Raw genomic sequence first — 114,236 nt, 5'->3', positions numbered from 1 at the left:
GAGGCGGCCCGCGATGGCCGCAGTGCAGCGGACTTTCACCAGAAGACCTATGAGTACGGCCAGGCTCATCAGCCGGTTCGCGAGCAGAAGAAGGTTGTGGGCCACGCCGTTCGCGCAATGTATCTCTATTCCGGCATGGCCGACATCGCGACGGAGTACAACGACGACAGCCTCACCGGCGCCCTAGAAGTCTTGTGGGACGATCTGACGACCAGGCAGATGTATGTCACCGGCGGCATCGGGCCGGCAGCCGCCAATGAAGGTTTCACCGACTACTATGATTTGCCGAACGAAAGCGCCTATGCCGAGACCTGTGCTTCCGTCGGTCTGGTATTCTGGGCAAACCGCATGCTCGGACGCGGCCCGAACCGCCGCTATGCCGATATCATGGAACAGGCGCTTTACAACGGCGCCATGACCGGCCTCTCGCTCGACGGCAAGACCTTCTTTTATGACAACCCGCTGGAAAGCGCCGGCAAGCATCACCGCTGGACCTGGCACCATTGCCCCTGCTGCCCGCCGAACATTGCCCGCCTGCTCGCCTCGATCGGCTCCTACATGTATGGCGTCGCCGAAGACGAGATTGCCGTCCACCTCTACGGTGAGGGCAAGGCGCGGTTCAAGGTCGCAGGCTCGAACGTCGAACTGACCCAGAAGACCCGTTACCCCTGGCACGGTGCCGTTCACTTCGACATCAAGGCAAGCACGGCGGCCCGCTTTGCGGTTTCGCTGCGTATCCCGGAATGGGCGAATGGCGCAACGCTTGCGGTCAACGGGGAGGCGATCAACATTGCTTCGGTCGACGTCGATGGCTACGCCCGCATTGAACGCGAGTGGCGCGACGGCGACAAGATCGACCTGAACATCCCGCTGGAAGCGCGCGCGCTTTGGGCAAATCCGCTGGTGCGCCAGGACGCCGGGCGGGCTGCCGTGATGCGTGGCCCGCTCGTCTATTGTGTCGAGGCGACGGATAACGGGGCAGGCCTAAACGGCATCCGGCTTGGCGAGGATCTGTCGGCAAAGACGGCGGAGATTGCCGAGCTCGGTGGCGCGGTTGCCCTCGATATCCCGGTGACCAGGGATGAGTCGGATTGGGGAACGACGCTCTATCGGACCAAGCCGCCGGCAACCGGGAAGGGGACGGCGCGCTTTGTGCCCTACCATCTGTGGGACAACCGCGCGCCCGGCGAAATGCTCGTCTGGATCCGTTCTGCCACGTAGCCAGCTACGACATGCAAAATCAGCGTCGCCGGCTTAGCGGCTGGCGACGGCTCCCTTGAGTTCCAACCGCGCTTCCGCTCGGATCATGCGCACCCAGTTGCGCCCGATTGCGAGGCCGCTCGCATCCCAGGCCGCGGCATGGGCGGCGGCAAGCGCCTCGTAGCGTTCATGCCAGCCGGGCTCCATCTGCTCGATGGAAGCGGCAAACTCGCCCTTCCAGCTATCGATGACAGATGCGCTGGCCTCGAAATGAAACTGCGTGCCATAGGCTGCGCGGCCAATGCGAAACGCCTGGTTCTGCGCGAGATTGCTGGCGGCGAGACGCGTGGCGCCAATTGGCAGTGTAAACGTATCGCTGTGCCACTGGAATGTGGTGAAGTCGTCCGCAAGCCCGGAAAGCAGCGGGTCGGTCTGACCTTCGACGGACTTGCTGACTGAGTGCCAGCCGAACTCCAGTCTGGCATTCAGCTGGTTCTCCGCACCGTAGGCGCGCGCCAGGATCTGCGCACCGAGGCAGATGCCGAGCACGGCCTTGTCAGCCTCGGCGAAGTCCCGCATCAACTGCGCAAGGGCTGGGAGATAGGGATAGTTGGCGTCATCGATCGCATTCTGCTCACCGCCGAGCACCACGAGCGCGTCGTGATCGGCACTGCCTGTGGGCAGCTTGCCGTCGATCCAAGGGCGGAAGCGCTCAACCTCGGCATTAACCTCCGAGAGCGCCGTTCCCAGCGAGCCGAGCGGCGTGCTTTTCATGTTCTCGATAACGGCGACCCGCATCGGCATCTCCTCTGCGATCTTCGACCCGGAGAGGAACACCAAGCGCTTCCTGATTGCAATATGGATTGCGCCACGCTTCGGCAGTTCTTAAATCGGATGATGAAAGGAAGCCCTGACATGAGCGACAAGAAAGCCCGCGTGACGATCCTCTACTGCACCCAATGCAACTGGCTGCTGCGCGCCGGCTGGATGGCGCAGGAACTTCTGCAGACCTTCACCGACAGCCTCGGCGAAGTAGCGCTCATTCCCGGCACCGGCGGCAACTTCGAAATCCGGGTGGATGGCGATCTCATCTGGGAGCGCAAGCGCGATGGCGGCTTTCCCGGCCCGAAGGAATTGAAGCAGCGCGTGCGCGACATCATCGAGCCCGGCCGCGATCTCGGTCATGTCGATCGAGCGTCACTGGAAAGCTGAGCCACTAGTCATACGGCGAATTGCAGGTCCTGTAGATGCCCTCGAAAGTCACAAACCGGTCGGTCTTCGGATTGTAGCTGCGGTATTGGTTACGGCACCATTCCACATGGAACTTTCGTCCCTGTGCTTGCGGCTGCACCGTGCGCACGGGCGGCGGGTCATAATAAAGTGGTGCGGGCCCCCGCGCTCCCGGCCGATAGTAGGTCGGGCCAGTGTTGATCGGCGGCCGGTAATTCGGCTGCACATAGGACGGACGAAACGACTGTACCGGCCCAAAGGTGAAGCAGCCGCGTGCATCGCACATCGTCGACCCCACGCGGACGATGTCCGATTCGCGGGCAACGGGTGAAAGGGCGCCAAGCGGCATCGCAAACGCGGCGCAGGGCAGCACGGAGAAGAACGCGATCAGACAAAGATTGTGAAGCCCGGGCATCGAACGATCCTTTCTTGCCGATACATATAGGGCGGATCGCGCCGACCGCTACCGCCGTCTCAGATTGCACCGCCATCAACATACGCACTCATCAAGAACTTTTTTGCGGGCTGTCAGGAAAACTTCAAAAACCCTGTTGACAGCAAGAGGCCACCCCCGTACATGGCTCTCCGTCGCCCAGATGGCGGAATTGGTAGACGCGCCAGCTTCAGGTGCTGGTACCCGAAAGGGTGTGGAGGTTCGAGTCCTCTTCTGGGCACCATTCCCAAGCAAAATCAGAGTGAAAGCCGGTACCAACGGCTTCCTGTTTAAAAGTATCATCAACGCCGGTAACGGCTTTGATCGGGCCGCTGATTGCGGTCATGACAGCGCCCCTTTGAGGTGCATCAGCCTCCGCCCTTACCTTGATGTCTCACTCACGTTCAGCGAACCGGCTGGTAGTGCCCGCGCAACGGCACCTGCGTCCCGACGCTTTCCACGCCGTCACGATCGCAGACATAGACGAGGGTCGGCAGGCCGCCGGTCCGGAAGATCTTGTCATAGGAACGCCGCAGCGGCCGTGTTTCCGTCCGGCAACTGTATTGTTCCTCGTCCTTCGGGTCCGGTTGTGCCTTGACGCCCGGCAGGTTGGCGTAGGGATAGGCCGATTGTGCCGGCACCTGGCCGGCGCGCTGCCAGTCCGCGGCATGGCTCGCGGCCGGCGCCAGGCCTGCGCCGGCTGCCAAGGCTATCGACAACGCTCTTGCGAACCGCATTTTGCCGGATCCGAATTGATCTCTCTTCTGTCGATGTAGGCGCGCCCATCGTTTGCATCAAGCGAGCTGCTCATTCCGCAGGCTCCGATCTCGAAAACGTGACCTCGTCCGCGGCGAGCCGTACTGCCGCCACGGCGGGGATACGCGTCTTGACGACGCAAGCGGAACGGAATTCTACGTGCTCTGTCGTAAGTTGATGCGACGAAGAGACGCTAAGAACCTGCAAGCTTCTGATGGCTGCTCTCAAGATGGTTGCATGAATGAAGGCGCGGTGATCTATCCGTGACTTTCGCTTTGATCTAAGCAGCCGACCGACAGGCGGCGCGAGAAGGACGGAACAGATGACGAGCTATGTATTGACGGTGACGTGCAAGTCGACGCGCGGGATCGTGGCGGCGATTGCGAATTACCTGGCGGATCAGGGCTGCAACATCATCGATTCCTCGCAGTTCGATGACCTCGATACCGGCAAGTTCTTCACCCGCGTCAGCTTCATTTCGGAAGAGGGCGTCGGCCTTGCTGCACTCAAGGAAGGCTTCAAGCCGGTCGCCGAGAAGTTCGACATGAATGCCGAAGTCCATGCTGGCGACAGCCGCATGAAGGTGCTGCTGATGGTGTCGCGCTTCGGTCACTGTTTGAATGACCTGCTTTACCGCTGGAAGATCGGCGCGCTGCCGATCGACATCGTCGGCGTGGTGTCCAATCACTTCGATTATCAGAAGGTGGTGGTGAACCACGATATTCCCTTCCACCACATCAAGGTGACCAAGGAAAACAAACCTCAGGCCGAGGCCCAGCTGCTCGACCTCGTGGATCAGACCGGCACCGAGCTGATCGTCCTCGCCCGCTACATGCAGGTTCTTTCCGACGCAATGTGCCGCAAGATGTCCGGCCGGATCATCAATATCCATCACTCGTTCCTGCCGAGCTTCAAGGGCGCCAACCCCTACAAGCAGGCCTACGAGCGCGGCGTGAAGCTGATTGGCGCGACCGCGCACTACGTCACCGCGGATCTCGATGAAGGTCCAATCATCGAGCAGGACACGGCGCGCATCACCCACGCCCAGAGCGCCGAAGACTATGTTTCCATCGGCCGCGACGTCGAAAGCCAGGTGCTGGCTCGCGCCATCCATGCTCACATCCATCGCCGTGTCTTCCTGAACGGCAACCGCACCATCGTCTTCCCGGCAAGCCCTGGCAGCTACGCCTCGGAGCGCATGGGCTGATCGCAGTGGCGGAGTTGCGGTTGCGGGAGCGACCTACTCGCTTGCCGATGGTAACGATTCGATTATCTGCTTAGTCTGCACAATCGAATCATGCCGCGGGGGATGCCATGACTGACGAGACGCCTGCCGATCGCGCGACCTTGCCACGCCCTGACGTGACGGCCGCGGAAGCCGGCGACATTCTTCAGTCGCGTTATGGCCTGTCGGGAACGATCGCCGAACTCGGCAGCCAGCAGGATCGCACCTACCGCCTGGACACGGGCGAGCATCGCTATGTGCTGAAGATATGCCACGTGGCCTACGAGACGCTGGAGCTCGAGGCACAGAACGCCGCGATCCATCACATCAGCATGAAGGAGGGTGCGCCACGCGTCCCGCGGGTCATCCCGTCGAGCGACGGGCAGGACATCGTCGCTGTGACTGTCCGCGACCAGACCTACCAGGTTCGTTTGCTGGAATACCTGGAAGGCGAGGGGCTGACGCATCGCAAGCACTTGCCGACGGAGTCGGTCGCTGCACTTGGAGCCCTCTGCGCCCGTCTGGCGCAGTCACTTGCCGATTTCACGCATCCCGGTCTTGATCGCAGCCTGCAATGGGATTTGCGCCGTGCCGGGCCGGTTGCCGTGCAACTGCTATCGGCGATCACCGATAGCGCAGCACGCGATCGCATCGCCAAGACGATGGTATCAGCCGTGCGGCGAATCCAGCCGCTCGCGCCGTCCTTGCGTCTGCAGGCCGTGCATCACGACGTGACCGGTGACAACGTCGTCAGTCGTCGCGACGAGCGTGGCCATTTGGTTCCCGCCGGCGTCATCGATTTCGGTGATATCATCCGCGGCTGGCTGATCGGGGACTTGGCGGTCACCTGTGCCTCGCTGCTGCATCAGGCTGACGGCAACCCGCTCTACATTCTGCCTGCCGTGAAGGCCTATCATGAGGTCTATCCGCTCACGGAAGAGGAGCTGCGCGCCCTTTGGCCTCTGGTCGTTGCTCGCGCGGTCATCCTTGTCGCCAGCAGCGAGCAGCAGATCTCGATCGACCCGGAGAACGACTATGTTCGCGGCAATCTCGAGTTGGAGCGCCGAATATTCGATGCCGCCGTCTCTGTTCCCTATGAATTCATGGAGATCGCCGTCCTCAAGGCGGTCGGCGCGGGAGTTCCCCCGCTGTCGACGGAGGGCTGGCAACCGCTTTTGCCCGATGTCGACACAGCGACCATTTCTTTCGTTGACCTCGGTGTCCAGAGCCCACATTTCGCTGCGGGCAACTGGTCGCAGGCCGACATGGATTGGCGGCTGCTTGCCCGCGCGGCCGCCGAGACCGGCACGGCGGCAACGCGCTACGGCGAATACCGATTGTCGCGGGCGAGACTAAATAGCGCCACGGCGTCTTCGACCTTCACATTGCATTCCGACATTTGCCTGGCAGGCGGCAGCATGATTGCGGCTCCATTTGCCGGGAGGGTGAGTCGGAAGAATCACCATTTCATCCTGGCGGGCGAGGGTATCAGCCTGCATCTCGACGGAATCGAGCCTTCGCTTGAGGATGAAGCGGAGGTAGAGGCAGGGCAGCCGATCGGGACTGTGTCCGGTGAAGACGGATCTCTTGGAGGGTTGCGCGTGCAGCTCTCCACCCTGCCGGCGAACGAGCCTCCGCTGTTTTGCGCGCCCGAGGAAGCGGACGCCTGGTCGGAGCTATGCCCGTCACCTACCGCCTTTCTTGGCCCCGACGTGAATGCCCCGAAGCCGCGCTCGGCGGAGCTGTTCACGCTCCGGCAGGCCCATCTCGCAAAGCCGCAGAAGAATTACTACCGGGCGGCGCCGCAGATGGAGCGCGGCTGGAAGGAGCATATGTTTGATGTCGAGGGCCGTGCCTACCTCGATATGCTCAACAACGTCACCATGCTTGGTCATGGCCACCCGCGCCTGGCCGAAGCGATCAGCGAGCAATGGTTGCGATTGAACACCAATTCGCGCTTCCACTATGCCGCCATCGCCGAATTCTCGGAGCGCCTCGCATCCCTTGCCCCTGAGGGGCTGGATACCGTCTTCCTTGTCAACAGCGGGTCGGAGGCGAACGATCTCGCGCTGCGGCTCGCCTGGGCTCATACCGGCGCCAGGCAGACGCTTTGCTTGCTTGAGGCCTATCACGGCTGGTCGGTCGCGAGCGATGCTGTTTCAACCTCAATCGCCGACAATCCGCAGGCCCTGACGACACGGCCAGACTGGGTGCATGCCGTTCTCTCGCCAAACACCTACAGCGGTGCGTTCCGCGGTTCGGAATCAGCAACGGGTTATCTGGACGCCGTCTTTGCAGCCCTTGAGGCCATCGATGCAAAGGGTGAGGGTCTGGCGGGCTTCATAGCGGAACCGGTTTACGGGAATGCTGGCGGCATATCGCTGCCGGACGGTTACCTGGCCGGTGTCTATGGGCAGGTCCGCGCTCGTGGTGGCGTTTGCATCGCCGACGAGGTGCAGGTGGGCTACGGACGGCTTGGGCATCATTTCTGGGGCTTTGAGCAGCAGGGTGTCGTCCCCGATATCATCACGATCGCCAAGGGCATGGGAAATGGGCATCCGCTGGGCGCTGTGATTACGACTAAAGCCATCGCCGAATCGCTGGAGAAAGAGGGTTATTTCTTCTCGTCCACCGGCGGCAGTCCCGTCAGTTGCGTGGTCGGCATGACCGTGCTCGATATCATGGCTGACGAAAAGCTTCAGGAGAACGCACGCAGCGTCGGTGACTATCTCAAGGGTCGTCTCGTTGCACTGATCGAGCGCTACCCGATCGTCGGCGCCGTGCATGGCATGGGGCTTTATCTCGGCCTCGAGTTGGTCCGCGACAGAACGACGCTCGAGCCGGCCACAGAAGAGACTGCGGCAATCTGCGGCCGGCTTCTCGATCTCGGCGTCCTGATGCAGCCGACCGGCGATCACCTGAATGTGTTGAAGATCAAGCCGCCTCTCTGCCTCTCTCCGGAGAGTGCAGATTTCTTCGTCGAGACGCTGGAAAAGGTGCTCTCTGAGGGGTGGTAGGCCGTATTCCGCGGCATTAACCATTTCGGTCATTTCGCGGCTTTGCACTTTTTAATCAAATGCACCATTGCCGGAATCAGCAGCACTTCCTATGTCTGCTCCGTGATCGAAAGAGAGCTTCGGACTGTCACGCGAATTGCATAAAGACTTGGTATAGTTGTTGTAGGCAATTCGAGTGTGATGGAATGAAATTTTCCGAATGGTCGATATTTTGACACGTTTCGGAATATGTTTCTGGTAGATTGCGCATTATAGTCTACCAATAAAGTAGATTAATAGCGCAGTCATCGCCGGTCCTGCATCGCCAGGGCCTCAAGCAAGCGCAACGCCAAAGAAAGGAACGAGACATGACTGATATCGATACTCTCGCCAATTTCCTTGGGCGATCGGTGCTTAGCAATGACCGTCCGGGCGCCCTCTCCCGCCCGAACTGTCGAATGTGACCTTCGTCCACCCCTTACCGGAATCAGACAAGTCAATTCGCCATCGCCAGCGCATACCGCGCGGCAGGAGTTCTACGCATGAAAAAAGAAGTAATCGAGTATGCAGGCGTTCCCGTCGGGATCGTCATCCCGGATGAGAACCGGTTGAAGTTCATTGCAGTGAAGTTTCACGTTCACGACCTGGACGAGCAGCATTTCAGCTCACCGGCGGAAGTGAAGCTTGCCATCCATGACCTGATGACCCGCCGTCACCCGAAGCCCCTCCATGCCTGACTGCATGAGGCGTGGCTTAACCAGCCCTGACAGATTTCAGACCGGTCTTACCCAGAGGTGAGGCCGGTCTTGTCTTTTGACCGCCATTGCGGTCCTATCGCGCGCTCTTGGCTGAACGAGGATGGTGCGCGTGTTCAATCTGATCACCGATATTGAAGGCGTCTCCATTGGAAACGCGACGGATCTGACGCTGGGCTCCGGCGTGACCGCCATCATCTTCGATGAGCCCGCAACGGCCTCGGGCGTCGTGCTGGGCGGCGCACCCGGCGGTCGCGACACGGCGCTCCTCGATCCTTCGATGACGGTCGGTGCCGTCGATGCCTTCGTTCTTTCCGGCGGCTCTGCCTTCGGTCTCGACGCGGCAGGCGGCGTTCAGGCGGGTCTCCGCGAAGCCGGCCGTGGCTTCCCCGTCGGGGATGTCAGGGTGCCGATCGTTCCCCAGGCAATCCTGATGGACCTTCTCAACGGCGGTGACAAAGACTGGGGCGTGCAGTCGCCCTATCGCGACATGGGCTACGAGGCTTTCAAGGCGGCGGCGAAGGGGCGCTTTGCGCTTGGAACTGTCGGTGCGGGCGCGGGCGCGACGACGGCGACGTTCAAAGGCGGGCTCGGTTCGGCAAGCGCTGAGACGAGTGCCGGCCTGAGAATTGCGGCGATCGTTGCCGTCAATGCTCTCGGGTCGGCGACTGTGGGAGAGGGGCCGCATTTCTGGTCGGCACCGTTCGAGCAGAACCAAGAGTTCGGCGGCCTCGGCTTGCCAGCGCCGATTACCGAGGACCATACCCGCATGCGGCTGAAGGGCATGAACACCACAGCGACGACGATCGCCGCAATTGTTACCGATGCCGACCTGACCAAGCAGGAGGCACACCGGCTGGCGATCATGGCGCATGACGGCCTCGCACGCGCCCTGCTGCCAGCTCATCTGCCACTGGACGGCGATACCGTATTTGCCGCCTCCACCGGCAGGAAGCAGCGACCCGATCTACCCGTCTTTCTCGAACTTTGCCACTTTGCCACGACAGTACTGGCGCGCGCCGTCGCGCGTGGCGTCTACGAGGCAACCGCGCTCCCAGTTCCTGGCGCGCAGCAAGCCTGGCGAGACCGCTACCCGGATCGCGCAATATCGCCTAAACAGGGCGATATTGCCTGAAGCGGCGGAGACCATAACATGCAGATCCGTGCCCTGATGTATTTCGACGAGCTGGTGCGTACCAACTCCATGCGCCAGGCTGCGGAGAATCTGAACGTTGCCCCGACGGCGATCAGCCGGCAGATCGAGAATCTCGAGTATCACTTCGGCGCGCCGCTTGTGGAGCGCAGCGCCCGCGGTGTGAAATTGACGGCGGCAGGCGAGTTGCTTGCGGCGCGTGCGGGGCGCACGCTTCGCGAACTCGATCATGTCGGTCAGCTCATCGAGGACTTGAAAGGGCTGCAGCGCGGCAAGGTCAACATTTATGCCAACGGTGCCACCGTTGCCAATCTGCTTGCCCCGGCGCTGGCCGAGTTCAGCCTGAAATATCCGAAGCTGCGTTTCGAGGTCGCGATAACGAGCGCACGGCAGGCAATCGAAGCAGTCAATGGCGCCGAGGCCGATATCGCCGTAACGCTGTTCGCACCACCACTCTCCGGCACGAAAGTACGGCTGCGTTCGGAAATCGCCTATGATCTGATCGTTGCCCCGGCACACGCCGCCGCGGATCGGTCGGAGATTCAGCTGAAGGATATTGCCGACTACTCCCTGGCGCTCCCCGATCAGTCCTTCAGCTTTCGCCAGGCCTTCGATGCCCGCGTCGAGAAAGAGGGCTTGGATGTCGAGCCGGTGTTCGTTACCAGCTCACTCGAAATGCTGAAGGAGCTGGTTTTGAGCGGTGCGGCGGTTACGCTGCTGCCCGCTTTGGCTGTCCGCCGCGAGATCGAGGCAGGGCAACTCCGCGCCATTCCCTTGGCCGGCAAGAGCGCGATACGCACCTATGTCGATCTTTGTGTCGCCCCTGACCGCCAGCTTTCCTTCGCGGCAACGAAACTCGTCGATTTTATCGAGCGGTTCATGCGCGAGCGCGCTGCTGCAGGTTCGCGGCCAAAAGATTAGTGCCACGGAGACTTGCTCGGGACCGCTCTTCGAGTGTAGCACTTTCGGCTACACTGAGAACACATAATTGTCATTGTGTGTGCACTCGGGCAATGACACCTTAGCGCTTAAAAGGTCGTTGCTGCGGCGGCGGCCAGACAGGGGAACAGAATGATCATGGTTTCGCGCGCGCCGTCGGCGCGGCTTGTTCGGCGACTTTATCTCGGCGCGGCCGCTTCCGTCGGCCTTGTCTTGCTTGGACTTAGCCCAGCGGAAGCAGCCAAAACCACGCTGACCCTCGGCATGACTGTGGAACCGACGGGCCTCGATCCGACGATCGCCGCTCCCGTCGCAATCGGTCAGGTGACCTGGCAGAACGTCTTCGAAGGGCTTGTTGCGATTGACGAGGCCGGCAAGGTGCAACCGCAGCTCGCCAGGAGCTGGGACGTCTCTCCTGACGGCCTCACCTATACGTTCAAGCTGCAAGCCGGTATCAAATTTCACGATGGCGAGTCCTTCGATTCGACTGCTGCGAAATTCGCGCTCGACCGCGCCCGCGGAGCCGACTCGGTGAACCCGCAAAAGCGCTTCTTCGCCTCTATTGCTTCCATCGAGACGCCAGACCCGGAAACGCTCGTCCTCAAGCTTTCCGCGCCGACTGGAAGCCTTCTCTATTGGCTCGGTTGGCCAGCATCCGTCATGGTCGGCCCGAAGTCTGCAGCGGCAGACAAGACGACTCCTGTCGGCACCGGTCCGTTCAAATTCGTCAACTGGGCGAAGGGCGACAAGGTCGAGCTGGAAAAGAACCCCGACTATTGGAACAAGGACGTCGCGGTAAAGCTCGATAAAGTGACCTTCCGCTTCATCGCCGATCCGCAGGCCCAGGCGGCGGCACTGAAGTCGGGTGACGTCGACGCCATTCCGGAATTCGCGGCACCGGAACTGATGAGCTCCTTTGATGGTGACGCAAAGCTTGCGACCAAGATCGGCAACACCGAGCTTAAGGTCGTGGCCGGCATGAACAACGCCAAGAAGCCCTTCGACGACAAGCGTGTGCGCCAGGCGCTGATGATGGCAATCGACCGCAAGACGGTCATCGATGGCGCCTGGTCAGGGCTCGGCACGCCGATCGGCAGCCACTACACGCCGAACGATCCCGGCTATGTCGATCTCACCGATGTCTTGCCCTACGATCCCGAAAAGGCCAAGGCACTGCTTGCCGAAGCCGGCTATCCGAACGGCTTCACCTTCACGATCAAGTCGCCGCAAATGGCCTATGCGCCACGAAGCGCACAGGTCATGCAGGCAATGCTCGCCGAAATCGGCGTGACGATGAACATCGAGCCGACCGAGTTTCCAGCCAAGTGGGTGCAGGACGTCATGAAGGACCGCGCCTACGAGATGACAATCGTCGCCCACGCCGAACCGCTCGACATCGACATCTACGCACGCGACCCCTACTACTTCAACTACAAGAATCCGGCTTTCAACGCGCTGATGAAGAAGCTGCAGGAAACCTCGGATCCGGCGGCCCAGGCCAGCATCTACGGCGATGCCCAGAAGATTCTGGCCGAGGATGTTCCGGCGCTCTATCTCTTCGTTATGCCCAAGCTGGGCGTCTGGGACAAGAAACTGAAGGGTCTGTGGGAGAACGAGCCCATTCCGTCGAACGTCCTGACGAACGTCTCCTGGGAAGACTGATTGCGGGTGAATGAGATGGTGAGGCGGCGAGTAGAACCGGACGTGAAATGATAGCGCTTCTGTCCCGTCGCCTCGCTGGTCTCATCGTTACGCTCGCTGTCGTTTCGCTGTTGATTTTTGCCGTGATGGATCTGCTGCCGGGTGATCCCGCTTCCATCATGCTCGGCACGTCGGCTTCGCCGGAAACGCTCGCCGCCTTGCGCCATGAACTCGGGCTCGATCAGCCGCTGCTGTGGCGCTATTGCGAATGGCTGGCCGGGGTGCTGCGCGGCAATCTCGGCCAATCCTACACCTATGGCGTCCCGGTGGCCGGGCTGATCCTTGAGAGGCTGGCGGTGACGCTGCCCCTGGCACTTGTGGCAATCGTCCTCTCCGTTGTCATCGCTATACCCCTCGGTGTTCTTGCAGCATCGCATCGCGGCGGCGTGCCCGACGTGATTGCTTCGATCTTCTCTCAGATCGGCATCGCCGTTCCCGGTTTCTGGGTGGCGCTGCTGCTGATCATGCTGTTTTCGTCGGCACTTGGTTGGATGCCGGCCGGCGGATTCCCAGGGTGGAGTTCTGGCATTTGGCCCGCGCTGAAGGCACTTCTCATGCCCGCCGTCGCGCTTGCCTTGCCGCAGGCGGCCGTCCTCACGCGCGTTACACGTTCCGCCGTGCTGGAGACCCTGCACGAGGATTTCACTCGAACCGCTGTGGCCAAGGGGCTCTCGGCACAACGCGTGCTCTGGCGTCACTCGGTTCCGAATGCCCTTGTTCCCGTTCTGACGATCCTCGGTCTTCAGTTCACCTTCTTGGTCGCGGGTGCTGTATTGGTCGAGAACGTCTTCAATCTTCCGGGTCTCGGTCGGCTTGCCTATCAAGCGTTGTCGCAGCGTGACATCATCGTCATGCAGGATGTGGTGCTGTTCTTTGCCGGGCTCGTGATTGTCATGAACTTCCTTGTCGATCTGTCCCATCTGGCAATCGATCCACGGCTGCGGAAGGGCGTTTGACATGACGCCCATCACATCCCAACAAGTCAGTCTCAGGCGCCGGCGTTTCGAAATTAGCCGGAGAACGAATCTCGTGGTCGGCGGCGGCATCATCCTGCTTCTCGTCGCCATTGCGCTGTTGTCGCTGGTCTGGACGCCGCTGCCGCCGGCGAAGATGCAGATCATTCACAAGCTGCAGCCGCCTTTCGCGTTCGGCATTCTCGGCACTGACCAGTTTGGCCGGGATGTCCTCTCGATGATGATGGTCGGGTGTTGGAACTCGCTTTCGATCGCCATTGCCGCGGTTGCAATCGGCGGAACGCTGGGTTCGATCGCCGGTATCTCGGCCGCCGCCGTACGGGGAACATTTGAAGCTCTGCTGATGCGGGCCTGCGACGTCGTCTTTGCGCTGCCGCCGATCCTTTCGGCGATGATGCTAGGAGCCTTTCTCGGGCCGGGCAGGCTCACCGCTATCATTGCCATCGCGACGTTCATGATCCCGGTCTTCGCGCGGGTCACGCTGGCGACCGCCTCACAGGCGTGGAGCCGGGATTATGTGCTCGCCGCTCGCGCCATCGGAAACAGCCGCTTCACGATTTCCGTGCGCCATGTGCTGCCGAATATCATGAGCCAGATCATCGTTCAGGCGACGATCCAGCTAGGGCTGGCGGTGCTGACGGAGGCCGGCCTCAGTTTCCTTGGCCTCGGGATTGCGCCACCCGCTCCAACCTGGGGCCGAATGCTCGCCGATGCACAAACCTACCTGGCGCTGGCGCCGTGGCTGGCGATCTTGCCGGGGCTTGCCATCGCGCTCTGCGTCTTCGGCTTCAACATGCTTGGCGACGGGCTGCGCGACATGCTCGATCCGCGCGAGGCGAGCCGCCGCTAGTTTAGAAACCTCATGCCCGGACGAGAGTGCCATGTCGGAAACAGACCTGACCATCCGTGAACTGAAGCGGCGCTTTGCCGATCGGAGCCTGTCTCCGCTAGAATACTGGCTGGCGTTGGAGCAGCACATCGAAGCGTGGGAGCCTGCGATCTGCGCCCTCTACGCCTACGACCCGGAGGCGGCGCGAAAGCAGGCGCACGCTTCGACCGACAGATGGATGAAAGGCACCACGCTTGGCCCGCTCGATGGTATTCCGACGACACTGAAGGAGTTGATCGCCACCAAGGGGCAGCCGGTACCACTCGGGACGCGGGCGACCGAATTGCAGCCTGCAACAGAGGATGCGCCGGCGGCGGCAAGGCTTCGCGAGGACGGCGCGGTGATCTTTGCAAAGACCACCTGCCCGGACTATGGCATGCTCTCCTCGGGCCTCTCGAGTTTCCATCACCTGAGCCGCAATCCTTGGGATGTGACACAAAATCCCGGAGGCTCGAGTGCCGGCGCCTCGGCTGCGGCTGCAGCGGGGTATGGTCCCCTGCATGTCGGTACCGACATCGGCGGTTCGGTGCGCCTGCCTGCAGGTTGGACCGGCACTTTCGGTTTCAAGCCGAGCCATGGCCGCATTCCCGTCGATCCGTTCTATGTCGGCCGCTGCGCTGGACCGATGACGCGGACCGTCGAGGATTCCGCCTATGCGATGGAGACCTTGTCGCGCCCCGATTGGCGGGATGGCACAAGCCTGCCGCCGAACGATCTAGATTGGCTGGATCTCGATATCGACGTACGTGGCTTGAAAATCGGGTTGATGCTCGATGCCGGCTGCGGCCTTGCGCTCGACGATGAGGTGCGGATCGCGGTCGAGGCTGCGGCCCGGCGATTTGAAGAGGCGGGCGCGATTGTCATCCCGGTTCAGCCCGTTCTGACGCGCGAGATGCTGGATGGGCTGGACAAGTTCTGGCGCGCTCGCTTCTGGGGCGATATCGAAAATCTGAGCTTGGAGCGCCGAAACAGCATCCTGCCCTATATTTACACCTGGGCCGTAGGCGGCGCTTCCATCAATGGCGCCGATGCTATCAGGGGCTTCAATCAGACGATCGAAATGCGCAAGAGCTGCGGCAGGTTGTTTACCCAGCTGGATGCCGTGATTTCGCCGACCAACCCCATCGTCTCCTACCCCGCGGAATGGGCTTCGCCGACGAACGATCCGGCGCTGCCCTTCGAGCACATTTGCTTCACGGTACCGTGGAATATGTCGGAACAGCCCGCCGCGTCGATCAATTGCGGCTTCTCGCGATCTGGAATGCCGATAGGATTGCAGATCGTCGGGCCGCGCTTTGATGACATGCGTGTACTGCGGCTTTCGAAGGCTTTCGAAAGCTGGACAGGCGGGATCAGCGCGTGGCCGAAGCCGCCGGTTAGATGATCGGACGGCGATAGCCTGTCGGCTGTTCGTAGAGCCAGCCGATGCGCTTGATCGCGTCTTCGAAGTTCTCTCGAGCCACCGTCATCGTATGCCCGTTGGCGTGAACGATGGTTTCCGGATCTTCGAGAACGGCAACGTGCCCCTTCCAGAAAACCAGGTCGCCGCGCCGTAGCTCCGAGCGGTCGACCGGTGCGCCGAGGCTTGCCGACTGCATGTCGGTGTCCCGTGGCGCACTTCGCCCCGTCATCAGCATCGAAAGCTGGATAAGGCCTGAACAATCGATTCCAAGACCGGAGCGACCACCCCAGAGATAGGGCGTTTCGAGAAACCGGGTTGCGATGTCAACATAGTCGCCGCCTTCACCCGCACCGATCGGTTGCACGTGCTTGGCGAAAATCGCCGTGCCGTCTTCCAGCATCGCATAACGATTGCCGCGTGTTTCAGCCTCGCCAACGATCCGCACCCTGCTGCCAATGGAAAGAACGGTCTTATAGGGTTTGCGCAGCTCCGCCTCCGGATAGAGGAACGTCCGCTGGACCGTGACGATATGTGTCGGTACAGCTTGCGTGTCCGACAGGGCGGTGTCCGGCAGATAGCCGACGTAGCCGTCGGAAGCGGCCTTGACCCAGCACCAGCCGTTTGCACGGTCGAACACGGTCACATCTTCGCCGAGAAGCAGCTCGGTATCAATTCCCCTGGCAAGATCAGGCTCCGGGCGCAGCCCGATGACCGGTACGGCCACGCGCGCCGGCGTCCCGGCAACGAAACGAAGAGCCTCGACCCGGCCTTCCAGCCCTGTTTCGGCAAGGTCCGCTCGGTAGGCATGCAGGCGGCGATCGAGCATTGTCATCTCATTCCTTTCACGGCGTCAGGCGGCGACCCTGGTCGCGAACGAGATCGCCAAGCTTTTCCAGATAAAGCGCGCCTCCAACGGTGCGCTTTATCACGACGTTGCGCCGGTCGCGTTCGTCGCGCACGCGGTCGACCAGACCCATGTCGCCCATCGTATCCAGCGCCCTGGTGATGACAGGCTTGGTCACGTTGAGCGTCGCCGCCAGTCCGCGCACGGTGTGTGGCGGCGGCACCAGATAGATATGCAGCAGGATCGCCATCTGGCGCAACGTCAAATCGCGATCATCGAGCCTGACCTGATCGAGCGTCACACCATGCCACAGGCCCAGTGCCTGCGAAGCCGTCAGTTCGATCGGCATGGATCCTCCGGAAACTCGTTACGCCCGCGTTCCATTTTCCGGCAGTGCACAGTACGACGCAATGGGGCGGCAAATTTTGCCGCCCGTCACGGTGAATAAAATTTTAACGATCGGCGCTCAACGCACGCTTTGCCGGATGTGGTGGTAAAGCGCGCGAATAGCCTGTGCCTCGCCGCCGCCAGGGGAGTGCGGTCGTTCCGATGGCGCCCAGCCATAGATATCGAAATGCGCCCAGCTCGTGGTGTTGGAGACGAAGCGCTTGAGGAACAGGGCTGCGGTGATCGCACCGGCCATGCCGCCTGCCGGGGCGTTGGTGATATCGGCGAACTTGGCGCGAATATCCTTCTCGTAACCGGCGTAAAGCGGCAGCTGCCAGAGCGGATCGTCTGTCTCGAGACTTGCTTCGGTCAACTCCTGGGCAAGTTCGGCGTCGTCCGTGAAGAACGGCGGAAGATCGGGGCCGAGCGCGACGCGGGCTGCACCGGTCAGTGTCGCCATGTCGATCAAAAGGTCAGGCGCATCCTCATCGGCATAGGCAAGCGCATCTGCCAGGATCAACCGGCCTTCTGCATCTGTATTGTCGATCTGCACGGTCAGCCCCTTGCGGCTGCGGTAGATGTCACCTGGGCGGAAGGCATTCGCCGAAATCGAATTTTCGACGACAGGAACGATCACCCTGAGATCGACCTTTAGCTTGGCGTCCATGATCATCAGCGCCAGGCCCATGACATTCGCCGCGCCGCCCATGTCCTTCTTCATCAGCAGCATCGAGGACGCCGGCTTGATGTCGAGGCCGCCCGTGTCGAAGCAGACGCCCTTGCCTACGAGCGTGATCTTGCGGTGACCCTTCTTGCCCCAGCGCATTTCGAGCAGACGCGGTGCATCGGCGCTCGCGCGGCCTACGGTATGGACGAGCGGGAAGTTCTGCCTGAGGTCGTCACCGCTGACGACATTGATCTCGGCCTTGTAATGGGCCGCCAGGCCGCGGAAGGCGGCTTCCAGCTCGTTCGGCCCCATGTCGTTGGTTGGCGTGTTGATGAGGTCGCGCGCCAGGAAGACGCCGGCCAGCTGCCGCTTGATGTCAGCACCGTCGGCATCGCGAGGGATCATCAGCGTCGGCGCGGTCGCCTTCTCCGATTTGTACCGGTCGAAGCGATAGCTGCCGAGCCCGAAGCCGAGCGAAAGGCGGTTTGCCGTCAGCGGCGCCGTTTCGATGTGCCAGTCGCCAGCCGGCAGCGTGCGTGCAAGCTTGCCGGTGATGTAGGGTTGCTCGGACGGATTGGTGCCGAGTCCGAACAGCGCACCGCCAAGATGGCCTTCCTCCGTCGGGATCAATAGCAGCGAGCCGCTCTCGGCCTTGTAGCCCGCCTTCTTTGCCCAATCGAGCGCGATTGGATCGATCGTGCCCGTTTCAATATGGGCCGGAGTGACGGCAAAGATCGGCAGGGTCGAGCCGCCCTTGTTGTTGAACGGGGTCGGTCTCTCGATGAACTGATAGGGTGCCATGTTTATCCTTCGCGGCGTCCGGGAATCGCATCTTAACGGTCTGTTAGGGTTAACAGACTATTGCTGGAGTGAAGATTGCGTCAAAACCTTTCCCTGTTCCGCTTTGAGGTCAGGCGCCGTTTCGGATTTCAGGGACGCACAATGCCTGCTTCGGCCAATACTCTGTTCAAAACCCGTGTTTTTCAGGGCGCTGCGACGGCGTTCGTCGTGCTGGTACTCGCCGGCTGCACGACGACCAAGGATCGGATGACGACGGGATCGATACCGACCCTCACGAAGCCGGTCGAAACGATGAACGAAGCCGAGCTGCGCAGCTCGACCGACCGTGTCGGACAGGCCTACGAAAAGAACCCGCGCGATGCCGTCAATGGCGTGAACTACGCCAACCTCCTGCGCATGCAGGGCCGGGATGCGCAGGCGCTTGCCGTTATGCAACAGGTTGCGATCGCCAACCCGAACGATCGAAACGTTCTGGCAGCCTACGGAAAAGCCCAGGCCGCAGCCGGCCAATTGCAGCAGGCGCTCGACACGATCGGCCGCGCACAGACGCCTGATCGTCCTGATTGGAAATTGGCATCGGCCGAAGGCGCCATCCTTGATCAGCTTGGACGCTCCGCCGAAGCCCGCCAGCGCTACCGCGAGGCGCTCGACATTCAACCGGGCGAGGCATCGATCCTTTCAAACCTTGGCATGTCCTACGTGCTGACCGGAGATCTCCGCACGGCCGAGACCTATATGCGCCAGGCGGCCGGCCAGCCGACGGCCGATAGCCGGGTCCGTCAGAATCTGGCACTCGTCGTCGGCCTCCAGGGCCGGTTCCCGGAGGCAGAAAAGATTGCGCGCGAAGAGCTCTCGCAACAGCAGGCCGACGCCAACGTTGCCTACCTGCGCTCGATGCTGTCGCAGCAGAACTCATGGCAAAAGCTCGCCGCGAAAGACAGCAGCGCACCCACAAGCACGAACTGACCTAGCGGCCGGCAATTCCTGATGTGACGAGCTGAACACCGAGGCCGGCCATGACCGTGCCGGCCAGGCGATCGATCCATGCCTTCGCAGCCAGATACAGCCGTCTTGGATGCCGTGCCGAGAACGCGAGCGCCACAACAGCGTACCAGCCGGCTTCAACCAAAAACACGCCGACCGGAACCGCCAAAAAGAGACCGAGCGGAACCGTCTTCGGCAGCAGCGCCGCAAAGATGCTCGCATAGACGACAATCGTCTTTGGATTGCTGATCTGCGTGAAGAGGGCGGTGGCAAAGCTTCGCAGGAGTGCTCGATTGTCGGTCCCCGCGTCGCCAACCTGGATGGGCTTGCTTGCGCCGCGCCAGATCATCAAGGCGATGTAGACCAGATAGATCCCACCGGCCACCTTCAGCGCCACATAGAGCCATTCGAACTGCGAGAGCAGTGCCGTCAATCCCGCCAGCGCCAGCATGCTGAAGGCGACGCCGCCAATCCCCATGCCGAGCGCAGCCGCAAGCCCATCGAGACGCGACCGCGACATCGAAATGCGGGAGACGAGGACGAAGCTTGGACCGGGGCTCATTGCCCCGATCGATAGGGCGGCGACAATACTCAGGAAGATGCTTGCGCACGACACCGTCGGGCTCCGGTAGACTAATGAAGATGGGCCGGGACTCTATGTACGTTCCGCGGAAATGGCCAGCCCCTGCAGCGCTTAGAAGCGGTCCGCCACCTGAATGCCGGCCGGCCCAAGAATGACGGCGACGAGGACAGGTAGGAAGAACAGGATCATCGGAACGGTGAGCTTCGGCGGCAGTGCCGCAGCCTTCTTCTCGGCCTCGTTCATGCGGTCGTCGCGGCCTTCCTGAGCGAGGACGCGCAGCGCTTGTGAAATCGGCGTGCCGTAGCGGTCCGCCTGGATCAGTGCCTGGGTGACCGATTGCACCAGGGGAATCTGTGTGCGCGTGCCGAGATTTTCGAGTGCTACGCGACGATCGGGCAGGAAAGACAGCTCGGCTGTCGTCAGAACCATTTCCTCGGCCAGTGGTGGCGAGGCCTCGCCAAGCTCCTCCGATACGCGACGCATGGCCGCCTCGATCGAAATGCCCGATTCGACGCAGATCAGCATCAGGTCGAGTGCATCCGGCCAGGCGCGCTTGATCGAGTGCTGGCGCTTCGACATGCGATTGGAGATGAAGATGTTCGGCGCATAGAAGCCCACATAGGCGATCCCCAGTGTCACCAGGAAGCGGATGGGTGTCGGCTTGTCGGCCAGGTTGTCGAGCCCGAAAACCCAGAAAATCGCAAGGCCAAAGAACAGGAACGGCAACAGAAAGCGGGCGACGAGGAACGTGTTCAGCGCGTTTTCCGAACGAAAACCGGCGGCACGCAGCTTGTTCATTGTGTTTTCGTCAACCAGCGCCTCACGAAGGTTGAACCTTTCAACGATCTGGCGGACGGACCGGTTGTTCTGGGTACGAAGCGAGGCCTTCCCGCCAGCGTCGGCGCTCATCCGTGCTCGTTCGCGGGCACGGATCAGTTCGCGCTCGGTTGACACCGCCTTCATCCGCTTGTTGAGGTCACCGCGTTCGAAGAAGGGAACTGCGATCGTATAGAGGCTGGCAAATACCGCGATCGCCACAAGCACGGCGATCAGCATGGAGGGATCTGTCAGTTTGGTCGCGAGATCAGATGACATCGCCAGTCTCCATCAGATGTCGAAATTGACCATGTTGCGCATGACGAAGATGCCGATCGACATCCAGACGGCCGAAATGCCCATGATGAGGTGCCCACGCGGGTCGGTAAACAGGATCAGCATGTATTCGGGCGACGTCAGATAGACGAGCGTCGCGACGATGAACGGCAACGCGCCGATGATGACGGCGGACGCCTTTGCTTCCATCGACAGCGCCTTGACCTTCGCCTTCATTTTCTTTCTGTCGCGCAGGACCTTCGACAGGTTGCCGATCGCTTCCGAAAGATTGCCGCCCGCCTGCGACTGGATCGCGATGACGATGGCAAAGAAGCTCACTTCCTGCAGTGGCATATGATTTGTCATGCGTGCACAGGCATCAGGCACGCTGAGACCCACTTGCTGCGATTCGACCACCCGCCGGAATTCGCTCTTCACGGGATCCTTGCCTTCATTGGCGATGAGCCGGATGGCATCGTTCAACGGCAGGCCGGATTTGATCGAGCGCACGATGACGTCAAGGGCATTGGGAAATTCGTCGAGAAACTTGTTCTGGCGGCGCTTGATCAGGAAGCCCAGCACCCAGCGCGGCAGGCCAAGCCCGCCGACAATGGGCAGGCCGAGCACGACCATGAGAGGTGCGCCAGCCAGGAAAGCGACGAACATCAGCACGAAGCCGAAGATGGCGCTGAACGTGTAGAAGCGTCCCGGCGTGATCGCGAGACCAGCCTGGGTCAGCCGCGATTTCAAGGACAGCTTTTTCTTGGTGTTTTCCTGCTGGCGCTTTTCGAGATCCTTGAGGTTGTCCTGCACCGATTTGCGGCGCTTCGACATCTCCTGGACTCGGTCGCGGGCAGCCTTGACGCTCGCCTTGTCAGCCTCTGCCGATGCAACCCGGTTGACTCGGCTGGCCGACTTCTTGTCGGTCTCGATCCGCGTGAAAAGCAGGCCATAGCACACCGCACCAGCCGCGACAGCGGCAAGGACGATAATAGCCAACACGACAGGATCGAACCCGAACATCTCATTTAATCCTTGGACTTCGCTTCCATTTCGTCGAGTGCCGCAGCGAGGCGCTTCTCCTCGTTGAAGTAGCGGGCGCGGTCCCAGAAGTGCGGCTTGCCGATGCCCGTCGACTTGTGCCGGCCGATCAGCTTGCCGGACGCGTCTTCACCTTCGATTTCGTAGCGCATCAGATCCTGGGTGATGATGACGTCACCTTCCATTCCGATCACTTCGGTGATCTGCGTGATGCGACGCGAACCATCGCGCAAACGCGCCGCCTGGACGATGATGTCGATCGATCCGGAGATGATTTCGCGCACTGTCTTTGCCGGCAGCGTGAAGCCGCCCATGGCGATCATCGACTCGATACGGCTGAGGCATTCGCGTGGCGAGTTCGAGTGGATCGTGCCCATGGAGCCGTCATGGCCGGTGTTCATCGCCTGGAGAAGGTCGAAAACCTCCGGTCCGCGCACTTCGCCGACGATGATCCGTTCCGGTCGCATACGCAGGCAGTTCTTGACGAGATCGCGCATGGTGATCTCGCCTTCGCCTTCGATGTTCGGCGGGCGGGTTTCCAAACGCACCACATGCGGCTGCTGCAGCTGCAGTTCGGCCGTGTCCTCGCAAGTGATGACGCGCTCGTCCACATCGATGTAGCGGGTGAGGCAGTTGAGCAGCGTCGTCTTGCCGGAGCCGGTACCGCCCGAAATGACGACGTTGCAGCGAACGCGGCCGATAATCTGCAGTAGCGTCGCCCCTTCGGGCGTAATGGCGCCGAAACGAACGAGTTGCTCGAGGGTGAGCTTGTCCTTCTTGAACTTGCGGATCGTGAGAGCCGGTCCATCGATAGCCAGCGGCGGTGCAATGACGTTGACGCGGGAACCGTCGGGGAGGCGTGCGTCGCAGATCGGGCTCGATTCGTCGACGCGGCGACCCACCTGGCTGACGATACGCTGGCAGATGGAAAGGAGCTGCGAATTATCGCGGAAGCGGATCTCGGACTCGATCGTCTTGCCGCCGACTTCGATGAAGGTTTGGCCTGCGCCGTTGACCATGATGTCGGCGATGTCGTCGCGTGCAAGCAGCGGCTCGAGCGGGCCATAGCCGAGAACGTCGTTGCAGATGTCCTCGAGCAGTTCCTCCTGCTCGGAGATCGACATCGCGAAGTTCTTGATCGTGATGATATCGTTGACGATATCGCGAATTTCTTCGCGCGCGCTTTCTCCGTCGAGCTTGGCGAGCTGCGAAAGGTCGATTGTATCGATCAGCGCCGAGAAGACCTGAGCCTTGGTTTCGTAGTATTCCTCGGTGCGGGCAGGGCGCTTGCGCTGCGGGGTCTGCATCGGCGGTGGCGAAACCTGCTGGCGTGAAGGTTCACGCTGCGGTTCGACCAGGACAGCGGGCGCTGACGGCGAGGATTGGACAGGGGGAGGCGGCGGCGCGATCGTGCCGCCCGTCTTGCCAAAGCCCTCGTTTCCGCGTTTTCCGAACATGCCTTAATCCAATCCACTCTTGGCGGGCGTCATTTGCGCTTCAGCAAGCCGAGCAACCCGCCCTTCCTTGCCTTCTTGACGGCGATCCGTCCGGTCACGATGTGCGATATCTGCGAGAACGTCTCGGCAGTCGGCGACTTCGCATCCATCTCCGAAATCATTCGGCCGCTGTTGGCGGCGTTTCCGAAGAGATTGGCGTCGAACGGAATGATCGCAATCGGATCCGTCTCCAGCGGCTCGCAGAAGTCGGACGGACTGATCTCCGGTCGCTTCGGCATGCCCACCTGATTGAGGATCAGGTGGGGCATCTTGTCATTGGGTCGCATCTTGCGCAGCGCGTCCATCATGTTCTTGGCGTTGCGCAGGTTGGCAAGATCAGGGGATGCGCAGATGACAACCTCGTCGACACTCGCAAGCACTGAGCGCGTCCATTCGGACCAGACATGCGGCACATCGAGCACGGTGACGGGAGCGTTTCGCTGCAATACCTCGAGAACCGGCTGGAAGGCCTGCCCCTCGAAATCATAAGCTCGGTCGAGAAGCGAGGGAGCGGCAAGCAGAGACAGGTGCTCGGAGCATTTGGTCAGCAGGCGATCGAGAAATACCTCGTCGAGACGGTCAGGCGCATAGACCGCCTCGGCAATGCCCTGGGTCGGATCCTGGTCGAAGTCGATGTTGGCTGTACCATAGGGCAGGTCGAGGTCGGCCAGGATCGTTTCGGTCGAAAACAGATTGGAAATGCCGAATGCGCAATTGTGGGCGATCGTCGAGGAACCGACGCCGCCCTTGGCACCGATGAAGGCGATGCTGCGGCCAAGCGGCTCCGCATCGGGGTCGACGAAGATGGTGGCCATTGCCGTCATGATGTCGGGCATCGCGACCGGCTGAACCATGTACTCGGAAATGCCGTTGCGCACGAGTTCGCGGTAGAGCGCGATGTCGTTGTAATAGCCGACGATAATGACCTTGGTGGAAGGGTCGCAGACGGCGGCAAGCGGCGCGAGCTCGCTCAGCAGGCTGGAAGCTCCCGCTTTCGTTTCGAGAATGATCAGGTTGGGCGTTGGCGCGGTCGCGAACATGTTGGCAGCGGCTGCGATGCCGCCGCTTGTGATCCGTAGGCCGACCTTCGACATGCGGCGGTCGTTGCCGCAACGCTCCATGACGCGCTGCAACTCTTCGCTCTCGCAGAAGGCGTGCACGGAGATGCGAGGCAGCGGACGCATGTTCTCGAGTTCGGCCATGCGGACCGCTTCCTCGGCGTTGCGCAGCTCCATCGTATTCTTGATCTCGTATTCGACTGTACTCATCGTTCGGTCCTAAACTGATCAGAAGGTGCTGGAGCCAACGTCTTCGATGGTGGTTGTCCTCTCGCGATACTCCTTGATCGCCGCATTGCGACGCGTTGCATCGATCGGCGTCATGCCGCGAGGTGCGATCAGATCTTCGGGGTTTGCGATCTGTGCGGCGAGGTTGTTCTGCGTTGCGCAACCGAAGTTGTAGTAGTTTTGGTTGTTGAAATCGTTGATCATGTCTCTCGGCCATTGACCGCACTGTGAGGTCATCGCCGTCGTGCCGACGAAGGTCAGGCGGATCGGAGCCGCATCTCCGATGCCATTCGCCGGATAGGTGCTGTTGACGATCTTTGTACTGGCGACGCCACGTGCCGAGAGTTCGGCGCGCACCTGGCCGCGCAGCTGGCGTGCCGCGGCTGCATTCGGCGATCCCTCGGGCGTCAGCAGATAGACCGGCCCGGTTGCCCGCGCCGTATAGTTCTGTGCAAAGCCTCGAATGACGTCGCGCTGGGCCACGTTGAGGCGGCGATCGGTCGAAGCCACCGGAATATCCACAGACTGTTCGGCTTCGGCAACCACGATCGGGTGGCGTTGGCGATAGTCGTCGGGAATGCCGCCGGTCGTCAGCTGGTCGTGGGAGGCGCAGCCGGAAAGCAAGGCGGCCGCTATGGCAACCGCGGTCAGAAGCGACTTCGAAAGGCGGGAATGATGCGCGGTGCTGTGCTTGCGGGCCATCGGCTGATCTCTGTGTTGTGCTATCGCTGATCCTGCTTGGGTCATTTGTAGATGAACCCGATGGAACCATGGAATTGAGCGTCGGCCACCGGCATCTCGCGGCCGCCGTAGACCTTGTTGACGCGGTTCATCAGGAAAGCCGAAGCGTCGTTCTCGGGGCTGAAGTTGTCGTCGGGGCGGTTGAGCTGGTTGCGGGCAACCGGGCGGACGAGATAGGGCGTTGCTATGATCACCAGCTCGGTCTCATCGCGCTCGACCGTGCGTTGACGGAAGAGCGTGCCGAGCAGCGGGATCTTGTTGACGCCAGGCGTACCGTTCGAGGTCTGCAAGACGTTGTCGCGGATCAGACCGGCAAGCGCGATCGAGCCGCCGGAGGGAAGCTCCACGGATGTCTCTGCCGCACGACGCTGATAGGTCGGTGTTGAACCTGAGACTGACGGCGCAGGCTCTGATACGTTCGTCCTGATCTCCAGGCTGATGCGGCCCGAAGAAAGCACCACCGGCTTGAAGGCGAGATTGATGCCGTAGTTATAAGGAACGATCGTCGTATTGCCATCGTTATCGGTCGTGGAATAGAGGACCTGACCGCCGGAATTGAACGTCGCGGCCTGCCCGGAAATCGCCGTCAGCGTCGGTTCGGCCAGCGTCTTGACCACCTTCGCCTGCTCAAGCGCGCTCAGATAGGTCGAGATATCGTATTTCCCGATCGAGCTCTTGAAGAGTGCAGCCAGACCGCCGCCGATTGTCGCCGCTGCCCCGCTGGCGCTAGGTGAGCCGAGTTGCGCGACAGTCAGTCCGCCCGAATTCGAGACCAGATTGTCGAAGCCGAGCTGCTTCAGCACTTCCCTGCGTACTTCGGCGATAGTCACCTTTAGGGTAACCTGATCTTCGCCCTGGATCTGCAGGAGGTTGACCACCTGGGACGTCTGGCGATTTTCGGCAAACAGCGCCACCGAGCTGTCGCCGCCCGAACCGGTCGCGGTTTCGGTGCGTGTCGTTGCTTCCCCGCCCTTCAGGAAGACCTGGGCTAGGTCGGCCGCCTGGGCCGCATCCTGCGGTGTGCGGACCGAGCCGGTCAGCACGATGTTGTCGGAGACGATCTCCACATTGATATTGGAGTCGGGAATGAAGCGTCGGAGGTTCTTTTCGAGGCCGCTGACGTCACGTTCGATTGCGATGTCGAGGCTGACGATCTGCTGACCATCGGCGCCGAAAATGAAGATGTTCGTCTGACCGACCGTCTTGCCGAAGAGGTAGATACGGCGTGAACTGCGGGTAACGGCATCGGCCATCGAGGGATCGGAGACGAGAATATCGTGGGCGTCGGCTGGCAGATCGACGACGATCGCCTTCTTCAAGCCGAGCTTGAGGCTGCGGTGCGCGCCCGGTCCCGTCTGAGTGATCGTGACCATGCCGTCGGAGTTGGCCCATGCGGCGCTCGAGCCGAGGACCGGAGCGAGAAAGCCCGGCGCGGTGCCTGTAAGACCGATTGCGAAGGACAAGCACCCTGCCAGCAAGGGCTTCATATGGCGCTTCGAATTGCCCATTCCCATTTCCTTTACTCGGCCTTCGGCGCGCTGTTGGCGGTGACGATTGAGCCTGATTTGATGACCTGAACGATGGCGCTGCCGTTGTCGCCGCTAAGCAGATAGTCCGCGGCGCTGGTGTCCTGCTCCTGCGCATCGGCGACGGAGCGCAATGCCAGTGACAACCGGTCGGCCATCTGCTGCGCAACAGCCAGCACCTTGGTCTGGTCAGGAGTAAGTTCCAGGGTCGCGGTCGTTCCGACCACGGTTTTGGAACCGTCCTCCTTCTCCTGGATCTGCTGATCGATCGCGAGAACGCGCACGTTGCTGAGCACCGTCTCGGTCAGATACTTGTCGGCGTCCTTGGACTTGCGGACCATGATCACGTCGACGCGGTCGTTCGGCAGGATAAAGCCGCCAGCGCCTGTCGAAACCGAGATTTCCGTTGCGACAGCGCGTTTTCCGGAAGGGAGGAGCGAGGACATGATGCGGCTGCTCGAATCGGCGACCTTCTCCGCGCGGATGGGCTCACCCTCGAAGATCGGCAGGCGCACGACGGCGCCCTGCATGTTTTTCAGCGCGTCGGGCTTCTCAGTCTCGGTGATGAAACCCTGAACGACTGCGCTCTGGGGCCAGGCCATCCATTGCACGGCCTTGTCATCCAAGCGTGCGCCGACCGGCAGATTGGCGCTGGAGACGAGCACGTTGACGGTCGGCTCCTTCTCGACCACCGACTTGACTTTCGTGACGACGGAGCCGCGGCCCGCAAGGCTCATCGCCAGGACACCGGCAAGACCGGCGGCAACGACAGCCACTCCAAGTATTATTAGGCGGGCGGGTTTCATCCAACGTTCCTCGGGGATTCGCGATATTCGCCCCGGAGAATGACCCGCAATTGGTATAATTATGGTTAATGAAAGCCTTCGATCTTAGGTTAACGGCGACTTAACTTGCCGTTACTTGAGCCCTTCAAGTGCCGCAAGAAAAAGCGGCGAGGAAGGAAACGCCATGAACCCGCCGATCGCGATGGCAATCCCGTAGGGGATCTTCTTGGCGAGCAGTATCGAGCTTGGAATCGGCAGCCCCACAGCAAGGATGACGTTGGCCTGTGCCCGGATCATCAGGATCAATAGCGTCGCGGCACCACCGATGATGCTGACATAGACGAGAAATTCAAAGAGCGAGGGGTTGAGTCCGAACCAGAGCGATGTCGCTGCGAGCAATTTGGCATCGCCGCCGCCCATGATGTTCATGGCAAAGAGTACGAAGCAAACAACCAGAACGCAAAGCGCACCCGCAAGATGCATACCAATCACGGGCAGGGGAACGCCTGCAAAAGGCGCAAGAACAAGGAACGCCGCGATGAGGATGGCCGACGTCCTGTTCGGTATCGTCATCGTAAAAAGATCGGAGAAGGCCGCTATGGCAAGACAGAGCGGGAGGATCACGAGGATTGCAGCTACGATCATTGTCGCCACCGTGCTAAAGACAAAGGGCTCACCCGTCGGCGGGTGAGCCCATGCTCGATCGAGTTTCGGCACTCGCCCGCGTATTATTCCTGGGTTTGCTCGGCTGCCTTCGTCGCGGCATCGTCCATCTTGCCGGAGATACCGACGAAGACGTTGTTCAATTTGCTGCCCAGGGTCGTCGCGCCGGTGATCAGGGCTACGGAAATGAGGGCGGCGATCAGGCCGTATTCAATTGCGGTCGCGCCGGATTCGTCCTTGAGAAAACGGCTAACAAGTTTGGTCATGGTAAACTCCTAACTCCAGTTGATGTTCAGCACGTCCGCCAACTGTTGCCGTTGATCGGATTGCCACAATTTAGCGCGGGCCTGTTTCCATCAACTTAAAGAGTTGGGTTACCGCTTGGTAAACGCCAACCGACGCTTGCGAATGGTAAGTATTTTCTTGAAGTGTTGTTTAAAATGCGAGACAGGCACTGTGAATCGCTGTAGTAATAGGATCCTCGGACGTCCACCAATACCGGCCCTTTTGTGTTTTGCGCTGAAAAGAGTGGCCCAGAAGCACACATGATGTCTCTATACTGGACGCAGCGTCTTATTTCCGGGCGGATCTAAGCGGCATTAAAGCTTCGTTCACCATTTTTTCTCATGGTACTTGGCAAAAATCGCCGCAACCCTTGAAAGAGAGCCAACATGTCGCCGAGTGGCAAGACGATCGTCCTAGCCGCCTTTCTCGCCGCCCTCGGCCTTTGTGAAACCGCGTACGCCCAGCAGAACATACTGCGGGTCTACATGGATCAGGCGCGCGTTCTGAAGCTTGATCGCCCCGTCAGCAAAGTCATCGTCGGCAACGCCAAGGTTGCCGATGCGACCGTTGCCGACGCCAAGACGATCGTTCTGACCGGGCGCAGCTTTGGGACGACCAACCTCGTGCTGCTCGATGCGGATGGCAATGCCATCCTTGACGAGAGCATCCTGGTGTCGATTGACGAGGCGAATACCGTTCGCGTCTTCCGCCAGACGGAACGTTCGGTCCTGTCATGCACCCCGAATTGCGAGCAGCACAACCAGCAGGATGCTGCGGCCGCCAGCGAGTGATCGCCGCAAGATCCGGTTTGCGCCTCCCGAACCGGTTTGAAACGGAAAATCAACGATCGCGCTCTACAAGAATGTAGTCGAAGTTGTCCCGGATGCAGGCCATGAAGAAAATGGAACAAGCGGCGGACGTGGCCTGCCGCCCTCATCGGCGCACGAGGCTACGACTAATCGCATTTTCGCGCTCGCGTGACGGCGCGGCCGCCATTGAATTTGCGCTCCTTGCGATCCCCTATTTCCTTGTCGTTTTTGCGATCATCGAGACGTTCATTGCCTTCGCGGGCGAGCAACTCGTATCAAATGCGGTGGATACGATGAGCCGCAAGATGCGGACGGGGCAGATCACGCCGACGAACACGAATGTCACTGCCTTTAGAACCGAGTTCTGCAACGAGATCTCGATCCTGATAAAGTGCTCGAAAATGGAAGTGGCGACGCCAAGCAAGCTGTTTGTCGACGTGCGGAACTTTGCCACCTTTGCAGCCATTCCAACGACGATACCGAGGACGTCGACCGCCGCTTACGCCGATATCAAGACGTCCGACTTCAAGTATCTTCCCGGCGGCTCGGGGACGATCAACATGGTACGGGCCTACTACCGCTGGCAGGTCATCACAGACCTGATACGGCCGTACATCACGAGCGTCCGTCCCACCGACGGGTCCTCATCCTACTTCCTGATCGTCGCAACCTCAGCTTTCCAGAACGAGCAATACTGATGGCAGGTCGTGGTGTACTGATACGCCTTCACCGGCTTTCAAAGCGCTTCATCGGCGATCGCCAGGGCGTCGGTGCGATCGAGTTTGCGATCCTCTTCCCTATCCTGGTGATGCTCTACATCGGCGCGTTCGAAATCACGATCGGCCTCAGCATCAGCAAGCGTGCGAGTCGGGCGGCCGGTACGATCACCGATATCGTGACGCAGCAGAAAAGCGTAACCAAGTCCTGGCTCGCCGATATGCCGTCCGTCGCCAACGCGGTGTTCGTACCCTATGGTTCGACCGACCTTACGGTTAAGGTCACGGGTATCGCTCTGGATGGGACCGCGACCCCGAAGGTTGCATGGTCCTGGGCGCAGGATGGAAGTCGTCCCTATGCCGTGAATTCCGCGGCAACGGTGCCGACCGAAATGAGGAAGGCCAACACCTTCCTGGTGCGTACCGAACTCAGCATACCCTACAAGCTGTTCCTCTTCGCACCGAACCTCGTGCCGAACAACAGCACGATCACCATCAGCCGCAGCTACTTCTATCTTCCCCGCGCGAGCGATACGGTCACCTGCGGCGATTGCTGACGCCACCTCATGCTGGTTTTTTTGCCAAGCGTGCTCAGCCGATATAAGGCTTGAGCAACCGCGGTCCGATGTTTGGGCCGTCAGTCCTTTGTTGCTGGGTGGAGCATGGCGCGAGCCTTTCTTTTTGTTCTGGATTCTTTTGGCGTCGGCGGTGCGCCGGATGCGGCCGCCTATGGCGACGAGGGAGCTGATACGCTCGGCCACATCGCGGAATACTGTGCGGCGGGCGCCGGCGATCGCGAGGGATTGCGTTCGGGCCCCCTGCAGCTACCCAACATGTCTGCCCTTGGTCTGGTTCATCTCGCCAAGGCAGCATCTGGACATTTCCCGGCCGGGATGCCTGTGCCCGAAAAGACCTACGCGATGTACGGTTCGGCCAGCGAAATTTCACGCGGCAAGGACACTCCGTCCGGTCACTGGGAGATCGCCGGAACGCCGGTCACCTTCGACTGGGGCTACTTTCCGACCGAAGGCGACGCCTTTCCGCCGCAGCTCGTCGAGGCGCTCTGCAGTGCGGCTGACGTCCCCGGCATCCTCGGGAATTGCCACGCCTCCGGCACCGACATCATTGCGCGCCACGGTGAGGAGCATATCCGCACCGGCAAGCCGATCTGCTACACCTCGTCCGACTCCGTCTTCCAGGTCGCCGCGCATGAGACGCATTTCGGCCTCGACAGGCTGATGACTTTCTGCGCGATCGCCCGCGCGCTTCTGGACCACTACAACATCGGCCGCGTCATCGCGCGACCGTTCATTGGAGAAACCGCCTCCAGGTTTGAGCGCACCGGAAATCGCCGCGACTTCTCGGTGCCGCCGCCGGAGCCGACGCTTCTCGACCGGCTGGTCAAGGAGGGTCGAAAGGTCCATGCCATTGGCAAGATCGGCGACATCTTTGCGCATAAGGGGGTATCCCGGGTCATTAAGGCCAATGGCAACGAGGCCCTGATGGATGCTAGCCTTGCGGCTATGGATACCGCCGAGGATGGCGAGCTGGTTTTCACCAATTTTGTCGATTTCGACATGGTGTACGGCCATCGTCGGGATGTGGCTGGCTACGCTGCCGCTCTCGAGGCCTTTGATGCCCGGTTGCCCGAGGTCGGCGGCAAGCTGAAACCCGGTGATCTCGTCATCCTGACCGCCGACCACGGCTGCGATCCGACATGGCGCGGAACGGATCACACGCGCGAACGTGTGCCGATCATTGCCTACGGGCCAGGGCTTCGTTCTCGCGATATAGGCATTCGCGCCACCTATGCGGATATCGGCGAGACGATTGCTCGCCATCTTCGCATCCCGGCGGGCGCGCACGGGAGAAGTTTTCTATGACATCGCATTTGAAGAAGGTCGAGCTGCACTGCCATCTGGAAGGTGCGGCACCACCGGCGCTCACTTTGGCTCAGGCGCGCAAGTACAATATCGACATCAGCCCCTACCTCGCTGACGGCACCTATGTCTGGCATGACTTTGCCAGTTTCCTGGAGTGCTACGACAAGGTCTCCGAGGTCTACAAGACCGAAGAAGACTATGCGCTGTTGACCGAAACCTATCTCGATGAGCTTGCGGGAATCGGCACGATCTACAGCGAGCTGATCGTTTCTCCCGATCACGGCAAGCGAATCGGGCTTGGTGCGGACGCTTACATCGAGGGCGTTTGCGAAGGTATTCGTCGCGCAAGGGCAACGAGCGGCATCGAGGCGCGCCTGATCGTCACCGGCGAGCGCCACTTCGGTCCGGAGAGTGTCATAGGTGCCGCCGAATATGCAGCTAAGGCTAAGAACCCGCTGATCACAGGATTTAACCTTGCGGGCGAGGAGCGGATGGGTCGCGTAGCTGACTACGCCCGCGCCTTCGACATCGCGCGCGATGCGGGTCTTGGTCTCACCATCCACGCTGGCGAGGTGTGCGGCGCCTTCAGCGTTGCCGATGCGCTTGATGTCGTCAGGCCTTCTCGCATCGGCCATGGTGTGCGTGCGATCGAGGACCAGGATCTCGTCAAGCGGCTCGCCGATCTCGGAACGGTGCTTGAAGTATGTCCTGGCTCCAATATTGCGTTGAAGGTCTTTGACGATTTCGCCTCGCACCCGCTGCGAAAGCTCAAAGAGGCTGGTGTCCGCGTGACCATCAGTTCCGACGACCCGCCATTCTTCCACACATCGCTGAAGCGTGAGTACGAGCTGGCCGAAGACGCCTTCGGCTTCAGTGACGCCGCGATCGATGAGATGACCCGAACCGGGATTGAGGCGGCCTTCGTCGACGAGCCGACGCGCCAGGCGCTTTTTGCCCGGATGTAATGCATCCGACCCTGGGGATCGATGCTGCAAAATAGCCTCCGCTCTTGCGGTGGAGGCAATTTCCATGGAAGAAACATCCGATAAGAACAACGATAGGAAGGGCTCTGGCCATGGACGGCGTAACGGTCATCGATCACCCGCTTGTGCAGCACAAACTCACGATCATGCGGCGTAAGGAGACATCGACCGGAAGTTTCCGTCGGCTTCTGCGCGAAATCTCCACGCTGCTCTGCTACGAAGTGACCCGCGATCTGGAGCTCACGATGGAAACCATCGAGACGCCGCTGCAGACGATCCAGTCGCCGATCCTCGAAGGCAAGAAGCTCGTCTTCGCCTCGATCCTCCGCGCTGGCAACGGTCTGCTTGAGGGCATGCTCGATCTCGTACCGTCGGCACGCGTTTCTCATATCGGCGTCTACCGCGATCATGAGACGCTGCAGCCGGTCGAATATTACTTTAAGGCGCCGGAGGATATCTCGGAGCGCCTGATCATCGTGGTCGACCCGATGCTTGCCACCGGCAACTCGTCGATCGCGGCGATCGACAAGCTCAAGGAACGCGGCGCCCACAACATTCGCTTCCTCTGCCTCCTCGCAGCACCCGAAGGCATCAAGAATTTCCGCGAAGCGCATCCTGATGTGCCCGTCTTCACCGCCTCCATCGACAGCCACCTGAACGAGAAGGGCTACATCATGCCCGGCCTCGGCGATGCCGGCGACCGTATGTACGGTACCAAGTAATTTATAATCCGTTTACCAAATCGATTCAGCAAATGGCCCGGACATGCTTGCCGGGCCATTTGCTTTGCCGGCATTAGCAACTTGTCAGCAATTAAGGCGTAGGACCTGTAAGCATGGCCACGCATGACGCGGGGTTTATACAGGAAGGATTTCTGTCCCGATGCTCGTGCGTACCGTCATTTTTGCAAGCGTCGCTGCGGTGCTTGCAACGCAGATCCCAGCCCTCATGGGAAAACGCAGCAACGAAGCGGTCGCCTCGGCCAACTTCGTCACCGGCTCTGCCGGGGAACAGACTGCCCCGACACCGAACGGCGGCACCATGCGACTGCGAGCTGATGCCCAGGGGCACTATTCCGGAGATTTCAGGATCAACGGCCGGCAGGTGCAGGGCCTCATTGATACCGGCGCGACCTATGTCGCCCTGAACGAGAGTTTCGCCCGGCGCCTTGGCTACACCGGCAACCAGCTCGACTTTCGCTACTCGGTCAACACCGCCAACGGTGAGACGAAGGCTGCTCACGTGACGTTGGACCGTGTGGAAATCGGCGGCATTCGCGTGCGTGACGTGGAGGCCTTCGTGCTGAGAGACGATGCACTTTCATCGACGCTCGTCGGTATGAGCTTCCTCAAGAAGCTTGCCTCCTATTCGGTTGCGGATGGATCCCTTAGTTTGAAGCAATAGATTAGGCGCAGCGTCAGCGTCTTGATGCCTGATCGATCTGTCTTGCCTCGTCGGCCGTAAGCGCGTTCTCCCGGGTGCCGGAGACGATGATCCCGAGCACTTCGTGCTCGTCCGTGTTCTTGATGTGGCGGTCGCCGACGTACTCGCCGCGCTTGAGAACCATCACGCGGTCGCCGACAGCAAAAATGTCGACAAGGCGATGAGAAATGATGATCTGAGCGACGCCTTGTTTCTTGAGTTCCAGCATGGTCTCAAGCAGCCGTTCGGTTGCCATGACCGAAAGATTGGCAGTTGGCTCGTCGAGAATCACGACGCGCGGGTCGAAAGAGATCGCTCGGGCAATCGCAACGGACTGCTGCCGGCCACCCGACAGGCTCTCGACCTTCTGATAGACGGAATTCACGTCGACCTTGAGACGCTTCAGCACGCCGTCCGCCTCCGCATACATCTTCCGTCGATCGACGAAGGGACCCTTGAGCGGCCAGCGGCCAAGGAAGATGTTCTGACCGACGTCCATGTTCCCGCAAAGGGCGAAATCCTGATAAATCATCTCGATTCCGGCGTCGCGGCTCTCGTGTGGGCCCTTGAAGTACACCGGTCGACCGGCAACCAGGATTTCGCCGGAATCACGCTGGTAGGCACCGGTCAGGATCTTCATCAGTGTCGACTTGCCCGCCGAATTGTCCCCGACCAGCCCGAGAATTTCGCCGGGGTAGAGGGTGAGATCGACCTTGCGCAGCGCTTGCACTGCTCCGAAAGCCTTTTCGATCCCCCGCATTTCGACAATCGGCTGTAGAGGTCCCGCGTCAGCCATGGATGCGTTCTCTCGTTGGTGCGGTTGAGGTTAAACGAGCCCGCAGGCGCGCGACGAGGTTGGCTTGACGCAGCCAAATGTCGATCAGTACGGCCGCAATGAGGATGGCCCCGATGAAGACGTTGATCCAGTGCTGCGGCATGCTGAAGCCCTGCACGTTGAGCTGCAGGAGTGCTCGGATGAGCGTGATGACGGCGGCGCCGGCAAGCGAGCCGATCATCGTGCCGTAGCCACCGAAGATCGACCCACCGCCGATGATGACCGAGGCGATGGCGTCAAGCTCGCGAAACTGACCGGCTACGGGATTGAAGCTGCGGAAATAAGCGACGTTGATGATCCCGGCCATCGTCGCGCAGAGGGCGGCAAGCATCAGTGAAATGAAGCGCACACGGTTTGTATTGATGCCGGCATAGGCCGCAGCGCGCACGTTGCCGCCTGTGGCGCAAACCTTCAGTCCAAATGGAGTATAGGCAAGCACGATACCGGCGACGAGGGCGACGAAGAACATGAAGATCGTCTGTATGCTGACCACTTCGGCCAGTGTGCGAATGATCCCTGCCGGCAGTGACAGGCCGAAATGCAGGAGAACGTCATTCACCTTGCGGCCAAGCAGATTGTAGCCTTCGGACCAACCGGTCAGTTGCTGGCCGGCGACAAACCAGGCGGCGAGCCCGCGGGCAATGTAGAACATGCCGAGTGTGGCAATGAAGGCGGGCAGCTTGAAGCCGACGGTGACGACGGCGTTGACAAGGCCGGCCGCCGTCCCCGCAAGCAGGCCCATCGCGACCGCCGTGAAGGGGTCGGCACCCAACACCTTCAGAAAGTAGGCCGCGGTGCTGCCCGCAAGCGCAAGCACGGCGCCAACAGAGAGGTCGATGTCGCCAGCCACAATGACATAGGTCAGACCGACGGCAATGAGGGCCAGTTCCGTGTAGTTAAGCAGGATCGCGAAGGTGTTTGGCAGGTTCCACCAATAGTCCGGCCGTAGCGCCAGGCCCGTCAGCCACAACACCGCTGTCAGGATGATTGCCAGCGCGTCGCGACGCGCGAGGAACTTGCCGAGCCTGGTCGTCGAGAGGGCCATGTCGGTTGCCACGGCACCCTTCGTCTGCACTCCTTCCAGGGCGACGCCGCCGATCTCATAGGTCGGGGGTGGCGGTTGCCCGCGCAGCCAAGCCCAGAGCCGGTTCGCGATCTGGCGGCGGATGAGGACGGGCTCGATGAGCACCGCCGTGACAAGAAGGAGTCCCAGGAAAACCAGCACGGCGCCGGCGGGCAGAGTGAATCTCGCGCCGACTGCTACGCTCTCCCCGTCGATAACGACGGTGCGTGTGATCGGCCAGCCTTCGCGCAGCACCTTGTCGATCAGCACGACGGCTGCAGCACCAAGACAGGACCCGATAACGCGACCGCGCCCGCCGAGGATCGATGCACCGCCGATGACGACGGATGCGATGACGGTGAGTTCCCAGCTGACCCCGTAGAGAGGAGTGACACCCTTGTCCTGTGCAGCCGACAGCAGAGCGGAAAGGGTCGCGCAAAGCGATGAGAGAAGGTATGCACGAATCCGCACCCAGCGCGTGCGGATGCCGGCATAGGCTGCGGCCTGCTCGTTTCCACCGGTAGCGAGGGTTTCATAACCCCAGCGGGTCTTCGCAAGCGTAAGGGCGCCGATGATCGCGACCAGAAAGAAGATCGCGATCTGGTTGTTGAAGCCGAGTGAGTTGATCTCGCCGAGATGAAAGAAGAGGGGGTACTCCGCTGCTTTCCCGGAGTAGTAGATCGCCTGACCGTGGGTAAGGGCAAGGACAAAGCCTCGGCCGACGAATAGCATCGTCAGCGTTGCGATGAAGGCCGGCACCTTCAGGGTTGTCACGAGGACACCGTTGACGAGACCAATCAGCGCCCCCAGCAACAGGCAGAGAATCGCGACCTCAATCACGCCAAGGTCAAGGACGTCCGACGCGAAGAGCCTCGCAAAAACCACGGCGATCAGGCCGTAGGTGGAGCCGACCGAAAGATCGAGATCCCTGTTGGCGATGACAAAGGTCATTCCGACGGCGATGATTCCAACGCGCGACGTATCACGAAGCAGCGCGTGGAGAGCCTCGGTAGAACCGAAGAAGGCCGGATTGACGAATGCACCACCGAGATAGAGCAGCACGAGGAAAATCAGCAGGCCAACCTCCCAGCCGCCGACGAGCTGAGGCGGCGCTCGGCCTAGCGATGTTGTCGTGAACGCCATGGTCTCTGCCGATCAAGCTTGCCGTGACGAGGCGGGAGGTTTGTCCTCCCGCGTCGATTTCAGCGTTTCGTGCGGTTAGTTCTCGAAGCGCTTGCCAACGTTTGCGACGGTGTCTTTCGTCACCAGTTGGGCGCGCGTATCGAGGTTGGCGGCAGCAATGCCGCGATCGATCTGCAGGTAAAGCTGCATGACAGGCCAGAAACCTTGCAGGAACGGTTGCTGTCCCAGCGAGCCGGTCAGATTACCAGCGGCGATGCCTTCTTGCTGTGCCGGACCGAGATCGAAACCAAATGCACAGAACTTGCCGGTCCGCCCCATTTGCGCAACAGCCTTTACGAGCGGTGGCGTGAAGACGTTGTTGGCCGTGAAGGCGCCAACCACGTCGCCGCGGGACTCAAACAGCGAAACGAGCGCGTTCACCGGATCGTTCGGGTTCGTGTCGATCCCGACATTTTCCGGCCCGGCATCGACCTTGAAGGCATCGAGCTTGCCGGCATCCTTCAACGTCTTGACGATGGCGTTAAAGGCGGACGTTACGCGATTGTTGACTTCGATGTTGCCCATTGCAGTCGACGACGGCAAGAGGATCGAGCCGCTGGTCGCGCCGCTGTCCAGCACGCACTTGGCAAGCGCCTCGCCACCGATTGCGGCAGCCGATGCATCCTGGCCGGTGTGACTTATGCCGCTGCGGTTCAGGATCGTTCCATCGAAGGAATTGGTTGTGGCGACCGGTATGCCTGCCGTTTCGGCCGCCTTGACGATGTCATTGTAGGCGCCGACTTGGGGCGTCGTCATGATGATGCCATCGATCGTCGGATCCTGGACGATCTGGTTCAGGATCTCGATCTCACGTGCTGGATCGTCCACTGGTGATTCCGAACCAAGCAGCAGAATCTTGGCGCCGATCATGTTGCCGGCTACGGTTGCGCCGACATAGACCGGATCGAAGAAGCCGTTGCCTGCGGTATGGGTCACGATCGCGAAGGTCAGATGACCGTCTGCCGAATGGAAGTTCTTGGTGCCAGCGGCTTCCTTGGCGGCCTCGGTAAAATCGTAGCCGCCAACCGCCTTCTCAACGCTGCCCGACTGCGCAAATACATGCGATACGCCGAGCGATAGTACCGCAGCCGATGCTGCGTACAGCAAAGTCCGCCTCATGATTAATCCTCCCTTGAGTCAAGGAAGGAAAGCCGTTCGGGCGCGCAATTTATGGAGAGTGGGGCCGAAGGCTTCCTCCCATGCGCTAATATTCTGCGCAATTCCGATGCAAGTAAACGATGAACTCATCGTAAGGGGGAATTTGTTTGTCCAATACGCATCTTTTACTTGTTAAGACCGGCAAATAGCCGTCGAAGTCGTGCCTGATCCCTTCCGAAACCTCACAGAGCCGCGACGCGGTCACACACGACTGCGGGAATCTCCCGTTGGCGTTCATCGATGCGATAGTTTGCCGACAAAGCGGCAACGGCCGCATCCGCCGAATCCGCACTTGAGGCATGGACAAGCGCGATAGGGTCGCCTCTCTCGACGCGGCTGCCAAGCGGTAGAATGCCTGAAATCCCGACACGGTGATCGATCCGATCGTCGGGATGTCGCCGTCCGCCGCCGAGATCGACAACTGTCATGCCGATTTCCCGCACGTCACAGGCGGAAAGCCAGCCGGATCGAGGCGCAGGGACGGGTTTCGTCACCGGTGCCTGGATGAGGTACTTGTCCGATCTCTCCAAAAGATCCGAAGGGCCGCCGAGCAGGTGAACCATGCGGCCGAAGCTTTCAGCCGCTCTGCCTGATGAGAGAGCGGCGGTCGCCCTCGCTTCGCCGTCCTCCAACGATGAAGCCACGCCCGATTCCACAAGCATCTCGGCCGCGAAGGCAAGCACGGCGGCCTCCAGCCGCGTGTTCTTCTTTCTGCCCTCCAGAAAATCCAGACAGTTGCGGATCTCGACCGCATTTCCTGCCGCATCGGCGAGCGGCTGGTTCATGTCGGTGATCAGGGCCGACGTTCTGACGCCCGCGCTGTTGGCAACATCGACAAGTGCGCGGGCCAACATCTCGGCATCCTTGGGTTCGGCCATGAACGCGCCGGTGCCGACCTTGACGTCAAGCACAAGTGTCTGCAGGCCGGCCGCGAGTTTCTTCGAGAGGATCGAGGCGGTGATGAGGGGGATCGAGTCGACCGTGGCCGTGACGTCGCGGACGGCGTAGAGCTTGCCGTCGGCAGGCGCCAGGGAACCTGTCTGACCGATGATGGCGCAACCGACATCCTTCACGATCTTGCGGAAAAGCAAGGCGTCAGGGGTGACGTTATAGCCGGGTATGGCCTCGAGCTTGTCCAGCGTGCCGCCGGTATGGCCGAGGCCACGCCCTGAAATCATCGGAACGGCCAGCCCGCAGCCTGCCGCGATTGGTGCGAGCATCAGGGAAACATTGTCCCCGACACCGCCCGTCGAATGCTTGTCGGCGATTGGCCGGTCGATGTCTGCCCAGCTCAGCGTGTCGCCCGAGCGGGCCATCGCAAGCGTCAGCGCCACGACCTCTTCGCGCGACATGCCCTTGAACCAGACCGCCATGGCGAAGGCACCGATCTGACCTTCGGAAAGCCGGCCAGCGGCAAGGGCTGCAATGAACGATTGTATGTCCTCGTCGGAAAGCGTCCCGCCGTTTCGCTTCCGGCGGATGATTTCCTGCGGGATCATGTCAATAGCTCGAAGCGGCGGCGGGCGTGGATTGCGTTCCGCCGAGGACTGCAAGGATGTCGTCGAGCAATCCGGAAGCCCCGAAACGGAAGGTCGATGGCATCGGCCAATCCGGCGCCATAATCGTCTCCGCAAGGCTCAGATAGAGGGCAGCGTCGGCTACCGAGCCGATGCCACCCGCCGGCTTGAAGCCGACCTTGCGGCCGCTCTGACGGATGACCCTCAACATGATGTCGGCCGCTTCCAACGTGGCATTGACCGAGACTTTGCCGGTGGACGTCTTGATGAAATCGGCGCCGGCCTCGATGGCGAGTTCGGAGGCGCGCTGGATCAGCGCCGCATCCTTGATCTCGCCGGTCTCGAGAATAACCTTCAGAAGAACCGGATCCTTGCATTCCGCGCGAACTGCCGCGACCATCTCGGTCACAGCCTTGGCGCTGCCCGTCATGAACTTGCGATAGGGGATGACAAGGTCGATTTCATCAGCCCCGTCGGCGATTGCCTCGCGGGTTTCCGCGGCGACATCAGCGACCTCCATTTCCCCCGAAGGGAAATTGACGACGGTCGCAATGCGCACCGGATGGGCCGTTCCCAATATGGCGCGAGCGCGGGCGACGAAGCGCGGCCAGATGCAGATCGCTGCCGTGTTGCCATAGGGCGTCTGGGCGCGGGCGCAGAGCGCGTCGATCTGCGCTTCCGTGCAGTCGTCCTTGAGGTTTGTCAGATCGAGGAGAGAAAGGGCGACGGCGGCCGTCTCCTTGCTGGAATGACTGGTCATTGTTCGCGTTCTCCTGCAATCATTTCTTTCAATATGGCGGCGAGGCGGGCGCCGCCGATCGGAGCCATATCCTTGGTCTCCTCATGGCTCAGTTCGCCGCCGGTCATGCCAGCTCCATAGTTGGTGATAACGGACGCTGCCGCAACCCTTAAGCCAAGCATTCGCGCGATAATGACCTCAGGCACGGTCGACATTCCGACAGCATCTGCGCCGAGAATTCGCGCCATCCGAATTTCAGCCGGCGTTTCGAAACTTGGGCCGGAGAACCACATATAGACGCCCTGCGACAAGGGGATGCCGAGCGTCTCGGCGGCCTTGCGCATCCTGTCGGCAAGGCCCGCATCGTAGGCGCTGGTCATGCCGACGAAACGGTGGTCGCTTTCCTCGCCGATCAGCGGATTCATGCCGGAATAGTTTATGTGGTCAGTGATCTGCATCACCGAGCCGGGCGGGATGTCGTCTCGGAGCGACCCTGCGGAATTGGTGAGGATCAAAGCCTCGATGCCAAGGCCTTTGAGAGCTTCGATTGGCAGTCGCATCGCGCCGGCATCGCCCTTTTCATAGAAGTGCACGCGACCGGACAGCATGATGACGGGCACATCGCCGAGCGAACCGGCAACCACCTCTCCGGCATGACCCGAAACAGCACTGACCGGGAAGCCCGGCAGGTCATGATAAGGGATGCGTTGCGCGTCCTTCAGTTCGCCGACCAGCGAGCCGAGGCCGGAACCAAGCACAATGCCTACGCGCGGCGAAAGACCGCCGAGCTTGCCGGCAAGCACGTCGAGAGCGGCGCTCATCCGAGTTCGGTCTCGAAGCTGAACGGCAAGAGTTCTTCCATGGTCATCGTCTTCTTCACACCGACCTCATCGCAGAGATAGATCTTCGTGTCCTTAGATGCGAACTCCGAGATCTTCTGCCGGCAGCCGCCGCAGGGTGGGCAAAGCGCCAGCTTCTCGGCGATCACGGCCATCTCGACGATCTTCTTGGCGCCGCCCATGATCATGGCGCTGATCGCCGTCGGTTCCGCGCACCAACCCTGCGGGAAAGACAGGTTCTCGATATTGGCGCCGGTATAGACCTTGCCGTCCTCGGCGCGGATCGCCGCGCCGACCGGGAATTTCGAATAGGGAGCATGCGCGAAAGCCATGGCGCCGCGCGCGGCCTCGAAAAGATCGTGGGACATGTTCTCAACGTTCCTTCGTATAGGGTACACCACCCGCCTTCGGCGGGATCGCGACGCCGATGAAACCGGCGAGCAGGATGCAGGTAAGGATATAGGGCAGAGCCTGGAAGATCTGCACCGGCACTTCGCCGATCAGGGGCACCTGCTTGCCCTGCATGAAGTTTGCCAGCGCATCAAGGAAACCGAAGAGCAGGCAGGCGAACATGACGGGCACCGGCTTCCACTTTGCAAAGACCAGCGCCGCAAGCGCGATATAGCCCTTGCCGGCCGACATATCCTTGATGAAGGCCGCCGACTGCGCGATCGCAAGATAGGTTCCGGAGAAGCCACAGAGGATGCCTGCGCACATGACGGCGCGATAGCGCAGCCAGCTCACCGAAATCCCGGCCGTATCGACGGCGCCCGGATTCTCGCCGACGGCGCGCAGGCGCAGGCCGAAGCGGGTGCGGTAAAGAATCCACCAGGAAAGCGGAACCGCCAGGAAAGCGAGATAAGTCAGGATGTTGTTGCCTGAGATCACATTGGCGTAGAGCGGACCGATGACCGGAACGTCACGCATCGCATCTGCGCCGGGCAGCACGATCGGCGCAAAGCGCGCATCCGCAGCCAGCTGCGGCGTGCGTCCACCCTGGCCGAACCAGGCGCCACCGAGAACGATGGTGATACCGGCGATGAAGAAGTTGATCGCGACGCCCGAGATGATCTGGTTGCCGCGATTGGTGATCGAGGCAAAGCCATGCACGAGGCTGAGCGCCACCGAGCAGATGATGCCGGCACCGAGGCCAAGCCACGCGGATCCCGTGAGATAAGCAACGCAAGCGGCCGCAAAGGCTGAGCCGAGCATTTTGCCCTCGAGGCCGATATCGAAGATGCCGGCCCGTTCAGAAAAAAGACCCGCCAGCGCGGTGAAGATCAGCGGGATCGACAGGCGGATCGTTGAGCTCAGGACGCTGGTGAAGATGTCATAGTAATCCATCGTCCGTTCCCCTCACGCGGCCTTGAATTGTTGGTAGATGCGAACCATCGCGGGACGGAACATGTATTCCAGCGCGCCGGCGAACAGGATGACCAGACCCTGGATGACCATGATCATTTCGCGGGTAATGGCCGGCATGTCGAAAGAAATTGCGTCACCGCCCGCGTAGAGAATGCCGAACAGGATGCCCGAGAGCACGATACCGACGGGATGGTTGCGGCCCATCAGCGACACGGCGATGCCGACGAAGCCGGCCCCGCCGACGAACTCGACCTGCAGGCGGGCCGACGAGCCCATGACCGGGTTGAGCGCCATCATGCCGGCGAGCGCGCCTGACAGCAGCATGGCGATCATCACGGTGCGCGCATAGGGAATGCCGGCATAGGCGGCGGCACTCGGGCTGACGCCAAGCGTGCGCATTTCGAAGCCGAGCTTCGTGCGCCAGATCAGCAGCCAGACGAACCAGGCCGCGAAGAGCGCGATGATGAACGAGACGTTCAAAGGTGCAGCACCAAGCTTGGCGCCGAACAGGTTCATCAACCAGCCGAGCTTCGGCAGCTGACCGCCTTCAAGGAAGGTCCGGGTTTCCGGCGCCATCTTGCCGGGTACGATCAGTACATGCACCAAGAGGTACACCATCAATGCCGCCCCGATGTAGTTGAACATGATCGTGGTAATGACGATGTGGCTGCCGCGTTTCGCCTGCAGGAAGGCGGGGATGAACGCCCAGGCCGCACCAAACAGGCCGGCACCGACGACCGCAACTGGCATCGTGACATACCACGGCACATAGTGGTCGAGCGCCAGCGCCACCAGTGCGCAGCCGAGGCCACCGAGATAGGCCTGGCCTTCCGAGCCGATGTTGAACAGGCCGGCATGAATAGCGACAGCAACGGAGAGACCGGTGAAGATGAAGCTCGTCGCATAATAGAGCGTGAAGCCGATGCCTTCGCCGCTGCCGAGTGCGCCTTCGATCAGCAGCGACAGGGCGGCAAGCGGGCTCTCCCCGATCAGCCAGACGACGAAGCCGGAGATCACGAAAGCGACTAAGAGATTCAACAGCGGAATGAGCCCGTAGTTGATCCAGTTTGGAAGTGGAACGGAAGCAGTGCTCATCAAGGCCTCACGCGGCAATGCCGGCCATCATCAGGCCGAGGGTCTGTTCACCGGCATCGGGCGTCTTCTCGCCGACAACGTGGCCGGCAAACATGACAAGGATACGGTCTGAAAGGGCGCGGATTTCGTCGAGTTCGACGGAGACGAGCAGGATCGCCTTGCCGGCGTCGCGCATCTCGATGATCCGGCGGTGAATGAATTCGATGGCGCCGATGTCGACGCCACGCGTCGGCTGGCCGATGATCAGAGCCGTCGGATCGCGTTCGATCTCGCGGGCCACGACGATCTTCTGCTGGTTGCCGCCGGAAAAGTTCGCCGTCTTCAGCCGTGGGTTCGGCGGACGAATGTCGTATTTCTCGATCTTCTCCATGGCGTCCTTGCGAATCGCGTCGAGATCGAGCAGCGGGCCCTTGCTGTAGCCGGGATTGCGATGATAGCCGAGAACGGAATTCTCGTATTCCTCGAATTTCAGCACCAACCCCATGTGATGCCGGTCTTCCGGAATATGGGCGAGACCAAGCTCGCGCAGCCGCGCCGGATCGGCCTTGTCGATCGGCTGGCCATCGAGGAAAATCTCGCCGGAATGCGGCTTGCGAATGCCCGCAATCGCTTCCAGCAGCTCGGATTGCCCGTTGCCGGCGACGCCTGCAATGCCGACGATCTCGCCGGCGCGGACATCGAAGGACACGTTGTCGACCATGGTGACGCCGCGGTTGTCCTTAACGGTAAGGTTGCGGGCCGACAGGATCACCTTGCCCGGATTGGCTTCACCCTTCTGCACGCGCAGCAATACGCGGCGGCCGACCATCAGTTCGGCAAGCTCCTCGACGGTCGTTTCGGATGTCTTGCGGGTTGCGACCATCTCGCCGCGGCGCATGACGGACACCGTGTCGGTGATCGCCATGATCTCGCGCAGCTTGTGGGTGATCAGAATGACCGTCTTGCCCTGGTCGCGCAGAACGCCAAGGATCTTGAAAAGGTGATCCGCCTCGGCAGGCGTCAGCACGCCCGTCGGCTCGTCGAGGATCAGGATCTCGGCGCCGCGGTACATGGCTTTTAGAATTTCCACACGCTGCTGCAGCCCGACCGGAAGCTCTTCGATCAACGCATCGGGATTGACCTCGAGGCCGTAGTCCTTCTCCAGACGGCGCAGCTCGGCGCGCGCGGAAGAAACACCCTTGGCCAGCAGCGCGCCGCCTTCGGCACCGAGCATGATGTTTTCGAGTACCGTGAAATTGTCGACCAGCATGAAGTGCTGGTGCACCATCCCGATCCCGGCCGCGATCGCAGCCTGGCTGTCCTTGATGGTGACCGGGTTGCCGTTGACACGAATCTCGCCGCTGTCGGCATGGTAGAAACCATAAATGATCGACATCAAGGTCGATTTGCCGGCACCGTTTTCCCCGATGATGCCGTGAATCGTGCCCTTGGCAACGGTAAGATTGATGTCCTTGTTGGCGTGAACGGCACCGAATTTCTTGTCGATGCCCACAAGTTCAATAGCGGGCGTGTCTGTCACAGCAGGCTCCAAATATGAAAAGGGCGTATGACGGAGCAACTCCGCCATACGCCCGTCTCAGTCACGGATCACTTCGGGCAAGCGTTGTCCGTCGTGTAGTCGTGAACCTTGATGGTTCCCGCGATGATGCCTTCCTTGGCCTTGTCGAGCGCAGCCTGCATCTCAGGAGTGATCAGGGCCTTGTTGTTGTCGTCGATGGCAGCGGCAACGCCGTCTTCCTTGACGCCGAGCGCAAGCACGCCGGCCGTGAACTTGTCGGCCTTGACGTCGCTGAAGCCGTTGTAGACAGCGAGGTCAACGCGCTTGACCATCGACGTCAGGACGGAGCCCGGGTGAAGGTGGTTCTGGTTGCTGTCGACACCGATCGAGAGCTTCTTGTTGTCGGCGGCCGTCTGCAGGACGCCGAGGCCGGTCGCACCAGCTGCCGCGTAGATAACATCGGCACCCTGATCGATCTGGTTCTTGGTGAGCTCGCCACCGCGGACCGGGTCATTCCAAGCAGCACCTGTCGTGCCGGTCATGTTCTGGAACACTTCGACATCGGCCTTGACCGAGCGCGCGCCCTGCTCGTAGCCGCATTCGAACTTGCGGATCAGCGGGATGTCCATGCCGCCCACGAAACCGACCTTGCCGGTCTTGGAAGCGAGGCCTGCCAGCGTGCCGACGAGGAAGGAGCCTTCTTCTTCCTTGTAGACGACGGAGCGGACGTTCGGCTTGTCGACGACGGCGTCAACGATCACGAACTTCGTGTCGGGGAATTCGGCTGCGACCTTCTCGATGGCCGAGGTCCAGGCGAAGGACACGGCGATAACCGGGTTGAAGCCGCGGCTTGCGAAGTTGCGGATAGCCTGCTCGCCCTGGGTGTCGCCAGTCGGCTCGAAGTCGCGATAAGCGATGCCGGTTTCGGTCTTGAACTTTTCGGCGCCATTGAAGGCTGCTTCGTTAAAAGACTTATCGAACTTCCCGCCGGTACCGTAAACGAGCGCCGGCTTGACGTCGGCGGCGAGCGCCGTCGTGGACATGGCAGCCACGGCCAGGAGAGTCAGAAGGGATTTTTTCATGAGTTGCAGCCCTATTTGTTTCTAATTGTTTGGGTCCTCCCGCAAGCCGTTTAGGCATGTCTGCGGAACCACCGACCTCCCCCCGGAGGCCTGGCTGGGCGCATCCTTGCATGGCTCAAAAAAAAATTCACGAGAAATTTTTCGGCTGGTAAAAATTTGCCGCAATTGCCAAAAATCAGCTCAGACGGGCTGAATTTTGCACAAAATCGTCGGCAGGTTGCGATTTTTCTAGTCAGATCGGCAGCGACGGCCGGTGAATTATGATCTCTGACGCCAGGCCGGATATATCCGGGTAACGCCATCCTTATGCGGCAAAGCGGCCGGCCACTGGCTGCTTCTTGTAGCCCGCCATCCACAACAATAGCGACAGCACCAGAAACACGGCGAAGGCCGGCTGGAGCATCAGCCACCGGAAGGCGAGGGTATAGAAGCGTGGGTGGATATAATAGGCGATGGTCGATTGCAGGCTTTCCAGCGAGGACGGGCTCAGATCCTGCCACGCGTCGCCCATTGGCGTTATGACCACGGAGGAGGCGGCAACGGACTGAATTGAATCGATCGTTCCGGCAATCACGGCAACAGCCAGCGCAACAAGACTCGCCAAACGCAAAAGGAAACGCATCGAACTCTCCGGCCATCAAATGCGCCGGGCTCCTGCCCGGCCAGCCGCGCCATTTTCCACCTGTAATAAAAGATAGCTACAGGTCAGCGGAACTGCAATGGAGGGCTTGGCCGCACTTTTACCGGAAGAAGTCAAAAAACTGTTAGATTTGGGTTGATCGGCGAAAATTCATCGGTATATATCGCGGCCGTTCCGACGATTTGCATCTTCGCCGATGCAGACCGCCAAAGGACAGGTGGCCGAGTGGTTGAAGGCGCACGCCTGGAACGCGTGTGTACGTGAAAGCGTACCGAGGGTTCGAATCCCTCTCTGTCCGCCATATCTTCCACTATGTAATGATTTGCGGAGACAATTCTGTAGAGCGACGGCGGCTCCAACGCCGTCGCTCTTAGCAGGGCCAATCAGTTTCCTAGATCTCTCAAGCTTTCTTCAATGCCGCGATTGTTGTGGCTGATGTTCCACGTCCCAATGTCATCGCCCCATATGACAAGGATGTTGGGCTTGGCCTCGCCTCCACTCGGCGCCGTTGACTGTTGGGCACTGGCCGTTCTGACTGCCGGTAAGGCCGCAGCCGTTGCCGCCAGGGCTGTACTGGCCACAAGAAGGCTGCGTCGCGTAATGGCCGATCATAGTTCGCTCCTCCTCAACATGACAGGTGCCTGTCCATTGGCAGTGAAGCGAAGTAGCCGCGCAAGTACGTTACAGTAACAATCACCGCAAGAAGGCAACAACTCGATCGTCGCTGCGGGTGCAGGCTTCCCAGAGTCTCAACCAGGCCGCGCCCTTGACATCTTCAGCCGCAAGAACAAAATAAGAACAAACGACGGAGGTTCCTATGACCCATACTGAGCAAGTCATCGCCAATGCACTCGCTGTCGTGGCCGCCAATCGCGCCGAACGAGAACGTGACACCGAACGGCGAAAGCGCGTTTTTGGAAAGATCGAGATCGGCCGCCCGCTGCCAAAGCTTCCGCACCAGCAGTTGAGCCTCGATCTGCACTAAAGTCGCCGATCACGAACGAGTTCTTTCGCGGATTCGGGTAGGGGCTGGCATAAACGAAATAAGGCCTTGCCGCTGCGGCAAGGCCTTGTCGCTCGAAACCAATTCTATGCCAAGCGGGCAAGAACGCTTGGCTGGCCTCAGCCGGCAGCCGCCGTGCTCTGCGCGCGCTTCGGCAGCTTCCAGCCGGGCCTGATGAAGTGGCAGGTGTAGCCGTTTGGAATGCGTTCCAAGTAATCCTGGTGCTCGGGCTCCGCTTCCCAGAAATCGCTGACCGGGACAACTTCCGTGACGACTTTTCCGGGCCAAAGGCCCGAGGCATTGACGTCGGCAATGGTATCTTCGGCAGTCGCCCGCTGTTGGTCGTTGGCGTAGAAGATCGCCGAGCGGTAGCTGGTGCCTATATCATTGCCCTGGCGGTTCACTGTCGTCGGGTCATGGATCTGGAAGAAAAACTCGAGGATGTCACGATAGCTGATCTTCGCGGGCTCGAACATGATCTCGATTGCTTCGGCGTGATTGCCGTGATTGCGGTAGGTGGCGTTCGCCACTTCTCCGCCGGTGTAGCCCACGCGAGTGGAGACGACGCCAGGATAGCGTCGGATGAGATCCTGCATGCCCCAGAAGCAACCGCCCGCCAGTACCGCACGCTCTACAGTCATTGGAAACGTCCTTTCAGTGAAATGATGCGCGTCAGCCATCGGCATTCGGCGCCTTGCCCCCTAAATGGGGACTGGGACCACGTTTTGCCAGTTGCTGTCCTGATAAGGTCCGATCGCGTGTGTCCAAGCTAGCGTTTCATGTCAGGGCAGATATATGGCGCCTTACCCGCCGTATAGCTGCGCTCGATGATGTCTTTCCCGGCAACAATCTGGAGCGTGAGACGATCCGAGGAGGCGGCCTTAACTTTGGCTCGGATTGTGGCTCCGTCTTCGTCCCAGGACAGCTCACTGGGAGATATTTGTTTCCAAGTTCTGAGAGCGTAGGTCTCCCAACAGGAATCGATAAGGAGCTTGCCTTTCGGTAGAAATATCATCATCGCTCCGGGAAGGCCGGACTGCGCGTTGGTTTCTATCCAGGGTGTTCCGACAAGCGGCGAGATTGCCTTCTCGGCAGCGAGGCAGGGCGTTGCGAGAAGGGCGACTGCGATCGTGCCAATCGTCGCGATAGAACGCATCGTCAAAGTTTTCTCCATGTGCGAGGAATCACGCGGCGAGCATGAACGACGATTGGGCGATAATGTGGCCAGCACCTTGCGCGGACGGGCGACGCAAGCGGCGGATGGCTCCAGTCGGAGATCGTGTCTGGCAAGGCGCAAATCAGAGGGCCGAGGTGCAGGCCAGGCCATGCCTCAACCGAAGCCAATGCGCGAATTGCGGCTAGTTCGCATTCTTCAGCTTGCGCAAAGCCGCCGCGATCCCGCGGAGGCCGGAGAATCGGTCCCATGGCCGGGGAGTGATGTCACTTCGCGACGAACGCTGGAAACATGCATCGGGATTGGCGATCAAGGTCCTCAGATTTAGTTCCCGGCGCGCCCAGAAGTAGGATCCGTCCACCGGCATCGGACCGCCTGCCGGATCTCCCGCGGGTCTGGTGATCTGAGCCTCGAGATATGCTCGCAGCCGCGGGATGGCGCGGCGATGTACCGCCACGAAATGCGTGCATCCAATCGGGCAGTCTGCCTCAACGAGTGCTGCACCAAGTGGTAGTCGGGATCGGTCGTCGACCCGCCCGCCGCCATAGAACATGTCCCAGGGATCAGCATCGAGCGTGTGGATGAGCTGTGCCATCCGTACGGAGAAATTTGTGGGGAAGCCGGCATCGTCCTCCAGGATGAGGAGCCGCTCGACTCCCTCTTGCTCGGCAGCTTTCAGCACTTCGAGATGGCTAAGGAAACACCCTCTTGCACCGATGCTTTGAAACGGGCCCTTTTCGTCTGGCTTGATCGCGTCGAACCACTGGACGTTTGCGGCGGAGAATTTCATCGCAGAGAACTGCTCAAGCAAATCCTCCCGCCTGTCGGCCCTCGAGCGAAGATTGATGATGTGAATTCGATCGAAGTATTCCAGGGGATGCATGCTCATCGCTAACCCCAAGTGGCGCGTTGCTTATGGCAAAGATGTAAATGAGGCCGTTCTGCAGCGCAATTATGCGACACCTACCCTTTACGGTGCATTCGCTGCCGCAAGTTACCTCTTCGGGGGGCGACGAGTACCGAAACCCACCGCCTAGACAAGCACCGCCTGATCCACGCGATCTTCCGTTCCGAAAAACTTCAGGTAGCGCTGAACCTCGGCCGGGTCGCCGGTCGCCTTCTGCGGATTGTCCGAGAGTTTTACGGCCGGCCGACCGTTGGCGTCGCTGACCTTGCAGACGATGGAAATCGGATTGAGGCCAGAGATCTCGGTGGGCGCACAGCCGGCGAAGTCATTGGTGAGGTTGGTGCCCCAGCCGAAGCTCATGCGCACCTTGCCTTCGAAGTGCTTGTAGGTGTCGATGATCGCGTCGACGTCGAGCCCGTCCGAGAAAATAAGCAGCTTCTGGCGCGGATCGCGGCCCATCTTCTTCCACCACTCGATGATCTTCTCGCCGCCTTCGACAGGCGGGGCACTGTCCGGCCGGAAGCCGGTCCAGTCGGCGACCCATTCGGGCGCGTCGCGTAGGAAGGCGGCGGTGCCGAAGGCATCAGGGAGAACGATCAGCAGGTTGCCGCCATAGAGCTTGTTCCAGTCGCGCAAAACCTTATACGGCGCGTTGCGCAGTTCTTCGTCGGTCTGGGCAAGGGCTGCGGCAACCATTGGCAGCTCGTGAGCGTTCGTGCCGACCGCTTCGAGATCGGAATCCATGGCGAGCAGGACGTTGCTGGTGCCGGTGAAGGCCGGACCAATGCCTTCCTTCAGCGCCTCGACACACCAGCGCTGCCACAGGAAGCTGTGGCGACGGCGCGTGCCGAAGTCGGAGATGCGCAGGCCGGGCAGCACGCGCAGGCGCTCGACCTTCTCCCACATCCGCGCCTTTGCGCGGGCATAGAGCACGTCGAGCGTGAACGGTCCGAGCGCCTTCATGGCGGAGCGGGAGCGTAGCTCGTTGATGATTGCAAGCGCCGGGATTTCCCACATTGTCGTGTCCTTCCACGATCCGTGGAAGTCCAGCACATATTGGCCATCGCGCTTCGAAAGCTCGTATTCGGGCAGCTGGAAATGTGAGAGCCAGGCCAGGAATTCCGGCTCGAAGATCTGCGCGCGCCCATAGAAGCTGTTACCGGCGAGCCAGATCATCTCCTTCTTGGAAAGGCGCAGCGAACGCGCATGATCGAGTTGCTCGCGCAACTCACCCTCGTCGATCTCTTCGGCCAAAAGCACGCGTTTGGTACGATTGATGAGCGTGAATGTCGCGTTGACGTCAGGATAGAGCTTCCAGATCATCTGCAGCATGAGCAGCTTGTAGAAGTCAGTGTCGATCAGGCTGCGAACAATCGGATCGAGCTTCCAGGTGTGATTGTATACGCGCCTTGCTATATCGGTCTTGGCCATGAACTCCGCCCATTCCCGAACCGGATAGACTGCGCCAAACCGGCGCAGGAAAACCGGCTCCTGCGCCTTCTTATCGAAAAATCAGTCGGCAAAGTCCAGCGTAAACACGCCAGCACCCGTCGGCTGACCGACGGATGCGGTGACCGCGTCGGCCCGCCCCATTATTGCTGCGCGGGCGCCGTTGGAGCCATCGTCGCGGCCGGCTGCTGTGGAGCGACCTCGTCCGATCGCTTCTCGCCCCAGATTTCGACAGGGATCCATACGATAAAGGCAAGCACCAGCGCGGCTATCAGGACCGTCAGAATCCGCTTGCCTGTGCGTCCCTGTTTCGCCTTGACGGGCGAAAACTGCTGCTCGGCGTGAAGCTTGCCATCATCTTCCCAGCGCGTTTCTGTCGGGTGAGACATGCTTTTCTCCCTTCCGATGTCGTCTCGGGAGAAAACGAACGGATCGCGGCATGGTTCCTGTCGTCAGTAACCTCTCTGCCGGTCGACGACGAATTGCAGCGGCTCGCCGCCCTCGTAGCGGGCGATCTGGCGCTCGACGTGCCGGAAGAGCGCTGTCTCATCGGAAACCGCCGCATCGTGCGGCGTAATGAACACGTTCTCCAAGCCCCAGAGCGGATCGTCGGAGGCAAGCGGTTCGACCGCGAAGACGTCGATCGAGGCACCGCCGAGGACGCCGTTCTTGACAGCGGCGACGATGTCGGCCTGCACCTGGCTCTTTCCTCGCCCGGCATTAATAAACACCGGCTTGCCGAGCGCTCCGCCTTGCCGCAGCTTCGAAAACAGTGCGGCATTGTAGAAGCCTGTCGTCTCCGGTGTCAGCGGCAGCAGACCGACGAGAAAATCCGTTCTGGAGAGGAATTCATCGAGTTGCCCGGAATCGAAGGTGTCGATACCGTCGATCTCCTTGCGGCTGCGCGACCAGCCGATGACATTGAAGCCCATGACCTTCAGCTTGTGGGCCGCGTCCTGCCCGAGCACGCCGAGGCCCATGATGCCGACGGTGATTTCGGCAGCCTCGGGCGGAACCAGCTTGCCCCAGATGCGCGCCCGCTGATCCTTGTCGTGCTGGTGCTGCTGGCGGAGATGCATCAGGCACTGCATCACCACCCATTCGCTCATCCGCGTCGTCAGGCTTCGGTCGGAGAAGCGAACGATCGGGACGTCGGGCAGGCCCGGCAGGTTCATGAAGCTGTCGACGCCTGCGCCGCCGGAGAAGATGACCTTGAGGTTGGGGGCGCGGCTGAAAAGATCCGCGTCCGGCTTCCAGAGCAGCGCATAGTCGATGCCGGTCAGATCGCGATCTTTGTTGGCGGGATCGGCGAGGTTGATGCTGCCGCGATCCGAAAAGGCCGTTTTCAGGATGCGGGCAACGGTTTCGGGGTCGAACTTTAGGTCGACGAGAATAGGTGGTCTTGCGGACATGATCGTCTTTACTGTTGGACGGCGGGTGTCGGCACCGCCTCGATGTTGAAGGCGGCAGCCATCAGCGCCTTGGTATAGTCATCCTTCGGCGCACCGAAGATATCGGCGGACGATCCCTGTTCGACGACCTTGCCGAAGCGCATGACGATGACGTCGTTTGCCAGCGCCTTCACCACCTTAAGGTCGTGGCTGATGAAGAGGTAGGCGAGGTCGTGCTTCTTCTGCAGATCGCGCAGGAGGTCGACGACCTGCGCCTGAACGCTCATGTCGAGCGCCGAGGTCGGCTCGTCCAGCATCACGAAGCGCGGTTTCAAAACCATGGCGCGGGCTATGGCGATGCGCTGGCGCTGGCCGCCGGAGAATTCGTGCGGATAGCGCCAACGGGTCAGCGGATCGAGTCCGACCTCCTCCAGCGCCCAGCAGACACGGCTGTCGCGCTCTTCATAGGAGAGTGATCGTTCATGCACCTTCAGCCCCTCGGCGATGATGTCGCCGACCGACATGCGCGGGCTGAGCGAACCGTAGGGATCCTGGAACACCACTTGCAACTGGTTGCGCAGAGGTCGCATTTCCGTAAATGAATAGCTGGCTATATCCTTGCCGACGAAGCTGATCCGGCCCTGCGACGAGATCAGCCGCGTCAGTGCCAGACCGAGCGTCGTCTTGCCCGAGCCCGACTCACCAACAACACCGAGCGTCTGCCCGGCGCGCAGCTGAAGATCAATGCCGTCGACGGCCTTCACATGATCGACGACCTTGCGCATGAGCCCGGCCTTGATCGGGAACCACACGCGAATGTCGGACCCCTGCATCACGATGGGCTTCGAGGCGTCCGCAAGCGGCGGCTCGCCGCGCGGTTCGGAGGCGAGGAGATGCCGGGTGTAATCGTGTTTGGGATTGCGGAAGACCTCTTCCACCGTGCCGGTCTCGACGATCTTGCCCTTGGTCATCACGCAGACCCGGTCGGCGAACTTGCGGACGATGCCGAGGTCGTGGGTGATGAAGAGCATGGACATGCCGTGCTCGCCCTTCAGTTGCCGCAGCAGTTCGAGGATCTGCGCCTGCACGGTCACGTCAAGCGCGGTCGTCGGCTCGTCGGCGATCAGCAGTTCCGGTCGGTTGGCGAGCGCCATGGCGATCATCACGCGTTGCCGCTGGCCGCCGGAAAGCTCATGCGGATAGGCTTTCAGCCGCTTCTCCGGCTCGCGGATACCGACCTGGTTCAGGAGTTCGAGGATACGCTTGCGAGCGGCCTGACCCGTCAGTCCCTGATGCAGTTCGAGAATCTCGGCGATCTGCTTCTCGATCGAGTGCAGCGGGTTGAGCGAGGTCATCGGCTCCTGGAAGATCATCGTGATGTCGTTGCCGCGCACTTCGCGCAACGCCTTGTCGGATGCTTTCAGGAGGTCCTTGCCCTTGAACAGGATTTCGCCGGAGGGGTGGCTGGCGGCGGGGTAGGGCAGTAGCCGCAGGATCGAGTTGGCAGAGACCGACTTGCCGGAGCCGGACTCGCCGACCAGCGCCACGACCTCGCCCCTGCGGATATCGAAGGAGACGCGATCGACAGCCAGCGATGTTTCGCCGCCCTGGTGGAATGCCACCGAGAGATCGCGAACGGACAGCAGTGTTTCGGCAGCGTCACTCATTGAAACGTCTTCCTGGGATCGAATGCGTCACGAACCGCCTCGCCGATGAAGATCAACAGCGACAGCATGATCGACATGGTGAAGAACGCGGTCAGCCCGAGCCACGGCGCCTGCAGGTTCGCCTTGCCCTGTGCGATCATCTCGCCGAGCGAAGGCGAGCCCGGCGGCATGCCGAAGCCAAGGAAGTCGAGCGAGGTCAGCGTGGTGATCGAGCCCGACAGAATGAACGGCAGGAAAGTCAGCGTCGCCACCATGGCGTTTGGCAGCAGGTGCCGCCACATGATCGTTCGGTTGCCGACGCCCAGCGCTCGCGCCGCCCGGACATACTCGAAATTGCGCGCCCGCAGGAACTCGGCGCGCACGACGCCCACGAAGCCGACCCACGAGAAGAGCAGCATGATCCCGAGCAGCACGAAGAAGCCGGGCGGCAGGATGGCGGCGATGATCAGCAGGATGTAGAGCACCGGCATCGACGACCAGATCTCGATGAAACGCTGCAGCAGCAGGTCCGTCCAGCCGCCGAAATAGCCCTGGATCGCACCGGCTGTGACGCCAATGACGGCCGAGCAGATCGTCAGTACCAGGCCGAAGAGCACGGAGATGCGGAAGCCATAGATGACCCGGGCGAGCACGTCGCGCGCCTGGTCGTCCGTGCCGAGCCAGTTGAGATTGCCGAAGTTGCAGCCGGGATCGGAAGCACCCTGCGGATATCCCGAGCAGCGCTCCTCCTTGCTCATCATCCAGAAGGGCGCTGTCGGCGCCGAATGCGGGATGTTCGAGTTGACGGAGCGATAGGAGTAATGGATCGGCGGCCAGATCATCCAGCCGTTGGCGTTGATCTCGTCAGCGATCACGTCGGAGCGATAATCGGTTTCGGCGAGGAAGCCGCCGAACTTCTCTTCCGGATAGTTGACCAGCACAGGAAACAGGATCTCGCCCTTGTAAGAAGCGATGATCGGTCGGTCGTTGGCGATGAACTCGGCAAACAGGCTGAGCACGAACAGCACTAGGAACAGCCACAAGGACCAGTAGCCGCGGCGGTTGGCCCTGAAGTTCTTCCAGCGGCGGACGTTGGTCGGCGACAGCAGCCCCTTGCGTGGCGGCTTGACCGGCGTGGCGGTCGTCGGATTGGCGGCGGTGTCCATCAGACGTCCCTCCGCTCGAAGTCGATGCGCGGATCGATCCAGGTGTAGATCAGGTCCGATATCAGGCTGACGAACAGGCCGAGCAGCGAGAAGATGTAGAGCGTCGCGAACACGATCGGATAGTCGCGGTTGACCACCGAGAGATAGCCGAGCCGTCCGAGACCATCGAGCGAGAAGATGTTCTCGATCAGCAGCGAGCCGGTGAAGAAGGCGGAGATGAAGGCGCCGGGGAAACCGGCGATGATGATCAGCATGGCGTTGCGGAACACATGGCCGTAAAGCACCTGCCGTTCGTTCAGCCCCTTCGCCCGCGCTGTCACCACATATTGCTTCTTGATCTCCTCGATGAAGGAGTTCTTGGTCAGCAGCGTTGTCGTTGCAAAGGCGGCCAGCGAAAGCGAGATCAGCGGCAGCGTCAGGTGCCAGAAATAGTCGAGCGGCTTCTGCCACCAGGCGAGCTGGTCGAAATTGTCGGAGACGAGGCCGCGCAGCGGAAACCAGTCATAGAAGGATCCGCCGGCAAAGAGCACGATCAGCAGGATACCGAACAGGAAGCTCGGCACGGCATAGCCGATGATGATGATGCCCGAGGTCCAAACGTCGAAGGTCGAGCCGTCCTTGACTGCCTTGCGGATGCCGAGCGGGATCGAGATGCCGTAGGAAAAGATCATGATCCAGATGCCGAGCGAGGCCGAGACAGGCAGCTTTTCCTTGATCAGCTCAAGAACCGTGGTGTTGCGGAAGAAGCTCTCTCCGAAGTCGAAGCGGATGTAGTTCCACATCATCTCGCCGAAGCGCGTCAGCGGCGGCTTGTCGAAGCCAAACTGCTTTTCGAGCTTCTTGATCAGTTCAGGATCAAGCCCCTGCGCGCCGCGGTACTTCGAGCCGCCTTCGTCGAGGCCACCGCCGCCGAGAAGATCGCCACCACCGCCCGATAGCCGCGAGTCGGCGCCTTGCGCGTCGCCGGTCAGCTGCGCGATCACCTGCTCGACCGGACCGCCAGGCGCGAACTGGATGACTGTAAAGGAAATTGCCATGATGCCGACGATTGTCGGGATCATCAGAAGCAGGCGGCGAAGGATATAGGCTCCCATCAGCGAGCGGCCTCCGGGGAGTTCTGTCGTAGGCTGTCCAGTCTATCGCCGCTCAATCGTAAAGCCTTCCTTTGCCGGTTCGTCCGGCGCTGATCATGGTCCGAAGTGATTCGGCTGGCCCATTTGGAGCCCAGCCGTCAGGCCAATGCAAGTCCGCTCATTTCTTGGCGGAAGACGACCACCAGACATCCGGGAAACCGGTGGAGTAGGTCGGATATTCGGCCGGCCGGGTGATCGTGTTCCAGTAGGTGATCGACTGCGTATCGCGGTAGAACAGCGGTACGACGTAGTGGCCCGCCAACAGCACGCGGTCGAGCGCCTTGATCGCTGCCACCTGCTCGTCTCGATCAGGCGCGAAGATCACCATGCGGATCAGCGCGTCGATTGCCGGGTCTGAAATGCCGGCATAGTTGCGCGAGCCCTGCTGGTTCACCGAGCCCGAACCCCAGTAGTCCGCCTGTTCGTTGCCGGGGTTCATCGTCTCGGCCCACACGTTCCAGATCATGTCGTAGTCGAAGCTGCGCACCCGGTTGGTATATTGCGAGGCGTCCACCGTGCGCACTCGTGCGTCGATGCCGATCTTCTTGAGGTTGTTGGCATAGGGAACCGCCCAGCGCTCCAGTAACGGGCTAGACAGCAGAATCTCGAAGCTCATCGGCTTGCCGGTCTCAGTATTGACCATGCGGTTGCCCTTGATCTCCCAGCCGGCTTCCTTCAGCAGCTTGATCGCCGTGCGCAGGTTGTCGCGGCTCTTTTGCGGGTCGCCGCCGACAGGGTTTGAGTAGGCGGTGGTGAAAATCGAAGGCGAGACCTTGTCCTTGAGATCGTTGAGGATTTCGAGTTCGCGACCCTGAGGCAGGCCGGAGGAGGCAAGCTCGGTATTCCAGAAATAGCTGTCGATGCGCTTGTAGCTGTTGAAGGCGACAGTGCGGTTCAGTTCCTCGAAGTCGAAGCCGTAATTCAGCGCCTCGCGGACCTTCTCGTCCTTGAAAGTGTCACGGCGCGTGTTCAACACCATGGCCTGCATGATGCCGGTGGCGCGCAGCGCATTCGGCACGTCCTCTTTCTTCACGCGGCCTTCCTTGACGGCGGGGAAATCATAGCCGGTCGCCCAGCGCGCGGCGAGAGTCTCCTGCCAGAAGTCGCTGTTGCCGGCGCGGAAGGCTTCGAACTCAACGTCACGGTCGGCGTAGTAGGTGTAGGTGATCGAGCCGAAATTGTTCTGCCCGACATTCACATTGAGGTCCTTGCCCCAATAGTCGTCGCGCAGCTCGTAGCGGATCGTGGCCCCCGCCGAATAGGCGGCGATCTTGTAGGGCCCGGAGCCCATGACCGGTTCCAGCGTCGTCTTGGCGATATCGCGCGGCTTGCCGTCAGGCCCGGTGCCTTCCCACCAGTGCTTCGGTACCACCACGAGCTGACCCAGAATATTGGGAAGCTCCTTGTTATCCTTCTCGTCGAAGGTGAAGGTCACGTCGCGCTCGCCCGACTTCTCGGCCTTGACCACATGCTTGTAGTAATTGGAGGCGAGCGGGTTGAGCTCCTTGACCTTGTCGAAGCTGAAAATCACGTCTTCGGGTGTGACGGGCTTGCCATCCGCCCACTTCGCCTCCGCGCGCAGCCGGAAGGTCGCACTCGAGACGTCGTCCGGATAGGAAAGCCCTTCCGCAAGCAGCCCGTAGGAGGCCAGCAATTCGTCGTCGGCCGATTTCATCAGCGTCTCGAACGGCAGCGTCAGGCCGACCGCCGTTTGGCCCTTCGAAAGCAGCGGGTTGAACGTGTCGTAGGTACCGGATGCCGAAAGCCTCAGATTGCCGCCCTTCGGAGCATCCGGGTTCACGTAGTCGAAGTGGGTGAAGCCCGGCTTGTATTTCAGCTCGCTGATGACGGAGCTGCCGATCTTGAAATCCAGGTCCTGAGCCGTCGCAGCCAGCGGCAGCGCCAATGTGCCGAAAAGAGAAAAGACCACACCAAGTTTCGACCACGTAAGCGCCATTCGCCAACCCCGATTGTTTTCTGCTTTCGCCGACAATAGGCGAAAAGCAGGCGAAAAACAGGTGAGGGGCCAGTTTTTGTCTGGCTCGCGAGATCGTGACCAACCTGGCCAATTACGGCTGCTCGATGTCTCGGCGTGCAAAACATCGATTCACCAAAATTGCTTTTCACGATAGATTCGCTGCAAATCACTCGGCCGCGCGCCGCAGACGCTCAGGACATGGCATGGCTCTCCATACCAACGCAACTTTCCAGACATTTTTGAAATTGGCATTCGCCGGCCTGCTCGGCGCGAGTGTTGTCGCGGGTGACGTGGCTGCCCAACAGAAGCAGCCGAGTCCCGGCAGTGCCAAAGCCATTTTCGGCTCCGTCTCTCTGCCGAACCAGGGCGTAGCGCAACCCTATGGTTTCTACGCGAAAGGCTGCATGTCCGGCGCCGTGGCGCTGCCGGTCGATGGACCCACGTGGCAGACCATGCGGCTTTCGCGCAATCGTCGCTGGGGCAATCCGGCCATGATCTCGCTCCTCGAGCGGCTCTCGCGTGACGCGGCTAAGTATGACGGCTGGCCTGGCCTGCTGGTTGGCGACATCTCGCAACCGCGCGGCGGGCCGATGTTCAACGGTCATGCCTCACACCAGATCGGACTTGATGCAGACATCTGGCTGACGCCAATGCCCGCTCACCCCTTGAGCATCGAGGAGCGTGAAACGCTGCCCTTCACGACGATGCTGCAGAAAAATGCGTTCCTGACCATCAATCCCAATGTCTGGACCGAATCGCGGGCCAGGCTGTTGATGCGTGCGGCGAGCTATCCCCAGGTCGAGCGGATCTTCGTCAATCCTGCCATCAAGAAGAAGATGTGTGACACCTGGACGGGGGATCGCACCAATCTCGGCAAGCTGCGCCCGATCTACGGCCACGATTCGCACTTCCACATCCGCATCAAGTGCCCGCCGGGCGCAGCCTCGTGCAAACCGCAGGCGCCGGTTCCTGCCGACGATGGATGCGGCAAGCCGCTGGCATGGTGGTTCACGAAGGAACCATGGGCGCCGCCGAAGCCACCAAAGCCCGGCGTGAAACCGGTCAAGCCGCGCGAGGTGATGGTCTCCGATCTTCCGAATGCCTGCGCGTCGGTTCTCGCAGCACCATCCGTCGATTCCATTCAGGCGGCAACATTTGGCGGAGCCGCCGCTGCCCCGGCAGTCGCGCCGATGGCCGTGATGCCTGCCGGGGCGTCCGACGATGCGCTGCCTGACATCGGCCCGGTGCCGGACGACAAGCCCTCCGGCGAGTGAAGGTTTGACAACGCTGGTGGCGGTCTTTCAAAAGGCGGGCGCATCGTATAGAAGCAGCCAAATCGATTGAATTTCAGGCGGAGGTCCCTTTTCATGGCCGGCGGCAAGTGCCTTGCATTGATTGCGCATGACCAGAAGAAGGATGACATGGCGGAGTTTGCCCGCCGCAACCGCGAGACATTTGCGAACTGGAGGATCGTCGCCACGGGCACGACCGGCGGCCGGGTGCTCGAAGCCGCTCCGGACCTCGACGTAACCCGTTTGAAAAGCGGTCCGCTCGGTGGCGACCAGCAGATCGGGGCGCTCATTGCTACGGGCGAAGTCGACGTGCTGATCTTTTTTGTCGATCCTCTGACGCCGATGCCGCATGATGTCGATGTCAAGGCTTTGATGCGCCTTGCAATCGTCTACGATATCCCGATGGCGCTCAACGAAGCGACCGCCGACAAGCTTATCGCCACCCTTCACGCGTAACCGGCGCTCGAATAGCGCGCACGCACGGAACCTGTCATGTCTCATCTCGATACCAGCGACACCGCAATGCCCTTCCCGATCCTGATCGGTGATATCGGCGGCACGAATGCCCGCTTTGCGATCATCCCGGACGCCGCGGCAGAGGAGATTAATTTCCCGAACGTGCGCACCGCCGACTTCGAGACCATCGACGAGGCGATCCGCAGCTGCATTCTCGAAAAGAGCAGCTTGCGACCGCGTTCTGCGATCCTGGCCGTCGCCGGACCGATCAGCGCGGATGAAATACCGCTGACGAACTGCGATTGGGTGGTCCGCCCGCGGACGATGATCGATGGCCTCGGCATTGAGGATGTCCTTGTCGTCAACGACTTCGAAGCGCAGGCGCTGGCAATTGCCAACCTGTCTGACGAGAACCGCGAGCGCCTTGGTGATGCGGCGGCGCATGAGGACATGGTTGCGTCCCGTGTCGTTCTCGGGCCAGGCACCGGCCTCGGTGTCGGCGGCTTGCTGCATGCGCGTGACGTCTGGATCCCGGTTCCGGGCGAAGGCGGCCACGTCGATCTCGGGCCGCGCACGAAACGCGATCTCGAAATCTTCCCGCATGTCGAAACGATCGAAGGGCGCATCTCGGCTGAGCAGATCCTGTCCGGTCGCGGCATCGTCAACCTCTATCGGGCGATCTGCACGGCGGATGGCATCGCCCCTGTCTACTCCGATCCGGCAGACATCACCTCGCACGCACTCGCCGGCTCCGATAAGGTCGCCGTCGAAACGATCAGCCTGTTCACGACCTATCTCGGCCGCGTTGCGGGTGACATGGCGATGATCTTCATGGCGCGTGGCGGCGTCTTCCTGTCTGGCGGTATTTCCCAGAAGATCCTTCCGGCGCTAAGGAGACCCGAGTTCCGCGCTGCTTTCGAGGACAAGGCGCCGCATTCGGAGTTGCTCGCCACGATCCCGACTTACGTGGTCACGCATCCGCTTGCCGCGCTGGCGGGTCTGTCCTCCTATGCCCGCAAGCCCGCAAGCTTCGGGGTCTCGACGGACGACCGTCGCTGGCGGGCATAGCGGCTCTGGTCAAATGACCGCCAACTCTTTATAGAGCCGGGCGAGAGCACGCAGCCATGAAGACACGCGTGTCCTGACACACAGGAAGACTGATTTTTGCAAGCACCTGACACCCAGCAGAAGCCTGTAACGAGCGACAGCATCACCGGCATCTTGAAGCGCATCATTGCGGAAAACGGCCGTGAGCATCTGTGGGGCTACGTTTTTGCCATAATCTGCCTCGTCACCGTTGCGCTGTCGACGGCCTACACCGCCTGGATCATGAAGTCGGTGATCAATGAGGCGTTCCAGAATCGACGCGCGGACATCGTCTGGGCGATCTGTTTTACGATCTTCATTGCTTTCGTGGCGCGCGGTTTCGCGAGCTATGGTCAAGCGGTGGTCCTCTCCAAGATCGGCAACAACATCGTTGCGCGCTATCAGCAGCGCGCCTATTCGCACCTGATGAAGTTGTCGCTCGGCTACTTCAACCAGACGCGATCGGCCCACGTCGTTTCGCAGCTCAACCAGAATATCAGCGGTATCCGCGACGTGATGAACCTCACCATCACCTCGACCGTCCGCGACCTCCTGACATTCATCTCCCTGCTTGCGGTGATGATTATCCAGGATCCGCTGCTCAGCCTGGCGGTTTTCGTTCTGGCGCCGCCGCTTCTTTACGCCCTGCGCTATGTGTCGAAGCGGCTTCGCACGGCGACCAAGGATGCGATCCATGTGAACAACCATGTCGCCGGCGCGATGCAGGAGACCATCCAGGGCATCGCCATCGTCAAGGCCTTCACCATGGAATCCCAGCTGGAGGAGAAGGTCGACAGACTGGTCGTGAGTGCCGAGCGGCGTGCAAACCGCATTGCTCGCCTGTCCGAGAGGACGGCGCCGCTCACGGAAAGCTTCGCCGGTCTTGCCGTAGCCAGTGTTCTCGCCTACGCCGCCTACCGGACGATCTACTACAACATTCCCCCGGGTGCCTTTTTCTCGTTCGTCATGGCCCTGCTGCTGGCCTACGATCCGGCACGCCGCCTCGCGCGCCTGCAGGTGCAGATGGAGCGCGCCGTTGTCAACGCGCGCATGATCTACGAGTTTCTCGACATGGTGCCGCACCAGCGCGATGTCAGCGGTGCCAAGCCGCTTGTGGTCACCGATGCCCGGATCGAGTTCCGCAACGTTTCGTTTGCCTATGGCGACGACGAAGTCCTTCGTGACGTCAGCTTTGTCGCCGAGGGCGGGAAGACGACGGCACTTGTCGGACCATCCGGCGCTGGAAAGTCGACGATCATCACGCTCATTCCGCGCTTCTATGATCCGAAGGGCGGACAGATCCTGATCGACGGACAGGACATTGCGCTTGTGACCAAAAAGTCGTTGCGCGAGCAGCTGGCCTATGTCTCGCAACAGCCGTACCTGTTCGAAGGCACCATCCGCGACAATATCCGCTATGGCCGCCCGGAGGCGACCGACGAGGAAGTCGAGCGCGCCGCACGCTTGGCCTATGCCCACGAATTCATCCTGGCGCAGCCTCAAGGCTACGACACGCCGGTCGGAGAAAACGGCGTCACCCTCTCCGGCGGTCAGCGCCAGCGCCTTTCGATCGCCCGTGCGCTGGTGCGCAACGCGCCGATCCTGCTTCTCGACGAAGCGACCTCGGCACTTGACACCGAGTCCGAAGCGGCGGTCCAGAAGGCGCTCGACGAAGCCATGGTTGGCCGCACCGTCGTTGTTATTGCCCATCGTCTTTCGACCGTTGTACGCGCCGACAAGATCGTCGTGATGCAGCAGGGCCGGATCATGGAGGAAGGCAACCATGACAGCCTTGCGAAGCGCAGCGACGGTCTCTACGCTCGCCTCAACAATCTGCAGAGGCCTGCCGCCTCCGATGCCCGCTGACGAATAGGACGATCGACTGACATGAGCGATGCTGCGATGAAGCTGGTGGTGGTTGGTGCAGCAGGTCGCATGGGGCAGGCGCTCATCCGGTTGATTCACGAGATTGATGGCGTCACCTTGCATGCCGCCGTCGCGCGCCCGGGTTCGGTCTTCGTCGGCAAGGACGCCGGCGAGATTTCAGGGCTTGGTCCGAACGGCGTCATCATCGGCGACGATCCGCTCGCAGCCTTCCTGCATGCCGACGGCGTTCTGGATTTCACCACGCCGGCCGCGACCAACGAATTTGCCGCACTCGCCGCTCAGGCCCGTATCGTCCACATCATCGGCACGACAGGCTGTTCGGTAGAGGACGAAGCGAAGGTATCCGCGGCCGCCCGCCACGCCCGCATCGTCAAGTCAGGCAATATGGGTCTCGGCGTCAATCTGCTGAGCGTGCTCGTCGAGCAGGCTGCGCGCGCCCTTGATCCCGCGGATTGGGATATCGAGGTTCTCGAAATGCACCACAAGCGCAAGGTCGACGCCCCCTCGGGTACCGCCCTGCTTCTCGGTGCGGCTGCCGCCAAGGGGCGCGGCATCGATCTCGCCACGCATTCGGTCCGTGTCCGCGACGGCCACACCGGCCCGCGCGTATCGGGCACGATCGGTTTCGCGACCTTGCGGGGCGGCTCGGTCATTGGCGAACACTCTGTTGTCTTCGCCGGCGAAGGCGAAATGGTGACCATGTCGCACAGCGCCGGCGATCGTTCGATCTTTGCGCGTGGCGCGATCAAGGCCGCCCTTTGGGCGCGCGACAAGAAACCAGGTCTCTATTCCATGCTCGACGTGCTCGGGCTTTCCCAACACTGATATTGTCAGGAGGCATTTTTCATGAGCGGCACTCTCGTCCTCGTTCGCCACGGCCAGAGCGACTGGAATCTCAAGAACCTTTTCACCGGCTGGAAGAACCCTGATTTGACCGAGCTCGGCATTCAGGAAGCCAACACCGGCGGCAAGGCGCTCGCCGACTATGGCATCAAGTTCGACATCGCCTTCACCTCCGATCTCAAGCGCGCTCAGGACACGCTGAAGATCATCCTCGACAACGTCGGCCAGCCAGGCCTTAAGACGATCAAGGACCAGGCCCTGAACGAGCGTGACTACGGCGATCTCTCCGGTCTCAACAAGGACGACGCCCGCGCCAAGTGGGGCGAGGAGCAGGTCCATATCTGGCGCCGCTCCTATGACGTTCCGCCTCCGGGTGGCGAAAGCCTGCGCGACACCGGCGCCCGCGTCTGGCCCTACTACCTGACGGAAATCCTCCCTCGCGTCCTGCGTGGCGAAAAGGTGCTGGTCGCCGCCCACGGCAACTCGCTGCGCTCGCTGGTCATGGTGCTCGACCGCCTGACCAAGGAACAGATACTCGGCGTCAACCTCGCGACTGGCGTGCCCATGGTCTACAAGCTCAACGCCGATTCGACGGTCGCTTCCAAGGAAGTGCTCGGCGACATGTCCGGCGCGCATTGATAGAAAAGCGCCGCGTGTCATTGGAGGCGCGGCGCGTTTTAACTTTGTGTGACGCATCATCTGCGGCGGCCAGAATACCATCGTCTAGGTCAGCTACCATAAGGTATGTATAGCCCCATCAGCCGCCTTCTTTCACGATGAAGCCCTATGTGGCCTTCTGACGGATCAAGGAGTTTCTGATGTCGCAGGTTTGGTTGATTACCGGCAGTTCCCGCGGGATCGGCAGGGCGCTTGCGGAAGCGGTGCTGGCAGCAGGGCACAAGTTGGTTGCGACGGCGCGCGACCTTCCGCAGCTTGAGGATCTCAAGAAGCGCTACGCCGAGAATGTCCTGACGATCTTTCTTGACGTAACCGACGAGCAATCGGCTGCTTCAGCGGTTAAGGCGGCGGTCGAAACATTCGGTCGTCTCGACGTGCTCGTCAACAATGCCGGTTATGGTGACGTCGGATCGATCGAGGATACGAGCCTTGCCGATTTCCGCGCTCAGATCGAAACCAACCTGTTCGGGACGATCATCGTTACCAAGGCAGCGCTACCGCTGATGCGCGAGCAGGGTTTCGGCCACATCATCCAGTTTTCCTCTGTCGGCGGCCGTATCGGCCCGGCGGGGCGCGGCCCCTACGCGGCCGCCAAGTGGGGCGTCGAGGGGTTCTCCGAAGTGCTCGCGAGAGAGGTCGGCCCACTCGGCATCAAAGTGACGATCATCGAGCCGGGCGGCTTCAGGACCGATTTTGCCGGCGCCTCCACCACGCTCCGCGAGGGGCGTCCGGAATACGAAGACACTGTCGGCAAGATGGCCCGCTATCAGCGCGACTACAACGGCAAGCAGCCAGGCGATCCGGCGAAAGCTGCTGCCGCAGTGCTCTATGTCGCCGGCCTCGCTGAACCACCACTCCGCCTGCCGCTCGGCAGTGACGCCATTCGTGGCTTGGAGCAGAACGATGCCGTCAGGGCAGAAGCCCATCGGCAATGGCGAGACCTCAGCATCTCCACCGACTTCGAGCCGGGGGCAGGGGCGGGACGATTTCCCTGGGAAGCAAAATAGGTCGGTTGCTTCCGGGTGGGATCGGAAAGTTCCCGGGTCCGGAGCTACGGCTCGCCCTCCGTTCAATTCTCGATCGTGAACTGCACCCGATCTGCAGCAAACCGGCTGATCGCATATTGCACCGGCACGCCCTCGAGGTCGGTGTTGACAGCTTTGGTGATCAGCAGGATCGCGCCGGGCGCCAGTTCGAGTGCTATGGTATCCGCCTCGTCGGCATGGATGGCGGTGATCTCGGTGGTTGAGCGCACGTAGTCTGATAGTCCAAGCTCGGCAAAGGCCCTGGTGATGGATTCCGTCCGCTTGTAGGCGTCGGGCATGCCGCCAAAGCGCGCGGCCGGAAACCACGCCGTCGCGCAGGAGACCGGGCGGCCATCGGCCTTGCGCACCGTCTCCATGCGGATGACGGGCTCGCCCGGCCGGATCTTCAGCCCGCGCGCCACGTCCGCGTCGGCCTTCTCCTCCGAATGGGAAAGCAGCAGTGCGCGCATCTCGCGCGCCTGCTCGCCGATCCCTGATGTAAACCGCGTGCGCCTGGTGATCGGGAAATTCAGTCGCTCCTTGCGCTCTATCAGCGTGCCGCGCCCCTGCACGGCGCGCACGATACCCTCCTGGGCAAGGGCCGCGATCGCGCTTCTGACCGTATGTCTGTTGACACCGAACTGTAGCGCCAGCACCGTCTCTGGCGGCACCATGCCGGTCTCGTCATAGGCGCCGGCGCTGATCGCCTGTCGAATGCGGTCGGCGATCTGCCGCCACAGCGCCACGCCCGTCTGTCTTTGTACCTGCCCAGCCATTTTGCCCCTTGATGTCATACGCTTGTCATGTCGCCGATTTAAGCGTAACCATATCTTGTATAGTTGTCTATATCAATAGACATTTAAAGGATGTGGCGATGACCTTAGCGGAAAAGAATGAGCCGGGGGCAGGTGGGCGCAAGCGCGTCGTCGACCTGCTTGCGCGTGCGGAGCGGCAGGAGCTGGTCGAGGCATGGGACAAGCTGGCGGAAAAGCCGGTGGTCCAGCCGGTGCGCGGCCCGGAAACAGGCCTCGTCATGGTCCGGGGCAGGATGGGCGGCGGCGGTGCGCCGTTCAACCTCGGTGAAGTGACTGTGACACGCGCCACCGTGCGCCTTGCATCGGGCTCCGTCGGTCACGCCCAGGCGCTCGGCACCGATCGTGAGAAGGCCAGGCTTTCCGCCATCTTCGACGCGCTCTGGCAGGAGCAGGCGACGCAATCCTTCGTCGAGCAGGCGCTTCTGCAGCCGATCGCCGCACGCGTGGCCGATGCCGATCGCCGCAAGGCCGATGAGACGGCAGCAACCCGCGTCGATTTCTTCACCATGGTTCGCGGAGACGACTGATGAGCCTCAAGACGGAAGTTCTGACTGGTGGCTTTGCTGAGCCGGTCTTCCACGCCCAGAGCGTGTTCAAGCTGATGATGGATGCGATGGCGCGTCCGGGCACGATCCAGACGGTCTCCCCCGATGCTTTGCCGCCGGCCCCCCTCGGCGTTGCAGCAGGTGCGATCGCGCTGACGCTCTGCGACCATGACACGCCCGTCTGGCTGTCATCGGGGCTCGCAAAATCCGCCGTGCCGCAATGGCTCGGCTTCCACACCGGCGCGCCTGTCACGCCGGAGAAGGCCGAAGCGCGCTTCGCCTTCGTCGAAGCTGGAACGCCGCTGTCGTCCTTCGGTCTCTTTGCCGCCGGCACGCAGGAATATCCGGACCGTTCGACGACACTGGTCATCGAACTGGCGGATATCGAAAGCGGCCGCAAGCTGGCGCTCATGGGCCCGGGTATCAAGACGGTCACCGATATCGCGCCGCTCGGCCTGCCCGATACCTTCCTGCGCCTCTGGACGGAGAACCGCGCCCTCTTCCCGCGCGGCATCGACATCGCGCTGACCTCGGGCAGCCGGTTTGTCTGCCTGCCGCGCACCACCAAGATCACCGCAACGGAGATGTGACCCATGTATGTTGCTGTCAAAGGGGGCGAAGCCGCCATTGCCAACGCCCATCGCCTGCTGGCGGATCGCCGTCGCGGCGACCGTTCGTTGCCGGCTATCGGTATCGACCAGATCGTTGCGCAGCTGGCGCTGGCGGTCGACCGCGTCATGGCTGAAGCCTCGCTCTACGATCGTACGCTGGCCGCTCTCGCCGTCCGCCAATCGCGCGGTGACATGATCGAGGCGATCTTCCTGCTCCGCGCCTATCGCACGACGCTGCCGCGCTTCGGCTATAGCAAGCCGGTCGACACAGCGAAAATGAAGATCGAGCGCCGCGTCTCCGCCACCTACAAGGATCTGCCCGGCGGTCAGCTGCTCGGCCCGACCTTCGACTATACGCATCGCCTCCTCGACCCGTCGCTACTGACCGACGAAGCCGTCGAGGAGCCGACGCTTCGCGATGCCGAATCCGGCCGCGTCATGCGCGTTTCGGAAATCCTCTCGCAGGAAGGCCTGATCGAGGGCGACGGTGAAATGCCGGAGGATCACGAGATCGGCGACCTGACCCGCGAGCCGATGGAATTCCCGATGACCCGCGATCTGCGCCTTCAAGCGCTGGCCCGCGGCGACGAAGGTTTCCTGCTGGCGCTCGGCTATTCCACACAGCGCGGTTACGGCCGCAACCATCCCTTCACTGGCGAAATCCGCATCGGTGAGGTCGAGGTTGAGTTCGATGTTCCCGAACTCGGCTTCGCCGTCTCGCTCGGCACTATCCAGGTCACCGAATGCCAGATGGTCAACCAGTTCAAGGGTTCGTCCAAGGCGCCGCCGCAGTTCACCCGCGGCTACGGCCTGGTGTTCGGCCAGAGCGAACGCAAGGCAATGTCGATGTCGCTCGTTGACCGTGCGCTGCGCGCCGAAGAACTCGGCGAGGACATCACCGCGCCGGCGCAGGACGAGGAATTCGTCATCTCGCATGCCGATAACGTCCAGTCGACCGGCTTCGTCGAGCACCTGAAGCTGCCGCACTACGTCGACTTCCAGGCAGAACTCGATCTGGTCCGCCGCATGCGCAACGAATTCGAAGCGAACCGCATCGGCGGCGACGATACTATGAAGGAGGCTGCGGAATGACCGACCTAGCCAGCTACAATTTCGCTTACCTCGACGAACAGACGAAGCGCATGATCCGCCGCGCGATCCTGAAGGCGATCGCCATCCCCGGCTATCAGGTGCCTTTCGCCTCCCGCGAAATGCCGATGCCATACGGCTGGGGAACCGGCGGTGTGCAGGTCACGGCCTCGATCATCGGCCCGGATGACGTGCTGAAGGTCATCGACCAGGGTGCCGACGACACGACCAACGCCGTCTCGATCCGCGCCTTCTTCCAGAAGGTCGCCAATGTCGCCGTCACCACCCATACCAAGGATGCGACGATCATCCAGACCCGGCACCGCATCCCGGAAGAAAAGCTCGGCGACAACCAGGTGCTCGTCTACCAGGTTCCGATCCCGGAACCGCTCCGCTTCCTCGAACCGCGCGAGACCGAGACCCGCAAGATGCACGCGCTTGAGGAATATGGCCTCATGCATGTGAAGCTCTACGAGGACATCGCGCATAACGGCCGCATCTCCAAGACCTATGCCTATCCGGTCAAGGTTGCCGGCCGCTACGTCATGGACCCGTCGCCAACGCCAAAGTTCGACAATCCGAAAATGCACATGTCGGATGCGTTGCAGCTCTTCGGGGCAGGCCGCGAGAAGCGCATCTATGCCGTTCCGCCCTATACCGAAGTCGTCAGCCTCGATTTCGACGACTACCCCTTCGAGATCCAGCGCTTCGGCAAGCCCTGCGCGCTCTGCGGCGCCGAGGAGGTCTATCTCGACGAGGTCATCCTCGATGACAAGGGCGGGCGCATGTTCGTCTGCTCCGACACCGACCATTGCGAAGACCGCCGCGCCCATGGGCATGCCGGCGAGATGTTGGCACCCAATCAGGAGGCCGCCGAATGAGCGACACCCCGCTTCTCAAAGTCAATGACGTCTCGAAGTTCTACGGCAACCGCATCGGCTGCAAGAACGTCGCCTTCGAACTCTGGCCCGGCGAAGTGCTCGCCATCGTCGGGGAATCCGGCTCAGGCAAGACGACCCTGCTCAACTGCATCTCGACCCGCCTGATGCCGACGACCGGCAGCGTCGAATACCACATGCGCGACGGCGCCTATCGCGACCTATACCGCATGAACGAGGCCGAGCGCCGCTTCCTGATGCGCACCGACTGGGGTTTCGTGCATCAGAATCCGGCTGACGGTCTGCGCATGACGGTCTCGGCCGGTGCCAATGTCGGCGAACGCCTGATGGCGATCGGCGACCGCCACTACGGCAATATCCGCTCCACCGCCATCGACTGGCTGCAGCGCGTCGAGATCGACGAAGGCCGTATCGACGACCAGCCGCGGGCCTTCTCGGGCGGCATGCGCCAGCGTCTGCAGATTGCCCGCAATCTGGTCACCGGCCCGCGCCTGGTCTTCATGGACGAGCCGACCGGCGGCCTCGACGTGTCCGTGCAGGCCCGCCTGCTCGATCTCGTTCGCGGCCTTGTCAACGATCTCGGCCTTGCTGCGATCATCGTCACCCACGACCTCGCCGTCGCGCGCCTGCTGTCGCACCGCATGATGGTGATGAAGGATGGCCATGTCATCGAGCAGGGGCTGACCGATCGCGTGCTCGACGACCCGCGCGAGCCGTACACGCAGCTCCTCGTTTCCTCCATCCTGCAGGTCTGATCGCGAATGCCGTTCTGACTCCGGCTACCGGTGTCCGCGGCAAGCGAAACTAAGGAAAGAAATCATGGCAACGCCACTCGTTGTTTCTGAAGTCGTCAAGAGCTTCACCATGCACCTGCGCGACGGCATCAAGCTGCCTGTCGTTTCGGATGTATCCTTTTCTGTGGCCTGCGGGGAATGCGTCGTGCTCGGCGGCCCGTCTGGCATCGGCAAGAGCTCGCTCTTGAAGATGATCTACGGCAACTACGCCGTCGATAGCGGCCAGATCCTCATCAAGCATCACGACAAGATCGTCGATCTGGCAACGGCGGACCCGCGCACGGTCATCGCCGTGCGCCGCCATACGCTTGGCTATGTCAGCCAGTTCCTGCGCACCGTTCCGCGCGTCGCGGCGATCGACGTTGTTGCCGAGCCGCTGGTCGCCCGTGGCGAGAAGGCGGAAACGGCGCGCGAGAAGGCCGCAGACCTTCTCTCGAAGCTGAACGTGCCGGAAGCGCTCTGGCAGCTCCCGCCCGCCACCTTCTCCGGCGGCGAGCAGCAGCGCGTCAACATTGCCCGCGGCTTCATCACCGATCACACGGTCCTGCTGCTCGACGAGCCGACCGCATCGCTGGACGCCAGGAACCGCGCCGTCGTCGTCGGCATGATCGAGGAGAAGAAGAAGGCGGGTGTCGCGCTTCTCGGCATCTTCCATGATGAGGAAGTGCGCGAAGCCGTTGCCGACCGCATTCTCGACGTCCAGAAGTTCTCGCCGCGAAAGGCAATCGCAGCATGAGCCGCAAGATTGGCCTCGAGCCCTATTTCCATGAAACCGCATCCGTGAAGAACGCCACCTTCGGCCGCTTCACGGAGGTCTCGGAGCGTTGCCGCATCGAGGAAGTCGAGTTTGGCGACTATTCCTATGTCATGCAGGATGGCGCCATCTGGTGCGCGACGATCGGCAAGTTCGTCAACATCGCCGCCTCGGTGCGTATCAACGCCACCAACCACCCGACCTGGCGCGCAACGCTGCACCATTTCACCTATCGCGCCGCCGATTATTGGCCGGATGCCGATATGGAGACCGACTTCTTCGAATGGCGCCGCTCCAACCGCGTCGTCATCGGCCATGACGTCTGGATCGGCCATGGCGCCACCATCCTGCCCGGCGTCACGGTCGGCAATGGAGCGGTGATCGGCGCCGGGGCCGTGGTCTCCAAGGATGTCGCCCCCTACACCATCGTCGGTGGCGTCCCCGCCAAGCTGATCCGCGAACGCTTCCCGAAAGAGGTCGGTGAACGGATGGACAAGCTCGCCTGGTGGGATTGGGAGCACGACCGCCTGCGCGTTGCGCTGGCCGATTTCCGCGCGCTGAGCGCCGAAGATTTCCTCGCCCGCTACGAAGCATGATCAACGGCCCCTCGGGGCCGTTTCCTTTTGCTCCATCGGAATCTCCGATGACGCTATCGATTTTCTCCGTTTCCCGCTTCCGCCTTCGCCTGCCAATGATCCGCCTGCAAGATCATCAGGAGAGAACGACATGGAAACCGGTGAAATCAGAAACTCGAGAATTCTTATCGTCGGCGGCAGCTCGGGCATGGGGCTGGCGCTCGCAAGACGCAGCCTCGCCGGCGGTGCCGAAGTCGTCATCGCAGGGCGCAGCGAGGAGAAGCTGGCCCGCGCTCGCGAAGACCTTCGAAACCCCGCCGCACTTCGCACCGTCGCGGTCGATATCACCGAGGAGAGCCAGGTTCCCGATCTCTTCAAACGCTTCGAAGCGTTCGACCACATCGTTAGCACGGCCGCGGAGATCAGTGGTGCCTACGAATTGCTGCCCTCCATCAACTTGCACGCCGTCCAACGTGTTGTCGAAAGCAAGCTCTACGGACCCTTGCTGCTTGCCAAGCACGGCGCACCCACCCTTGCGGCCAAGGGTTCGATCACATTCACATCGGGGATAGCGGCCTACCGTCCCTCAGTGCGCGGTTCGGCGGTCGCGGCGGTCAATGCCGCGCTCGAAGGATTGGTCCGGGCGCTTGCGGTCGAGCTCGCGCCGATCCGCATCAATGCGGTCTCACCCGGCTGGGTGGATACGCCCATCTGGGAATTCGTTGCCGGCGACAGGAAAGACGAGACCCTGAACGCCATGGCAGAGCGGCTTCCCGTCGGGCGCGTAGGAAAGCCTGACGACATCGCCGACGCCATCAGTTTCCTGATGGGCAATGGCTTCACGACAGGGACGATACTGCACGTCGAAGGCGGTCATCGCCTGGTCTAGCGGCTACGAAACCATCGCTCGCAGCCGTCAGAAAGGCCCGGAGGCCGGACGGCTGCACACGCCGGCGCCGCCAGATCATCACCAGCGACACCGTTCCGGTCGGCCCTGGCCAGGGCATTTCGCGGATCGTGCCGTCACCAAGGGCATCGATCACGGCCAGACGCGGAACGAGACCGAAGCCAGCGCCCGCTGCCACCATCCTCACGATTGTTCCGATGCTGCCGACCTCGGACGCGAGCTTCGGCGCCGCCAAGCCGGCGTCGGCGAACGCCTTGTCGAATACGCTGCGGTAGACGCAGCCGACTTCCGTTGCCACGAAGCTCAACGAAGCAAGCTCGTGCAGGCCGGGATTTTGTGACGCGGATCCGGTCGCGGGCGTGATGAGGACGACGGGTTCGGTCTGGAGCGTCCGTTTGACAAAGCGCTCATCGAGGTCTCCCCGATCGAAGAAGACGGCAACATCGATATCGTCCTCTTCCAGCTTGCGGAGCAGGTCGCCGCTGCCTGCCACGCTGAGCCGCAACTCCATTGAGGGATGTAGCTTTTGGAAGCCGGATAGGAATTCGGGAAGCATCGTGGATGCAACTGTTTCCAACGCGCCGATCCTGATGCGATCCTGCTGGCCGGCTTCCGCCGCAACAGCCGTTCGAGCCTCTTCTGTCAGAGCAAGGATTTCATCAGCATAGCGACGGAGCGTTTCTCCGGCCGGCGTCAGTTCCAGTCCGCGTTTCGACCGCTCGAAGAGGGAGGCGCCAAGCTCTGCCTCCAGCGACTGGATCTGATCGCTGACACTCGATTGGGCTAGATGAACGTCCGCCGCTGCCCGGGTGAAATTGCGATGCCGGGCGACCGCGAGGAATGTCTTGAGGAGTCTCGGATGCATCGACTGCCGAACCGGTGTCAGAAAGAGCGCGGGGAAGTGGCTTTGCTCATCGCCAATGGCGCGATGCTGGCACATCGTCCTTGGCGTGGTCAATGTTGCCGCGATCGACTATTGGCTTCGTATCAGCCCCACGGATTCTTCGCCAACTGCCATTCGCCGGTCTCATCCGGTTCCACGCGTTTGTTGCCGCGGTAGAAGATCGGCAATCCCGTCTTTTTATCCATCGAGAAGCGGCTGGGCGTGAACTTCTCGTCTTCATGTCCACGAATGGCGAGAGCGAGTGCCTCTTTGAACTTCCCGTCTTTGCACAGGTTTTTGAAGAGTGTCTGATCCATCGCTTTACTCCACTATCGTCGGGGTCGGAGATTGCCTGCCATCGACCGGCGGTTGGGTCAACTGCCAGAGGGCATATCTCTCGCGCCGGCCAGATCGGTGACCGCTAGTTCAGATCCCGATGAAGGTTCCTGTCCGATCTGTTGCTTATCCGGCGCACGGAACGATGGCATGCCTGTGCTCGACTGCGTTTCGGCATTGGTCAAAGCGTCGATTATGACAGTCCTTACACAAAACTGACATTGGAGCTTCATGAACCGGGCCTAATGCACTCCGTCATATCGCATCTGGACTATGAGGTAGAGCATGATGTTCGAGCTGAAGAATGTCACCCGTCGATTCGGCAACAAGACGGCCGTCGATTCCGTGACGCTCGATATTCCTCAGGGCCAGATGGTCGGCATCATCGGCCGTTCCGGTGCCGGCAAGTCCACGCTTCTGCGCATGATCAATCGCCTGCAGGAGCCGAGCTCTGGCTCGATCCATTTCGATGGCGCGGAAGTCTCCAGGCTGCGCGGCAAGGGGCTGCGAAACTGGCAGCGCGATTGCGCGATGATCCTCCAGCAGTTCAATCTGGTTCCGCGTCTGGACGTGATGACCAACGTCATCCTCGGCCGCCTCAACCATCGCTCGACCGCCTTGAGCCTGCTTGGCATCTTCACCCGCGAAGAGCGCATCCACGCAATTGCGGCCCTCGAGCGGCTCGGCATCGAGCAGACTGCGTTGCAGCTGGCCGGAACACTGTCCGGTGGTCAGCAGCAGCGCGTGGCGATCGCCCGCGCGCTGATGCAGAACCCGAAGATGCTGCTCGCCGACGAGCCGATCGCTTCGCTCGATCCGCTGAACGCCAAGATCGTCATGGACGCCTTGCGCGACATTAACGAGCGCGAAGGCATCACTGTTATCACCAATCTTCACACGCTCGATACGGCCCGCAGCTATTGCGAGCGCATCGTCGGCATGGCCGGCGGCCGCGTTGTCTTCGACGGCAAGCCGTCCGAACTGACGGCCAGTGCCGTCAACGAGATTTACGGCACGGACAAGAACGGGGCCGGCATTGATGAATCCATGACCTCGACCAGCCTCGTCTCCGTCAAGGGCAAGGAAGACGCCGTATCCCGCGTGATGGCCGCATCCGCCGTCATGCGCTGACCAGTTTCCGGCCGGGGGAAACAGCCGGAAGATCGCACATCCCCGATTACCTAAAAAGCTAAGTCCAAAGTCACCAAAGGAGAATACCATGTCTTCGTTCCGCAAGATCCTGATGGCGACCGTCGCCGTCGCTACCGTCGCCGGCCAGGCCTACGCACAGGACGTCAAGGTCCTGCGCATCGGTCTCGATGGTGGCGAAAACGAAGCCGACCAGGTTCGCCGCACCGAATGCGTCAAGCCGGGCCTCGTCGCTGCAACCGGCGTTTCGGAAGTCCAGATCTTCCCGTCGCCGAACTACAACGGTGTCATCCAGGGCCTTCTCGGCGGCACCATCGACATGGCCATGATGGGCGCTTCCTCCTACGCCTCGATCTACCTCAAGGATCCGAATGCCGTGACCCCGGTTCTGACCACCAAGCAGGCAGACGGCTCGAACGGCTACTACTCGATCATGGTCGCCCGCAAGGATTCCGGCATCAAGACGCTCGCCGACGCCAAGGGCAAGAAGCTCGGCTTCGCTGATCCGGATTCGACCTCGGGCTACCTCGTCCCGAACGTCTCGCTGCCGAAGGACATCGGCATGCCGGTCAAGCAGTTCTTCTCCGAAACCGGCTTCGGCGGCGGCCATGAGAACCTCGTTCTCGGCGTTCTCGACAAGAAATTCGACGTCGGCACGACCTTCGGTTCGGCCACCGGCGATTGGGCCCAGGGCTACAGCTCCGGCAACCTGCACATCATGGTCACCAAGGGCCTCCTCGACATGGACGATATCGTTCAGGTCTGGAAGTCGCCGCTGATCCCGAACGGCCCGCTGATGGTCTCCAACAAGCTGCCTGAAGACATCCAGAAGAAGGTCACCGCCTACTTCGCCGAGCTGCCGAAGACCGACAAGACCTGCTTCGAAAGCTTCACCGGCGGCGGTTACGTCGATTGGACTCCGGTCGACCAGTCCTTCTACCAGACGATCATCGACGCTCGTAAGTCGGTTATCGGCGGCTGATCTGAAGATCTGAATATCTCTGCGGCGGCATCATTATGATGCCGCCGTTCGTTCAAGAAGGATGCTCACAATGGCGCACGTGGCCGAATCCGACCACATGAGCGGACTGCAGCAAGGCTCCCGCACTATTCTCGATCACTACCAGCAGCAGGTCAGGACACGGCGTATCTACACCGTGATCTCGATCGTGGTGTTCCTGATTGTGCTTGGCGCTTCGCTTGATTTCGCCAACAACGCCAATTCCGGCAAGTTCTTCGAACGGCTGCCTTACTTCTTCGACTTCATGAAGCATTTCGTGCCGGACAGCCCGCTGGAGATCTTCCGCGCCATGTTCGACCTGCCGTCGCCCTATGCTGACGGTTCGATCAAATACGATTACGTCAGCGATCGCGTCTATATTACCGACAGCTTCTACATTCCGAACTTCTTTTATCAGCTGGCGATCACCATCAACGTCGCCATTGTCTCGACCATTCTCGGCGCGACCGGCGCCTTCGTGCTTTGCTTCTTCGCCTCCACCAATCTGGTCGGCGCCGGCGTAACGCGCTGGGTGGTTCGCCGCATCATGGAAATCTTGCGCGCCTTCCCGGAGATCGTCATCGCCGGGCTGCTGGCAGCGATCCTGTCGATCGGTCCCATCTCGGCCATCATCGCCGTCTCCGTGCACACGATTGGAGCGCTCGGGAAACTCTTCTTCGAGGTCGTCGAGAATGCCGACATGAAACCGGACGAAGGGCTGCGCGCCGCGGGCGCCAGCTGGCTCGAACGTGTACGCTTCGCGATCCTGCCGCAGGTCATGCCGAATTTCGTTTCCTACACGCTGCTGCGCCTCGAGATCAACGTGCGCGCCTCCACCATCATCGGCGCCGTTGGCGGCGGCGGTATCGGCGAGGTCTTCAGCCTGGCAATCGGCCGCGATCACGCCGCCAAGACCTACGCCATCATCATCCTGCTGCTCATCACCGTCGTCTGCGTCGACCAGTTCTCCGCTTGGCTGCGCCGCCGGATGATCGGCAAGCAATCCTTTGAATTCGGCCGAGGAGCAGCCTGATGTCGTCGCTGACAGTTAACGCCGCCGATCGCCAGCGCCTGCTGGAAAGCTATCCCGAAGTCTTCCATCGCAGCTTCCTGCAGCGCTGGGGCCTGTTGTTGGCAGCCGCGATCGTGCTTGTCTATCTCGCGCTGTGCTTCAACTTTTTCAAGGTCATTCCCACCTTCGTCAACGGCAACTGGGAGCGCGCTTCGATCTACGTTCAGGACTGGTACTCCTGGCGCGCCCAGCCGCGCCTGCGTTTCCAGGATGGCAAGGTAACGGCGCAGTGGACGAGCCGCGGCCAGTATCCGCAGGGTGCGGCCATCGACTGGCTGCGGCCAACGGCCGACGGCGGCTACACCGTCACCTACGGCAGCGAGGCGGATCGTCTCGAAGTGACGCCTCAGCATGTCGACGTCTATCTTGGTGGCAAGCTGTACCCGGTCGAGATCACGCCGGATCGCGCCATCTTGCCGGCGGGCGCACCGGCCGCCATGAAGCAGGACGACAGCAAGGTCATCGTTTCCTTCGGTTTCGAGGGGCAGGCGGAAATCCGCACCTCGCAGGCCTATGTTCAGCGCCGTTTCCTCGGCTGGGCCAACTTCTTCTTCGACACGCAGTCGCCGTTCTGGGGCCGCAGCCTTATCGATGTTGCCGGCCTGATGTTCTCCAGCGAGCGGCTCGATCCGCAGCAGTCGAACGCCTCGCTCGCACTCGACAACTTCCTCAACAACGCCAGCTGGCAGCACGGCGACATTCTCTCCAAGCTGATGCAGACGTTGGTGATGGCCTTCGTTGGCACCTTGTTCGCGTCGCTCTTCGCCTTCCCGCTGGCCTTCATTGCTGCGCGCAATATTACCCTCAACCGCGCCGCCAACTGGGGGACGAAGCGCCTCTTCGATTTTCTTCGTTCGATCGACATGCTGATCTGGGCGCTGTTCTTCACCCGCGCCTTCGGACCTGGGCCAATTCCCGGTATCGCGGCGATCTTCTTCACCGACACCGGTGCACTCGGCAAGGTCTACGCCGAGGCGCTGGAGAACGTCGATGACAAGCAGCGCGAGGGTGTGAAATCTGTCGGCGCGCCACCCGTTATCGTGCAGCGTTTCGGCGTCGTTCCGCAGGTGCTTCCGATCTTCATCTCGCAGTCCCTGTATTTCTGGGAATCTAACACCCGCTCGGCCACCGTTATCGGCGCCGTCGGCGCTGGCGGCATCGGCCTCAAGCTGCTCGAATCGATGAAGACCAATTCCGACTGGGACAAGGTCGCCTATATGGTGCTGCTGATCCTCATCGTGGTCTTTATCTTCGACAACATCTCGAATGCGTTGCGTTCGCGCGTCATGGGAAAAAAGACGCACTGATAGCGGTGCGTCATCATCATTCTGTCATGGAAATCTTTTAGCCGGGGCCAGCTTGCAGCGGCGGTTAAATCACTGAAGACTGCAATCCGCATTCCGAACGATTCCCAGGATACGAGCCTTGCGCTACGCACTCTATTTCACGCCGCCGAAGGATGACCCCTTGAACGGCACGGCCGCGCTCTGGCTCGGCCGCGACGCCTTCACAGGCGAAACTTACCCGGCTCCCGATTATCCGGATCTGTCGGCCGCCGAACAGTTCGAGCTGACCGCCGAGCCTCGCCGATATGCCTTTCATGCGACGATCAAGGCACCGTTCCATCTGGCGGCCTCCGTCACCGAGAAGGATCTGATCCAGGTCGTCGAGGATTTCGCCGCCCGTACGCCTGCCTTCCAGATTCCCGAACTGGTGCTCGGACAGTTGGGTAAATTCTTTGCGCTTGTTCCCGCTTTTTTGCATCCGCCGCTTCAGGATTTTGCAGCCACGGTGGTAAAATCCTTCGAACCGTTTCGTGCCGCATTGTCGGATGCCGATATCGCGCGCCGCAATCCGGAGAAACTGAGCGAGAGCCAGAGGGCCAATCTGTTGCGCTGGGGTTATCCCTATGTGATGGATGACTTCGGGTTCCACATGACGCTGACCGGCCAGGTTCCGCAGGAGCGTGCCGGCATAATGAAGGCCATTTTGGCGGAGCGCTTCGCCGCCTTTACCGGGCGGCCACTCGCAATTACCGGCCTTGCCGTTTTCGTCGAGGAGGCGCGCGGCGCCCCGTTCAAAGCCCATTCCTGGTGGCCGCTTGCCGGCGCCAAAAGCTGAAAGACCATATTCGATGACTAAAGAAACTGCCTTTTCCAACGCCCGCATCGTCCTCGAGGATGAAATCATCGAAGGCTCGGTCCTCGTTCGCGACGGCAAGATTGCCGATATCTCGACAGGCAGCTCTCGCGTCGGCGAGGATTTCGAAGGCGACTATCTGATCCCGGGTCTCGTCGAACTCCACACCGATCATCTGGAAGGCCACTATTCGCCGCGCCCCGGCCTGCGCTGGCACAAGACGGCGGCGATCCAGGCGCACGATGCCCAGATCGTCACCTCGGGCATTACGACGGTCTTCGACTGCCTGCGCATGGGCGCTGACGAAGATGGCGGCTTCGAGCATGGCGAGATGCGCGAGATGGCCGATGCGATCCAGAAGGCCGAGCAGGAAGGCCGCCTGCGCGCCGAACATCTGATCCACCTGCGCTGCGAAGTCTCGGCCGACAACGTGCTCCAGCACTTCGCCGATTTTGAAAACGATCCCTATGTCCGTCTCGTCTCGCTGATGGATCATGCCCCCGGCCAGCGACAGTTCCAGACGATGGACCAGTACATCTTCTACTACCAGAAGAAGCGCGGCCTCTCCGATGCCGAGTTCGCCAAGTTCGTCGATCGCCGCGTATCGGAATCCGAGCGCAACTCGACGCCGCACCGAACGGCCATATCCAAGGTCTGCGCCGAGCGCGGCATAACCGTCGCCAGCCACGACGACGCAACGCTCGCCCATGTCGATGAAGCGATCGAGAACGGTGTCCGCCTGGCAGAGTTCCCGACCAGTTTCGACGCTGCCAAGGCCTCGCACGAGAATGGCATGAGCGTTCTCATGGGCGCACCGAACATCGTCCGTGGCAAGTCGCACTCCGGCAACATTGCCGCCCGCGATCTCGCCGAGCGCGGCGTGCTCGACGTGCTCTCCTCGGACTACGTGCCGCTTAGCCTGCTCTACGCACCCTTCCTGATCGCCGATGAGGTCGAGAGCATTTCGCTGCCGAAGGCGATCGCCATGGTCACGTCGACGCCCGCGCGCACTGTCAGCCTCAACGACCGTGGCCGCATCGCCACCGGCCTGCGCGCCGATCTCGTTCGCGTCTTCCGCGATCACGGCGTTCCGGTCAGCCGCTCTGTCTGGCGCGAAGGGCGCCGTGTCGCATGATCCCGTCGCACGAACCCCACATCGTTCCTGGCACCGAGCGCGGTATCATGGTTGTCGTTGTCGGCCCGAGCGGCGCCGGCAAGGATACGCTGATGGCGCTGGCCGCCAAACATTTCCACGGGCGTCCGGATGTGCATTTCGTCCGCCGCGTCATCACCCGCCACACCCATGCCGGTGGTGAGCAGCATCTCGCCGTGTCGGACCAGGGCTTTGCTTCGATGGAGCAGGCCGGAAACTTCGCGGTCTGGTGGGAAGCGCACGGCTTGAAATATGGCATTCCGGCTGAGGTGTCGGTCTCGCTCGCCCAAGGGAATCTGGTGATCGCCAATGGTTCCCGTTCGGCGCTTCACCATTTCAAGGCGGTCTTCCCGCGGCTGAAGGTCATCAATGTAACGGCAACTGCCGAAGTGCTGGCCAGCCGTCTGGAAGCACGCGGCCGCGAGACGCATGAAGACATCATGGCGCGGCTCGCTCGCGGGCCCCTGACAGTGCGCGGCGATTACGACGTCACTGACCTCGACAACAGCGGTTCGCTGGAAGAAGGCGAGAGCAGGATCGTGGATGCGCTGAATGGCTTCCTCGCGGAAGTGGCCTGAATCGGGGAGCGGCGATGACCATCGTTGTCATTCCCTACGATCGCGAGTGGCCAGGCCTTTTCGATGAGGTCAAAGCGGAACTGCAGCCGGTTCTGTCAGACCTAGCGCCGGTCTTTCATCATGTCGGCAGCACGTCCGTTCCTGGCCTCGCCGCGAAACCCAAGATCGATCTGCACGCTGCTTTCCAAGACCAGGATGCGTTGCGCACTGCGATAGAGCGCGTCAAGGGGCTGCCCGCCTACACGTTCCACGGCGACAAGTACAACGACCAGAGCTGGACCTTCACCAGTGGCAGGGGTTCATACGGCGCGCGGCTCTATCTCTGCGCATCTGACAATGCCGTGCTTCGTGATCGCATCGCCTTTCGCGACTATCTAAGAGCGCACCCCGAAAGGTCGGATGCCTACGCGGCACTCAAGCTTCGCCTGATGAACGAGGCGAACGGCGATTGGAACTTTTACACCGGCGGCAAGAGCGATTTTGTCTTCGAGGCGCTGCGGCTGGCGAAGGCCGAGACTGGAATGTCGCGCGGATAATTTTCTTGCGTGGGAAAGAAATTCCAAGCGATCTCAGGTGCTTGTCCGCCGCATCATCCCCGCCGATCCCCGCGCCGATGATCTGCAGCACACTGATGACGTCATTGGACAGGGAGCCGGGTCGCGAACCGGATCTGACAAAACTGGTCGAAAGTCCGGCGTCCGGTGATGGTTGCAGAAGAGGGATCGCAAGTCGTCAGGGCTGGCAATCCACCGCAACGGAAAGGCCGAGAGACGCTCCTGTCGGCCTGGAAAGAGCGGGAATCTCGATGCGATCGGGCAGGCTGCACCGCCTGACAATCCCCATCTACCCACAACTGCCGCCTGCCTATCCCAGCATGTTTGCACCGTCGCGGAGAGCTCTCCGGCGCGGGGCTTTGTGCTGTCCGGGAACGGCACGCAACGCTCCCTTGGTCGGAGAGGCTCGCGGCCTATGCGTCGACAGTATCATGCGGTCCGAGCCGGCGAAACGTGGGTGCCGCGCCGGAACGAGAGACCCGAACGCGCAATGCGCCCGGGTCCAGCGTCGGCTTAGATCACCTGCCCGACATCGATGCGGTTGCCGTCGGGATCCTCGAACACGAAGGCGCGCAAGCCATAGTCCTTGTCCTGCAACCTCTTGATGATCCGCGCGCCATGCGCCTGGCACAGCGCATAGAGAGCATCCGCATCGTCAACCATGAGATGGGCGACGTTGAAGTTGGGGATTTCGTGGTTCGGTTGCAGCGTCAGATGCAGTTCGGCGGCATCGCGCTTCAGGATAACGAAGCCGACCGGGTTGCCGTTTTCGAATACCTTGGTGAAGCCCATGACACCGCTATAAAAGTCCATTGCCCGACTGATATCTTTTACGGGAAGCATAGCGGCAATGCGCCCGAAACGGACACCATGATCAGCGATCTCTGTCATCGCTCAATCTCCTTCCGAGACGTCGCGAATGGCTCCGGCGGTGCGGAAGACCATGCGCGCGCTCCAATGTTTCAACATGAAGGGCAGTGCCTACAGGGGTATCTATAGCTGCGGATGCGTCGTGTCGCAATTGCCGACTTCCTCGGCGATTGCGCATCGTGGCTGACTTCGCAAAAAGCAGAATTCCGGCATTGTTAGTGCCTGGGAGTGCGTTGTGCCTCTTCCACAGGCCGGCGGTCACCTGCGGCGCCCGCCAGCGGTTCATCGCGTTCGGGAGGTCATTCCCCTTCGCTGCGCCCAGCCACGATCTCACGTTTGCCGACATGGTTTGCCGGACCGACGAGGCCTTCCTTTTCCATGCGCTCGACGAGCGAAGCCGCACGATTGTAGCCGATGCCGAGACGGCGCTGGATGTAGGAGGTCGAGCACTTCTTGTCGCGCATCACGACCTTGACCGCCTGCTGGTAAAGCTCGTCGCCATCTTCTGAACCCATGGCGCTCTTGTCGAAGACCGCGCTGTCCTCTTCCTCGCCCGCTTCCTCTTCCTCGTCGGCCGTGACCGTGTCGAGATATTCCGGACGGCCCTGTGTCTTCAGATGCGCGACGACCTTCTCGACCTCGGCATCCGAAACGAACGGTCCGTGCACGCGCGAAATCCGCCCGCCGCCCTGCATGTGCAGCATGTCGCCCTGGCCGAGCAGCTGTTCGGCGCCCTGTTCGCCAAGGATCGTGCGGCTGTCGATCTTCGAGGTCACCTGGAAGGAGATGCGCGTCGGGAAGTTCGCCTTGATCGTGCCGGTGATGACGTCGACCGATGGGCGCTGCGTCGCCATGATCAGGTGGATGCCTGCGGCACGCGCCATCTGCGCCAGGCGCTGGATCGCACCTTCGATTTCCTTGCCGGCGACCATCATCAGGTCGGCCATCTCGTCGACGATGACGACGATGTACGGCATCGGCGTCAGGTCCATCTCCTGCTGCTCCTCGATCGGAGCGCCGGTGCTCCTGTCGAAGCCGGTCTGGACCATGACATGGATGGTCTCGCCCTTGTCGCGGGCCTGCGCCACGCGGCTGTTGTAGCCGTCGATGTTGCGCACGCCGAGGCGCGACATCTTGCGATAGCGGTCCTCCATCTCGCGCACAGCCCACTTCAGCGCCATCACGGCCTTCTTGGGGTCGGTGACGACAGGCGTCAGGAGGTGCGGGATGCCGTCATAGACAGAGAGTTCCAGCATCTTCGGATCGACCATGATCAGGCGGCACTGTTCCGGCGACATGCGATAGAGCAGCGACAGGATCATCGTGTTGATGGCAACCGACTTGCCCGAACCGGTGGTGCCGGCGACGAGCAGATGCGGCATCTTCGCGAGTTCGGCGATAACAGGCTCGCCGCCGATCGTCTTGCCGAGGCCGAGCGCCAGCTTGAAGCCGCTCTTCTCGAAATCCTGGCTCTCGATCATCTCGCGGAAATAGACGGTCTCGCGCAGCGCGTTCGGCAGTTCGATGCCGATGACGTTGCGGCCGGGAACCACGGCCACGCGCGCCGACAGCGCCGACATCGAGCGGGCGATATCGTCGGCAAGGCCGATGACGCGCGAGGACTTGACGCCCGGTGCCGGCTCGAATTCGTAAAGCGTGACGACGGGGCCGGGGCGGACATGGATGATCTCGCCCTTGATGCCGAAATCCTCGAGCACGCTTTCGAGGAGGCCGGCGTTCTGCTCCAGCGTCTCCTGCGACATGATTTCGCCAACGCGCTCCGGCGGTTCCTGCAGCAGCGAATGCGATGGGAATTCGTAGCCCGAGGCGTCGACCCTGGAAGGAACGATCTTCGGCGCGACAAAACGCGGCGCCGGCGCAAGCGGCTGTGGCGCCAGCGTGCGGACGGGCAGCGGAGCGATCGGCTGGGTTTTCGGCTGGACTGCAGCGGCTTCTTCCGCGCGGACCTGCTCGGTGGCGACCGGGCTCTGTGCTGCGCGGCCGCGCGTCAGGCCGGGAGCAGGCGCGACAGGCGGCAGGGCGACCGGCTCGGGCATCGGAGCAACGGCAATTGCCTGATGCTGCCGACCGGGCCGCCATTCCATGACGCGGAAGCGGCTGATGATCGATTCGGGGCTGACCTCCGGCCTCGGCAGGGAAACCTGAGGCAGCAGGATCGGCTCGACCACCGCTTCCTCGAAGGACATGACTTCCCAGAACGCGAAGTCCGAGATAGCGGCCAGTTCGGTGGATGCGCGGACAACGGTGTGGGCTTCTGGCTCCGCCGGAATCACCGGCGATATGGCCGCAGCGACCGCAGGCAGAACCTCGGCTTCATAGACCTCGAGCGGAACGCTGGCGACATCAGGCGCCGGCGGCTCCACGCTTGCGCCGATTTCCGCAGCAACGCGTTCCTGCAGCTCGAGAGGCGGCGTGCGAACGGGTGGCGTCGGCACGCGCTTCGGATTGATCAGATTCTCGGGTGTGCGGGTGAACCGCACATTCGGAGCCAGTGAAAAATTGTTCTGCCAGATCGGTGCCGTAGGCTTCTCGCCTGCGTATTCCTGCAGCTGTTCACCTTCGACTTCCGCGGAAATCTCCTCGGCCCCTGTCAGATTGGTTCTCGGAAAGCGCATACGACCGCTACTCACTCATGATTAGCAACTAATACCCGCTCTCGAATTAGGAAATGAAGGTTAATAAGTTCCTTCCAAGCAGGTCTTCATCCGATCATAAACATGAGGAAAAATCTGTAATATCAACGACTTGAAAGGTGGATAAAATTTTAAAGGATTTTTCGACGAAGCGCCTAGTGCGCTTCGTCCCAGTTGGTGGCCGAACGCGCGTCAACCTTCAGCGGCACGCGCATTTCAAGCGCCGGCATGGTGGCGTTTTCCATGACTGAAACGATGATCGGCGTCGCCTTTTCGACGTCTGCGTCCTCGACTTCGAAGATCAGTTCGTCATGCACCTGCAGGAGCATGCGGACGCGGTCGCCAAGCCCCGCTTCGGCAAGCGCCGGTTCCATTTTGATCATCGCCCGGCGAATGATATCGGCCGCCGACCCCTGGATCGGGGCATTGATTGCCGCGCGCTCGTTGAAGGCGCGAACCGACGGATTCGAGGAGCGAATCTCCGGGTAGTTGATTCGCCGTCCGAAGATCGTTTCGACATAGCCCTTGTCGCGCGCCATCTGCTTGCGGCTGTCCATGTAGTCGCGGATGCCGGGAAAGCGCTCGAAATACTTCTTGATGTAGTCGCCGGCTTCCGAACGCTCGATCGAGAGCTGGTTGGCAAGACCGAAGGCTGAAATGCCGTAGATGATGCCGAAGTTGATCGCCTTGGCGCGACGCCGCACTTCTGATGGCATGCCCTCGACCGGTACGCTGAACATCTCGGATGCGGTCATCGCATGAATGTCGACACCATCGGCAAAGGCCTGCGTCAGCTGCGGAATATCGGCGACGTGCGCCAGCACGCGCAGTTCGATCTGGCTGTAGTCGGCCGAGATCAGCTTGTGGCCCGGCGACGAAATGAATGCCGTGCGGATCTTGCGGCCTTCCGCCGTGCGAACGGGAATGTTCTGCAGGTTCGGTTCCGAGGACGACAGGCGGCCCGTCGTCGTCGATGCCAGCGAATACGAGGTGTGAACTCTCTTCGTCTGGGGATGGACGTACCCCGGCAGCGCATCCGTATAGGTCGACTTCAATTTGGTCAGCTGGCGCCAGTCGACGATCTTGCGCGGCAGCTCGAAACCTGCTGCCGCAAGGTCTTCGAGCACGCTTGCCGATGTCGACCATTGGCCGGTCTTCGTCTTGGTGCCCCCGGCAAGTCCCATCCTGCCGAACAGGATGTCGCCGAGCTGCTTCGGCGAGCCAATGGTGAAGCGCCCGCCCGCGAGCTTGTAGATCTCATCCTCCAGCGCTGCAGCTCCCTGGGCGAGATCGCCGGACAGGCGTGAAAGGATCTGCCGGTCGACGGTGATGCCGCGCTCTTCCATATGCGCGAGAACCGGAAGCAGTGGCCGTTCGAGGCGTTCATACACCGTCGTCAGCTTCTCGGCGGCAAGGCGCGGCTTCAGCACCAGCCAGAGCCTTAGCGTGATCTCCGCATCTTCCGCGGCGTAGTGCGTCGCGCGATCGATATCGACGAGGTCGAATGTAATGTTCGACTTACCGCTGCCGGCAACGTCCTTGTAGGCGATCGGCGTATGGCCGAGGAATTTCTCCGAGAGCGGGTCCATTCCGTGCGCGCCGGTTCCGGCATCCAGCACATAGGAGATCAGCATCGTGTCGTCGAAGTTTTTCGTTTCGACGCCGTAACGCTTCATCAGCAGGTAGTCGTATTTGAGGTTCTGGGCGACCTTGAGGATCGACTCGTCTTCCAGCAGTGCCTTCAGCCGGGGCAGGGCGTCGCGCATCGGAATCTGGTTGTCCGCGAGACCGCCGCCGAGCAGGTCGCCGACGCCCGTCTTGTGACTGATCGGGACATAAGCGGCACGGATGCTGGTGCCCGTGGGATCCTTGTCGTTTACTGCAATCGCCATCGAGAATCCGACGAGCTCGGCCTGCATTGCATCGAGCGACGTCGTCTCTGTGTCGAAGGCCACCAACCCCGTGTCGCGCGCAGCGGCAATCCATTTGTCGAGCGTCGCGACATCACGAATGGTGATGTAGGTGGAGTGGTCGAAGGGCAGAGAGGCGAATGCCTCGGCACGCGCCCTGGCAAGGTCGCCGGGCAGAAACGTGCCTTCTCGGTCGTTCGCGCCATTCGCCTTTGTGGGAACGGCCACCGCCTCGCCGGCAACGTCAGGGATGCCGCCCGCAACCGGCTCGGGCTTGATGGCATCGAGATCCGGTCCACGCGCCGTGGCGCCCCATTCGACGGGAACATCGACGGCGTCGATGGCGCTTGCATCGCAATCGCAGGCCTCGGCCACGCGCCGGGTCAGCGACGTAAACTGCATTGCCTTCAGGAAGCCGATCAGCTTCGGGCCGTTCTGCTGCTCGAGGATCAGGTCCTCGACCTTGATCTCCAGCGGAACGTCGGTACGCAGTCGCACCAGTTCGCGCGACAGCCGGGCTTTCTCGGTATTTTCGATGATCGTCTGCCGGCGCTTTTCCTGCTTGATCTCGGTCGCGCGCTCGAGAAGCGTATCGAGATCACCATACTCGGCAAGCAACTGCGCCGCCGTCTTAGGACCGATACCCGGAATGCCGGGCACGTTGTCAACCGAGTCGCCGGTCATCGCCTGAAGGTCGATCATCTTCTCGGGCGGCACGCCCCATTTTTCGATGACATCAGGGATGCCGATCTGCTTGTCCTTCATGCTGTCGTACATGTGGACATTGGGCGTGACGAGCTGCATCAGGTCCTTGTCGGAGGAGACGATCGTCACATCGGCACCGAGCGCTTCGGCCTGGCGGGCGTAGGTCGCGATGATGTCGTCGGCCTCGAAACCCTCGGTCTCGATGCACGGCAGATTGAAGGCGCGGGTTGCCTGGCGGATCAAGCCGAATTGCGGGATCAGCTCCTCGGGCGGCGCCGAGCGGTTCGCCTTGTAGGCGTCGTAGAGATCCTTGCGAAACGTCTTTGCCGAATAGTCGAAGACGACGGCCAGATGCGTCGGGGTCACGCCAGCCGACGTGTCGCGCGCATCGGTCAGGAGCTTCCACAGCATGTTGCAGAAACCAGACACCGCGCCCACCGGCAAACCATCGGATTTGCGGGTTAGCGGAGGGAGTGCGTGAAAGGCTCGAAAGATGAAACCGGAGCCGTCGACTAGGAAAAGATGATCGCCTTTTTTCATGGCGTCATGGATAGCGCGGCGACCTTGGAAGGTCCATATAAACTTCCCGGAGAGAAAAGATTCCGCCTCACCAAACTGTTACTAATTTGTAATAGTCAAACCCTGACTCTCCCTTGAAAAGCCACATTCCCAATCACAAATGATTACTACCGGCGTTTGATCGTGTTTGGTCGCGTCGAGGGTCTGACAGCTGGCTTGTCCCCCGCCGCTTCGGACTTGGACAAAGGCCTTATCCCCTCTCCGGGCCTTTGTCCCCATTTTAGAGCCGCCATAGCCGGACCTCCAGGCTATGGCGGCTTTGTTTTTCTGCTCTATCTCCCGAAGAACGACCTGCGATGAAGCACTTGTGATGCATCGCATGCGATTTGTTGCATTGTTTCGCTGAGTTCTTTCCGACTAACTGAAGATATGGGAATTGATCGTATGGACTCGGGAGCCTACCTTGCCAGCCAGTTGGCCAAGGGCTTTGCCCGTTCGCTGCAGCAGCGGGCGGCGAGGCTCGGCTTTTCGCCAGGACAGTTCCCGGTGCTTCTCGAACTGTGGGCGGAGGACGGGTTGACGCAGAAGCAGCTGCTCGCTCGCGTCGACATCGAGCAGGCAACCATGGCGAACACGCTTGCACGCATGGCGCGCGACGGGCTGATCGACCGCCGCCCGCATCCTTCCGACAAGCGCGCGCAGCTGATTTTCCTCACCGACAAGGCCAAGGGCATGGAAGACGATGCCATCGAGGCGGCGCGCGAGGCCGATCTTGCGCTGTTTCAAGGCTTCAAGAGCTTCGAGCGCGAGCTGACCCTCGAATACATCCGCCGCCTTCTCGACAACGCCAAGAAGCTCTGAACCTGGCTATTCCAGCACTAACACTAACCACAGACGCGCTCTAACCACGGGCTTGGCTCTGAGGAAGATTTCATGCCGTCGGCTGGCCGATCATCGCCTCACGGAGAGTGGTGTTTTCCGGGCGGAAGGTTTTCGCGGTGTCAACGGCAAGCCGGCATCGCAATTGCGCGCGATCAGCGTTTCGGTGACGGATTCGTCCGCATAGGTTTCCTGCATCCGGATGTAGACCGCCGACAGGCCGGGATCGAGGGAAAGCACTTGCCGAACAAGCAGTTCAGCCCTTTCAGCGTTGCCACAGGCCATGCTTGCGGCAATCTGATAGAGCGACGTGCGTCTGGTCTGGAAGGGCAGGGTCAGGGCCACACGCATCATGTCATCGAAACGGTCCAGCGCATAGAGGGCCGCCACCCGCTCTTCGGTGATCCAGACCGGCAGGAACGGATCGAGCGCCTCGGCACGATCAAGCATTTCGAGGGCGCGCTCGGGCTCACCAGCGTAGACATAGAACGCAGCGCTGCGGCCGAGAATATAGGCGTCGTTCGGCGCAAGTTCCTGGGCGCGACTATGGTGGTAGCGCGCCGAGACGAAGTCGCCAGACTTCATCTTGATCGCACCCATGATGCGATGCGCTGCCGGATCGGTCGGGTCGAGCGCGAGCGCATGTGCAACCTGCTGCTCCGCCCTCTGAAGGTCGAAGCTTGGCAGATTGCTCCACGAGCAGACATGCATGGCGAAGGGACGCCCGAAACCGGGGTCGGCAGTCATTGATCGTTCGAACCAGGCCATGGCTTCGTGTATGTGAGTATCCGACACGCCGACCAGGCGGTGATGGTCCAGTCCGCGCAGATAATACTCGTAGGCCGACATGTTCTCCGGCCGTTTCAGCCGTGCCGCCGCAAGCTCAGACTGTTCGATCCGTCCGGACACGGTCGCCGCAACACGCGCTATGATTTCATCCATGACATCAAGCAGCTCATGAAACGGACGCTTGATGCGATCGGACCAGATAACGAGACCCTCGCAGGTCTCCATAAGCGCGATATTGATCCGAAGGTCATCTCCCGCTTGCCGGATCGAGCCGCTGATGACGTAGCCAACGCCCAAGAGCCGGCCGATCTCGACCGGGTCCTTGGTCGTCAAGGCGGTTGCCGCCGAGCGGGAACTGACAAACACCCCCTTCAGGCGGCTGAGTTCGAGCGTCAGGTCGTCGGTGATGCCTTCCGCCAGGAAGGATTGGTCCGCGACAGCTCCTGGCGCCACATCGAACTGCGCCACAGCGATCGAGTTAGTACGAGGAGCTTGGGCAGCGCTCGGCGTGGAGCGCGTTGGAGCGAACTGGAAAACGTGGCGGTCGATAAGTTCGGTCACCCGGTAGATCCGGATCGGCTCGACTATTCCCTTCAGTCGCCGTTCGCCGACGTCTTGGAATCCGCACGGCGAGACGCGCCGCACCTGGTCGTAAAGCAGCCCCGAAACCTCGATCGCACCGGGTGGTGCGGAAGCCTCGATGCGCGCGGCGATGTTCACGCCGTCGCCGCGCAGGTCCGAGCCCACGACGACAACGTCCGCGACATGGAGGCCGAACCGCATGTCGCCGCCGCTCGATCCGGGAAGGGCAGCAATCTCTGCGCGCGCTTCGATGGCCGACCTGAGCGCATTGACGGGACTGCTGAACTCGGCGAGCAGGGCGTCACCTGCCGTGCCGAAGACACGACCGTCATGGCGCTGAACAACCTTGCGAACAGTCTCGAGCGCTGCGTCGATCCTGGTAATCGCTTCTTCCTCGTCCGTTTCCATCGCCGGCGTCGAGCCGACAAAATCCCCGACCATGATCGTGGCCAGCTTGCGCTGCATTCTCGATCCCTCCGGCAAGAGAAGCACGTGATGGCGCAATGTAGCACATTAGAAGAGGTGAATGTTTTGCGATCGAGCAACGGCAGTGATGCGGAGGCAGACCGGCGGGACATCGGGTCACAGCGGGGTTCTGTGCCCTTCAGCCTATGCCGTCCGCTATTCAGCCGCGGATATGGCCGCTGCCGTTCGTCCTCGCTCCAACTCGTCCCCATGTGCTGCGAGAAAGTTCTCGCGCGCCGCCAGCTTGACGCTGGGTTCGATGTCGGGCTTGCCGAGAAGCAGGCCCTGGAGCTGCTCGCAGCCTTCCTCGATGACGATCTGGCGCTGGAGCTCCGTTTCGACACCTTCCGTCACCACCTGGATTCCAAGGCTGTGACCAAGTCCGATGATGGCCCTTACGATGGAACGGGCGGCGGCGTCGTGCTCGAGAATGCCGGTGAAGCTGCGGTCCACCTTGATCTTGTCGAAGGGCAGGGCGCGCAGGTTCGAAAGCGACGAGAAGCCTGTTCCGAAGTCGTCCATGACGATGCGAACGCCAAGGCCGTGCAGCCGCATCAGCGTTGCTATGACGTTTTTCCGGTCGCGCACGAAGGCGGCTTCGGTAATTTCCAGTTCCAGCCTTTGAGGCGCCAGACCGGTATGTTCGAGGATTGCGGCAATACGTTCGCAAAGGTTCGGAAGCATGAATTGCACCGGCGAGACATTGACGGCGATGGACAGAGGCTGTGGCCAGCGCGCCGCTTCGGTGCAGGCCTGGCGCAGCACCCATTCGCCCAGCTGCACGATCACACCGCTCTCCTCGGCAATGCCTATGAAGACTTCCGGATCGCTCATGCCGTGTCCCGGGCGATTCCAGCGCATCAGCGCTTCGTAACCCGTGATCGAGCCCGTCCTGCTGTCGAGAATAGGCTGGTAGTTCACCGAGATCTGGTTGCGCGTGATCGCATGGCGAAGCTCTGTCTCGATCTGGCGACGGGCGCGGACGGCCTCGTCCATTTCCGCGTCGAAGAAGCAGGCCTTCCCGCGACCGGCATGCTTGGCGCGGTAGAGCGCGGTATCGGCATTGTCGCTCAGTTCCTCCGCAGTCTGCCCGTCCTGGGGATAGATGGCGATGCCGACGCTGACGCCGACGGCAGTTGGATCGCGGGCAATATCCATTTCGGCCGCCAGGCCATCAAGGATCAGGTCCGCAAGTTTGCGGGCGGCATCGGGTTGCTGCTTGCCTGCCTGGATGATCGCGAACTCGTCGCCGCCAAGGCGGGCAACGGTATCGCCCTCATCTGCTACCCGTTGCAGGATTGCCGACACCTTGCAGAGGATCCGGTCGCCTTCCGCGTGGCCGAAGATGTCATTGACGGCCTTGAAGCGATCGAGATCCAGGCAGAAGACGGCAAGTTGCCCACGCTTGCGCTGCGCCAGTTGAAGGGCATGACGGATACGCGTGTCGAAGAGCGAGCGGTTCGGCAGTCCCGTCAGCACGTCATGCTGCGCCAGATGCTCGATCATCCTTTCGGCGCGCTTGCGTTCGGTCAAATCACGAACCACGAGGACTTCGCAATGGCGTCCGCGGTAGATCATCCGCCGGGCCATGATTTCGACCGGGAGTTCGTTCTCATCCCTGGTGGTGAGCATTGTCTCAAGATGCGAGACCACCACCCCGTCATCCATGCTGATCAGGACGGCGGCCGGATCTGACCCGATCAGGTCGGTCAGTTTCCAGCCAGACATGTCTTGAAAGCGTTCGTTGGCGTCGACGATCTTTCCTTCGCGCAGGATGAGCAGCCCTTCCATCGAGGCGTTCGCGAGGCCACGCAGGTCGGTCAGATGGCTTTCGAGGAACACCGCGCCGAGCGCGACCAGAATCAAGCCGGTCGATACGGCCATGACGATGGCAGCAAGTGTCTTGGGCTCCAGAACCGTTGCGGTGAGGATTCGCTCGGGGTGTGGCACGAGGCTTATGCTGCTCATGGAAATGAAATGCATTGCGGCAATGGCAATGACCATGGCGGTCGCTGAGACCAGCAATCTCCTCGCTCCCTTGAGTGTCTTGAACGAGAGGAAGGCCATGCTTGCCAGCACTGCGCCGATGAACAGGGCAACGAGCGTTGCCGGGAGGTCGTGGAGCACGTCGACCTGCCCTTCGATTGCCTGCATGCCGGTCAGATGCATCGCACCGATTCCAAACGCCATCAGGATGCCGCCGGCCGCGAACGAATACTCGCTCGTTCCCTCGGAGGCGACGAGGATGGCCAGCCAGGAGGCACATATTGCCAGAACGACGGAGAGTGACGTCAGGCCCAGGCCGTAAGTGATCGCAAAGCCGCCGTCATAGGCCAGCATGGAGATGAAGTGCGTGGCCCAGATGCCGACGCCGCAGGCGAATGCGGAGGCCATGATCCAGTTTCGCTGCTGCCCGGGATCGCATTCTTGCGCACGAAAGAGAAGAAGCATGGAAGCAAGGTTGCCGATCAGGCAGACGATGACGGCGGCAACGATCAGGCGCCAGTCATGGTTGTCGCGAATGCAGGTGACTACAGAGAACATTTCTCACCTCGAACAACAGATGGCAGAAATACTATTTAGGCGCCACTAAATAACTGTAAATTGTACCCGCGATTTCCTGCTTTCGTCCGTAGGTGAGGGTGGCTAGGTTCTTTTTCAACCAATGCGTTTTGCCTGATCTTTTTCGCCTCGTAAGCGATCGGTGTTTGGTCTATCGTCCCGCCGAATTTCGAAAGGAGTCGAAAATGACTGACGCTACGCCGGTGCTTTCGCGCGCGGATCAGAATTTGCCATCAAGCCTCGACAAGCTGTTCGAGCTCTTGAGGATCAAGTCCATTTCCACCGACCCGGCCTTCAAGGCCGAGTGCCGCAAGGCGGCCGAATGGCTGGTTTCCTACCTCAAGACGCTGGGCTTCGATGCGTCCGTCCGTGATACGCCCGGTCATCCCATGGTTGTCGCGCATCATGCCGCTGCCAGCGCTGACGCGCCGCATGTGCTGTTTTATGGCCATTACGACGTGCAGCCGGTCGATCCGATCGAACTTTGGGAAAACGACCCCTTCGAGCCGTCGATCAAGGATGTCGGCAATGGCCGGAAGATCCTGACCGGTCGCGGTACCGCTGACGACAAGGGCCAATTGATGACCTTCGTCGAAGCCTGCCGCGCCTACAAGGAAATCAACGGCTCCTTGCCCTGCCGCATCACCATCCTCTTCGAAGGTGAAGAGGAATCGGGCTCGCCGTCACTGAAGCCGTTCCTTGAGGCCAATGCAGCGGAACTGAAGGCTGACTATGCGCTCGTTTGCGATACGGGCATGTGGGACCGCGACACACCGGCGATCGCCGCGGCACTTCGGGGTCTCGTCGGCGAAGAGGTTGTCGTAACGGCGGCAGACCGCGATCTGCATTCCGGTCTGTTTGGAGGCGCTGCCGCCAACCCCATCCACATCCTGACATCAGCGCTTGCCGGGCTGCACGATGAGACCGGGCGCATCACGCTGGAAGGCTTCTATGACGGCGTCGAGGAAACCCCGGCCAACATAAAGGCATCCTGGGAAGCTCTCGGGAAGACGGCGGAGACTTTCCTTGGTGAAGTCGGTCTGTCGATCCCGTCGGGCGAAAGGGGTCGGTCCGTCCTCGAGCTGACATGGGCGCGCCCGACCGCCGAAATCAACGGTATCTGGGGCGGCTACACGGGCGAAGGTTTCAAGACCGTCATCGCAGCCAAGGCTTCCGCCAAGGTTTCCTTCCGCCTGGTCGGAACGCAGGATCCGGATGCCATCCGCGAAAGCTTTCGCAGCTATGTCCGTTCGAAAATCCCGGCGGATTGCTCCGTAGAGTTTCATCCGCATGGCGGCTCGCCGGCGATCCATCTCTCGTATGATTCCCCTGTTCTGACCAAGGCCAAGAATGCGCTTTCCGACGAATGGCCGAAGCCCGCTGTCGTGATCGGCATGGGCGGATCGATCCCGATCGTCGGCGACTTCCAGAAGATGCTCGGGATGGAATCGCTGCTGGTCGGTTTCGGCCTCAGCGACGACCGCATTCACTCGCCGAACGAGAAGTATGAGCTCGCGTCCTATCACAAGGGCATCCGCTCGTGGATTCGCATCCTGGAAGCGCTCGCCAAGTAAAGGCGGAAAAAGGGCGCTCGCCTTGCGAGCGCCCTGAAAAACAAAAAGGCCGGAACGAGCCGGCCTTTCGTCATCCGCTTCACTTCGATGCCAGTACATCCGTGGTCAAGGAGGAAGCGAATGTTGCAGTCAGATTGATCGGGAAAGGTTAACCAAGGGTTAACTGCAAAGTCCTGATCAAACGATGGAAGCGGCAACGTTGCTTGCGCGCACAGCTACCCATCGGCTGCAATGTTGATCCCTATGTCGGAATGCCGACCGCTTGTTTCAAGTGGCATTCTTGCATTTTTCCGCCTTTCGCGACTTCCGACCGTTCAACTCACATTCATCCGGGCGGGATACAAATCATTGAAAGAAAAGGTGATTGAACCGAATCGGCGCGAGGCGACGAACGCCTGATCCGTGCCCGACTTGCACTCAAGAACCTTTTCAGGAACGCGGGCGGCGCGGTCGATCTGCGTCGTCAAAGGAGTCGAAACGTGAAGTCCATACTAATGAAGGTCGCCGCGGCGACCGCCCTCCTGCTGGCGCCTGCGATTGCTGAGGCGGCTGAAGGATTTGCCACCGCCAACGTCAATATGCGCGCCGGGCCCAGCACCCAATATCCTGCCGTCACGGTCATCCCCGCCGGCGAATCCGTCGAGATTCATGGTTGCCTTGCTGATGTGCCGTGGTGCGATGTGGAATTCTACGGCGGTCGCGGCTGGGTTGCCGGTCGTTATGTTCAGGCGCTCTATCAGAGCCGGCGTGTCTATGTGGGCCCGGACTATTATCGTCCGCTCGGAATCCCGACGGTGGTCTTCAGCGTCGGAAACTATTGGGATCGCTACTATCGCAACCGGGACTTCTATCGCGACCGCGATCGCTGGCGCCGTAACCCGGTCTACGATCGTCCGCCTGCCGTCGTCCGTCCCGTGAGGCCCCCTGAATTCGACGGACGGCCTAACCCCGGCCGGCCGCGGCCTGATTTCGACCGCGGCCCTGATCGCAGGCCCGATGGTAACCGGGGCCCAGACCGCCGTCCGGAGCAACCAAATTTCGACCGCGGCCCCGGTCGTCAGGACTTTCAGGGGCAGCCCAACGGCAATCGTCGGGATTTTCAGCGACCGCCGCAGCGCAACGATGATGCGAATCGGCGTCGCGGCGGGGACGATCGTCGTGGTCCGCCGCCTTGCCCGCCGGGCGACCCTGCCTGCGGCAACCAGCAGTGATGAATTCGGGCGGTCGTGAGGCCGCCCGTTTTACGAGGCGGAAGAGGAAGGCCCGGCGCTCTGGGAGAGACACCGGGCCTGATCGCGGTCGGCACGCTTGAGGGGGGACGGCCGACCTGTAGCGAAACGTGTAGGGCGTGTTTCGCTACACCCATAATTCACTAGGCCGCTAATGGTTCCCTGCTACCAGAGAGAAACGGAATTCTGCCGACAGCTCAGCAGCTCGTGCATCTGTGCAAATGGACCGTGCAGCATCTTAAGGCGGCTTTCTTCCATCTTCGTCAGCCGGTAGCGGCGCGCAAACTCATGCACGCTCCAGACTTCCCGCAGCTTGAATTCTTCGATGTTGCCGATGTCGATGCTCATGAAATGCCTACATATTGCGCGTGCTGCGCTAATCTTAGGCGCAATTCGGCGTGCTATATGTCAGATTTGTGACGGTCGCAACGAATGGCAGCTATGCCAAATCAGCGTGGCTTCGAAGACGAAACAAAGCCCGGCGGAGTGCGCCGGGCTTTGTTTTGTGCTTGGTTTATAACCGCGTGGTCAACGCCAGTCGCTGCGATAGCCCCGTGCCCACGGCGGAGGACGATCCCATCCGTAGGATCGCTCATAGCGCCAACCATGGCGCGGGGGCGGTCCGCCCCATCCGTAACGACGATCATCGCGCCATCCGTAGCGCCGCGGTGGCGGGCGCTTCCAGTTTGGCCGGCAATTGCCCCAGGGCGTCAGGTGGTAGCCGCGCCCGCAGGCGTAGTCGACTTGTACCGTGTTCGTGGACGCCGCGCCGTTCATCGGCGCGATCGGCATCGCTTCCGCCGCGGAAACGCCAAATCCACAAATGGCGATGGCGGCGGCAATCATTTTCATGCGCATGTCTGCACCTCAGTTATGCAAGTCCCTTGCACGCGGATTAGAGAGCCGCTTCGGTGAACGGGGGCTGAACCAAATTTGGCATTGTTGGGGCAGACGTGGCGGCCTTCTAACCAGTTCTTAACCACCCCTTAAATCGCCGCATTTAAAGTTCACCGGGTGCAAAACCGTTTGGGAACACACGGTTTCTGCGGCGTCGCCGCGCAAAGCGAATTTGGGGTGCAGCGGATACCAGATGGCAGGCAGAGGCAAATCACGCGACAGGATCGAACCTTCTTTCAGCGGCCGTGACGACCGCGATGATGATGACGATTTCTCGCTTGATGCCGATGACCGTGTAATCGGAGGGCGCTCGACCAGGCGCTCGGCACCGAAATCTTCTCGCAAGCGGCAACCTGAAAAGCGCAAACGCCAGCGTCGGGACCGCGAGGGCAGTAGTCTCTTCGGCTTCATCCGCCGCATTGTCTACTGGTGCATTGTCCTTGGCATCTGGGCCGGGATCGGCGTGGCAGGGCTCGTCGTCTACTACGGATCGCGCATGCCGAGCGCCAGCACCTGGGCCATTCCGGAGCGTCCGCCGAACGTCAAGATCACGTCGGTAGACGGCAGCGTCATCGCCAATCGCGGCACGACGGGCGGCGAGGCCCTCGCGCTCGAAGACATGTCGCCGTACATTCCCGAAGCGATCGTCGCCATCGAAGATCGCCGCTTTTATTCGCATTTCGGCGTGGATCCCCTTGGCCTTGCACGCGCCTTTGTCACCAACCTGACATCAGGGCATATGGTACAGGGCGGCTCGACACTGACGCAGCAGCTTGCCAAGAACCTCTTCCTGTCCCCCGACCGCACGCTCGAGCGCAAGGTGCAGGAAGTCCTGCTCGCGCTGTGGCTGGAGCAGAAGTACACCAAGGATCAGATCCTTGCGATGTATCTCAACCGCGTGTTTTTCGGCTCGAATGCCTATGGCGTTGAAGCAGCGTCGCGCCGCTACTTCAACAAGTCCGCCCGCGACGTGAACCTTGGCGAAGCGGCCCTCCTCGCCGGTCTCGTCAAGGCGCCGTCGCGGCTGTCGCCGGCGCGCGACCCAGAGGCCGCCAACGCCCGCGCACAGGTGGTGCTGCAGACGATGCGCGAGCAGGGCTACATCACCGATGACGAGGTGAAGACCGCCATGTCGCAGACGCCGGCCAAGGCCAAGCGCTATTGGTCGGGCGCCGGGCACTATGTCGCCGATATGGTGATGGACCAGCTGCCGGGCCTGATTGGCGACGTCAAGGAAGACATCGTGGTCGACACGACGATCGACAAGACGCTGGAGAAGCGCGCGGAGCAGGCACTGAATGACGTCCTTACGAAGGACGGCGCCAAGCTCGATGCCTCTCAGGCAGCACTGGTCTCTCTCGACGGGACTGGTGCAATCCGCGCCCTCGTCGGCGGCAAGGACTATGCAGACAGTCAGTTCAACCGCGCCGTTACCGCCAAGCGTCAGCCGGGCTCGTCCTTCAAGCCGTTCGTCTATGCCGCAGCGCTGGAAAAGGGCCTGACACCGTTCTCGGTATTCAACGACGCGCCGATCCGCATCGGCGACTGGACGCCTGAGAATTACGAGAAGAAATACAATGGCGAAGTGACGCTTGCGACAGCGCTTGCGAAGTCGCTGAACACCGTCGCTGCCCAGCTGGTCATGTATGATGGACCGGATCAGGTCATCAAGCTGGCTCACCGTCTCGGCGTCGAATCGGAACTGCAGCCGAATGCCTCGATCGCTTTGGGGACTTCTGAGGTATCGTTGATGGAGCTCACCGGTGCCTACGCCGCCTTCATGAACGGCGGCTACAAGGCGACGCCGCACGTGATCCGCCGCGTGACGACCGCCGACGGCAGCAAGGTGCTCTACGAGAACACCTACGACAATCCGCCCCGTGTGCTTTCGGAAGCGATTGCCGCCAACATGAACACGATGATGATGGGCGTTATCAACCAGGGAACGGGCAAGAGTGCCAAGCTCTCCGGCTGGCAGGCAGCGGGCAAGACCGGCACCACCCAGAATTCGCGCGACGCGCTCTTCGTTGGTTTCACCAGCAACCTGACAACTGGCGTCTGGTTCGGCAATGACGACGGCAAGCCGATGAAGAAAGTCACAGGCGGCGGTCTGCCCGCCAAGGCGTGGCAGGAATTCATGGTCGCGGCTCACAAGGGCCTGTCGCCGGCGCCGCTGTTTGGCAACGGGCAGTTCATGGCAGATCCAGCGGCCAATCCCGGCTTTGGCGATCAGCCGATGGCATCCGCCGAACCTGGCATGGCGCCGCCGCTTGAACAGCCGACGACGATCGGCAGCATCATATCGGGCGTCTTCGGCGGCTCGGACGATGCGCGCCAGCGCTATCCGCAAGCCCCCAACCAGGCGGCAAGGCAGCCGCTCGCGCCGATCAACGGCGGTCCCGTGCCGCCCGCCGACATCGCTCAGGACGGCGGTTATGGCTATGGCGATGCGATGCCGCCGGGCGATATCGGCGAGCCGGAACCGTCGCCCGCAGGCCGGCCAAGGCGGACGACTTTGCTCGACTTGATAATGGGGCAATAACCAAAGCATTCGGTCAGGAAAATGCCATTTTCCTGTGTGTGTCGAAATTAATCGCTGGGCGCTTGTTTTGCTGGTTTTCTGGCCATTTCTCGCCTTGCAGTCCCGAAAACCGCTCCTTATATACGCGGCATCACCGCAATCACGATTGCGTTAATCTTAAAGACCCATCCCGTAAGGGGCTGTCAGGGAAATGCCTTCTCGGGGTTCCGACAGCTTGCTTCAAGGAGAGAATGACATGGCAAAAGTAATTGGTATCGACCTCGGAACGACAAATTCCTGCGTCGCTGTCATGGACGGCAAGGACGCGAAGGTCATTGAGAACGCCGAAGGTGCGCGCACGACGCCTTCGATCGTAGCATTTTCCGAAGATGGCGAACGCCTCGTCGGTCAGCCGGCCAAGCGCCAGGCAGTTACCAACCCCACGGACACGCTGTTCGCAGTGAAGCGCCTCATCGGCCGCCGCTACGACGATCCGACGGTTGAAAAGGACAAGGCTCTCGTTCCTTTCGAAATCACCAAGGGCGACAACGGCGACGCATGGGTCAAGGCCCGCGGCACCGGCTATTCGCCTGCCCAGATCTCCGCGATGATCCTTCAGAAGATGAAGGAAACCGCTGAATCCTATCTCGGTGAAAAGGTCGAAAAGGCCGTCATCACCGTTCCCGCATACTTCAACGACGCACAGCGCCAGGCAACCAAGGATGCCGGCAAGATCGCTGGCCTCGAAGTGCTCCGCATCATCAACGAGCCGACGGCGGCAGCGCTCGCCTACGGTCTCGACAAGAAGGACGGCAAGACCATCGCCGTTTACGACTTGGGTGGCGGTACCTTCGATATCTCGATCCTCGAAATCGGCGACGGCGTCTTCGAAGTGAAGTCCACCAACGGCGATACCTTCCTCGGCGGTGAAGACTTCGACATGCGTCTCGTCGAATACCTCGTTGCCGAGTTCAAGAAGGACAACGGCATCGACCTCAAGGGCGACAAACTGGCTCTGCAGCGCCTCAAGGAAGCTGCCGAAAAGGCTAAGATCGAACTGTCGTCCTCGCAGCAGACCGAAATCAACCTGCCGTTCATCACCGCTGACGCAACCGGCCCGAAGCACCTGACGCTGAAGCTGACCCGCGCCAAGCTCGAAAGCCTGGTCGAGGATCTGATCCAGCGCACCATCGCACCGTGCAAGGCTGCTCTCAAGGATGCCGGCGTAACGCCTGCCGAGATCGACGAAGTCGTTCTGGTCGGCGGCATGAGCCGCATGCCGAAGGTGCAGGAAGTCGTCAAGCAGCTGTTCGGCAAGGAGCCGCACAAGGGCGTCAACCCGGATGAAGTCGTCGCTCTCGGCGCCGCCATCCAGGCCGGCGTTCTCCAGGGCGACGTCAAGGACGTTCTGCTCCTCGACGTAACCCCGCTGTCTCTCGGAATCGAGACCCTCGGTGGCGTCTTCACCCGTCTGATCGAGCGTAACACCACGATCCCGACGAAGAAGTCGCAGACCTTCTCGACCGCCGACGACAACCAGCAGGCTGTCACCATCCGCGTTTCGCAGGGCGAGCGCGAAATGGCTGCCGACAACAAGCTGCTCGGCCAGTTCGACCTCGTTGGCCTGCCGCCGGCACCGCGTGGCGTTCCGCAGATCGAAGTCACCTTCGATATCGACGCGAACGGCATCGTGCAGGTTTCGGCCAAGGACAAGGGCACCGGCAAGGAACAGCAGATCCGCATCCAGGCCTCCGGTGGTCTCTCCGACGCCGACATCGAGAAGATGGTCAAGGACGCCGAAGCCAATGCCGAAGCCGACAAGAAGCGTCGCGAAGGCGTGGAAGCCAAGAACCAGGCCGAAAGCCTGATCCACTCGACCGAAAAGTCGCTGAAGGATTATGGTGACAAGGTTTCCGAGGCCGACCGCACCGCGATCTCCGATGCGATCGCTGCCCTGAAGTCTTCCGTCGAAGCAACCGAACCGGATGCCGAAGACATCAAGGCAAAGACCCAGACCCTCATGGAAGTCTCCATGAAGCTGGGCCAGGCAATCTATGAAGCCCAGCAGGCCGAGGCCGGCACGGCGGATGCCTCCGCGGAAGGTGGCGATGACAATGTCGTCGATGCCGACTACGAAGAAGTCAAGGACGACGACCGCAAGAAGTCCGCATAAGCTGGACGAAACGGTCAAGCTTGAAACTGACATTCCGGCTGCCTCCGTGGCAGCCGGAAATCCATTTCCGGGGTCTAATCCTTAATGGCAAAAGCCGATTTTTACGAAACGCTGGGTGTAGCCAAGACGGCGGACGACAAAGAGCTGAAAAGCGCCTTCCGCAAACTCGCCATGAAATTCCATCCGGACAAGAATCCGGGTGATCATGACGCCGAGCGCAAATTCAAGGAAATCAACGAAGCCTACGAAACGCTCAAGGATCCGCAAAAGCGCGCGGCTTACGACCGGTATGGTCACGCTGCCTTCGAGCATGGCGGTATGGGCGGCGGCGGTTTCGGCGGCGGTGGCGGGTTCTCGGATATTTTCGAGGATATCTTCGGCGAGATGATGGGCGGCGGTCGTCAGCGGCAGCGCTCTTCCGGTGGTCGCGAGCGTGGCGCCGACCTTCGCTACAACATGGAAATTTCGCTGGAGGAATCCTTCTCCGGCAAGACGGCACAGATTCGGGTCCCGACGTCCATCACGTGCGACGTCTGCTCCGGTTCCGGCGCCAAGCCAGGGACGCAGCCGAAGGCCTGCGGCACCTGTCAGGGTTCGGGCCGCGTGCGTGCAGCGCAGGGCTTCTTCTCGATCGAGCGCACGTGCCCGACCTGTCATGGTCGCGGCACGATCATCCCCGACCCTTGCACGAAGTGCCACGGTCAGGGTCGCGTCACCGAAGAGCGGTCGCTTTCGGTGAACATCCCGGCCGGTATCGAAGACGGTACCCGCATCCGCCTGCAGGGCGAGGGCGAAGCCGGCATGCGTGGGGGCCCGGCGGGCGATCTCTACATCTTCCTGTCGGTCAAGCCGCACGAATTTTACCAGCGTGACGGAGCCGATCTCTATTGCGCGATCCCGATCTCGATGACGACGGCGGCTCTTGGCGGCACCTTTGACGTTGCAACCCTCGACGGCACCAAGTCGCGGGTGACGGTGCCTGAAGGCACGCAGGCCGGCAAGCAGTTCCGCCTGAAGGGCAAGGGCATGCCGGTGCTGCGCTCGCCCCAGACCGGCGACCTTTACATCCAGATTCAAATCGAGACACCGCAGAAACTCACCAAGCGGCAGCGCGAGCTGCTGCAGGAGTTCGAGCAGCTTTCCTCGAAGGAGAACAATCCCGAATCGACGGGATTCTTCGCGCGAATGAAGGAATTCTTCGAAAACTGATCGGTCCTTCGGTCGATTGTTGCAAAGCCCGGTTGGTTCAACCGGGCTTTGTTGTTTGTTGCATTGACATGTTTATGCAGGGTTGTTGCCCCGGAGCGACTTTCACATTCGAAATCGTTCCATTATCGTTGGATCAGCCGAATGATTGGCAGGACAATAAGATAATAAAAGGTTAAATTAGCGAGCCCAGCAACATCGCAGCGCAGGGGGACACTTGGAACGCCGTCTCGCAGCCATCCTCGCAGCAGACATCGTCGGCTACAGCCGATTGATGGGTTTAGATGAATCCGGGACCTTGCGCGCGGTCAAACGCTGCCGCACGGAACTTCTCGACCCGAAAATCGAGCAGCATCGCGGTCGCATCGTCAAGCTGACGGGTGACGGCCTGCTGGTCGAGTTCTCCAGCATTGTAAACGCCGTCGCCTGCGCCGATGAGATACAGCGCGAGGCTGCCCGACAAAATCTCGCGATGCTCGAGGACAAGCGGCTGGAATTCCGGATCGGTATCCATCTTGGCGATGTGATCGTGGAGGAGGGCGATATCTTCGGGGATGGGGTCAACGTCGCTGCCCGGCTGGAGACCCTGGCCGAACCCGGCGGCATCGCCGTTTCCGCGTCCGTTCGGGACCATGTCGGGTCACGGCTTGATCTGTCCTTCGTGGATCGCGGCGAACACCGGCTCAAGAACATCAAGGAACCGATCAGGGTCTACGCTATTTCGCCGCGGCGGGCATTGCCGCTGAAGGTGAACAAGGCGGCGCTGACCGAGGCCAGGGAAAAGCACAAGCAGCTCGTTGCCGTCCTGCCTTTCACCAATATGAGCGGCGATGCCGAGCAGGAGTATTTTTCGGATGGCATCACCGAGGACATCATCACTGACCTCTCGAAGGTCTCAAACCTTTATGTCGTCGCGCGCAACACTGCCTTCACGTACAAGGGAAAATCCGTACAGGTGAAGCAGGTGGCCGCTGAACTCGGCGTCGATTTTGTCCTCGAGGGTAGCGTGCGCAAGGTTGGCCAGCGTGTCCGCATTACCGGGCAGCTGATTGATGCACGAAATGGCGGGCATTTGTGGGCCGACCGCTTTGACCGGGATTTGACGGACATCTTCGCAATCCAGGACGAGATCACCCATGCGATCGTCGACCAGCTCAAGATCAAGCTGCTGCCTGAGGAAAGGCGGGCGATCGAGGCCGAGCCGACCTGCAATGTCGAAGCCTATACCTATTATCTGCGCGGCCGGCAGCTCTCCCACACCTGGACACGGCCCTATCTGCTGCTGGCGCGGCGCATGTTCGCGACGGCCGTCGCACTGGATCCGGAATATGCGCGTGCCTATGCCGGCATGGCCGATTGCGAGTCCGCGCTGCGCGACTGGCATGCGGGTGAATACACGCTGCAGGGGATACTGAGCCTCAGCGCCAAGGCGCTCGCGCTCGATCCAAATCTGGCGGAGGCCCACGCCTCTCGCGGCCTTGCCTTGCATCAGGATGGGCGGGACGAGGAGGCTCTTGTCGAGTTCGAAAAAGCTCTTGCACTGGAACCCGACCATTATGAAACGAACTTCCACTATGGGCGCTTCCTGTTCATGCAGGGCAAGTTCGAGGGCGCGGTCACCTTTTTCACCAGGGCCGCGGAGATCCGTCCGGATGACTATCTCTCGCCGATCCATCTGATGAGCGCATGCCGGTCGCTCGGGCTGTCGGAAGAGCGCGAGCGTTGGGCGCGCATAGGTATCGAGCGTGCCGAGCGCGCCCTGGAGCAGCATCCCGAAAACTCAGGCCCTGCGCACCGTGGAGCGTTGGCTTTGGCTCACATGGGCGATGCGGAGAGAGCAAAGGAGTGGGCCAAGCGCGCCCAGATGATCGATCCGGACGACGTCGTCGCCCAATACAATGTCGCCTGCGTCTACGCGCTGCTCAATGAATGCGATGCTGCGCTGGACTTGCTGGAAGCATTGCTGCCGCAGTCCTCCTGCTATCAGATTCTCTGGTTCAAGCACGATTCGGATCTCGATTCGGTGCGCGATCATCCGCGGTTCGAGAAAATGCTGGATGCGATCGAGGCATGTTCGGCCTCGATCGACTTCAGAGTGGCGTCCGAATAGCGGTTTTCGCTGCTGGTTGCCCCATAATGAAACAGGTCGCCGTGTGCGTCCGCCTGGCGTTAACGCAGGCGCGGGATCGCGCTTTGCAAAGCCGTACAAAGGCGGCAGTATTCTTTCGGGGATCAACCAAAAAAGCCAAGGGCAACTTCCATGACGGTAGCAGCCACTACTTTTATTCAGTCCGATGATGTCGATGTGCTCGCGGGCGCAGTCTATGCCTGGTGCGCCGAGCGCAATATCAAGCTGCGCAGCCAGCAGGGGCTCTCAATCGCAAGCATCGCGATCGATCTCTATCATGCCGGCCACCAGACGCAGGACGATCTGCTCGTCGCGCTCCACGAATGCGAAATGCACTGACCGGCAGATCTAGCTCAACGCCTCGGCGTAGCTCTCACCGCTCATGATCGATAGGATGGTCTTGACCGCTTCCTTGCCGGCGACGGAGCGAAGCTTGTCGTAGTGCACGGCAAGCTCATAAGCTTCGGCGCTCAGCCCCTGCCGCGCCGATCCGTCGGACGGGTTCGCGCCTTCGAACAGGTCGGATATATCCACACCCAGAAACACCGCGATCTGGTGAAGCTTGCTCGCCGATACACGGTTCGTGCCCTTCTCATATTTCTGGATCTGCTGAAAAGTCAGCCCGAGCGCCTCTCCCAGTTCCAGCTGCGAAATGCGTCGTTTGGCCCTGAGTGCCCGTACATTTCTGCCGACAATAATATCTACCGGATCTGGCACTGTGTTGTTCCCTTATAACGCAATGAAATACGGCTAGTACTATGCCCGCGTTTTACAATATCTCAACCCGTCGGTTCCAAATTGCAACCTGCTTTTGTTGTGGTTTTTGAGTGGGTAATCTTAAACTTTCGGCGTAGACATAAACTATAGCGTGCACGATATTTCTCATGCCAGTTAGGGGCGGCAAGCAAGCCGGAACGACACGTAATTTTACTTTGCGTGTCTGCGACGCTGATTCCGGTGCCGGACGCCCTGATAAACTTGACCGGAGCAGCGACTGTCACTATTTTAGAATAATTCTAAAATTGAGGTTAGCATGCTGAACAGGTTTTTCAGATCATCGAAGCGTTCATTTGATTCATTGTCCGAACAGGAAATACTGGCGCTCGCCATCGGTGCCGAGGAGGAGGACGCGCGCATCTATCTCGCTTACGCCGATATGCTGCGCATCGGCTATCCGGCATCCGCGAAGGTCTTCGATGAGATGGCCGAAGTTGAGGACACACATCGCAGGTCCCTGATCGAAATCTATCGGCAGCGGTTCGGCGAGCGCATTACCCTGATCCGCAGAGAACATGTCCGCGGATTCTATGACCGCAAGCCCGACTGGCTGCGGCGCAACCTGCCGCTCGACAAGATCCGCCGTGAAGCTGAAGCCATGGAGCAGCAGGCCTATCGCTTCTATGCCGAGGCGGGCAAGCGCGTCAGGGACGCGCAAACGCGGCAGCTGCTCGGCGACCTTGCCTTGGCCGAGCAGGGCCACGAGGACATCACCCGCATGCTCGGCAACAAGCACACCCCGGTTGCGGTCAAGGCCGAGGAGGATGTGGCGGCCCGGCGGCAACTGGTCCTCACCTATGTGCAGCCTGGTCTTGCCGGCCTGATGGACGGCTCGGTCTCGACGCTTGCACCGATCTTTGCGGCAGCCTTTGCAACGCAGGACACCTGGCAGACCTTCCTCGTCGGCATGTCCGCCTCCGTCGGCGCTGGTATCTCGATGGGCTTCACCGAGGCAGCGCATGACGACGGCAAGATCTCGGGTCGTGGCTCACCGGTCAAACGCGGTATCGCCTGCGGCGTCATGACCGCGCTCGGCGGCCTCGGCCATACGTTGCCCTACCTGATACCTCACTTCTGGACAGCAACGACCATGGCTGTGGTCATTGCGATCTTCGAGCTTTGGGCGATTGCATTCATCCAGAACAGGTACATGGAAACGCCATTCATGCGCGCGGCGTTTCAGGTGGTCGTGGGCGGCGGCCTCGTGCTCGGCGCCGGTATTCTGATCGGCCACGGCTAAGCCGGCATCTGCCGGGGCCGCGACCTGCTTGGCAACAAAAACGCCGGCGTTTCCGCCGGCCTTTTTGTCACGTGTGGCCCGATGCCGCTTATCTCAAGGCGCCGACTAGGACGTCGCGGCCATTCTCGATGGTAACCCAGCGGCCGGCATTGGCGCTCGATTGGCGCTTGATGAAGGAGTAGGGCGTGTCGAACCACGGCTTGACGTTGGATGCCAGATTGTCGAGCACGAAGTCACCGCTGGTGGTGCGCAACGTCAACACGGCATGGCCCTCACCGTCAGGCTTGCGCACCACGGTCAGGAGCAGGTTAGCCGGCGAAATTCCACGCTGGATCAGGATGCGGCGCTTCAGCAGGGCGAAGTCTTCACAATCCCCAGCAGTCGTTGGGTAGGCCCAGACCTCATCCTTGCCGTAGATTTCCTTGTCGGTCATCGGCGTGATGCTGTTGTTGACCATGGAGTTGACCGAGCGAACCATTCCCCATTTTGCGTCCGACATGTCGGCCGGCGAGACATTGCGGTTGGGACCGCACTCGTTGCGATGGCCCTGACAGAAGTCGTAGTGGCCGATCGGCTGGGACGTCGCCGCGCCAGTGACCATCGAGAGATTGTTGGTGGGAGCCGGTGTCGCGGCTGTCGTAGACATTGCAAACACGGCCATTATGGCCACGAGGAAACCCTTGATCCGCACGCCCGCTCTTCCCTTGCATCGCCCATGTATTATTAACAAAAAGTTAACGGAGGGAGGCTCGGAGAGTCAATCGTTACTTCTGGGGAGGGGCCCGCTACCCACCAACATGGTTAAAATCCGTTAGGATTTGGCACAGCTGGTATCGTTCGGATTAGCGGATCAGCCCTTTGACGGCGGCAAGCATGCGCTCGATATCCTGGGGGCGCGAGAGCCGGTGATCTCCGTCACGAACGAAGGTCAGCACCACGTCGTCCGCGGGAAGATGCTCGACGAGCTTCAGGGCGTGCTGATAGGGAACATCGGGGTCCTTCATTCCCTGCAGGATATGGACCGGGCACCGTGTCTCGATGATGCCTTTGAGTACGCTGTTGTCGCGTCCATCCTCGATGAGCGCACGTGTGTAGATGTTCGGTTCCGGGCTGTAGGCGGACCGCTCCTCGAAGTAACCGCGTTCCGCCAGCGAGGTCTGCTCCTTCTTCGTGAGGTTTGGCTCGATGAGATCGGAAGTGAAGTCGGGCGCGGGTGCGATCAGCACCATGCCCTCCAGTCTCGGCCCCTTGGGCCGCTTGGCGAGTTCCTGGGCGAGCCGCAGGGCAATCCACCCACCCATCGAGGAGCCGACGACTAGAATGCGCTCGGGAGCCTTATGAAGGATGACGGCCAGCGCTTCTTCCAGCCAACGCGAGATCGTTCCGTCGGTGAATTTGCCGGACGATAGGCCGTGGCCCGAATAATCAAGCCGCAGGCACGCGAGCCCATTTTCAGCAGCGAACTTGTCGAGTTCGACGGCCTTGCTGCCGCTCATGTCGGATCGGTATCCGGATAGCCATACGAGTGTGGGGCTGCCTGGCTCGCCGGATCCTGCCCGCGCAATGTATGCGATCTCGCGCGCGGCTTCGCCCTGCCCGACGGTAAGATATTGTTGGTCATGGATGAGATTTGCTTCAGACATGGCGGAACTCCGGTTGTTTTGGCCTATAAAACAGATTCTTGACAGGCTGACAGCAGGTGATTTTTCCGCTAAAGGATGTTACTGACTCCGTTGCAGCCATGGCGAAACTACGTTTGTACTTCCGTTGTTGGAGGTGCTAGGCTGCGGCGATCATAAACAACGCGAGGAGAATACGACCATTCGCAGACCGTTTAAAAACGACGCGCCCGTTAAGGAAGGGCCGCGCTCGAATAGGGAAATTCGCATTCCCAAAGTTCAGCTGATTGATGCTGAAGGACAGAATTTAGGCGTCGTCGCCACAGACCAGGCCCTGAGAATGGCTGAGGAAGCCGGACTCGACCTGGTGGAAATTTCCCCCAATGCTGAACCGCCGGTGTGCAAGATCCTCGATCTGGGCAAGCTGAAATATGCCAACCAGAAGAAGGCCGCTGAGGCGCGCAAGAAGCAGAAGATTGTCGAAGTCAAAGAAATCAAGATGCGCCCCAATATCGACACCCATGACTATGAGGTGAAGATGAAGGCGATGGGCCGCTTCTTCGAAGACGGCGACAAGGTGAAGGTAACGCTGAAGTTCCGCGGCCGCGAAATGGCGCACCAGGAACTGGGCATGAAGTTGCTGCAGCAGGTCAAGGCCGACACGACCGAGTATGCCAAGGTCGAAGCCGAGCCCAAGCTCGAAGGCCGCCAGATGATGATGGTGCTCGCGCCGAAGTGAGGCGCGTCGTCACTCTCGTATCAAAGCCGTCCGTAAGGGCGGCTTTTGTATTTTAGGACCTGCTTTCGCAATCTGACAGAATGCTGACAACAGCGCTCAACGGTCTGTCAGCAAGACTTTGGCATTCTGCACTCAACAGAGAAGAGGGTAGAAGGTAAAAGATCATGAAAAAGGGCATCTCACACACGCTCCTGGCTTCCGTTGCCGCAATCGCGGTAACCCTGTCGCTTCCGACGATCCAGACATTCGGGCCGGACAACCTCTCGTCGGCGGCTTTTGCCCGCGGCGGCAGCGATGATGGCGGCGGGAGCAGCGGTAGCGGTTCTGGCGGCGGGGGCAGCAGTGGCGGCAGCAACAGCGGGTCTGGCCGCAGCGGCGGCAGTGATGACCACAGTGGCAGCGGACGTGGTGGTGGGGATGACCACAGCGGTCGCGGACGCGGCGGTGATGACGACGGCAATGACGACCATGGCCGTGGACGCGGCCGCGACGATGCCGCCAACCACGACGCCAATGATGACAACCCCGGCGGCCGCCGCGGTGGACGCAACGACAACCGCCCGGAAGTAACGCTTTCGGTGTCTCAGGCAAGCCTGACGGGGCTGTTGAACGGCTCGCTTGCTGCTGTGGACCAGCTTGGCCGGCGCCTCGAGGTCGAAATCGAGCTTGAGCATGGAACGCGCACAGTGGTCGCGCATCCCCACAGAGGTGATTTTGTTCGAAATCCTGGCGCGATCACAAGCGTCACCATAGTTCCCGCCTCGGCGCAATAATCTGCCCGGTGCGGTCTTCCGGCCACCCCTTCGGAAGAAAGAACTCCGCCAACGCCCCGGCGGAGTTCTTGATTTTCTGGAGCCTTGTCTCATCGCGACAAAGCGTTCAGTCTAAGCTCCGCGATTGCAGCTGCATGAGGTACCTTGAAGGTCAATGAACACAAGCCGTCGCTCTTTGATGACCATGCTGATGTTGGCGAGTTGCTTTGCCGCCGCCGGCCCCTTCCTTGTTTCTCCCGCAGAAGCCAAGGACGGTGACAGCGGTGGTTCTGGCGGTTCCGGTGGTGGCGGCAGCAGTGGTGGTTCGAGCGACAGCGGTTCGAGTGGCAGCGGTTCATCCGGCTCGTCCGGTTCCGGATCTTCCGGATCGAATTCAGGCAGCGGTAGCTCCAATTCGGGCTCCGGACGCGGCCGAGGTCGCGGTGGCGATGACGATGACGGGAACGACGATGACGATAGCGGCGGGGGCAGCGGCGACAGCGGCAGAGGCCGAGGGCGCAGTTCGGACTCCGACCGGGCTCGCGATGCCGTCCGCGAGGGGAGAATACTGCCGCTAAAGACGGTTCTGGAGCGAATTGACGCGAAACGCTACGGGCGGGTGATCGATGTCAATCTCAGGCGCTCCATGTTCAGCGATGTCTATCAGGTGAAGGTACGCGACGGAGCGGGGGCGATCCGGACGTTGCGCGTAAATGCTCGGAACGGAGTGCTGCTGGGGGGGTAGGGGCATGCGAATATTGCTGGCCGAGGACGATCCCAACATTTCCGGCCACGTGGTCGATAAGCTTGGGCGGGAGGGATATCGCGTCGAGGTGTTTGCGAGCGGCCCCGACGTGTGGGAGGAAGGGGAGACGGGCGACTACTCGGCCATCATTCTCGATCTCGGATTGCCCGGCATGGATGGTCTGTCGATCCTGAAACGCTGGCGTGGCGCGGGCATCAACACGCCGGTTCTCGTTCTCACGGCCCGCGGCTCGTGGATGGAGCGCGTCGACGGCTTCGATGCGGGGGCCGATGACTATCTGCCGAAGCCGTTTCGTACCGAGGAGCTGCTGGCTCGCCTGAGAGCGCTCCTGCGCCGCACCGGCGCCATCGCATCGCGCGTCAAATCCGCCAACCGCTTCACGCTGGATGAGAGTGCAAGACGCGTTACCTTCGATGGGCGCGAGCTTGATCTCAGCCCGTTGGAATATAGAATGATCGCGCTTTTCATCGGTAAGCCTGGCGAAGTCCTGAGCCCAACCGAACTGGCCAGCCAGGTTCAGGGCCGCGACGACGATGCCGCCAAGAATGCCGTGGAAGCCATGGTGGCGCGGCTGCGAAAGAAGACCGACAGCGACGCCATCGAAACCCGTCGGGGTTTCGGCTATGTTCTTCCGGAGCGACAGAGGTGATCCACTCGCTGCATTTTCGCCTGGCTGCTGGTGCTCTCGTCGCGATCGCATTGGCGTTGACGCTTGTCTGGGCGGTTCTCAGCCATCTTTTCACCGACTATCTGGCAGACCAGTACTCCAACGAAATGACATCGGTGATGGACTCGCTTGCGGCGCAGCTCGCCGTGGAGAATGGCGTTCTGGAATTGAGAAATGAGCCTGCCGACTCGCGATTCCAGATACCGGCCGGTGGCCGCTACTGGCAGATCTCGCCCGTCAGCAATGAGGAGCCGCTGCGATCGCGCTCCCTTTGGGACGAAGAGATCTCCGCGGACACGCTGTCCAAGGACATGTACTGCGGGTTCCGAGAAACGGGCGGACCGGATGGCTCGCCGCTTCTTGTTTCGATGAAGACCATGACGCTAGGAGAAGGTCCGTCAAAAAAGGACTTCACCGTCTATGCCGCTTTCTCCAAGCCGGAGATGGAAGCTGCGCTTGAAAGCTATCATCGGCCGTTGCGTCTGATGCTGCTTTCGACTGGCGGCATGCTTCTCCTGGCCGCGTTTCTGCAGGGGTGGTTGGGCTTGCGCCCGCTGGTGCGGCTTCGCGATCGTGTCGCCGATATCAGGGCTGGGCGCAGCTCGCATATCGGCACGGAGGGACCGAGCGAGGTCAAGCCGCTGGTTCGCGAGATCAACCTGCTGCTGACGGAGCGCGAGACCGCAATCGAACGCGCTCGCGCGCGTGCCAGCGACCTTGCCCATGGTCTGAAAACGCCTCTCACTGTGTTGTCTCACCTGGTTGAAGCCTTGCCCGCGGACCAGCGCGAAACGGCACTGCAACAGATCGAGCTGGTCCGCCAGCGCGCCGATCGCCAATTGCAGGCCGCACGCATGGGGGTGGAGCAAATGGCCACGACGTCGCTGCTCGGCATTTCAGGAAAGCTCGTCAATGTGCTGACGCCTTTCACCGAAGAGAAAGGGATCGACTGGCATCTGGATATCGACCCGGCCCTGACGGTTCAGGCCGACCCCGCAGACATTGCCGAAGCGCTCGGCAATGTCCTCGACAATGCCGTGCGCTTCGCCAGAACGCGTATCGACCTTTCCGCCGGGCGCTCGCAGGATGATGTCGTGCTCAGTGTTTCCGACGATGGACCCGGCGCCGATCCTGGTAGCTACGACCTGATGTTGAAACGCGGTGTCAGGATCGACGAAGGCACGGCAGGCTCTGGCCTCGGGCTGGCGATCTCAGGCGATATTCTTGAGGCCTACGGCGGCAGGCTCGATCTTTCCGCCTCAAGATGGGGTGGGTTGCAGGTGAAGCTGATGCTTCCGGCCATGGCCAGCCGGCCTCCCGCCATTGCCTAGAAGATTCATTGGCCGCCCCGTTGCACTTTTATGACGCTGCGGTTATAAGCGCGCG

107 protein-coding genes, 2 tRNA genes and 1 pseudogene (1 of these 110 only partly in view) are annotated in these 114,236 nt (G+C 61.0%); 59 read left to right on the top strand and 51 right to left on the bottom strand.

Annotation, left to right across the window (positions count from 1 at the left end):
* A protein-coding gene (locus JNB88_RS02510) for a glycoside hydrolase family 127 protein (protein WP_220354162.1) crosses the window boundary here: on the top strand, window positions 1–1,221 show its 3' portion. Its footprint begins 693 nt before the window's first position; the window shows 1,221 of its 1,914 coding nt (coding positions 694–1,914); the start codon falls outside the window, past its left edge; the stop codon is at window positions 1,219–1,221.
* Window positions 1,222–1,254: 33 nt separating this feature from the next.
* On the opposite strand, the gene JNB88_RS02505 is transcribed toward JNB88_RS02510, so the two are convergent.
* Window positions 1,255–1,998 (bottom strand): type 1 glutamine amidotransferase, encoded by a 744-nt coding sequence (locus JNB88_RS02505; protein ID WP_220354161.1) that lies wholly within the window; start codon window positions 1,996–1,998, stop codon window positions 1,255–1,257.
* Window positions 1,999–2,115: 117 nt separating this feature from the next.
* Here JNB88_RS02505 and JNB88_RS02500 point away from each other — a divergent pair, with 117 nt between their 5' ends.
* Window positions 2,116–2,412, top strand: a complete 297-nt coding sequence (locus JNB88_RS02500; RefSeq protein ID WP_037115172.1) for an Rdx family protein — start codon at window positions 2,116–2,118, stop codon at window positions 2,410–2,412.
* Between the two features lie 4 nt (window positions 2,413–2,416).
* On the opposite strand, the gene JNB88_RS02495 is transcribed toward JNB88_RS02500, so the two are convergent.
* Window positions 2,417–2,845: a BA14K family protein gene (locus JNB88_RS02495; RefSeq protein WP_220354160.1), complete on the bottom strand. Its 429-nt coding sequence runs from the start codon at window positions 2,843–2,845 to the stop codon at window positions 2,417–2,419.
* 175 nt (window positions 2,846–3,020) lie between these two features.
* Between JNB88_RS02495 and JNB88_RS02490 the strand changes: the two genes are divergently transcribed.
* Window positions 3,021–3,107: transfer RNA gene (locus tag JNB88_RS02490), tRNA-Leu, on the top strand.
* Between the two features lie 160 nt (window positions 3,108–3,267).
* Here JNB88_RS02490 and JNB88_RS02485 read toward each other — a convergent pair.
* Entirely contained in the window at window positions 3,268–3,600 is a 333-nt protein-coding gene (locus JNB88_RS02485) for a hypothetical protein (RefSeq protein ID WP_220354159.1), read from the bottom strand.
* Window positions 3,601–3,941: 341 nt separating this feature from the next.
* On the opposite strand from JNB88_RS02485, the gene purU reads away from it, so the two are divergent.
* From purU to JNB88_RS02440, 9 genes are all read left to right on the top strand, one after another.
* Window positions 3,942–4,826, top strand: coding sequence for a formyltetrahydrofolate deformylase (purU, locus tag JNB88_RS02480; protein WP_220354158.1), 885 nt, complete (start codon window positions 3,942–3,944; stop codon window positions 4,824–4,826).
* 107 nt (window positions 4,827–4,933) lie between these two features.
* Window positions 4,934–7,861, top strand: coding sequence for an aminotransferase (locus JNB88_RS02475; protein ID WP_220354157.1), 2,928 nt, complete (start codon window positions 4,934–4,936; stop codon window positions 7,859–7,861).
* A 521-nt stretch (window positions 7,862–8,382) separates the two neighbouring features.
* The gene (locus JNB88_RS02470) at window positions 8,383–8,577 is read left to right on the top strand and encodes a hypothetical protein (protein WP_037130987.1); all 195 of its coding nucleotides are present in this window, start codon (window positions 8,383–8,385) and stop codon (window positions 8,575–8,577) included.
* 121 nt (window positions 8,578–8,698) lie between these two features.
* A complete protein-coding gene (locus tag JNB88_RS02465) occupies window positions 8,699–9,730 on the top strand; it encodes a P1 family peptidase (RefSeq protein WP_220354156.1) in 1,032 nt (343 codons plus the stop codon).
* A gap of 18 nt (window positions 9,731–9,748) precedes the next feature.
* The gene (locus JNB88_RS02460) at window positions 9,749–10,669 is read left to right on the top strand and encodes a LysR family transcriptional regulator (protein WP_220354155.1); all 921 of its coding nucleotides are present in this window, start codon (window positions 9,749–9,751) and stop codon (window positions 10,667–10,669) included.
* A gap of 150 nt (window positions 10,670–10,819) precedes the next feature.
* A complete protein-coding gene (locus tag JNB88_RS02455) occupies window positions 10,820–12,349 on the top strand; it encodes an ABC transporter substrate-binding protein (RefSeq protein ID WP_220354154.1) in 1,530 nt (509 codons plus the stop codon).
* A gap of 47 nt (window positions 12,350–12,396) precedes the next feature.
* Window positions 12,397–13,344: an ABC transporter permease gene (locus tag JNB88_RS02450; protein ID WP_220354153.1), complete on the top strand. Its 948-nt coding sequence runs from the start codon at window positions 12,397–12,399 to the stop codon at window positions 13,342–13,344.
* 1 nt (window position 13,345) lies between these two features.
* On the top strand, window positions 13,346–14,212 hold the full coding sequence (locus JNB88_RS02445; protein WP_220354152.1) for an ABC transporter permease: 867 nt from the start codon (window positions 13,346–13,348) through the stop codon (window positions 14,210–14,212).
* A 31-nt stretch (window positions 14,213–14,243) separates the two neighbouring features.
* Window positions 14,244–15,635, top strand: a complete 1,392-nt coding sequence (locus JNB88_RS02440) for an amidase (RefSeq protein WP_220354151.1) — start codon at window positions 14,244–14,246, stop codon at window positions 15,633–15,635.
* Here the strand turns inward: JNB88_RS02440 and JNB88_RS02435 are convergent.
* From JNB88_RS02435 to JNB88_RS02425, 3 genes are all read right to left on the bottom strand, one after another.
* Entirely contained in the window at window positions 15,628–16,485 is an 858-nt protein-coding gene (locus JNB88_RS02435; RefSeq protein WP_220354150.1) for a C40 family peptidase, read from the bottom strand. The two genes, JNB88_RS02440 and JNB88_RS02435, sit on opposite strands and share 8 nt — an antisense overlap.
* Before the next feature lie 10 nt (window positions 16,486–16,495).
* Window positions 16,496–16,846, bottom strand: a complete 351-nt coding sequence (locus JNB88_RS02430) for a MarR family transcriptional regulator (RefSeq protein ID WP_037130972.1) — start codon at window positions 16,844–16,846, stop codon at window positions 16,496–16,498.
* 117 nt (window positions 16,847–16,963) lie between these two features.
* Window positions 16,964–18,352 carry a leucyl aminopeptidase family protein gene (locus JNB88_RS02425; protein ID WP_220354149.1) on the bottom strand — a complete coding sequence of 463 codons (1,389 nt, stop codon included), beginning with the start codon at window positions 18,350–18,352 and terminating at the stop codon, window positions 16,964–16,966.
* 141 nt (window positions 18,353–18,493) lie between these two features.
* Between JNB88_RS02425 and JNB88_RS02420 the strand changes: the two genes are divergently transcribed.
* Entirely contained in the window at window positions 18,494–19,318 is an 825-nt protein-coding gene (locus tag JNB88_RS02420) for a tetratricopeptide repeat protein (RefSeq protein WP_220354148.1), read from the top strand.
* 1 nt (window position 19,319) lies between these two features.
* Here JNB88_RS02420 and JNB88_RS02415 read toward each other — a convergent pair whose 3' ends face one another.
* The 10 genes from JNB88_RS02415 to JNB88_RS02370 all read right to left on the bottom strand — a co-directional run bounded on the left by JNB88_RS02415 (window position 19,320) and on the right by JNB88_RS02370 (window position 28,815).
* On the bottom strand, window positions 19,320–19,952 hold the full coding sequence (locus JNB88_RS02415; RefSeq protein ID WP_220354147.1) for a LysE family translocator: 633 nt from the start codon (window positions 19,950–19,952) through the stop codon (window positions 19,320–19,322).
* 78 nt (window positions 19,953–20,030) lie between these two features.
* Window positions 20,031–21,014, bottom strand: a complete 984-nt coding sequence (locus tag JNB88_RS02410; RefSeq protein WP_037130963.1) for a type II secretion system F family protein — start codon at window positions 21,012–21,014, stop codon at window positions 20,031–20,033.
* A gap of 12 nt (window positions 21,015–21,026) precedes the next feature.
* Window positions 21,027–22,034 carry a type II secretion system F family protein gene (locus JNB88_RS02405; RefSeq protein ID WP_220354146.1) on the bottom strand — a complete coding sequence of 336 codons (1,008 nt, stop codon included), beginning with the start codon at window positions 22,032–22,034 and terminating at the stop codon, window positions 21,027–21,029.
* A gap of 5 nt (window positions 22,035–22,039) precedes the next feature.
* Window positions 22,040–23,509: a TadA family conjugal transfer-associated ATPase gene (locus tag JNB88_RS02400; protein ID WP_037130957.1), complete on the bottom strand. Its 1,470-nt coding sequence runs from the start codon at window positions 23,507–23,509 to the stop codon at window positions 22,040–22,042.
* Window positions 23,510–23,538: 29 nt separating this feature from the next.
* A complete protein-coding gene (locus JNB88_RS02395) occupies window positions 23,539–24,816 on the bottom strand; it encodes a CpaE/TadZ family protein (protein ID WP_220354145.1) in 1,278 nt (425 codons plus the stop codon).
* 18 nt (window positions 24,817–24,834) lie between these two features.
* Window positions 24,835–25,536: a CpaD family pilus assembly protein gene (locus tag JNB88_RS02390; protein WP_223217064.1), complete on the bottom strand. Its 702-nt coding sequence runs from the start codon at window positions 25,534–25,536 to the stop codon at window positions 24,835–24,837.
* Window positions 25,537–25,577: 41 nt separating this feature from the next.
* A complete protein-coding gene (locus JNB88_RS02385; RefSeq protein WP_220354143.1) occupies window positions 25,578–27,083 on the bottom strand; it encodes a type II and III secretion system protein family protein in 1,506 nt (501 codons plus the stop codon).
* Window positions 27,084–27,094: 11 nt separating this feature from the next.
* Complete coding sequence (gene cpaB, locus JNB88_RS02380) at window positions 27,095–27,907, bottom strand: Flp pilus assembly protein CpaB (RefSeq protein WP_220354142.1); 813 nt, start codon at window positions 27,905–27,907, stop codon at window positions 27,095–27,097.
* Window positions 27,908–28,018: 111 nt separating this feature from the next.
* Entirely contained in the window at window positions 28,019–28,531 is a 513-nt protein-coding gene (locus JNB88_RS02375; protein WP_220354141.1) for an A24 family peptidase, read from the bottom strand.
* An 83-nt stretch (window positions 28,532–28,614) separates the two neighbouring features.
* A complete protein-coding gene (locus JNB88_RS02370; RefSeq protein WP_220354140.1) occupies window positions 28,615–28,815 on the bottom strand; it encodes a Flp family type IVb pilin in 201 nt (66 codons plus the stop codon).
* A gap of 405 nt (window positions 28,816–29,220) precedes the next feature.
* Here JNB88_RS02370 and JNB88_RS02365 point away from each other — a divergent pair, with 405 nt between their 5' ends.
* From JNB88_RS02365 to JNB88_RS02335, 7 genes and pseudogenes are all read left to right on the top strand, one after another.
* On the top strand, window positions 29,221–29,625 hold the full coding sequence (locus JNB88_RS02365) for a pilus assembly protein N-terminal domain-containing protein (protein WP_220354139.1): 405 nt from the start codon (window positions 29,221–29,223) through the stop codon (window positions 29,623–29,625).
* Between the two features lie 101 nt (window positions 29,626–29,726).
* Window positions 29,727–30,341: a TadE/TadG family type IV pilus assembly protein gene (locus JNB88_RS02360; protein WP_220354138.1), complete on the top strand. Its 615-nt coding sequence runs from the start codon at window positions 29,727–29,729 to the stop codon at window positions 30,339–30,341.
* Window positions 30,341–30,916 (top strand): TadE/TadG family type IV pilus assembly protein, encoded by a 576-nt coding sequence (locus tag JNB88_RS02355; protein WP_220354137.1) that lies wholly within the window; start codon window positions 30,341–30,343, stop codon window positions 30,914–30,916. The genes JNB88_RS02360 and JNB88_RS02355 overlap by 1 nt, the downstream gene beginning before the upstream one ends.
* 105 nt (window positions 30,917–31,021) lie before the next feature.
* Complete coding sequence (locus JNB88_RS02350) at window positions 31,022–32,242, top strand: phosphopentomutase (RefSeq protein WP_220354136.1); 1,221 nt, start codon at window positions 31,022–31,024, stop codon at window positions 32,240–32,242.
* Window positions 32,239–33,207: an adenosine deaminase gene (locus tag JNB88_RS02345; RefSeq protein ID WP_220354135.1), complete on the top strand. Its 969-nt coding sequence runs from the start codon at window positions 32,239–32,241 to the stop codon at window positions 33,205–33,207. The genes JNB88_RS02350 and JNB88_RS02345 overlap by 4 nt, the downstream gene beginning before the upstream one ends.
* Before the next feature lie 110 nt (window positions 33,208–33,317).
* The gene (upp, locus tag JNB88_RS02340; RefSeq protein ID WP_037130929.1) at window positions 33,318–33,947 is read left to right on the top strand and encodes a uracil phosphoribosyltransferase; all 630 of its coding nucleotides are present in this window, start codon (window positions 33,318–33,320) and stop codon (window positions 33,945–33,947) included.
* 123 nt (window positions 33,948–34,070) lie between these two features.
* A pseudogene (locus JNB88_RS02335) lies at window positions 34,071–34,629 on the top strand (TIGR02281 family clan AA aspartic protease).
* A 13-nt stretch (window positions 34,630–34,642) separates the two neighbouring features.
* Here JNB88_RS02335 and JNB88_RS02330 read toward each other — a convergent pair.
* From JNB88_RS02330 to JNB88_RS02275, 12 genes are all read right to left on the bottom strand, one after another.
* The gene (locus JNB88_RS02330; RefSeq protein WP_220354133.1) at window positions 34,643–35,443 is read right to left on the bottom strand and encodes an ATP-binding cassette domain-containing protein; all 801 of its coding nucleotides are present in this window, start codon (window positions 35,441–35,443) and stop codon (window positions 34,643–34,645) included.
* Window positions 35,436–37,688 (bottom strand): ABC transporter permease, encoded by a 2,253-nt coding sequence (locus tag JNB88_RS02325; protein WP_220354132.1) that lies wholly within the window; start codon window positions 37,686–37,688, stop codon window positions 35,436–35,438. Before JNB88_RS02325 ends, JNB88_RS02330 begins: the two co-directional genes overlap by 8 nt.
* 75 nt (window positions 37,689–37,763) lie before the next feature.
* The gene (locus tag JNB88_RS02320) at window positions 37,764–38,846 is read right to left on the bottom strand and encodes a substrate-binding domain-containing protein (RefSeq protein WP_037130919.1); all 1,083 of its coding nucleotides are present in this window, start codon (window positions 38,844–38,846) and stop codon (window positions 37,764–37,766) included.
* Between the two features lie 221 nt (window positions 38,847–39,067).
* On the bottom strand, window positions 39,068–40,384 hold the full coding sequence (gene deoA / locus JNB88_RS02315) for a thymidine phosphorylase (protein ID WP_220354131.1): 1,317 nt from the start codon (window positions 40,382–40,384) through the stop codon (window positions 39,068–39,070).
* Window position 40,385: 1 nt separating this feature from the next.
* Window positions 40,386–41,162 carry a deoxyribose-phosphate aldolase gene (deoC, locus tag JNB88_RS02310; protein ID WP_113571857.1) on the bottom strand — a complete coding sequence of 259 codons (777 nt, stop codon included), beginning with the start codon at window positions 41,160–41,162 and terminating at the stop codon, window positions 40,386–40,388.
* Entirely contained in the window at window positions 41,159–41,962 is an 804-nt protein-coding gene (locus JNB88_RS02305) for a purine-nucleoside phosphorylase (RefSeq protein WP_220354130.1), read from the bottom strand. Before JNB88_RS02305 ends, deoC begins: the two co-directional genes overlap by 4 nt.
* The gene (locus JNB88_RS02300; protein ID WP_220354129.1) at window positions 41,959–42,348 is read right to left on the bottom strand and encodes a cytidine deaminase; all 390 of its coding nucleotides are present in this window, start codon (window positions 42,346–42,348) and stop codon (window positions 41,959–41,961) included. Before JNB88_RS02300 ends, JNB88_RS02305 begins: the two co-directional genes overlap by 4 nt.
* A gap of 4 nt (window positions 42,349–42,352) precedes the next feature.
* On the bottom strand, window positions 42,353–43,324 hold the full coding sequence (locus tag JNB88_RS02295; protein WP_220354128.1) for an ABC transporter permease: 972 nt from the start codon (window positions 43,322–43,324) through the stop codon (window positions 42,353–42,355).
* A gap of 12 nt (window positions 43,325–43,336) precedes the next feature.
* On the bottom strand, window positions 43,337–44,440 hold the full coding sequence (locus JNB88_RS02290) for an ABC transporter permease (protein WP_220354127.1): 1,104 nt from the start codon (window positions 44,438–44,440) through the stop codon (window positions 43,337–43,339).
* Window positions 44,441–44,447: 7 nt separating this feature from the next.
* Window positions 44,448–45,959, bottom strand: coding sequence for an ABC transporter ATP-binding protein (locus tag JNB88_RS02285; RefSeq protein WP_220354126.1), 1,512 nt, complete (start codon window positions 45,957–45,959; stop codon window positions 44,448–44,450).
* A 68-nt stretch (window positions 45,960–46,027) separates the two neighbouring features.
* Entirely contained in the window at window positions 46,028–47,020 is a 993-nt protein-coding gene (locus tag JNB88_RS02280; protein ID WP_220354125.1) for a BMP family lipoprotein, read from the bottom strand.
* A gap of 304 nt (window positions 47,021–47,324) precedes the next feature.
* Window positions 47,325–47,642, bottom strand: coding sequence for a hypothetical protein (locus tag JNB88_RS02275; protein ID WP_220354124.1), 318 nt, complete (start codon window positions 47,640–47,642; stop codon window positions 47,325–47,327).
* A gap of 229 nt (window positions 47,643–47,871) precedes the next feature.
* Between JNB88_RS02275 and JNB88_RS02270 the strand changes: the two genes are divergently transcribed.
* A tRNA-Ser gene (locus JNB88_RS02270) sits at window positions 47,872–47,961 on the top strand.
* A gap of 516 nt (window positions 47,962–48,477) precedes the next feature.
* On the top strand, window positions 48,478–48,645 hold the full coding sequence (locus JNB88_RS02265) for a hypothetical protein (protein WP_220354123.1): 168 nt from the start codon (window positions 48,478–48,480) through the stop codon (window positions 48,643–48,645).
* Window positions 48,646–48,782: 137 nt separating this feature from the next.
* Here the strand turns inward: JNB88_RS02265 and msrA are convergent, their stop codons facing one another.
* The 10 genes from msrA to JNB88_RS02215 form a co-directional block, all read right to left on the bottom strand.
* Window positions 48,783–49,304, bottom strand: coding sequence for a peptide-methionine (S)-S-oxide reductase MsrA (gene msrA, locus JNB88_RS02260; RefSeq protein ID WP_220354122.1), 522 nt, complete (start codon window positions 49,302–49,304; stop codon window positions 48,783–48,785).
* A gap of 128 nt (window positions 49,305–49,432) precedes the next feature.
* Window positions 49,433–49,819 (bottom strand): hypothetical protein, encoded by a 387-nt coding sequence (locus JNB88_RS02255; RefSeq protein WP_223217070.1) that lies wholly within the window; start codon window positions 49,817–49,819, stop codon window positions 49,433–49,435.
* A gap of 202 nt (window positions 49,820–50,021) precedes the next feature.
* Window positions 50,022–50,726 (bottom strand): glycosyltransferase family 25 protein, encoded by a 705-nt coding sequence (locus JNB88_RS02250; RefSeq protein WP_220354120.1) that lies wholly within the window; start codon window positions 50,724–50,726, stop codon window positions 50,022–50,024.
* A 144-nt stretch (window positions 50,727–50,870) separates the two neighbouring features.
* Window positions 50,871–52,175, bottom strand: a complete 1,305-nt coding sequence (pncB, locus tag JNB88_RS02245; protein WP_037130893.1) for a nicotinate phosphoribosyltransferase — start codon at window positions 52,173–52,175, stop codon at window positions 50,871–50,873.
* A 161-nt stretch (window positions 52,176–52,336) separates the two neighbouring features.
* A complete protein-coding gene (locus tag JNB88_RS02240) occupies window positions 52,337–52,582 on the bottom strand; it encodes a hypothetical protein (RefSeq protein ID WP_220354119.1) in 246 nt (81 codons plus the stop codon).
* A 63-nt stretch (window positions 52,583–52,645) separates the two neighbouring features.
* Window positions 52,646–53,605 carry a 2-hydroxyacid dehydrogenase gene (locus JNB88_RS02235; RefSeq protein WP_220354118.1) on the bottom strand — a complete coding sequence of 320 codons (960 nt, stop codon included), beginning with the start codon at window positions 53,603–53,605 and terminating at the stop codon, window positions 52,646–52,648.
* A gap of 8 nt (window positions 53,606–53,613) precedes the next feature.
* Window positions 53,614–55,251, bottom strand: coding sequence for an ABC transporter ATP-binding protein (locus tag JNB88_RS02230; RefSeq protein WP_220354117.1), 1,638 nt, complete (start codon window positions 55,249–55,251; stop codon window positions 53,614–53,616).
* Window positions 55,248–56,396: an ABC transporter permease gene (locus JNB88_RS02225; RefSeq protein WP_220354116.1), complete on the bottom strand. Its 1,149-nt coding sequence runs from the start codon at window positions 56,394–56,396 to the stop codon at window positions 55,248–55,250. The genes JNB88_RS02230 and JNB88_RS02225 overlap by 4 nt, the downstream gene beginning before the upstream one ends.
* Window positions 56,396–57,490 (bottom strand): microcin C ABC transporter permease YejB, encoded by a 1,095-nt coding sequence (locus tag JNB88_RS02220; protein WP_220354115.1) that lies wholly within the window; start codon window positions 57,488–57,490, stop codon window positions 56,396–56,398. The genes JNB88_RS02225 and JNB88_RS02220 overlap by 1 nt, the downstream gene beginning before the upstream one ends.
* Window positions 57,491–57,647: 157 nt before the next feature.
* On the bottom strand, window positions 57,648–59,486 hold the full coding sequence (locus JNB88_RS02215; protein WP_220354114.1) for an extracellular solute-binding protein: 1,839 nt from the start codon (window positions 59,484–59,486) through the stop codon (window positions 57,648–57,650).
* 224 nt (window positions 59,487–59,710) lie between these two features.
* On the opposite strand from JNB88_RS02215, the gene mepA reads away from it, so the two are divergent.
* The 7 genes from mepA to JNB88_RS02180 all read left to right on the top strand — a co-directional run bounded on the left by mepA (window position 59,711) and on the right by JNB88_RS02180 (window position 66,756).
* Window positions 59,711–60,781 carry a penicillin-insensitive murein endopeptidase gene (gene mepA, locus JNB88_RS02210; protein ID WP_220354113.1) on the top strand — a complete coding sequence of 357 codons (1,071 nt, stop codon included), beginning with the start codon at window positions 59,711–59,713 and terminating at the stop codon, window positions 60,779–60,781.
* Between the two features lie 93 nt (window positions 60,782–60,874).
* Window positions 60,875–61,255: a methylglyoxal synthase gene (locus JNB88_RS02205; RefSeq protein ID WP_037130870.1), complete on the top strand. Its 381-nt coding sequence runs from the start codon at window positions 60,875–60,877 to the stop codon at window positions 61,253–61,255.
* Between the two features lie 36 nt (window positions 61,256–61,291).
* Window positions 61,292–62,323 (top strand): glucokinase, encoded by a 1,032-nt coding sequence (locus JNB88_RS02200; RefSeq protein WP_220354112.1) that lies wholly within the window; start codon window positions 61,292–61,294, stop codon window positions 62,321–62,323.
* Window positions 62,324–62,419: 96 nt separating this feature from the next.
* Window positions 62,420–64,207, top strand: coding sequence for an ABC transporter ATP-binding protein (locus tag JNB88_RS02195; protein WP_220354111.1), 1,788 nt, complete (start codon window positions 62,420–62,422; stop codon window positions 64,205–64,207).
* Window positions 64,208–64,228: 21 nt separating this feature from the next.
* Window positions 64,229–65,053 (top strand): 4-hydroxy-tetrahydrodipicolinate reductase, encoded by an 825-nt coding sequence (gene dapB, locus JNB88_RS02190; RefSeq protein ID WP_220354110.1) that lies wholly within the window; start codon window positions 64,229–64,231, stop codon window positions 65,051–65,053.
* Window positions 65,054–65,074: 21 nt separating this feature from the next.
* Window positions 65,075–65,710, top strand: a complete 636-nt coding sequence (locus tag JNB88_RS02185; RefSeq protein ID WP_220354109.1) for a 2,3-bisphosphoglycerate-dependent phosphoglycerate mutase — start codon at window positions 65,075–65,077, stop codon at window positions 65,708–65,710.
* A gap of 179 nt (window positions 65,711–65,889) precedes the next feature.
* Window positions 65,890–66,756: an oxidoreductase gene (locus JNB88_RS02180; protein WP_220354108.1), complete on the top strand. Its 867-nt coding sequence runs from the start codon at window positions 65,890–65,892 to the stop codon at window positions 66,754–66,756.
* A gap of 62 nt (window positions 66,757–66,818) precedes the next feature.
* Here JNB88_RS02180 and phnF read toward each other — a convergent pair whose 3' ends face one another.
* Window positions 66,819–67,550, bottom strand: coding sequence for a phosphonate metabolism transcriptional regulator PhnF (gene phnF, locus JNB88_RS02175; protein WP_220354107.1), 732 nt, complete (start codon window positions 67,548–67,550; stop codon window positions 66,819–66,821).
* 98 nt (window positions 67,551–67,648) lie between these two features.
* Between phnF and phnG the strand changes: the two genes are divergently transcribed.
* The 8 genes from phnG to JNB88_RS02135 all read left to right on the top strand — a co-directional run bounded on the left by phnG (window position 67,649) and on the right by JNB88_RS02135 (window position 73,745).
* Window positions 67,649–68,116, top strand: coding sequence for a phosphonate C-P lyase system protein PhnG (gene phnG, locus JNB88_RS02170; RefSeq protein WP_220354106.1), 468 nt, complete (start codon window positions 67,649–67,651; stop codon window positions 68,114–68,116).
* Window positions 68,116–68,724, top strand: coding sequence for a phosphonate C-P lyase system protein PhnH (phnH, locus tag JNB88_RS02165; RefSeq protein WP_220354105.1), 609 nt, complete (start codon window positions 68,116–68,118; stop codon window positions 68,722–68,724). The genes phnG and phnH overlap by 1 nt, the downstream gene beginning before the upstream one ends.
* Before the next feature lie 3 nt (window positions 68,725–68,727).
* Window positions 68,728–69,837, top strand: a complete 1,110-nt coding sequence (locus tag JNB88_RS02160) for a carbon-phosphorus lyase complex subunit (protein WP_220354104.1) — start codon at window positions 68,728–68,730, stop codon at window positions 69,835–69,837.
* A complete protein-coding gene (locus JNB88_RS02155; RefSeq protein ID WP_037130851.1) occupies window positions 69,834–70,715 on the top strand; it encodes an alpha-D-ribose 1-methylphosphonate 5-phosphate C-P-lyase PhnJ in 882 nt (293 codons plus the stop codon). The genes JNB88_RS02160 and JNB88_RS02155 overlap by 4 nt, the downstream gene beginning before the upstream one ends.
* Window positions 70,712–71,488 (top strand): phosphonate C-P lyase system protein PhnK, encoded by a 777-nt coding sequence (phnK, locus tag JNB88_RS02150; protein ID WP_220354103.1) that lies wholly within the window; start codon window positions 70,712–70,714, stop codon window positions 71,486–71,488. The genes JNB88_RS02155 and phnK overlap by 4 nt, the downstream gene beginning before the upstream one ends.
* Before the next feature lie 64 nt (window positions 71,489–71,552).
* Window positions 71,553–72,263 (top strand): phosphonate C-P lyase system protein PhnL, encoded by a 711-nt coding sequence (phnL, locus tag JNB88_RS02145; protein ID WP_220354102.1) that lies wholly within the window; start codon window positions 71,553–71,555, stop codon window positions 72,261–72,263.
* Window positions 72,260–72,877: a DapH/DapD/GlmU-related protein gene (locus JNB88_RS02140; RefSeq protein WP_183753515.1), complete on the top strand. Its 618-nt coding sequence runs from the start codon at window positions 72,260–72,262 to the stop codon at window positions 72,875–72,877. Before phnL ends, JNB88_RS02140 begins: the two co-directional genes overlap by 4 nt.
* A gap of 130 nt (window positions 72,878–73,007) precedes the next feature.
* Window positions 73,008–73,745, top strand: coding sequence for an SDR family oxidoreductase (locus JNB88_RS02135; protein WP_220354101.1), 738 nt, complete (start codon window positions 73,008–73,010; stop codon window positions 73,743–73,745).
* Here JNB88_RS02135 and JNB88_RS02130 read toward each other — a convergent pair.
* Window positions 73,696–74,628 carry a LysR family transcriptional regulator gene (locus JNB88_RS02130; RefSeq protein ID WP_220354258.1) on the bottom strand — a complete coding sequence of 311 codons (933 nt, stop codon included), beginning with the start codon at window positions 74,626–74,628 and terminating at the stop codon, window positions 73,696–73,698. The two genes, JNB88_RS02135 and JNB88_RS02130, sit on opposite strands and share 50 nt — an antisense overlap.
* A gap of 122 nt (window positions 74,629–74,750) precedes the next feature.
* Window positions 74,751–74,963, bottom strand: coding sequence for a hypothetical protein (locus JNB88_RS02125; RefSeq protein ID WP_220354100.1), 213 nt, complete (start codon window positions 74,961–74,963; stop codon window positions 74,751–74,753).
* A gap of 307 nt (window positions 74,964–75,270) precedes the next feature.
* Here JNB88_RS02125 and phnC point away from each other — a divergent pair, with 307 nt between their 5' ends.
* The 8 genes from phnC (at window position 75,271) to JNB88_RS02085 (ending at window position 82,609) form a co-directional block, all read left to right on the top strand.
* Entirely contained in the window at window positions 75,271–76,113 is an 843-nt protein-coding gene (gene phnC / locus JNB88_RS02120) for a phosphonate ABC transporter ATP-binding protein (RefSeq protein ID WP_220354257.1), read from the top strand.
* Between the two features lie 88 nt (window positions 76,114–76,201).
* Window positions 76,202–77,113 (top strand): phosphonate ABC transporter substrate-binding protein, encoded by a 912-nt coding sequence (gene phnD, locus JNB88_RS02115; RefSeq protein WP_220354099.1) that lies wholly within the window; start codon window positions 76,202–76,204, stop codon window positions 77,111–77,113.
* A 70-nt stretch (window positions 77,114–77,183) separates the two neighbouring features.
* On the top strand, window positions 77,184–78,164 hold the full coding sequence (gene phnE, locus JNB88_RS02110) for a phosphonate ABC transporter, permease protein PhnE (RefSeq protein WP_037130838.1): 981 nt from the start codon (window positions 77,184–77,186) through the stop codon (window positions 78,162–78,164).
* Window positions 78,164–79,510 (top strand): phosphonate ABC transporter, permease protein PhnE, encoded by a 1,347-nt coding sequence (gene phnE / locus JNB88_RS02105; RefSeq protein ID WP_220354098.1) that lies wholly within the window; start codon window positions 78,164–78,166, stop codon window positions 79,508–79,510. Before phnE (JNB88_RS02110) ends, phnE (JNB88_RS02105) begins: the two co-directional genes overlap by 1 nt.
* 118 nt (window positions 79,511–79,628) lie before the next feature.
* Window positions 79,629–80,324: a DUF1045 domain-containing protein gene (locus JNB88_RS02100; protein WP_220354097.1), complete on the top strand. Its 696-nt coding sequence runs from the start codon at window positions 79,629–79,631 to the stop codon at window positions 80,322–80,324.
* A gap of 13 nt (window positions 80,325–80,337) precedes the next feature.
* On the top strand, window positions 80,338–81,477 hold the full coding sequence (locus JNB88_RS02095; RefSeq protein ID WP_220354096.1) for an alpha-D-ribose 1-methylphosphonate 5-triphosphate diphosphatase: 1,140 nt from the start codon (window positions 80,338–80,340) through the stop codon (window positions 81,475–81,477).
* Window positions 81,474–82,073, top strand: coding sequence for a phosphonate metabolism protein/1,5-bisphosphokinase (PRPP-forming) PhnN (phnN, locus tag JNB88_RS02090; protein ID WP_220354095.1), 600 nt, complete (start codon window positions 81,474–81,476; stop codon window positions 82,071–82,073). Before JNB88_RS02095 ends, phnN begins: the two co-directional genes overlap by 4 nt.
* A gap of 14 nt (window positions 82,074–82,087) precedes the next feature.
* Window positions 82,088–82,609, top strand: a complete 522-nt coding sequence (locus JNB88_RS02085; protein WP_220354094.1) for a GrpB family protein — start codon at window positions 82,088–82,090, stop codon at window positions 82,607–82,609.
* A 531-nt stretch (window positions 82,610–83,140) separates the two neighbouring features.
* On the opposite strand, the gene JNB88_RS02080 is transcribed toward JNB88_RS02085, so the two are convergent.
* The 3 genes from JNB88_RS02080 to polA form a co-directional block, all read right to left on the bottom strand.
* Window positions 83,141–83,518: a VOC family protein gene (locus JNB88_RS02080; protein ID WP_037130820.1), complete on the bottom strand. Its 378-nt coding sequence runs from the start codon at window positions 83,516–83,518 to the stop codon at window positions 83,141–83,143.
* A gap of 278 nt (window positions 83,519–83,796) precedes the next feature.
* Window positions 83,797–86,133, bottom strand: coding sequence for a DNA translocase FtsK (locus tag JNB88_RS02075; protein ID WP_220354093.1), 2,337 nt, complete (start codon window positions 86,131–86,133; stop codon window positions 83,797–83,799).
* Window positions 86,134–86,306: 173 nt separating this feature from the next.
* A complete protein-coding gene (gene polA / locus JNB88_RS02070; protein ID WP_220354092.1) occupies window positions 86,307–89,306 on the bottom strand; it encodes a DNA polymerase I in 3,000 nt (999 codons plus the stop codon).
* A gap of 423 nt (window positions 89,307–89,729) precedes the next feature.
* On the opposite strand from polA, the gene JNB88_RS02065 reads away from it, so the two are divergent.
* Window positions 89,730–90,146, top strand: coding sequence for a MarR family winged helix-turn-helix transcriptional regulator (locus JNB88_RS02065; protein ID WP_016552356.1), 417 nt, complete (start codon window positions 89,730–89,732; stop codon window positions 90,144–90,146).
* A 90-nt stretch (window positions 90,147–90,236) separates the two neighbouring features.
* On the opposite strand, the gene JNB88_RS02060 is transcribed toward JNB88_RS02065, so the two are convergent.
* A complete protein-coding gene (locus JNB88_RS02060) occupies window positions 90,237–92,000 on the bottom strand; it encodes an adenylate/guanylate cyclase domain-containing protein (protein ID WP_220354091.1) in 1,764 nt (587 codons plus the stop codon).
* Between the two features lie 156 nt (window positions 92,001–92,156).
* Window positions 92,157–94,544 carry a bifunctional diguanylate cyclase/phosphodiesterase gene (locus JNB88_RS02055; RefSeq protein ID WP_220354090.1) on the bottom strand — a complete coding sequence of 796 codons (2,388 nt, stop codon included), beginning with the start codon at window positions 94,542–94,544 and terminating at the stop codon, window positions 92,157–92,159.
* 203 nt (window positions 94,545–94,747) lie between these two features.
* Between JNB88_RS02055 and JNB88_RS02050 the strand changes: the two genes are divergently transcribed.
* Both JNB88_RS02050 and JNB88_RS02045 read left to right on the top strand, forming a co-directional pair.
* Window positions 94,748–96,136, top strand: a complete 1,389-nt coding sequence (locus JNB88_RS02050) for a M20/M25/M40 family metallo-hydrolase (protein WP_220354089.1) — start codon at window positions 94,748–94,750, stop codon at window positions 96,134–96,136.
* A gap of 479 nt (window positions 96,137–96,615) precedes the next feature.
* Window positions 96,616–97,347, top strand: a complete 732-nt coding sequence (locus JNB88_RS02045) for an SH3 domain-containing protein (RefSeq protein ID WP_420832159.1) — start codon at window positions 96,616–96,618, stop codon at window positions 97,345–97,347.
* Between the two features lie 183 nt (window positions 97,348–97,530).
* Here JNB88_RS02045 and JNB88_RS02040 read toward each other — a convergent pair whose 3' ends face one another.
* Complete coding sequence (locus JNB88_RS02040; protein WP_037130800.1) at window positions 97,531–97,713, bottom strand: hypothetical protein; 183 nt, start codon at window positions 97,711–97,713, stop codon at window positions 97,531–97,533.
* Between the two features lie 180 nt (window positions 97,714–97,893).
* Window positions 97,894–98,223 (bottom strand): GCG_CRPN prefix-to-repeats domain-containing protein, encoded by a 330-nt coding sequence (locus tag JNB88_RS02035; protein ID WP_037130797.1) that lies wholly within the window; start codon window positions 98,221–98,223, stop codon window positions 97,894–97,896.
* 232 nt (window positions 98,224–98,455) lie between these two features.
* Between JNB88_RS02035 and JNB88_RS02030 the strand changes: the two genes are divergently transcribed.
* The 5 genes from JNB88_RS02030 to JNB88_RS02010 all read left to right on the top strand — a co-directional run bounded on the left by JNB88_RS02030 (window position 98,456) and on the right by JNB88_RS02010 (window position 106,629).
* A complete protein-coding gene (locus tag JNB88_RS02030; protein WP_220354088.1) occupies window positions 98,456–100,804 on the top strand; it encodes a transglycosylase domain-containing protein in 2,349 nt (782 codons plus the stop codon).
* Window positions 100,805–101,039: 235 nt separating this feature from the next.
* Entirely contained in the window at window positions 101,040–102,956 is a 1,917-nt protein-coding gene (dnaK, locus tag JNB88_RS02025; RefSeq protein ID WP_037130791.1) for a molecular chaperone DnaK, read from the top strand.
* An 84-nt stretch (window positions 102,957–103,040) separates the two neighbouring features.
* Complete coding sequence (gene dnaJ, locus JNB88_RS02020; protein ID WP_037130790.1) at window positions 103,041–104,165, top strand: molecular chaperone DnaJ; 1,125 nt, start codon at window positions 103,041–103,043, stop codon at window positions 104,163–104,165.
* 271 nt (window positions 104,166–104,436) lie between these two features.
* On the top strand, window positions 104,437–106,272 hold the full coding sequence (locus tag JNB88_RS02015; protein ID WP_420832160.1) for a TPR end-of-group domain-containing protein: 1,836 nt from the start codon (window positions 104,437–104,439) through the stop codon (window positions 106,270–106,272).
* Window positions 106,273–106,422: 150 nt separating this feature from the next.
* Window positions 106,423–106,629: a hypothetical protein gene (locus tag JNB88_RS02010; RefSeq protein WP_220354086.1), complete on the top strand. Its 207-nt coding sequence runs from the start codon at window positions 106,423–106,425 to the stop codon at window positions 106,627–106,629.
* Between the two features lie 9 nt (window positions 106,630–106,638).
* Here the strand turns inward: JNB88_RS02010 and JNB88_RS02005 are convergent, their stop codons facing one another.
* A complete protein-coding gene (locus tag JNB88_RS02005) occupies window positions 106,639–107,007 on the bottom strand; it encodes a helix-turn-helix domain-containing protein (RefSeq protein ID WP_037130783.1) in 369 nt (122 codons plus the stop codon).
* A gap of 316 nt (window positions 107,008–107,323) precedes the next feature.
* Here JNB88_RS02005 and mbfA point away from each other — a divergent pair, with 316 nt between their 5' ends.
* Window positions 107,324–108,307, top strand: coding sequence for an iron exporter MbfA (gene mbfA / locus JNB88_RS02000; protein ID WP_220354085.1), 984 nt, complete (start codon window positions 107,324–107,326; stop codon window positions 108,305–108,307).
* Window positions 108,308–108,395: 88 nt separating this feature from the next.
* Here mbfA and JNB88_RS01995 read toward each other — a convergent pair whose 3' ends face one another.
* Together JNB88_RS01995 and JNB88_RS01990 are read right to left on the bottom strand one after the other, a co-directional pair.
* Complete coding sequence (locus tag JNB88_RS01995; protein WP_220354084.1) at window positions 108,396–108,998, bottom strand: transglutaminase-like cysteine peptidase; 603 nt, start codon at window positions 108,996–108,998, stop codon at window positions 108,396–108,398.
* 151 nt (window positions 108,999–109,149) lie between these two features.
* Complete coding sequence (locus tag JNB88_RS01990) at window positions 109,150–109,950, bottom strand: alpha/beta hydrolase (protein WP_220354083.1); 801 nt, start codon at window positions 109,948–109,950, stop codon at window positions 109,150–109,152.
* Between the two features lie 178 nt (window positions 109,951–110,128).
* Here JNB88_RS01990 and infC point away from each other — a divergent pair, with 178 nt between their 5' ends.
* The 5 genes from infC (at window position 110,129) to JNB88_RS01965 (ending at window position 114,181) form a co-directional block, all read left to right on the top strand.
* A complete protein-coding gene (gene infC, locus JNB88_RS01985) occupies window positions 110,129–110,665 on the top strand; it encodes a translation initiation factor IF-3 (RefSeq protein ID WP_081930801.1) in 537 nt (178 codons plus the stop codon).
* Window positions 110,666–110,829: 164 nt separating this feature from the next.
* Window positions 110,830–111,438, top strand: coding sequence for a hypothetical protein (locus tag JNB88_RS01980; protein ID WP_220354082.1), 609 nt, complete (start codon window positions 110,830–110,832; stop codon window positions 111,436–111,438).
* Between the two features lie 154 nt (window positions 111,439–111,592).
* Complete coding sequence (locus tag JNB88_RS01975; RefSeq protein ID WP_220354081.1) at window positions 111,593–112,162, top strand: PepSY domain-containing protein; 570 nt, start codon at window positions 111,593–111,595, stop codon at window positions 112,160–112,162.
* 4 nt (window positions 112,163–112,166) lie between these two features.
* Window positions 112,167–112,832 carry a response regulator transcription factor gene (locus JNB88_RS01970; protein WP_220354080.1) on the top strand — a complete coding sequence of 222 codons (666 nt, stop codon included), beginning with the start codon at window positions 112,167–112,169 and terminating at the stop codon, window positions 112,830–112,832.
* Complete coding sequence (locus JNB88_RS01965; RefSeq protein WP_220354079.1) at window positions 112,829–114,181, top strand: ATP-binding protein; 1,353 nt, start codon at window positions 112,829–112,831, stop codon at window positions 114,179–114,181. The genes JNB88_RS01970 and JNB88_RS01965 overlap by 4 nt, the downstream gene beginning before the upstream one ends.
* The last annotated feature ends 55 nt before the right edge of the window (window positions 114,182–114,236 follow it).

It is taken from the genome of Rhizobium cauense (genome assembly GCF_019511525.1).
Classification (GTDB): Bacteria; Pseudomonadota; Alphaproteobacteria; order Rhizobiales; family Rhizobiaceae; genus Rhizobium; species Rhizobium cauense.
Note: the sequence above shows the minus strand (reverse complement) of the source record. Positions and strands in the feature narration are given on the sequence as shown.

Coding starts and splice junctions, on each gene's coding strand:
- JNB88_RS02160 (WP_220354104.1), top strand. CDS start 68,728: ATGTATGTTGCTGTCAAAGGGGGCGAAGCCGCCATTGCCAACGCCCAT.
- JNB88_RS02280 (WP_220354125.1), bottom strand. CDS start 47,020: ATGAAAAAATCCCTTCTGACTCTCCTGGCCGTGGCTGCCATGTCCACG.
- JNB88_RS02135 (WP_220354101.1), top strand. CDS start 73,008: ATGGAAACCGGTGAAATCAGAAACTCGAGAATTCTTATCGTCGGCGGC.
- JNB88_RS02345 (WP_220354135.1), top strand. CDS start 32,239: ATGACATCGCATTTGAAGAAGGTCGAGCTGCACTGCCATCTGGAAGGT.
- JNB88_RS02200 (WP_220354112.1), top strand. CDS start 61,292: ATGTCTCATCTCGATACCAGCGACACCGCAATGCCCTTCCCGATCCTG.
- JNB88_RS02065 (WP_016552356.1), top strand. CDS start 89,730: ATGGACTCGGGAGCCTACCTTGCCAGCCAGTTGGCCAAGGGCTTTGCC.
- pncB (WP_037130893.1), bottom strand. CDS start 52,175: ATGGCCAAGACCGATATAGCAAGGCGCGTATACAATCACACCTGGAAG.
- JNB88_RS02140 (WP_183753515.1), top strand. CDS start 72,260: ATGAGCCGCAAGATTGGCCTCGAGCCCTATTTCCATGAAACCGCATCC.
- JNB88_RS02410 (WP_037130963.1), bottom strand. CDS start 21,014: ATGTCATCTGATCTCGCGACCAAACTGACAGATCCCTCCATGCTGATC.
- JNB88_RS01990 (WP_220354083.1), bottom strand. CDS start 109,950: ATGTCTGAAGCAAATCTCATCCATGACCAACAATATCTTACCGTCGGG.
- JNB88_RS02185 (WP_220354109.1), top strand. CDS start 65,075: ATGAGCGGCACTCTCGTCCTCGTTCGCCACGGCCAGAGCGACTGGAAT.
- JNB88_RS02325 (WP_220354132.1), bottom strand. CDS start 37,688: ATGGCGTTCACGACAACATCGCTAGGCCGAGCGCCGCCTCAGCTCGTC.
- JNB88_RS02060 (WP_220354091.1), bottom strand. CDS start 92,000: ATGCAGCGCAAGCTGGCCACGATCATGGTCGGGGATTTTGTCGGCTCG.
- JNB88_RS02080 (WP_037130820.1), bottom strand. CDS start 83,518: ATGACAGAGATCGCTGATCATGGTGTCCGTTTCGGGCGCATTGCCGCT.
- JNB88_RS02455 (WP_220354154.1), top strand. CDS start 10,820: ATGATCATGGTTTCGCGCGCGCCGTCGGCGCGGCTTGTTCGGCGACTT.
- JNB88_RS01980 (WP_220354082.1), top strand. CDS start 110,830: ATGAAAAAGGGCATCTCACACACGCTCCTGGCTTCCGTTGCCGCAATC.
- JNB88_RS02155 (WP_037130851.1), top strand. CDS start 69,834: ATGACCGACCTAGCCAGCTACAATTTCGCTTACCTCGACGAACAGACG.
- JNB88_RS02230 (WP_220354117.1), bottom strand. CDS start 55,251: ATGAGTGACGCTGCCGAAACACTGCTGTCCGTTCGCGATCTCTCGGTG.
- phnL (WP_220354102.1), top strand. CDS start 71,553: ATGGCAACGCCACTCGTTGTTTCTGAAGTCGTCAAGAGCTTCACCATG.
- JNB88_RS02355 (WP_220354137.1), top strand. CDS start 30,341: ATGGCAGGTCGTGGTGTACTGATACGCCTTCACCGGCTTTCAAAGCGC.
- JNB88_RS02460 (WP_220354155.1), top strand. CDS start 9,749: ATGCAGATCCGTGCCCTGATGTATTTCGACGAGCTGGTGCGTACCAAC.
- JNB88_RS02085 (WP_220354094.1), top strand. CDS start 82,088: ATGACCATCGTTGTCATTCCCTACGATCGCGAGTGGCCAGGCCTTTTC.
- JNB88_RS02235 (WP_220354118.1), bottom strand. CDS start 53,605: ATGTCCGCAAGACCACCTATTCTCGTCGACCTAAAGTTCGACCCCGAA.
- JNB88_RS02125 (WP_220354100.1), bottom strand. CDS start 74,963: ATGGATCAGACACTCTTCAAAAACCTGTGCAAAGACGGGAAGTTCAAA.
- purU (WP_220354158.1), top strand. CDS start 3,942: ATGACGAGCTATGTATTGACGGTGACGTGCAAGTCGACGCGCGGGATC.
- JNB88_RS02240 (WP_220354119.1), bottom strand. CDS start 52,582: ATGTCTCACCCGACAGAAACGCGCTGGGAAGATGATGGCAAGCTTCAC.
- JNB88_RS02430 (WP_037130972.1), bottom strand. CDS start 16,846: ATGCCGATCGAACTGACGGCTTCGCAGGCACTGGGCCTGTGGCATGGT.
- JNB88_RS02370 (WP_220354140.1), bottom strand. CDS start 28,815: ATGACCAAACTTGTTAGCCGTTTTCTCAAGGACGAATCCGGCGCGACC.
- JNB88_RS02470 (WP_037130987.1), top strand. CDS start 8,383: ATGAAAAAAGAAGTAATCGAGTATGCAGGCGTTCCCGTCGGGATCGTC.
- polA (WP_220354092.1), bottom strand. CDS start 89,306: ATGAAAAAAGGCGATCATCTTTTCCTAGTCGACGGCTCCGGTTTCATC.
- JNB88_RS02375 (WP_220354141.1), bottom strand. CDS start 28,531: ATGATCGTAGCTGCAATCCTCGTGATCCTCCCGCTCTGTCTTGCCATA.
- JNB88_RS02435 (WP_220354150.1), bottom strand. CDS start 16,485: ATGACAATGCTCGATCGCCGCCTGCATGCCTACCGAGCGGACCTTGCC.
- phnE (WP_037130838.1), top strand. CDS start 77,184: ATGGCGCACGTGGCCGAATCCGACCACATGAGCGGACTGCAGCAAGGC.
- JNB88_RS02130 (WP_220354258.1), bottom strand. CDS start 74,628: ATGCATCCGAGACTCCTCAAGACATTCCTCGCGGTCGCCCGGCATCGC.
- JNB88_RS02350 (WP_220354136.1), top strand. CDS start 31,022: ATGGCGCGAGCCTTTCTTTTTGTTCTGGATTCTTTTGGCGTCGGCGGT.
- JNB88_RS02465 (WP_220354156.1), top strand. CDS start 8,699: ATGGTGCGCGTGTTCAATCTGATCACCGATATTGAAGGCGTCTCCATT.
- JNB88_RS01975 (WP_220354081.1), top strand. CDS start 111,593: ATGAACACAAGCCGTCGCTCTTTGATGACCATGCTGATGTTGGCGAGT.
- JNB88_RS02255 (WP_223217070.1), bottom strand. CDS start 49,819: ATGCGTTCTATCGCGACGATTGGCACGATCGCAGTCGCCCTTCTCGCA.
- phnE (WP_220354098.1), top strand. CDS start 78,164: ATGTCGTCGCTGACAGTTAACGCCGCCGATCGCCAGCGCCTGCTGGAA.
- JNB88_RS02320 (WP_037130919.1), bottom strand. CDS start 38,846: ATGAGGCGGACTTTGCTGTACGCAGCATCGGCTGCGGTACTATCGCTC.
- JNB88_RS02450 (WP_220354153.1), top strand. CDS start 12,397: ATGATAGCGCTTCTGTCCCGTCGCCTCGCTGGTCTCATCGTTACGCTC.
- JNB88_RS02400 (WP_037130957.1), bottom strand. CDS start 23,509: ATGTTCGGAAAACGCGGAAACGAGGGCTTTGGCAAGACGGGCGGCACG.
- JNB88_RS02290 (WP_220354127.1), bottom strand. CDS start 44,440: ATGAGCACTGCTTCCGTTCCACTTCCAAACTGGATCAACTACGGGCTC.
- JNB88_RS02220 (WP_220354115.1), bottom strand. CDS start 57,490: ATGGGAGCCTATATCCTTCGCCGCCTGCTTCTGATGATCCCGACAATC.
- JNB88_RS02300 (WP_220354129.1), bottom strand. CDS start 42,348: ATGTCCCACGATCTTTTCGAGGCCGCGCGCGGCGCCATGGCTTTCGCG.
- JNB88_RS02405 (WP_220354146.1), bottom strand. CDS start 22,034: ATGTTCGGGTTCGATCCTGTCGTGTTGGCTATTATCGTCCTTGCCGCT.
- JNB88_RS02040 (WP_037130800.1), bottom strand. CDS start 97,713: ATGAGCATCGACATCGGCAACATCGAAGAATTCAAGCTGCGGGAAGTC.
- JNB88_RS02495 (WP_220354160.1), bottom strand. CDS start 2,845: ATGCCCGGGCTTCACAATCTTTGTCTGATCGCGTTCTTCTCCGTGCTG.
- JNB88_RS02440 (WP_220354151.1), top strand. CDS start 14,244: ATGTCGGAAACAGACCTGACCATCCGTGAACTGAAGCGGCGCTTTGCC.
- JNB88_RS02275 (WP_220354124.1), bottom strand. CDS start 47,642: ATGCGTTTCCTTTTGCGTTTGGCGAGTCTTGTTGCGCTGGCTGTTGCC.
- JNB88_RS02420 (WP_220354148.1), top strand. CDS start 18,494: ATGCCTGCTTCGGCCAATACTCTGTTCAAAACCCGTGTTTTTCAGGGC.
- phnC (WP_220354257.1), top strand. CDS start 75,271: ATGTTCGAGCTGAAGAATGTCACCCGTCGATTCGGCAACAAGACGGCC.
- JNB88_RS02265 (WP_220354123.1), top strand. CDS start 48,478: ATGACCCATACTGAGCAAGTCATCGCCAATGCACTCGCTGTCGTGGCC.
- phnN (WP_220354095.1), top strand. CDS start 81,474: ATGATCCCGTCGCACGAACCCCACATCGTTCCTGGCACCGAGCGCGGT.
- dnaK (WP_037130791.1), top strand. CDS start 101,040: ATGGCAAAAGTAATTGGTATCGACCTCGGAACGACAAATTCCTGCGTC.
- phnK (WP_220354103.1), top strand. CDS start 70,712: ATGAGCGACACCCCGCTTCTCAAAGTCAATGACGTCTCGAAGTTCTAC.
- JNB88_RS02215 (WP_220354114.1), bottom strand. CDS start 59,486: ATGGCGCTTACGTGGTCGAAACTTGGTGTGGTCTTTTCTCTTTTCGGC.
- phnH (WP_220354105.1), top strand. CDS start 68,116: ATGAGCCTCAAGACGGAAGTTCTGACTGGTGGCTTTGCTGAGCCGGTC.
- msrA (WP_220354122.1), bottom strand. CDS start 49,304: ATGACTGTAGAGCGTGCGGTACTGGCGGGCGGTTGCTTCTGGGGCATG.
- JNB88_RS02360 (WP_220354138.1), top strand. CDS start 29,727: ATGAAGAAAATGGAACAAGCGGCGGACGTGGCCTGCCGCCCTCATCGG.
- JNB88_RS02055 (WP_220354090.1), bottom strand. CDS start 94,544: ATGTTCTCTGTAGTCACCTGCATTCGCGACAACCATGACTGGCGCCTG.
- JNB88_RS02250 (WP_220354120.1), bottom strand. CDS start 50,726: ATGAGCATGCATCCCCTGGAATACTTCGATCGAATTCACATCATCAAT.
- JNB88_RS02295 (WP_220354128.1), bottom strand. CDS start 43,324: ATGGATTACTATGACATCTTCACCAGCGTCCTGAGCTCAACGATCCGC.
- phnD (WP_220354099.1), top strand. CDS start 76,202: ATGTCTTCGTTCCGCAAGATCCTGATGGCGACCGTCGCCGTCGCTACC.
- mbfA (WP_220354085.1), top strand. CDS start 107,324: ATGCTGAACAGGTTTTTCAGATCATCGAAGCGTTCATTTGATTCATTG.
- JNB88_RS02075 (WP_220354093.1), bottom strand. CDS start 86,133: ATGCGCTTTCCGAGAACCAATCTGACAGGGGCCGAGGAGATTTCCGCG.
- cpaB (WP_220354142.1), bottom strand. CDS start 27,907: ATGAAACCCGCCCGCCTAATAATACTTGGAGTGGCTGTCGTTGCCGCC.
- JNB88_RS02330 (WP_220354133.1), bottom strand. CDS start 35,443: ATGGCTGACGCGGGACCTCTACAGCCGATTGTCGAAATGCGGGGGATC.
- JNB88_RS02505 (WP_220354161.1), bottom strand. CDS start 1,998: ATGCGGGTCGCCGTTATCGAGAACATGAAAAGCACGCCGCTCGGCTCG.
- deoC (WP_113571857.1), bottom strand. CDS start 41,162: ATGACCAGTCATTCCAGCAAGGAGACGGCCGCCGTCGCCCTTTCTCTC.
- JNB88_RS02010 (WP_220354086.1), top strand. CDS start 106,423: ATGACGGTAGCAGCCACTACTTTTATTCAGTCCGATGATGTCGATGTG.
- JNB88_RS02225 (WP_220354116.1), bottom strand. CDS start 56,396: ATGGACACCGCCGCCAATCCGACGACCGCCACGCCGGTCAAGCCGCCA.
- dnaJ (WP_037130790.1), top strand. CDS start 103,041: ATGGCAAAAGCCGATTTTTACGAAACGCTGGGTGTAGCCAAGACGGCG.
- JNB88_RS02395 (WP_220354145.1), bottom strand. CDS start 24,816: ATGAGTACAGTCGAATACGAGATCAAGAATACGATGGAGCTGCGCAAC.
- deoA (WP_220354131.1), bottom strand. CDS start 40,384: ATGATCCCGCAGGAAATCATCCGCCGGAAGCGAAACGGCGGGACGCTT.
- JNB88_RS02305 (WP_220354130.1), bottom strand. CDS start 41,962: ATGAGCGCCGCTCTCGACGTGCTTGCCGGCAAGCTCGGCGGTCTTTCG.
- JNB88_RS02050 (WP_220354089.1), top strand. CDS start 94,748: ATGACTGACGCTACGCCGGTGCTTTCGCGCGCGGATCAGAATTTGCCA.
- JNB88_RS02095 (WP_220354096.1), top strand. CDS start 80,338: ATGACTAAAGAAACTGCCTTTTCCAACGCCCGCATCGTCCTCGAGGAT.
- phnF (WP_220354107.1), bottom strand. CDS start 67,550: ATGGCTGGGCAGGTACAAAGACAGACGGGCGTGGCGCTGTGGCGGCAG.
- JNB88_RS02425 (WP_220354149.1), bottom strand. CDS start 18,352: ATGGCACCCTATCAGTTCATCGAGAGACCGACCCCGTTCAACAACAAG.
- JNB88_RS01970 (WP_220354080.1), top strand. CDS start 112,167: ATGCGAATATTGCTGGCCGAGGACGATCCCAACATTTCCGGCCACGTG.
- JNB88_RS02205 (WP_037130870.1), top strand. CDS start 60,875: ATGGCCGGCGGCAAGTGCCTTGCATTGATTGCGCATGACCAGAAGAAG.
- JNB88_RS02485 (WP_220354159.1), bottom strand. CDS start 3,600: ATGCGGTTCGCAAGAGCGTTGTCGATAGCCTTGGCAGCCGGCGCAGGC.
- JNB88_RS02035 (WP_037130797.1), bottom strand. CDS start 98,223: ATGCGCATGAAAATGATTGCCGCCGCCATCGCCATTTGTGGATTTGGC.
- JNB88_RS02015 (WP_420832160.1), top strand. CDS start 104,437: ATGGGTTTAGATGAATCCGGGACCTTGCGCGCGGTCAAACGCTGCCGC.
- JNB88_RS02385 (WP_220354143.1), bottom strand. CDS start 27,083: ATGGGCAATTCGAAGCGCCATATGAAGCCCTTGCTGGCAGGGTGCTTG.
- dapB (WP_220354110.1), top strand. CDS start 64,229: ATGAGCGATGCTGCGATGAAGCTGGTGGTGGTTGGTGCAGCAGGTCGC.
- JNB88_RS02475 (WP_220354157.1), top strand. CDS start 4,934: ATGACTGACGAGACGCCTGCCGATCGCGCGACCTTGCCACGCCCTGAC.
- mepA (WP_220354113.1), top strand. CDS start 59,711: ATGGCTCTCCATACCAACGCAACTTTCCAGACATTTTTGAAATTGGCA.
- JNB88_RS02500 (WP_037115172.1), top strand. CDS start 2,116: ATGAGCGACAAGAAAGCCCGCGTGACGATCCTCTACTGCACCCAATGC.
- JNB88_RS02180 (WP_220354108.1), top strand. CDS start 65,890: ATGTCGCAGGTTTGGTTGATTACCGGCAGTTCCCGCGGGATCGGCAGG.
- upp (WP_037130929.1), top strand. CDS start 33,318: ATGGACGGCGTAACGGTCATCGATCACCCGCTTGTGCAGCACAAACTC.
- phnG (WP_220354106.1), top strand. CDS start 67,649: ATGACCTTAGCGGAAAAGAATGAGCCGGGGGCAGGTGGGCGCAAGCGC.
- JNB88_RS02365 (WP_220354139.1), top strand. CDS start 29,221: ATGTCGCCGAGTGGCAAGACGATCGTCCTAGCCGCCTTTCTCGCCGCC.
- JNB88_RS02445 (WP_220354152.1), top strand. CDS start 13,346: ATGACGCCCATCACATCCCAACAAGTCAGTCTCAGGCGCCGGCGTTTC.
- JNB88_RS02390 (WP_223217064.1), bottom strand. CDS start 25,536: ATGGCCCGCAAGCACAGCACCGCGCATCATTCCCGCCTTTCGAAGTCG.
- JNB88_RS02030 (WP_220354088.1), top strand. CDS start 98,456: ATGGCAGGCAGAGGCAAATCACGCGACAGGATCGAACCTTCTTTCAGC.